The 111,562-nt window shown below is 63.0% G+C and carries 114 protein-coding genes, 1 tRNA gene and 1 riboswitch (2 of these 116 running past the window's edge); of the genes, 57 read left to right on the top strand and 58 right to left on the bottom strand.

The annotated features are described in order from the left end of the window. Positions 1-395, top strand: partial view of a pseudouridine synthase gene (locus AC1RT2_RS20405; RefSeq protein ID WP_493104820.1) — the 3' portion only. Its footprint begins 385 nt before the window's first position; only the last 395 of its 780 coding nucleotides appear in the window; the start codon falls outside the window, past its left edge; the stop codon is at positions 393-395. Here the strand turns inward: AC1RT2_RS20405 and AC1RT2_RS20400 are convergent. Next, on the bottom strand, positions 392-1,666 hold the full coding sequence (locus AC1RT2_RS20400) for a sensor domain-containing diguanylate cyclase (protein WP_493104818.1): 1,275 nt from the start codon (positions 1,664-1,666) through the stop codon (positions 392-394). The genes AC1RT2_RS20405 and AC1RT2_RS20400 overlap by 4 nt on opposite strands. Before the next feature lie 221 nt (positions 1,667-1,887). Here AC1RT2_RS20400 and AC1RT2_RS20395 point away from each other — a divergent pair, with 221 nt between their 5' ends. After that, positions 1,888-2,472 (top strand): methyltransferase family protein, encoded by a 585-nt coding sequence (locus tag AC1RT2_RS20395; protein ID WP_493104816.1) that lies wholly within the window; start codon positions 1,888-1,890, stop codon positions 2,470-2,472. 5 nt (positions 2,473-2,477) lie between these two features. Here the strand turns inward: AC1RT2_RS20395 and AC1RT2_RS20390 are convergent, their stop codons facing one another. From AC1RT2_RS20390 to AC1RT2_RS20380, 3 genes are all read right to left on the bottom strand, one after another. Continuing rightward, complete coding sequence (locus AC1RT2_RS20390) at positions 2,478-3,005, bottom strand: DUF1697 domain-containing protein (protein ID WP_493104814.1); 528 nt, start codon at positions 3,003-3,005, stop codon at positions 2,478-2,480. 102 nt (positions 3,006-3,107) lie between these two features. Beyond that, entirely contained in the window at positions 3,108-3,473 is a 366-nt protein-coding gene (yidD, locus tag AC1RT2_RS20385) for a membrane protein insertion efficiency factor YidD (protein ID WP_493104812.1), read from the bottom strand. Between the two features lie 6 nt (positions 3,474-3,479). After that, a complete protein-coding gene (locus AC1RT2_RS20380) occupies positions 3,480-3,926 on the bottom strand; it encodes an iron-sulfur cluster assembly scaffold protein (protein WP_493104810.1) in 447 nt (148 codons plus the stop codon). Positions 3,927-4,318: 392 nt separating this feature from the next. On the opposite strand from AC1RT2_RS20380, the gene folE reads away from it, so the two are divergent. From folE to AC1RT2_RS20365, 3 genes are all read left to right on the top strand, one after another. Next, positions 4,319-4,930 (top strand): GTP cyclohydrolase I FolE, encoded by a 612-nt coding sequence (gene folE, locus AC1RT2_RS20375; RefSeq protein WP_069058886.1) that lies wholly within the window; start codon positions 4,319-4,321, stop codon positions 4,928-4,930. A gap of 92 nt (positions 4,931-5,022) precedes the next feature. Continuing rightward, positions 5,023-5,475, top strand: a complete 453-nt coding sequence (gene hisI / locus AC1RT2_RS20370; protein WP_493104807.1) for a phosphoribosyl-AMP cyclohydrolase — start codon at positions 5,023-5,025, stop codon at positions 5,473-5,475. Between the two features lie 430 nt (positions 5,476-5,905). Further along, positions 5,906-6,802, top strand: a complete 897-nt coding sequence (locus AC1RT2_RS20365) for a patatin-like phospholipase family protein (RefSeq protein ID WP_493104805.1) — start codon at positions 5,906-5,908, stop codon at positions 6,800-6,802. Positions 6,803-6,877: 75 nt separating this feature from the next. Here AC1RT2_RS20365 and AC1RT2_RS20360 read toward each other — a convergent pair whose 3' ends face one another. Together AC1RT2_RS20360 and AC1RT2_RS20355 are read right to left on the bottom strand one after the other, a co-directional pair. Further along, positions 6,878-7,306: a CBS domain-containing protein gene (locus AC1RT2_RS20360; RefSeq protein ID WP_069058889.1), complete on the bottom strand. Its 429-nt coding sequence runs from the start codon at positions 7,304-7,306 to the stop codon at positions 6,878-6,880. A gap of 185 nt (positions 7,307-7,491) precedes the next feature. Beyond that, entirely contained in the window at positions 7,492-8,232 is a 741-nt protein-coding gene (locus AC1RT2_RS20355; protein WP_069058890.1) for a rhomboid family intramembrane serine protease, read from the bottom strand. Between the two features lie 293 nt (positions 8,233-8,525). On the opposite strand from AC1RT2_RS20355, the gene AC1RT2_RS20350 reads away from it, so the two are divergent. The 7 genes from AC1RT2_RS20350 (at position 8,526) to AC1RT2_RS20320 (ending at position 15,142) form a co-directional block, all read left to right on the top strand. Then, on the top strand, positions 8,526-9,161 hold the full coding sequence (locus AC1RT2_RS20350) for a PAS domain-containing protein (protein WP_493104802.1): 636 nt from the start codon (positions 8,526-8,528) through the stop codon (positions 9,159-9,161). Between the two features lie 148 nt (positions 9,162-9,309). After that, a complete protein-coding gene (locus AC1RT2_RS20345; protein ID WP_493104800.1) occupies positions 9,310-9,921 on the top strand; it encodes a PilZ domain-containing protein in 612 nt (203 codons plus the stop codon). Positions 9,922-10,402: 481 nt separating this feature from the next. Continuing rightward, on the top strand, positions 10,403-11,002 hold the full coding sequence (locus AC1RT2_RS20340; RefSeq protein WP_069058893.1) for a transglutaminase-like cysteine peptidase: 600 nt from the start codon (positions 10,403-10,405) through the stop codon (positions 11,000-11,002). Positions 11,003-11,245: 243 nt separating this feature from the next. Beyond that, positions 11,246-12,007, top strand: coding sequence for a hypothetical protein (locus AC1RT2_RS20335; protein ID WP_493104797.1), 762 nt, complete (start codon positions 11,246-11,248; stop codon positions 12,005-12,007). A gap of 120 nt (positions 12,008-12,127) precedes the next feature. Next, the gene (locus tag AC1RT2_RS20330; RefSeq protein WP_493104795.1) at positions 12,128-13,612 is read left to right on the top strand and encodes an SPOR domain-containing protein; all 1,485 of its coding nucleotides are present in this window, start codon (positions 12,128-12,130) and stop codon (positions 13,610-13,612) included. A gap of 166 nt (positions 13,613-13,778) precedes the next feature. Next, on the top strand, positions 13,779-14,051 hold the full coding sequence (locus AC1RT2_RS20325; protein WP_069058896.1) for a hypothetical protein: 273 nt from the start codon (positions 13,779-13,781) through the stop codon (positions 14,049-14,051). Between the two features lie 71 nt (positions 14,052-14,122). Beyond that, positions 14,123-15,142, top strand: a complete 1,020-nt coding sequence (locus AC1RT2_RS20320; protein WP_493104793.1) for a helix-turn-helix domain-containing protein — start codon at positions 14,123-14,125, stop codon at positions 15,140-15,142. Here AC1RT2_RS20320 and AC1RT2_RS20315 read toward each other — a convergent pair. From AC1RT2_RS20315 to AC1RT2_RS20305, 3 genes are all read right to left on the bottom strand, one after another. Continuing rightward, a complete protein-coding gene (locus AC1RT2_RS20315) occupies positions 15,132-16,166 on the bottom strand; it encodes an alpha/beta hydrolase family protein (RefSeq protein WP_493104791.1) in 1,035 nt (344 codons plus the stop codon). The two genes, AC1RT2_RS20320 and AC1RT2_RS20315, sit on opposite strands and share 11 nt — an antisense overlap. A 92-nt stretch (positions 16,167-16,258) precedes the next feature. Beyond that, positions 16,259-16,696, bottom strand: coding sequence for a DUF1489 family protein (locus AC1RT2_RS20310; RefSeq protein ID WP_069058899.1), 438 nt, complete (start codon positions 16,694-16,696; stop codon positions 16,259-16,261). 76 nt (positions 16,697-16,772) lie between these two features. Further along, entirely contained in the window at positions 16,773-18,173 is a 1,401-nt protein-coding gene (locus tag AC1RT2_RS20305) for an L-serine ammonia-lyase (protein WP_069058900.1), read from the bottom strand. A 561-nt stretch (positions 18,174-18,734) separates the two neighbouring features. Here AC1RT2_RS20305 and AC1RT2_RS20300 point away from each other — a divergent pair. From AC1RT2_RS20300 to AC1RT2_RS20290, 3 genes are all read left to right on the top strand, one after another. After that, entirely contained in the window at positions 18,735-19,424 is a 690-nt protein-coding gene (locus tag AC1RT2_RS20300; protein ID WP_069058901.1) for a DUF599 domain-containing protein, read from the top strand. A gap of 93 nt (positions 19,425-19,517) precedes the next feature. Continuing rightward, complete coding sequence (locus AC1RT2_RS20295; protein WP_493104966.1) at positions 19,518-20,537, top strand: acetyltransferase domain-containing protein; 1,020 nt, start codon at positions 19,518-19,520, stop codon at positions 20,535-20,537. 4 nt (positions 20,538-20,541) lie between these two features. Then, complete coding sequence (locus AC1RT2_RS20290) at positions 20,542-21,015, top strand: methyltransferase family protein (RefSeq protein WP_493104787.1); 474 nt, start codon at positions 20,542-20,544, stop codon at positions 21,013-21,015. A 56-nt stretch (positions 21,016-21,071) separates the two neighbouring features. Here AC1RT2_RS20290 and AC1RT2_RS20285 read toward each other — a convergent pair whose 3' ends face one another. Both AC1RT2_RS20285 and mgtE read right to left on the bottom strand, forming a co-directional pair. Next, positions 21,072-21,458 carry a MerR family transcriptional regulator gene (locus tag AC1RT2_RS20285; protein ID WP_069058904.1) on the bottom strand — a complete coding sequence of 129 codons (387 nt, stop codon included), beginning with the start codon at positions 21,456-21,458 and terminating at the stop codon, positions 21,072-21,074. A 116-nt stretch (positions 21,459-21,574) separates the two neighbouring features. Further along, positions 21,575-23,005, bottom strand: coding sequence for a magnesium transporter (gene mgtE, locus AC1RT2_RS20280; protein WP_069058905.1), 1,431 nt, complete (start codon positions 23,003-23,005; stop codon positions 21,575-21,577). Positions 23,006-23,306: 301 nt separating this feature from the next. Here mgtE and AC1RT2_RS20275 point away from each other — a divergent pair, with 301 nt between their 5' ends. Continuing rightward, positions 23,307-23,801 carry a peptide deformylase gene (locus AC1RT2_RS20275; RefSeq protein ID WP_493104784.1) on the top strand — a complete coding sequence of 165 codons (495 nt, stop codon included), beginning with the start codon at positions 23,307-23,309 and terminating at the stop codon, positions 23,799-23,801. 216 nt (positions 23,802-24,017) lie between these two features. Here AC1RT2_RS20275 and AC1RT2_RS20270 read toward each other — a convergent pair. After that, positions 24,018-24,102, bottom strand: a tRNA-Leu gene (locus AC1RT2_RS20270). Between the two features lie 197 nt (positions 24,103-24,299). Between AC1RT2_RS20270 and lipB the strand changes: the two genes are divergently transcribed. Continuing rightward, positions 24,300-25,046, top strand: coding sequence for a lipoyl(octanoyl) transferase LipB (gene lipB, locus AC1RT2_RS20265; RefSeq protein WP_493104782.1), 747 nt, complete (start codon positions 24,300-24,302; stop codon positions 25,044-25,046). Here the strand turns inward: lipB and AC1RT2_RS20260 are convergent. From AC1RT2_RS20260 to AC1RT2_RS20250, 3 genes are all read right to left on the bottom strand, one after another. After that, positions 25,019-26,263 (bottom strand): zinc metalloprotease, encoded by a 1,245-nt coding sequence (locus tag AC1RT2_RS20260; protein ID WP_493104780.1) that lies wholly within the window; start codon positions 26,261-26,263, stop codon positions 25,019-25,021. The genes lipB and AC1RT2_RS20260 overlap by 28 nt on opposite strands. A 77-nt stretch (positions 26,264-26,340) precedes the next feature. After that, positions 26,341-28,293 carry an acetyl-CoA carboxylase biotin carboxylase subunit gene (locus tag AC1RT2_RS20255; RefSeq protein ID WP_493104777.1) on the bottom strand — a complete coding sequence of 651 codons (1,953 nt, stop codon included), beginning with the start codon at positions 28,291-28,293 and terminating at the stop codon, positions 26,341-26,343. A gap of 97 nt (positions 28,294-28,390) precedes the next feature. After that, the gene (locus AC1RT2_RS20250; RefSeq protein ID WP_493104775.1) at positions 28,391-29,332 is read right to left on the bottom strand and encodes a DMT family transporter; all 942 of its coding nucleotides are present in this window, start codon (positions 29,330-29,332) and stop codon (positions 28,391-28,393) included. A gap of 167 nt (positions 29,333-29,499) precedes the next feature. On the opposite strand from AC1RT2_RS20250, the gene AC1RT2_RS20245 reads away from it, so the two are divergent. From AC1RT2_RS20245 to AC1RT2_RS20215, 7 genes are all read left to right on the top strand, one after another. Further along, a complete protein-coding gene (locus AC1RT2_RS20245) occupies positions 29,500-29,904 on the top strand; it encodes a helix-turn-helix domain-containing protein (RefSeq protein WP_493104773.1) in 405 nt (134 codons plus the stop codon). Positions 29,905-29,989: 85 nt separating this feature from the next. Further along, entirely contained in the window at positions 29,990-31,117 is a 1,128-nt protein-coding gene (locus AC1RT2_RS20240; protein ID WP_444801161.1) for an S-(hydroxymethyl)glutathione dehydrogenase/class III alcohol dehydrogenase, read from the top strand. Next, entirely contained in the window at positions 31,114-31,578 is a 465-nt protein-coding gene (locus AC1RT2_RS20235; RefSeq protein WP_493104771.1) for a GNAT family N-acetyltransferase, read from the top strand. Before AC1RT2_RS20240 ends, AC1RT2_RS20235 begins: the two co-directional genes overlap by 4 nt. 21 nt (positions 31,579-31,599) lie before the next feature. Further along, positions 31,600-32,061: a YaiI/YqxD family protein gene (locus AC1RT2_RS20230; protein WP_069058913.1), complete on the top strand. Its 462-nt coding sequence runs from the start codon at positions 31,600-31,602 to the stop codon at positions 32,059-32,061. Further along, positions 32,058-32,714, top strand: a complete 657-nt coding sequence (locus tag AC1RT2_RS20225; protein WP_493104769.1) for a DUF1345 domain-containing protein — start codon at positions 32,058-32,060, stop codon at positions 32,712-32,714. Before AC1RT2_RS20230 ends, AC1RT2_RS20225 begins: the two co-directional genes overlap by 4 nt. 19 nt (positions 32,715-32,733) lie before the next feature. Continuing rightward, complete coding sequence (gene fghA, locus AC1RT2_RS20220) at positions 32,734-33,567, top strand: S-formylglutathione hydrolase (protein WP_493104767.1); 834 nt, start codon at positions 32,734-32,736, stop codon at positions 33,565-33,567. A gap of 160 nt (positions 33,568-33,727) precedes the next feature. Further along, entirely contained in the window at positions 33,728-34,042 is a 315-nt protein-coding gene (locus tag AC1RT2_RS20215) for a DMT family transporter (RefSeq protein ID WP_069058916.1), read from the top strand. A gap of 42 nt (positions 34,043-34,084) precedes the next feature. On the opposite strand, the gene AC1RT2_RS20210 is transcribed toward AC1RT2_RS20215, so the two are convergent. The 7 genes from AC1RT2_RS20210 to AC1RT2_RS20180 all read right to left on the bottom strand — a co-directional run bounded on the left by AC1RT2_RS20210 (position 34,085) and on the right by AC1RT2_RS20180 (position 39,567). Beyond that, entirely contained in the window at positions 34,085-34,468 is a 384-nt protein-coding gene (locus AC1RT2_RS20210; RefSeq protein WP_069058917.1) for a DoxX family protein, read from the bottom strand. A gap of 23 nt (positions 34,469-34,491) precedes the next feature. Further along, positions 34,492-36,024: an acyl-CoA carboxylase subunit beta gene (locus AC1RT2_RS20205; protein WP_493104764.1), complete on the bottom strand. Its 1,533-nt coding sequence runs from the start codon at positions 36,022-36,024 to the stop codon at positions 34,492-34,494. Between the two features lie 87 nt (positions 36,025-36,111). After that, entirely contained in the window at positions 36,112-36,765 is a 654-nt protein-coding gene (locus tag AC1RT2_RS20200; RefSeq protein WP_493104762.1) for a hypothetical protein, read from the bottom strand. A gap of 74 nt (positions 36,766-36,839) precedes the next feature. After that, on the bottom strand, positions 36,840-37,625 hold the full coding sequence (locus tag AC1RT2_RS20195) for an ATP12 family chaperone protein (RefSeq protein ID WP_069058920.1): 786 nt from the start codon (positions 37,623-37,625) through the stop codon (positions 36,840-36,842). Next, on the bottom strand, positions 37,618-38,283 hold the full coding sequence (locus AC1RT2_RS20190; protein ID WP_069058921.1) for an HAD-IA family hydrolase: 666 nt from the start codon (positions 38,281-38,283) through the stop codon (positions 37,618-37,620). Before AC1RT2_RS20190 ends, AC1RT2_RS20195 begins: the two co-directional genes overlap by 8 nt. Beyond that, complete coding sequence (locus tag AC1RT2_RS20185; RefSeq protein ID WP_069058922.1) at positions 38,283-39,275, bottom strand: RluA family pseudouridine synthase; 993 nt, start codon at positions 39,273-39,275, stop codon at positions 38,283-38,285. The genes AC1RT2_RS20190 and AC1RT2_RS20185 overlap by 1 nt, the downstream gene beginning before the upstream one ends. A gap of 55 nt (positions 39,276-39,330) precedes the next feature. Beyond that, positions 39,331-39,567, bottom strand: coding sequence for an Lrp/AsnC ligand binding domain-containing protein (locus AC1RT2_RS20180; protein WP_444801150.1), 237 nt, complete (start codon positions 39,565-39,567; stop codon positions 39,331-39,333). Positions 39,568-39,890: 323 nt separating this feature from the next. Here AC1RT2_RS20180 and AC1RT2_RS20175 point away from each other — a divergent pair, with 323 nt between their 5' ends. The 4 genes from AC1RT2_RS20175 to gcvP all read left to right on the top strand — a co-directional run bounded on the left by AC1RT2_RS20175 (position 39,891) and on the right by gcvP (position 44,985). Next, on the top strand, positions 39,891-40,124 hold the full coding sequence (locus AC1RT2_RS20175) for a hypothetical protein (protein WP_493104758.1): 234 nt from the start codon (positions 39,891-39,893) through the stop codon (positions 40,122-40,124). Positions 40,125-40,265: 141 nt separating this feature from the next. Beyond that, positions 40,266-40,366: riboswitch (glycine riboswitch) on the top strand. Between the two features lie 161 nt (positions 40,367-40,527). Continuing rightward, positions 40,528-41,667 carry a glycine cleavage system aminomethyltransferase GcvT gene (gcvT, locus tag AC1RT2_RS20170; RefSeq protein ID WP_069058925.1) on the top strand — a complete coding sequence of 380 codons (1,140 nt, stop codon included), beginning with the start codon at positions 40,528-40,530 and terminating at the stop codon, positions 41,665-41,667. A 94-nt stretch (positions 41,668-41,761) separates the two neighbouring features. Further along, complete coding sequence (gene gcvH / locus AC1RT2_RS20165; protein WP_069058926.1) at positions 41,762-42,124, top strand: glycine cleavage system protein GcvH; 363 nt, start codon at positions 41,762-41,764, stop codon at positions 42,122-42,124. Then, complete coding sequence (gene gcvP, locus AC1RT2_RS20160; RefSeq protein WP_493104755.1) at positions 42,124-44,985, top strand: aminomethyl-transferring glycine dehydrogenase; 2,862 nt, start codon at positions 42,124-42,126, stop codon at positions 44,983-44,985. Before gcvH ends, gcvP begins: the two co-directional genes overlap by 1 nt. 79 nt (positions 44,986-45,064) lie before the next feature. Here gcvP and AC1RT2_RS20155 read toward each other — a convergent pair whose 3' ends face one another. The 10 genes from AC1RT2_RS20155 to AC1RT2_RS20110 form a co-directional block, all read right to left on the bottom strand. Further along, positions 45,065-45,472 (bottom strand): response regulator, encoded by a 408-nt coding sequence (locus AC1RT2_RS20155; RefSeq protein WP_069058928.1) that lies wholly within the window; start codon positions 45,470-45,472, stop codon positions 45,065-45,067. Then, a complete protein-coding gene (locus AC1RT2_RS20150) occupies positions 45,456-47,321 on the bottom strand; it encodes a sensor histidine kinase (protein ID WP_493104752.1) in 1,866 nt (621 codons plus the stop codon). The genes AC1RT2_RS20155 and AC1RT2_RS20150 overlap by 17 nt, the downstream gene beginning before the upstream one ends. A 122-nt stretch (positions 47,322-47,443) precedes the next feature. Further along, positions 47,444-47,833, bottom strand: coding sequence for a Fe-S cluster assembly scaffold SufA (gene sufA / locus AC1RT2_RS20145; RefSeq protein WP_493104750.1), 390 nt, complete (start codon positions 47,831-47,833; stop codon positions 47,444-47,446). 135 nt (positions 47,834-47,968) lie between these two features. Further along, positions 47,969-48,349 carry an SUF system Fe-S cluster assembly protein gene (locus tag AC1RT2_RS20140; RefSeq protein ID WP_069058931.1) on the bottom strand — a complete coding sequence of 127 codons (381 nt, stop codon included), beginning with the start codon at positions 48,347-48,349 and terminating at the stop codon, positions 47,969-47,971. A 12-nt stretch (positions 48,350-48,361) separates the two neighbouring features. After that, a complete protein-coding gene (locus tag AC1RT2_RS20135) occupies positions 48,362-49,600 on the bottom strand; it encodes a cysteine desulfurase (RefSeq protein ID WP_493104748.1) in 1,239 nt (412 codons plus the stop codon). Between the two features lie 67 nt (positions 49,601-49,667). Then, entirely contained in the window at positions 49,668-50,942 is a 1,275-nt protein-coding gene (gene sufD, locus AC1RT2_RS20130) for a Fe-S cluster assembly protein SufD (protein ID WP_493104746.1), read from the bottom strand. Between the two features lie 22 nt (positions 50,943-50,964). Next, entirely contained in the window at positions 50,965-51,720 is a 756-nt protein-coding gene (sufC, locus tag AC1RT2_RS20125) for a Fe-S cluster assembly ATPase SufC (RefSeq protein ID WP_069058934.1), read from the bottom strand. 49 nt (positions 51,721-51,769) lie between these two features. Beyond that, positions 51,770-51,931 carry a hypothetical protein gene (locus AC1RT2_RS20120; protein WP_171902390.1) on the bottom strand — a complete coding sequence of 54 codons (162 nt, stop codon included), beginning with the start codon at positions 51,929-51,931 and terminating at the stop codon, positions 51,770-51,772. 114 nt (positions 51,932-52,045) lie between these two features. Beyond that, entirely contained in the window at positions 52,046-53,515 is a 1,470-nt protein-coding gene (gene sufB, locus AC1RT2_RS20115; RefSeq protein WP_069058936.1) for a Fe-S cluster assembly protein SufB, read from the bottom strand. A 138-nt stretch (positions 53,516-53,653) separates the two neighbouring features. After that, entirely contained in the window at positions 53,654-54,823 is a 1,170-nt protein-coding gene (locus AC1RT2_RS20110) for a cysteine desulfurase family protein (RefSeq protein ID WP_493104743.1), read from the bottom strand. Positions 54,824-55,035: 212 nt separating this feature from the next. Between AC1RT2_RS20110 and AC1RT2_RS20105 the strand changes: the two genes are divergently transcribed. Further along, complete coding sequence (locus tag AC1RT2_RS20105) at positions 55,036-55,713, top strand: alpha/beta hydrolase (RefSeq protein WP_069058938.1); 678 nt, start codon at positions 55,036-55,038, stop codon at positions 55,711-55,713. Positions 55,714-55,777: 64 nt separating this feature from the next. Here the strand turns inward: AC1RT2_RS20105 and AC1RT2_RS20100 are convergent, their stop codons facing one another. Together AC1RT2_RS20100 and AC1RT2_RS20095 are read right to left on the bottom strand one after the other, a co-directional pair. Further along, the gene (locus AC1RT2_RS20100; RefSeq protein WP_493104740.1) at positions 55,778-56,956 is read right to left on the bottom strand and encodes a GGDEF domain-containing protein; all 1,179 of its coding nucleotides are present in this window, start codon (positions 56,954-56,956) and stop codon (positions 55,778-55,780) included. 90 nt (positions 56,957-57,046) lie between these two features. Next, on the bottom strand, positions 57,047-58,180 hold the full coding sequence (locus tag AC1RT2_RS20095; protein ID WP_493104738.1) for an anhydro-N-acetylmuramic acid kinase: 1,134 nt from the start codon (positions 58,178-58,180) through the stop codon (positions 57,047-57,049). A 129-nt stretch (positions 58,181-58,309) separates the two neighbouring features. Here AC1RT2_RS20095 and tyrS point away from each other — a divergent pair, with 129 nt between their 5' ends. Further along, on the top strand, positions 58,310-59,563 hold the full coding sequence (tyrS, locus tag AC1RT2_RS20090) for a tyrosine--tRNA ligase (RefSeq protein WP_493104736.1): 1,254 nt from the start codon (positions 58,310-58,312) through the stop codon (positions 59,561-59,563). 45 nt (positions 59,564-59,608) lie between these two features. Here the strand turns inward: tyrS and AC1RT2_RS20085 are convergent, their stop codons facing one another. Then, a complete protein-coding gene (locus AC1RT2_RS20085) occupies positions 59,609-63,001 on the bottom strand; it encodes a YhdP family protein (protein WP_493104734.1) in 3,393 nt (1,130 codons plus the stop codon). Between the two features lie 148 nt (positions 63,002-63,149). On the opposite strand from AC1RT2_RS20085, the gene AC1RT2_RS20080 reads away from it, so the two are divergent. The 5 genes from AC1RT2_RS20080 (at position 63,150) to AC1RT2_RS20060 (ending at position 67,972) form a co-directional block, all read left to right on the top strand. Then, the gene (locus AC1RT2_RS20080; RefSeq protein ID WP_493104732.1) at positions 63,150-63,617 is read left to right on the top strand and encodes a peroxiredoxin; all 468 of its coding nucleotides are present in this window, start codon (positions 63,150-63,152) and stop codon (positions 63,615-63,617) included. A 22-nt stretch (positions 63,618-63,639) separates the two neighbouring features. Then, positions 63,640-64,467, top strand: a complete 828-nt coding sequence (locus tag AC1RT2_RS20075; RefSeq protein ID WP_069058944.1) for a ferritin-like domain-containing protein — start codon at positions 63,640-63,642, stop codon at positions 64,465-64,467. 96 nt (positions 64,468-64,563) lie between these two features. Continuing rightward, a complete protein-coding gene (locus tag AC1RT2_RS20070; RefSeq protein ID WP_493104730.1) occupies positions 64,564-65,853 on the top strand; it encodes a M23 family metallopeptidase in 1,290 nt (429 codons plus the stop codon). A 193-nt stretch (positions 65,854-66,046) separates the two neighbouring features. After that, positions 66,047-67,549 (top strand): DEAD/DEAH box helicase, encoded by a 1,503-nt coding sequence (locus AC1RT2_RS20065; protein ID WP_493104728.1) that lies wholly within the window; start codon positions 66,047-66,049, stop codon positions 67,547-67,549. A gap of 9 nt (positions 67,550-67,558) precedes the next feature. Continuing rightward, positions 67,559-67,972, top strand: a complete 414-nt coding sequence (locus AC1RT2_RS20060; protein ID WP_493104726.1) for an NUDIX domain-containing protein — start codon at positions 67,559-67,561, stop codon at positions 67,970-67,972. A gap of 33 nt (positions 67,973-68,005) precedes the next feature. Here AC1RT2_RS20060 and AC1RT2_RS20055 read toward each other — a convergent pair whose 3' ends face one another. The 8 genes from AC1RT2_RS20055 to AC1RT2_RS20020 all read right to left on the bottom strand — a co-directional run bounded on the left by AC1RT2_RS20055 (position 68,006) and on the right by AC1RT2_RS20020 (position 75,956). Further along, complete coding sequence (locus AC1RT2_RS20055) at positions 68,006-70,156, bottom strand: TonB-dependent receptor domain-containing protein (RefSeq protein ID WP_493104724.1); 2,151 nt, start codon at positions 70,154-70,156, stop codon at positions 68,006-68,008. Positions 70,157-70,266: 110 nt separating this feature from the next. Then, a complete protein-coding gene (locus tag AC1RT2_RS20050) occupies positions 70,267-70,584 on the bottom strand; it encodes a TfoX/Sxy family protein (protein ID WP_493104722.1) in 318 nt (105 codons plus the stop codon). Between the two features lie 3 nt (positions 70,585-70,587). Continuing rightward, entirely contained in the window at positions 70,588-72,198 is a 1,611-nt protein-coding gene (locus tag AC1RT2_RS20045; protein WP_493104720.1) for an NTP transferase domain-containing protein, read from the bottom strand. Beyond that, positions 72,195-72,893, bottom strand: coding sequence for an XdhC family protein (locus tag AC1RT2_RS20040; protein WP_493104718.1), 699 nt, complete (start codon positions 72,891-72,893; stop codon positions 72,195-72,197). The genes AC1RT2_RS20045 and AC1RT2_RS20040 overlap by 4 nt, the downstream gene beginning before the upstream one ends. Continuing rightward, positions 72,893-73,219, bottom strand: coding sequence for an XdhC family protein (locus AC1RT2_RS20035; RefSeq protein WP_493104716.1), 327 nt, complete (start codon positions 73,217-73,219; stop codon positions 72,893-72,895). Before AC1RT2_RS20035 ends, AC1RT2_RS20040 begins: the two co-directional genes overlap by 1 nt. Before the next feature lie 10 nt (positions 73,220-73,229). Beyond that, complete coding sequence (locus AC1RT2_RS20030; protein ID WP_493104714.1) at positions 73,230-74,471, bottom strand: vWA domain-containing protein; 1,242 nt, start codon at positions 74,469-74,471, stop codon at positions 73,230-73,232. A gap of 3 nt (positions 74,472-74,474) precedes the next feature. Continuing rightward, a complete protein-coding gene (locus tag AC1RT2_RS20025) occupies positions 74,475-75,350 on the bottom strand; it encodes an AAA family ATPase (RefSeq protein WP_493104964.1) in 876 nt (291 codons plus the stop codon). A gap of 78 nt (positions 75,351-75,428) precedes the next feature. After that, on the bottom strand, positions 75,429-75,956 hold the full coding sequence (locus tag AC1RT2_RS20020) for a flavin reductase family protein (RefSeq protein WP_171902444.1): 528 nt from the start codon (positions 75,954-75,956) through the stop codon (positions 75,429-75,431). A gap of 142 nt (positions 75,957-76,098) precedes the next feature. Here AC1RT2_RS20020 and AC1RT2_RS20015 point away from each other — a divergent pair, with 142 nt between their 5' ends. From AC1RT2_RS20015 to AC1RT2_RS19985, 7 genes are all read left to right on the top strand, one after another. Then, a complete protein-coding gene (locus tag AC1RT2_RS20015) occupies positions 76,099-77,175 on the top strand; it encodes an ABC transporter substrate-binding protein (RefSeq protein ID WP_493104712.1) in 1,077 nt (358 codons plus the stop codon). Next, complete coding sequence (locus tag AC1RT2_RS20010; RefSeq protein WP_493104710.1) at positions 77,176-78,174, top strand: P1 family peptidase; 999 nt, start codon at positions 77,176-77,178, stop codon at positions 78,172-78,174. A 64-nt stretch (positions 78,175-78,238) separates the two neighbouring features. Further along, complete coding sequence (gene rpe / locus AC1RT2_RS20005) at positions 78,239-78,916, top strand: ribulose-phosphate 3-epimerase (RefSeq protein WP_069058956.1); 678 nt, start codon at positions 78,239-78,241, stop codon at positions 78,914-78,916. Beyond that, a complete protein-coding gene (locus AC1RT2_RS20000) occupies positions 78,913-79,647 on the top strand; it encodes a DUF2259 domain-containing protein (protein ID WP_493104708.1) in 735 nt (244 codons plus the stop codon). Before rpe ends, AC1RT2_RS20000 begins: the two co-directional genes overlap by 4 nt. 116 nt (positions 79,648-79,763) lie before the next feature. Further along, positions 79,764-80,189, top strand: coding sequence for a hypothetical protein (locus tag AC1RT2_RS19995; protein ID WP_493104962.1), 426 nt, complete (start codon positions 79,764-79,766; stop codon positions 80,187-80,189). 59 nt (positions 80,190-80,248) lie between these two features. Beyond that, complete coding sequence (gene purB, locus AC1RT2_RS19990; protein ID WP_493104706.1) at positions 80,249-81,556, top strand: adenylosuccinate lyase; 1,308 nt, start codon at positions 80,249-80,251, stop codon at positions 81,554-81,556. A 100-nt stretch (positions 81,557-81,656) separates the two neighbouring features. Beyond that, entirely contained in the window at positions 81,657-81,899 is a 243-nt protein-coding gene (locus AC1RT2_RS19985) for a hypothetical protein (protein WP_493104703.1), read from the top strand. Positions 81,900-81,984: 85 nt separating this feature from the next. Here AC1RT2_RS19985 and AC1RT2_RS19980 read toward each other — a convergent pair whose 3' ends face one another. Then, positions 81,985-82,788 (bottom strand): DUF2189 domain-containing protein, encoded by an 804-nt coding sequence (locus AC1RT2_RS19980; RefSeq protein ID WP_493104701.1) that lies wholly within the window; start codon positions 82,786-82,788, stop codon positions 81,985-81,987. 167 nt (positions 82,789-82,955) lie between these two features. Here AC1RT2_RS19980 and AC1RT2_RS19975 point away from each other — a divergent pair, with 167 nt between their 5' ends. Further along, the gene (locus AC1RT2_RS19975) at positions 82,956-83,516 is read left to right on the top strand and encodes an RBBP9/YdeN family alpha/beta hydrolase (protein WP_069058959.1); all 561 of its coding nucleotides are present in this window, start codon (positions 82,956-82,958) and stop codon (positions 83,514-83,516) included. A gap of 85 nt (positions 83,517-83,601) precedes the next feature. Beyond that, positions 83,602-86,190, top strand: a complete 2,589-nt coding sequence (locus AC1RT2_RS19970) for a sensor domain-containing protein (protein WP_493104698.1) — start codon at positions 83,602-83,604, stop codon at positions 86,188-86,190. Between the two features lie 59 nt (positions 86,191-86,249). Here AC1RT2_RS19970 and AC1RT2_RS19965 read toward each other — a convergent pair whose 3' ends face one another. Beyond that, the gene (locus AC1RT2_RS19965) at positions 86,250-86,570 is read right to left on the bottom strand and encodes a DUF1476 domain-containing protein (protein WP_069058961.1); all 321 of its coding nucleotides are present in this window, start codon (positions 86,568-86,570) and stop codon (positions 86,250-86,252) included. A gap of 227 nt (positions 86,571-86,797) precedes the next feature. Here AC1RT2_RS19965 and purC point away from each other — a divergent pair, with 227 nt between their 5' ends. Genes purC through AC1RT2_RS19940 form a run of 5 tightly spaced genes read left to right on the top strand, consistent with a single transcriptional unit; the run spans position 86,798 to position 89,233 of the window. Continuing rightward, positions 86,798-87,562 (top strand): phosphoribosylaminoimidazolesuccinocarboxamide synthase, encoded by a 765-nt coding sequence (gene purC, locus AC1RT2_RS19960; protein ID WP_069058962.1) that lies wholly within the window; start codon positions 86,798-86,800, stop codon positions 87,560-87,562. A 44-nt stretch (positions 87,563-87,606) separates the two neighbouring features. Continuing rightward, complete coding sequence (purS, locus tag AC1RT2_RS19955; protein WP_069058963.1) at positions 87,607-87,849, top strand: phosphoribosylformylglycinamidine synthase subunit PurS; 243 nt, start codon at positions 87,607-87,609, stop codon at positions 87,847-87,849. 17 nt (positions 87,850-87,866) lie between these two features. Then, positions 87,867-88,112 (top strand): hypothetical protein, encoded by a 246-nt coding sequence (locus AC1RT2_RS19950; protein ID WP_493104695.1) that lies wholly within the window; start codon positions 87,867-87,869, stop codon positions 88,110-88,112. 9 nt (positions 88,113-88,121) lie between these two features. Next, positions 88,122-88,793 carry a phosphoribosylformylglycinamidine synthase subunit PurQ gene (gene purQ, locus AC1RT2_RS19945; protein ID WP_493104693.1) on the top strand — a complete coding sequence of 224 codons (672 nt, stop codon included), beginning with the start codon at positions 88,122-88,124 and terminating at the stop codon, positions 88,791-88,793. A 47-nt stretch (positions 88,794-88,840) separates the two neighbouring features. Then, a complete protein-coding gene (locus tag AC1RT2_RS19940) occupies positions 88,841-89,233 on the top strand; it encodes a hypothetical protein (protein ID WP_069061421.1) in 393 nt (130 codons plus the stop codon). A gap of 3 nt (positions 89,234-89,236) precedes the next feature. Here AC1RT2_RS19940 and AC1RT2_RS19935 read toward each other — a convergent pair whose 3' ends face one another. After that, positions 89,237-89,452 carry a DUF1127 domain-containing protein gene (locus tag AC1RT2_RS19935; protein WP_493104691.1) on the bottom strand — a complete coding sequence of 72 codons (216 nt, stop codon included), beginning with the start codon at positions 89,450-89,452 and terminating at the stop codon, positions 89,237-89,239. 94 nt (positions 89,453-89,546) lie between these two features. Here AC1RT2_RS19935 and AC1RT2_RS19930 point away from each other — a divergent pair, with 94 nt between their 5' ends. The 6 genes from AC1RT2_RS19930 (at position 89,547) to AC1RT2_RS19905 (ending at position 95,652) form a co-directional block, all read left to right on the top strand. Then, the gene (locus AC1RT2_RS19930; RefSeq protein WP_493104689.1) at positions 89,547-90,965 is read left to right on the top strand and encodes an aminotransferase-like domain-containing protein; all 1,419 of its coding nucleotides are present in this window, start codon (positions 89,547-89,549) and stop codon (positions 90,963-90,965) included. A 102-nt stretch (positions 90,966-91,067) separates the two neighbouring features. Further along, positions 91,068-93,305 carry a phosphoribosylformylglycinamidine synthase subunit PurL gene (purL, locus tag AC1RT2_RS19925; RefSeq protein WP_493104687.1) on the top strand — a complete coding sequence of 746 codons (2,238 nt, stop codon included), beginning with the start codon at positions 91,068-91,070 and terminating at the stop codon, positions 93,303-93,305. A gap of 19 nt (positions 93,306-93,324) precedes the next feature. Then, positions 93,325-93,558 (top strand): BolA/IbaG family iron-sulfur metabolism protein, encoded by a 234-nt coding sequence (locus AC1RT2_RS19920; RefSeq protein ID WP_069058968.1) that lies wholly within the window; start codon positions 93,325-93,327, stop codon positions 93,556-93,558. Between the two features lie 6 nt (positions 93,559-93,564). Continuing rightward, positions 93,565-93,828 carry a hypothetical protein gene (locus tag AC1RT2_RS19915; RefSeq protein ID WP_493104685.1) on the top strand — a complete coding sequence of 88 codons (264 nt, stop codon included), beginning with the start codon at positions 93,565-93,567 and terminating at the stop codon, positions 93,826-93,828. Between the two features lie 157 nt (positions 93,829-93,985). Next, entirely contained in the window at positions 93,986-94,321 is a 336-nt protein-coding gene (gene grxD / locus AC1RT2_RS19910; RefSeq protein ID WP_069058971.1) for a Grx4 family monothiol glutaredoxin, read from the top strand. A 125-nt stretch (positions 94,322-94,446) separates the two neighbouring features. Continuing rightward, positions 94,447-95,652, top strand: coding sequence for a multidrug effflux MFS transporter (locus tag AC1RT2_RS19905; protein WP_493104960.1), 1,206 nt, complete (start codon positions 94,447-94,449; stop codon positions 95,650-95,652). A 177-nt stretch (positions 95,653-95,829) separates the two neighbouring features. On the opposite strand, the gene AC1RT2_RS19900 is transcribed toward AC1RT2_RS19905, so the two are convergent. The 8 genes from AC1RT2_RS19900 to AC1RT2_RS19865 all read right to left on the bottom strand — a co-directional run bounded on the left by AC1RT2_RS19900 (position 95,830) and on the right by AC1RT2_RS19865 (position 103,280). Then, on the bottom strand, positions 95,830-96,654 hold the full coding sequence (locus tag AC1RT2_RS19900) for an inositol monophosphatase family protein (protein WP_493104684.1): 825 nt from the start codon (positions 96,652-96,654) through the stop codon (positions 95,830-95,832). Continuing rightward, on the bottom strand, positions 96,651-97,511 hold the full coding sequence (ttcA, locus tag AC1RT2_RS19895; protein WP_493104682.1) for a tRNA 2-thiocytidine(32) synthetase TtcA: 861 nt from the start codon (positions 97,509-97,511) through the stop codon (positions 96,651-96,653). The genes AC1RT2_RS19900 and ttcA overlap by 4 nt, the downstream gene beginning before the upstream one ends. Positions 97,512-97,554: 43 nt before the next feature. After that, positions 97,555-98,481 carry a glutaminase gene (locus AC1RT2_RS19890; RefSeq protein ID WP_069058974.1) on the bottom strand — a complete coding sequence of 309 codons (927 nt, stop codon included), beginning with the start codon at positions 98,479-98,481 and terminating at the stop codon, positions 97,555-97,557. A 71-nt stretch (positions 98,482-98,552) separates the two neighbouring features. After that, positions 98,553-99,170, bottom strand: coding sequence for a 30S ribosomal protein S4 (gene rpsD, locus AC1RT2_RS19885; protein WP_069058975.1), 618 nt, complete (start codon positions 99,168-99,170; stop codon positions 98,553-98,555). A gap of 222 nt (positions 99,171-99,392) precedes the next feature. Beyond that, complete coding sequence (locus AC1RT2_RS19880) at positions 99,393-100,904, bottom strand: ATP-binding protein (protein ID WP_493104679.1); 1,512 nt, start codon at positions 100,902-100,904, stop codon at positions 99,393-99,395. A 120-nt stretch (positions 100,905-101,024) separates the two neighbouring features. Then, entirely contained in the window at positions 101,025-101,786 is a 762-nt protein-coding gene (murI, locus tag AC1RT2_RS19875) for a glutamate racemase (protein WP_069058977.1), read from the bottom strand. A gap of 16 nt (positions 101,787-101,802) precedes the next feature. Beyond that, positions 101,803-102,636, bottom strand: a complete 834-nt coding sequence (locus AC1RT2_RS19870) for an RNA methyltransferase (protein ID WP_444801099.1) — start codon at positions 102,634-102,636, stop codon at positions 101,803-101,805. A gap of 68 nt (positions 102,637-102,704) precedes the next feature. Next, complete coding sequence (locus AC1RT2_RS19865) at positions 102,705-103,280, bottom strand: hypothetical protein (RefSeq protein ID WP_493104676.1); 576 nt, start codon at positions 103,278-103,280, stop codon at positions 102,705-102,707. Between the two features lie 216 nt (positions 103,281-103,496). On the opposite strand from AC1RT2_RS19865, the gene AC1RT2_RS19860 reads away from it, so the two are divergent. After that, positions 103,497-104,711: an NADP-dependent isocitrate dehydrogenase gene (locus tag AC1RT2_RS19860; protein ID WP_069058979.1), complete on the top strand. Its 1,215-nt coding sequence runs from the start codon at positions 103,497-103,499 to the stop codon at positions 104,709-104,711. Positions 104,712-104,826: 115 nt separating this feature from the next. Continuing rightward, entirely contained in the window at positions 104,827-105,462 is a 636-nt protein-coding gene (locus tag AC1RT2_RS19855; RefSeq protein WP_493104674.1) for a glutathione S-transferase family protein, read from the top strand. A gap of 116 nt (positions 105,463-105,578) precedes the next feature. On the opposite strand, the gene AC1RT2_RS19850 is transcribed toward AC1RT2_RS19855, so the two are convergent. From AC1RT2_RS19850 to recA, 4 genes are all read right to left on the bottom strand, one after another. After that, positions 105,579-106,439, bottom strand: a complete 861-nt coding sequence (locus tag AC1RT2_RS19850) for an AraC family transcriptional regulator (RefSeq protein WP_493104672.1) — start codon at positions 106,437-106,439, stop codon at positions 105,579-105,581. Positions 106,440-106,620: 181 nt separating this feature from the next. Beyond that, positions 106,621-107,856 carry a GGDEF domain-containing protein gene (locus AC1RT2_RS19845; RefSeq protein WP_493104670.1) on the bottom strand — a complete coding sequence of 412 codons (1,236 nt, stop codon included), beginning with the start codon at positions 107,854-107,856 and terminating at the stop codon, positions 106,621-106,623. Positions 107,857-107,967: 111 nt separating this feature from the next. Next, positions 107,968-110,628, bottom strand: a complete 2,661-nt coding sequence (gene alaS / locus AC1RT2_RS19840) for an alanine--tRNA ligase (protein WP_493104668.1) — start codon at positions 110,626-110,628, stop codon at positions 107,968-107,970. A 372-nt stretch (positions 110,629-111,000) separates the two neighbouring features. Further along, positions 111,001-111,562, bottom strand: the 3' portion of a protein-coding gene (gene recA / locus AC1RT2_RS19835) for a recombinase RecA (RefSeq protein ID WP_069058983.1). The gene runs 521 nt beyond the window's last position; only the last 562 of its 1,083 coding nucleotides appear in the window; its start codon lies beyond the right edge, outside the window; the stop codon is at positions 111,001-111,003.

Genomic DNA, 111,562 nt, shown 5'->3' with positions numbered 1-111,562 from the left:
TGCTGCTCTTCACCAACGACACGGAATTCGCCAACGCGCTGCTCGACCCCGAGACGCATGTTGCCAAAACCTATCACGTCCAGATGGATCGCCTGGCCGACCAACCGCTCCTCGATGCGCTGACGCAGGGCGTCGAGCATGACGGCGAATTCTTGCGCGCGAAGGCGGTGCGGGTGCTGCGTGAGGGCGAAAAAAATGCCTGGCTCGAAATAGAGCTCGATGAAGGCCGCAACCGGCAGATCCGCCGCATGCTGGAGGCACAGGGCGTCGAATGCCTGCGCCTCGTGCGCGTCGCCATCGGCAACCTTGCGCTCGGCGAACTGGAAAAAGGCGCCGTGCGGCCGCTTGCCGAAACGGAGCTTCAGGACCTGCGCCGCCTTGTCGGCAAGGGCTAGCGGAACGCCACTTCGAGATTTTGCCGGTCGCGCGACAGCACCGTGCAGGTCGTCTCGAAGCCTTCCGCCTTGATGGACAGCCTGAATTCGGGCGGAATACCCGCGGAATTGCTGACCGTGATGCCCGCACCGTCCACCCCGAGGCTTTTCACGGTACAATCGATCGTAGAGCGGCGATCGTTGAAGATGATGGCGCCGGCCTTCAGCACCCGCCGCCGGGCGCCCATGCCCTGGGCGGCGGCCATGGCGGTCCAGGAGACGCAGCGGTTGCGCCCGCTCTCCTTCGCCCGGTACATGGCGGCATCGGCCTGGGCGAGAAGGGTCTCGATGTCGCGGCCGACGATCGACAGCGCCGCGCTGCCGAAGCTGGCGGTGACGTTGAGCGTGCCGAAATCGCCGGTGACGGGTATCGCCGCGATCTCCGCCCGCAGCTTCTCGGCCGCCCGCGCCGCGTCTTCCGCGCCGGCATGGGGCAGCACAATGGCGAATTCCTCGCCGCCGAGCCGGCCAAAAAGGTCGCCGGTGCGCAGGTTGGCCCGGCAGGTGGCGGCCACCGCCTTCAGCACCTCGTCGCCGGCGGCGTGGCCATAGGTATCGTTCACCCGCTTGAAGTGGTCGATATCCAGCACCACGCAGGCAAGGTCGTGTTTGTGGCGCAGTGCGGACGCAATGCGCTGCTCGGCCTCGCGCTTGAAGGCGCGGCGTGTCAGCGCCTCGGTCAGGCTGTCGGTCGACGCCGTCTGCATCAGCTCGATGCGGTCCATCGCCGCCCCCGCCAGTTCCTGCAGGATGTCGATATCCCTGCGGCCGAAGGAGCGGGGTGTGCGGTCGATGGCGCAGACGGTGCCGATCGTATGCCCCGCCTTCATCTTCAGCGGCACGCCGGCATAGAAGCGGATATGCGCGTCGCCCGTCACCGCGGGGTGGGCGAGGAAGCGCGGATCCTTCGTCGCATCCTGCACGATCATCGGCTGCTCGTCTTCGAGCACGTAGCGGCAGAACGTGTCCTCGCGCGGCATCTCGTCGTTGGAAAGGCCAGAGCAGGCCGTGTACCATTGGCGGTGCGCATCGATCAGGGAAACGAGGCCGATATCGACCGTGAAGACTTGCTGGATCAGTCGGACGATGCGGTCGAACCCCTCGTCGCGCGGTGTGTCGAGAAGATCGAGATTTTCAAGCGCCGCAAGACGGTCTCTCTCGCGCTGAACAAGCTCCGCCGACGATTTGCCGAATGTCCTCGTCACCCCTGAATTCCTTCCATGAAGGTCCATTTCGGAGGCGCCATATCCGTATGCTTACCCGCCATGGACAATTCCGGTCTGTCTTTTTTGAACATGCGAACCCCGCAGAGGCAACCGCCACCGCCAAATTCCGGAATCGTTTTCCCCGCTCAAAAGGCATCCGGTAGAATGGCACGAAGCAGAGGCCCGGGCTTGATCCTCTAGCCCCTAGAGGAAGTAGCGTCGAAAAATGCCAAGCCGGAGATTCTAGCATGCCGTCCCTTCCCCTCCTGTCCGCCGCCATCATGGGAGGCTACCTCGCTGCCTTCCTCTATCTGACGGCGCGTTCCGCGCAGGCTGCGGGCCAGCCCGTCTGGCTGTTCGGCCTGGGGAACCGTCAAGGCCTATCGGCGCTGCTCTTTCGCGTGGTTTTCGCCGGCGGATTTCTCTATCCGGCAACCGTGCTCGCAGCCGGTTTCGAACCCGTGCATGAAATGGTCGCGCTGCCCTTTCCCATGCGTGTTGCCGGGTTGTTGCTGGCGCTCGCCGGTGCCCTGTTCGGCATTTACGCCCAGCACTATATGGGCGCCTCCTGGCGTATCGGCTCTGTGGAAGGCCATTCCGGCGCGATCGTCGACACCGGCCCTTTCAGGCGGTCGCGCAATCCGGTCTTCGTTGGCCAGGTGGCGATGTTTGTGGGGTTCCTGCTTGCGCGACCGGATGTGATCCAGCTCGCGCTTGTGCTCGGCATAACGCTTGCCGTCTGGCTTCAGGTTCGAATCGAGGAAAAAGTGCTGGTGCGCGATCTCGGCGAGCCCTACCAAGCCTATCGGCAAAAGGTGCCGCGATGGCTCTGACCGGTTCAGCCGAGCATTTTCGCAAGACCATTGACGGTGTTGGCGTTGCGCAGCGTGCCGATGCCGAGTTTCTTCGTCGTCAGATGCGACAGCAACCTGGTTTCGCTCGGTTTCTTGCTGAAATCGATCCACAGATCGCCATCGACGAAAGCCAGCCTGATCGCCGGGTCGGCGATCGTTTCAAGTGCCGGCAGGACGTCGGCGCCGAGCGGTTTTCGCATGACGCGGATGCCGATGTCGGCGCCCTTGCCATCCGGAAAGGGATTTTGGGCCGCAAGACGCTGCCAGCCCGCCGCCGTGCGCAGGATAATATCGACATGTTTGCCGAAACGATCGCGAAAGGCGCTCTCCAGCCGATCCTCTATAGCGGAAAGGGAAGCGTCGTCCCCTTCGAAGATCAGATTTCCGGTGGCAACGAGCGTGCGGGCGTTGCGGTAACCCAAACCTTCCGCCATGGCCTTGAGATCGGCCATGACAAGGCGGCGGCCGGGGCCGAGTACGATACTGTGCAGGAGGGCGACATAGGTGGTCATGGATGCGCCCGGCGTTGCGGCAAAACGGTGTCGCGAGCATCGCACAGAATGGCGTCGAAATCGCAGCAGGCGTGGCGGCACCCCATGGGGACGGTCACGAGATCACCTCTTTGGCGCGGAGACACGCCAGAGGCGCCACGGTGCCCACCAGCGGAACCGTTTTTCCAGCGTCTCCGGCACGGGATCGAAACCATGGGTGCCGCCGGGTCCGCAGCGGGCGACACGAAACAGCGCCATGAAGCCACCCTGCCAGAGCCCGTGGCGGGCGACTGCCTCGTAACCGTACTCCGAACAGGTCGGCAGGTGGCGGCAGGCATTGCCGATGAAGCCGGAGAGCGTAAGCTGGTAAAGACGAATGAAGCCCATGCCGAGCAACCGGCCCGGCGTCTTGCGAAACGGCCCGCGCCAGTTGCGGCCGCTATACGCCAGGCGCTCACCGGAATGCCGGCAGTCCGGGGCATCGCACATCGCCCCTCATCCTGCCTTTTCCAGCCGCTTCGCCTCGATCTGGCCAATGGCATCGACCACGGCGTCGAAGGTCAGCATGGTGGAGGCGTGACGGGCCTTGTAATCCTTGACGGGCTTGAGGAAGCGCATGTCCTCGAATCGGCCGGCCGGCCCCTCGCCGTCGGCCTTCAGCATGGCCAGCATGTCTTCGCGCGCCTGACGAATTTCCGCAGTCGTCGCGCCGATGACATGGCGCGCCATGACCGAGGAGGAGGCCTGGCCGAGCGCGCAGGCCTTGACCTCATGGGCGAAATCGCTGACCCGGTCGCCGTCGAGCTTCAAGTAGACCTTGACCCGCGAGCCGCAGAGCTTGGAGTGGGCGCCGGCTTCGGCATCCGCATCGGCAAGCGTGCCGATCTTCGGGATGTTGCCGGCAAATTCCAGGATACGGCTGTTATAGATATCGTCCATCATGACCCTGTTTTCCGCGTTTTTTGCGGAATCTTCAATGATCCGAGGAGATTATTCCGGTCTCGTCGGGAAAAAAGCATGCCGTGTCGCCTCGTGCCTCTTTCGCACCCATCGTTCGATACTATATGATAACTCGTATTGGGGTGAGCGTTTTGCAAGACGCGAGCAATTCTAGGAAACGTGTGAAGCGGTTTTCCGTCCGGAATTGCGATAAGCAGAAAGCAAGCATTCACCTGTTGTTTGGGAAACCGTGCCGGACGGTCTAGCGCACTGATAAGCCGAGACCAGAAAGCCCCGGAGCCCGCCGACGGAACCCAAGCCTGCAGGGTTAGGCGAATGGCCAATGGCGAGTCCGATAAACACGTCAGGTAACCTGCAGAAAGGTTTATGGGTCCATGGACGCCATCGTCACCAATTTTCCGCGTCTCGACGATCAGTCGGACCGCCCCTCGCAGAAAGAGGCTGAAGACGCCGTTCGCGTCCTGCTTCGCTGGGCGGGCGATGATCCGGAACGCGAAGGCCTGCTCGACACGCCATCGCGCGTCGCCAAATCCTACCGCGAGCTGTTTTCCGGTTATGACCTCGCCGCCGAGGACGTGCTTGGCCGCACCTTCGAAGAGGTTGCCGGCTACGACGACATGGTGCTGGTGAAGGACATTCCGTTCTTCTCGCATTGCGAACACCATATGGTGCCGATCATCGGCAAGGCGCATGTCGCCTACCTGCCGAATGGCCGGGTGCTGGGCCTCTCGAAGATCGCCCGCGTGGTGGAAATCTACGGTCGCCGCCTGCAGACGCAGGAAACCATGACGGCGCAGATCGCGAAATCGATCGACGAGACGCTGAACCCGCGTGGCGTCGCCGTGATGATCGAAGCCGAGCATATGTGCATGGCGATGCGCGGCATCCAGAAGCAGGGCTCGACGACGCTCACCACCACCTTTACCGGTGCCTTCAAGACGGAGCCGACCGAACAGGTCCGCTTCATGACCATGATCCGGAGATAGGCGAAAGCCGGCTCCGCGCGCCCGCAATTCGAGCAAGAGTGAGCAGTGCTTTTGCTCGAATTGCGCAAGAACAAAAGACAAAGCCGACCGCCATGCCGATCACCTTCCAAACCCCTTCCAATGACAAGGCCGAGCTTGAAACGGGCCCGGCCTTCACGCCGCGTTTCGACGAAAACGGCCTGGTGACAGCCGTGGTGACGGATGCGAAGGACGGCGAACTGCTGATGGTCGCCCACATGAATGCCGAGTCGTTGGCGCTGACCATCGAAACGGGCATCGCTCACTATTGGAGCCGCTCGCGCAAGGCGCTGTGGAAGAAGGGCGAGACCTCCGGCAACCTCCAGACCGTCGTAGAATTGCGGACGGATTGCGACCAGGATGCCGTCTGGCTCAAGGTGTCGGTTGCCGGCCATGACGCGACCTGCCACACCGGCCGCCGCTCATGTTTCTACCGCACGGTCTCGAACGGGCCGGATGGCGCAGTGGTGACGATCACCGGCGGCGAGCCGCAATTCGACCCGGCCGCGATCTACGGTAAAAATTAAGCATCTGCGCGAATTCCGTTCAGTTCCGGCACGGATTCACCAATTGGCAACCGGTCTGATCGCCTAATGCCACGCATGGCGGCCTGTATCCCCGCCATGTGGATCGGAACATGGAACCCCATCGCTGTAGTGCGTCACGACCGGTTTCCACCGCCTCCCCGAAAGGGGCGACGATCCCGCGGGCCAGCGCCCTCCTCCAGCCTCAAATGAACGCACGCGGCAGACGCCACACAGGGATTTTTCCAGCAAAAGTTCCCCGGGTCACAGTCTGCCTCTATCCTGTCATCTATTGTGTAGCAGATAAGCCCGAGGTTCAGGAACCGATTGCCTCGGCGCGAATTCCTCTTTGGAATGGAGGCCTGGCATGCTGAACTGGAGTTTCAATCGTAGTCTCGTAACGGCGGATGCCTCAGATCCAGGCGGCCCTTCCATGAACGACATGTCTCATATTCCCACGCCGGCTCAGCCGCGCAAATCCAAGATCGCGTTGGCACTTGGCGGTGGCGCCGCTCGAGGCTGGGCTCATATCGGCGTGCTGCGGGCACTGGACGAAGAAGGCATCGATGTCGGCATGATCGCCGGCACTTCGATCGGTGCCCTGGTCGGCGGCTGCTACCTTGCGGGCAAGCTCGACGAACTGGAAACCTTCGCCCGGTCGCTCACCATGCGGCGCATCGCGAGCCTGCTTGATTTCACCATTCGCGGCTCCGGTCTGTTCGGCGGCATGCGGTTGACCAAGCGCATGCAGGAGCACCTGGAGAACCTGTCGATCGAGGAGCTTGACCGTCCCTTCGTCGCCGTGGCGACCGAAGTGAACAGCGGGCACGAGGTCTGGATCAACAGCGGTTCGCTGATCACCGCCATCCGCGCGTCCTACGCCCTGCCCGGCATTTTCGAGCCGATCAAGTGCAACAACCGGACCCTGGTGGATGGCGCTTTGGTCAATCCGGTGCCTGTATCCGTCTGCCGGGCCCATGAGGAGCCGCTGGTCGTCGCGGTCAACCTCAACTACGACCTCTATGGCCGCTCGGCCGTGATCAAGCACAGTGCCAGCCAGCAGAAGATCGACGATCACCGGCAGGAAGACAGCGCGGCGCGCATGGGGCTGACGAGTGTGATGGTGCAGTCCTTCAACATCATCCAGGACCGCATTTCCCGCGCGCGCCTTGCCGGCGACCCGCCGGATCTCTCGCTGCATCCGAAACTGTCGGATATCGGTCTTTCGGAGTTCCACCGCGCGGGCGAAGCGATCGATCGCGGATACCTGGAAGCCAAGGCGCGGATTTTCGAAATCAAGCGCATGCAGGAAGTCGTCCTGATGCGCTGACGCGTTATCAAGACCAAGACGCACGATAGGGCGGAGCGATGACAATCGTTCCGCCCGAAACCGTTTTGAGAGCAATCAGCTGGCGATATAGGCCTTGATGGCGTCTGCTTCGTGCTTGATGGCGCGAATGTGGGATTTCACCACGTCGCCGATCGAGATGATGCCGACGAGCCGGCCTTCCTTTTCCACCGGGATATGGCGGGCGCGCAGCTTGCTCATCATTTCCATAAGGTCGTCGACGGTTTGGTCTTCGCCACAACGATAGACGTTGCCCCACATGATGGAGGAAATGGGCTTGTCCAGGCTGTCTGCCCCGTTGCGTGCAACCGCGGCAACGATGTCGCGCTCGGTCACAATGCCCGCAATGCGGTCGTTGCGATCAACGATGACAATGGCGCCGATGTGATTTTCATGCAGATAGACGGCAGCCTGCTTGACTGTGAGCTGCGGGCCGCCGGTTACGACGTTGCGGCCTTTTTCGTCCAGTATCGTCTTTACATACATGCGTACCTCCCGAGTGCATCATGACGCAGAAGGCGGGACACCCGCGCAGGGATGCCCTGCCTGTACCAGCGACATCCGCTTCCTCCCGCGGTATGCCGCATCCGTTCCGATGTGCATGTGCGAACCGGAACACTTATATGGTGCGCCACGAAGGAGGCGATTGCAAGACCGCTAATGGACTATCGTTAATCCCGGCGGGTCTCCGCCGTACCGACGTCGAATAGAGGAAAGAACAGGAAGCCGAAAAGGAAGCCGCCGATATGCGCCTCCCAGGCAATCGCGCCGCCCTCCGCCGAACCGAACACCTGGCCGAAGCCGATCAGGAAATTCGTCAGGAACCAGATGCCGGAAAACACCAGAACGGAGCGGTTGGACAGCGCCTCGCCGATCGTCAGGCGCCGGTTGAGATGGGCAAACTGCCGGCTGATGCGGCCGCTCGGCGAAAAGACGAAGCGGGCAGCGGCCCCCATCAGGCCCGAGACGACGCCGGACGCGCCGACCACCAGAATCATCGCGCCCCAGTGCAGTGTCGTATGGAAAGCGACGGCCGCGGCGGCCGACAGGCACCAGAACAGGAAGAACCGCAGGAGACCGATGCGGCGCACGACGGGCGCACCGAAGGCGACCATCCAGAAGGCGTTGAAAATCAGATGTTCCCAGCTGCCATGCAGCAGCGAATAGGTCACCGGGCTCCACAGCCAGCCCATGTCCTGCTCGGCGAAGGGAATGGCGTAGCGGCCGGGGATGAAGGCGAAATGCAGCAGGACGAGCTCGTCCGTCGAGGTCGAAAGCAGATAGGTCCGCACCACGTGGATGGCGATAAGCACCGCGAGGACCGCGACGAGACTGCCCGGCAGGTTGAAGGCCGGCTCCCGCCTGCGGATATCCGCCCCGCCACCCTGCACCTCAACGCCATCGTTACTCATGAGCAGTCCACCAAAGACATAAAATACGAATCGCGCTTATACAGATAAAAGAAAGGCCGTGCAGCTTTCGCTGAACGGCCGGTGCCCCCAATCCCCGGGGCGGAAGTCGATGTGCAATAACCATTCCCTCGTGGAGGGATGACCGGATGTTCCCTCAACCCGGCCAGGGACGCAATCGAAACCATTCGTTAACCTTAACGGCGGGCTGGCACGAAACTCGCTCCTTCCTTCTGAAAGCCACCGCACACGCTGCTTTTCGTGTCGGAACGGAACAGAAGCGATTGGAAGTGAGCATGCAGACGAAAGCCGTCACGGCACTTTACGACTATTGGACACGCCAGCGTGGTGATCGCACCGTTCCGCTGCGCAGCGCCATAGAGCCCGCCGACATCGCGCCGATCCTGCCCGACGTCTTCATTCTTGAACACAGCCGTCTTGCCGATCCGCACTTCCGGCTTGCCGGCACACGCATCTGTGCGCAGTTCGCGCAAGAATTGAAGGGCGCGGCCTTCGACCAGCTCTTTGCGCCCGATCAGCGCAACCGGGTGGCGCGGATAGCGGAAAACGTCATGGCGCACTGTGCACCGGCAGTCATGCAGGTCGCGCTCGTCGATGGCACGCTGGAAACCACCGAGGCGGAAATCGTGCTGCTGCCGGTCGCGACGAAAGGCAGGACGGCGGATCGCATCATCGGCGCCCTCGCCCCCCTGCCCGGCCAGTCGCCGCCGCTTGCCGCCTTCCGCTACGCAACGCTCGGCGCGCTTTCGGTGATCGACACGAACCGCATGCCGGGTTTCGCCGGCAGCCGGCCGGCGGTTCCGATGCCCACCTCGATCATGGCCATCCGCCCGGCGGCGCTGGGCCAGACAATGAGCCGCGTGTTGCACCTGAGGATATTTGAAGGTGGACGGCGCGTCGATGACGTTTAAACACGCATAACGTCACAACAAAATCAAAAGACACTAAATGGTTGTTAATACATATATTTATAGTTGCTTTTAGCGGCGCGGCAAACCTTCTGTTAACCCCGAAAGCTTAAGAGTTGGAAACAGATAGGATCATCAGGCCCGCGCGCACATGTATTCATTCCAGCAGGCATCACCCGCCGCCCGGAAACCACAGCCCGAGCAACGCAGCTTCCAGCGCGTCTCGGTGAACCTGGGTGGCCGGCTGATGTTGCCCAATCACGACGAATACGACTGCACCGTTCTCGACATGTCACCAGGCGACGCAAATTTCGTCTGCGTTGCGCGCCCACGTATCGGCGAGCGCATCATCGCCTATGTCGATCATCTCGGCCGCATCGAAGGCACCGTCGCCATCCTCAACGATAATGGCTTCGCGATCTTCCTCAACGCCACGGACCGCAAGCGCGAAAAACTCGCCGCACAGCTGACCTGGATTGCCAACAAACACGAACTCGGCCTGCCCGAGGACCGCCGGCACGACCGACTGAGCCCGCGCCAGGCGCCGACCGATCTGACGCTCGACGACGGACGGCGCTACCCCTGCCGCATCATCGACCTTTCGCTCTCCGGCGCAGCGGTCGATATCGATGTCCGCCCGGCCCTTGGAACACCGGTCCAGCTTGGCAATATGAAAGGCCGCGTCGTGCGTCACTTCCAGGAGGGCGTCGCCATCGAGTTCTCCTCTGTGCAGTCCCGGGAAGCCTTGACGGCGTTCCTGTAGCATTTTGGCACGGCCGCAAGTCGGACCCGTTCTATTAGGGGCCTTCGGGCCCCTTTGTTGTTTCAAGGCGAGACAACAGGCCGGCTGGAAAACAATCTCAAAAAAAATTTGCCGCCTCTAAATCCTTCAGCCGCTCTTTTGAGCAACCAGGCTGACGTATTTCCATCTTTGACACTCCAGCAGTGGACCTTGTCCGGCGCCTCCGACCAGGCCTAAGGGCGCGATTTCTCAGGCAACGTCAGTTCGTTCCGCAAGATTTTTATTTTGATTCAGTTACTTGAAGCAGAACCTCAATCATCGCCAGCCGAACGATTCCTTCAAATTTTACTCAAATTCCACTCAAATACAGATCAAATCAAAATCAAATTTTATTCTTGTTTTATTCTTATGCACCCTTGATTTGAACTAAGTTATACTTCGGCTTTTCGCGCAAGCTCAAAACATAGCTGTCATTGTCACCTCATCAAACGGGGACAACGCAATGACAAAAACAATCAAGACAGGGACATTCGCATTCCTCTTTTCTCTGGTTGCGGCGCAGGCCGCCGTTGCACTTCCGGCCAACATTCCGCTGGCGGGCGCGACCAACCAGCCCATCGGTCACTATGAATTCTGCAAGCAATATTCCGACGAGTGCGGCCCGACCGGCAAGGACGCCGGCCCGCTCAAGCTGACGCAGGAAAACTGGAAGACGATTCTCAACGTCAACTACGCCGCCAATACCGAATTCATGCCGATGACGGACATGGAGATCTACGGCGTCGAGGAACAGTGGACCTATCCGGACGGCGCTGCGGATTGTGAAGACTACGTGCTGATCAAGCGCAAGCGCCTGATCGAGGCCGGCATTTCGCCCTCCAACCTCCTGATCACCGTCGTGCTCCAGCCCAATGGCGAAGGCCACGCCGTGCTGACCGTTCGCACTGATCGCGGTGACTTCGTGCTCGACAACATGCGCAACAAGGTGCTGCTCTGGTCGGAGACCGAATACCGCTACCTGAAGCGCCAGTCCTCGGTGAATGCCGGCAAGTGGGTAAAGCTGCAAGACGGTCGTGCCGACGCCGTCGGTAGCGTCAAGTAAGTCCCGGCGTCCACTAGACGCCGCATGACGAGACTGCCCGGCAACATTGCCGGGCGAGCAAAAGGGCCCGGTCAGTCCCCCAATCCCGTCCCGACCACGGCCCTGCGGCCGGTTCCGCTGTCCCCGGAACCGGCCGCTCCCCTTTTAGGGAACCTGACACTCTTGATCTCAACCAAAAATTAACCCTGTTCGCAGACGCTCCGGCAAAGACGGTTCCGACCCGAGCCACCGGAGAGATGCGAGATGACAGCGGCCGCGACCGGCAATGACGACCACGCCCCCCTGCTCTCCACCCGCCTTCTCACGCGCCTGACGATCGGGGTCGCCGTGCTCGCCGGCCTCACGGTGGCAATCAGCCTTGGCGGGCGCATGCTGGGCGAGCGCATCGCGCTTGCCGGCCATACGGAAAGCAGCGAGGCCATCGACGTTGTCATCGGCCAGGACCAGATCCGGTTGCCGGCCAATACGATCCGCTTCGAGGAGCAGCGCCAGACCGGCCGCGCCGAGCGGCTCGACCTCTACCTGACCTGGCCGGAAATGAACGGTTATTCCAATGCGCAGCGCGGCCGCTTCAACGATGCCAGCCGCCCGGAAAGCCTGATTTTCCTCAACCTTTCGCAGAGCACGATGTCCAGGGACATGTCCGGTCGGCTCGGTCCGATCTACAGCCACCTGTTCGACGGCCGGCCGGAGCCCGGCCCTGCGGGCCTCACCCTGCAGCGCCTTAAAGAGACGTCCGGCTATGGCGACGAGATTTTCTTCACCGGCACGCAGTCCGACGGCTCCGCCTATGTCGTGCGCTGCATGATGCCGGCCGAGGAATCACAATCGACCAGTGCGGATTGCCAGCGCGATATCCACATCGGCAGCGATCTTTCCGTGCTTTACCGCTTTTCGAGCAGACTTTTGCCGCAGTGGCAGGCCATGGAGGCGCGCGTTCGCGACTATCTCGGCCGCTCCCTGATCCAGAACGGCCGCCCGACCTCCCTTCGCCAGAGCCGATAAAACACGACCGATCTCAGAAACCTATGATTCATCATAAACCGATTGGTAACGCTATCTCGCTACTGTGCCAGGAACGGTCGTTCTGGGAGGCCACGCCCGGAGCCCATCTGCAATCCGAGAATGAAGAGTAACGTAGTGTCCCGTTCCGTATTCCTCGATTTCCTCCCCCGCTCTTGTCAGGCAATTGCCACCGCGGCGAAAAGTCTGGTGATGATCGGGATGGTCGCCACCGTTGCCGTGGCGACACCCGCTCAGGCAGCGCCGAAATATGCCGGCATCGTCATCGATGCCAAGACCGGCAAGGTGCTCTACAGCGAGGATGCGGACCAGTTGCGATATCCGGCGTCGCTCACCAAGATGATGACGCTGTATCTGACCTTCGAGGCGCTCGAGGCCGGCAAGATCCGCCTCAATACACGCGTCCCCTTCTCCAAGAATGCGGCCAGCGAGCCGCCGACCAAGCTCGGCGTCGGCACGGGCAACTCGATCACCGTCGAACAGGCGATGCTTGGCCTGATCACGCGCTCGGCGAACGATGCCTCGACGGCCCTTGCCGAATTCCTTGGCGGCTCGGAAGAGCGTTTCGCCCGTATCATGACGCAGAAAGCCCGTGCACTCGGCATGACGCGCACCGTCTACCGCAATGCCAACGGCCTTCCCAACACCGCGCAGGTAACGACGGCGCGCGACCAGGCCCGCCTGGGCATCGCGCTGCGCCAGCACTTCCCGCAATATTATTCGTATTTCTCGGTGCGCAGCTTCCGCTTCGGCAAGCAGACCATCAACGGCCACAACCGCCTGCTCGGCAGCGTGCGCGGCGTCGATGGCATCAAGACCGGCTACACCCGCGCCTCCGGCTACAACCTCGTGACTTCGGCGGTTGCCGACGGCCGCAGCGTGGTCGGCGTGGTCCTGGGTGGTCGTTCGGGTGCGGCCCGTGACCAGCAGATGCGCAAGCTTATTGCCGCCTATATGCCCAAGGCCTCGCGCCGTGGCGGTGGCGACCTGATCGCCCAGACCAAGGATGCGCCCACGCTGACGGCAGAAGCCGACGACACGCGGACCCTGACCGCCGAGGTCGCCAGCAAGGCGACGACCGCCTCGGTCTCCGGCACGCTCGACCTGCCGGAAAACGGCCCGGTGCCGACCTATCGCTACAACGAAGCCCGTATCGAAACGGCCTATGCTGCGACGGCTGAAGACAGCTCCAGCGTCGTCGGCAAGCGCGCGCTTGCCGCAACGCTGAAAATCCAGCGCGATGCCGCCGTCCCGCCGGCCGATCTGATCGAACAGGGCGACGCAAACGACTCCGTCGATGAATTGACCACCTCCTCCACGGTTGCATCCGCCTCCGTGCCCTCGGGCTGGGTTATCCAGATCGGCGCCACGCCGGACCAGGGCCAGGCATCGGATCTTCTCGCCAAGGCAAAGAACCAGGGCGGCAAGGCACTCTCCAGCGCCCAGCCCTTCACCGTCGCCGTCAACAGCGGCAACGGCCAGCTCTACCGCGCCCGCTTCGGCGGTTTCGACAACCAGAACGGCGCAGCCGCTGCCTGCAAGGCTTTGAAGCGCAAGGGTTTCGCCTGCTGGGCTAGCCAGCAGTAACGACAAGGGAACGCGCTGTGTATTGGCGCGCCCGCTGAACTACCGCCTTGCGCCCGCAACGGTCCCGGACAGGTATTGCGTACCGGGTGACTGCGCAGCAAGGCAGGCGGATCGCCGTGAAAGCGGCTCTGCCATCCTCGATTGGGTAATGCGTACGAGGCAAATTATGGCGATGAACGAGAACCTGTTCGACTTCCCTCCCACGACGCGCGACGAAAAGCGCAAGTCGCTGAAGGGCACGCTGCACCCGCTGCACGAAGCGGCGATGCGGATTGCGGATATCGGGCTTGGCCGTTCGCGCAACAGGACGAAGGATCTCGTCGGCATGCTGCTCGCCCACGGCGCCCGCGCCTGGCGCTCGGGCCAGCCGACCGCCGGGATCCACCTGCATGTCGGCGTCAGCGAGCGCCGCTACCCCGTGCGGATGCGCCTGCGTTAAGGTGCATTCCGCTGGGCTGCTGCAAGTCAGCCCAGCTTGCAAAGTGCCGCGACATTTGCTGTGCATGACAGATGCCGGCCATTCCTCTTCCCTTCGTTATCGCACTGCTGCTGACCGTGCTGCTCTTGAGGCTGGTGCTGCTGCGCGAGCCCGCGCTGCGGCCGGCCATCGGCTTCGTTGGCGCCTGCGTGATCGTCGCCGTCGGCGTCGGCGCGCGATGGGCTATCGACGGGGCGTTCGTGCGCTTTCTCCAGCCTGTCCTCGCATCAGCCCTACCACCCGTGGCCTGGCTCTGCTTCACGGCCGGGCGGACGCAAACCGGCGGCAAACGGTGGCTGCATTTTCTGCCGGTCGCGCTCGTCTTCCTGCTGTCGGCGGCCTGGCGGGTATGGCAATCGCCCGTCGATCTGGTGCTGGCTGTTCTCTATGTCGGTTATGGCGTCGCTCTGCTGCGCCTGGTGGGCGACGGGCCGGACGGCTTTGAACGGGCGCGGCTCAGCGATGCAGGAGGTGCGCAGAAGGCAACCCTCGCCGCAGGTGTCATTCTCATTCTCTCCGCCGTCGTCGACCTCTTCATCGCCATCGATTTCGGCATCTATGACGGCACGCATGCCGAGGTGATCGTGACGTCCGGCAACCTGCTTCTGCTGCCCGTGCTTGCCTACGCCGTAGCCGTGATCGGCAGGAGCATGCCCGCCGACATGGCCGAGGACGCCGTTGCGATCAGCCCGGACGTCGCTGACATCCCGAGCGAGGAAGACGGCAGGATCGTCACCGCGATAGAGCGCCTGATGCAGGACAAGGGGCTGTTTCGTGATCCGGACCTTACCCTGAACCGTATCGCGCGACGGGCGGGAATTCCGTCGCGCCGGATATCGGGAGCCGTCAATCGGCTGCGCGGGCGCAACGTCTCGCAGCTCGTCAACCACTACCGGGTCGAGGAGGCAAAACGCCTGCTGGCGGAGACCGATATGCCGGTCACGACGGTGATGTTCGAATCCGGCTTCCAGACCAAATCGAACTTCAACAGGGAGTTCCTGCGGGCAACCGGCCTCAGCCCCAGCGACTATCGCCGCGCGTCTACGGCATGACGACACCGAGGAAGGTGATGATGCGGTCGGCAATCTCCCGGTGGATTGCGACCCGGCTGCGCGAGCCACCATCCTTGCAGACGATACCGTCGCCCGGTGTTTCCGCCTCGATGCGTTCCGCAGCGCCCGGTTTGCAGATCTGCATGAAACTGAAATGCATGGCATCCGGCACGACGACATACTCGGTCGTCGTCATCGGCAAGCCTTTCGTGAGATAGCCGGATTCCAGATCGGCCGGCATGTCGCCGATATCCGTTCCGGCAGCGACTATCAGCGCCGGGACACGCAGTGCCGCAAGGCTTTCCGGCGTGAAACCGCGCGCAAGACCGAGATCCAGCGAAACGAAGGCGCGAAGACGCGGATCGCCGAGGTCCCCTTCAAGCGCCTTTCGCGCTTCGCCTGTTCCGTCCAGCCCGAGTTCAAGGGACAGGACACATGCCCGCGGGCTTGTGTTCACCTTGCAGTCGGCCGCAAACCGGTCTGCATCGAATCGCGCGCCGGCCAATGCTGCAACCGTCCAGCCGCCGAGCGAATGGCCAATTGCGGCGACCCTCTTCTTGTCCAGGTGCGGGGCGAGGTCCTGGTCTGCAAACAAGGCATCGATCAACCGGCTCAGGTCGCGTGGGCGTTCCCAGAGCTTTGCGGCCTGTGCGGCACTACGGTCGAAGGTCGTGGTGCCCGGATGATCGGTTGCGGCGACGATATAGCCGCGCACGACAAGGTCGCCGGCCAGCCAGCTCAGATTGCGCCAGCTTCCACTATAACCATGGGAAAGCACGACGAGCGGATGCGTCTTGCCATCCGGCGCGGCGTCGCGAACCGCTTCCATGCCGATGAAGGCGGGGTTTTCGCCGACGGTTTCGGTTTTTCCAACGTCCGGCGTCGGATACCAGACGACGGCGGAGAGTGCGCGCCCGTTGTCCGGATCGACAATCCGGATGTCGCGGACACCGATCGCGTCAGCCTGAGCAGCAGTGGCGAGGCCGGCGAGGAGCGCGGCCGTGGCGAAAAGCGATTTGAGCATGGAAGCCTCGTGTTGTTGAACGAGGCCGGCATGCAGCGAACGGGAGAAAGAAGAGACCTGAAACGCGATTCAGGTCATCGGCATAGGAATTTTCAGAGAAGACCGAGTTCGGCGAGTTCACGCCGGAGTTCCAGAGGGAGGTCCGCCGTACCGTCGCCCATGTTCCTGAGATCGCGCGGCGCGTCCTCGTCCGGCAGGTAGCGCCAGCCCTGGAAGGCGCGGCGCGGCTGGAATTCGGTCTCGATGACTTCAGGCCCCAGCACCAGTTCGCAGCGCGAAATGCCGTCGACGTCCGTAAAACTCTTCAGATTGAGCAGCCGCTGGCGGGCCTGCACCTGGCCCTTGATCACCCAGTAGAGCGAGCCGCCGTCAAGCAGCTCCTGATCCCGCTTCGGGATCATGCGGGTGACATGGCTGGAATGCGGCTCCATGCCCGCAGCGATCGCGATCAGCGAACGCTCGGACACCCATTCACGCAGGTCATCGATGGATTCCGCGCCGACACAAAGTTTGATGAGATGTAGGGCCATGGCCTTTTGAACGCCCTTGCGGCGGCCGGGTCAAGGGGCCGCCGCGTCGCACTCCACAAGGAATACGTTGAAAGCCTCAGCACTCCACCACGTTGACGGCGAGGCCGCCGGTGGAGGTTTCCTTGTATTTCTCGTTCATGTCGACACCAGTCTGGCGCATCGTCTCGATGCAAGCGTCGAGCGGCACGAAATGGATGCCGTCGCCCTTGAGGGAGAGCGAGGCGGCCGTCACCGCCTTCACGGCGCCGAGCGCATTGCGCTCGATGCAGGGGACCTGCACGAGGCCGGCGATCGGATCGCAGGTCATGCCGAGATGGTGCTCCAGCGCGATTTCCGCGGCATTTTCCACCTGTTCCGGCGTGCCGCCCATGACGGCGGCAAGCCCTGCGGCGGCCATGGCGGAGGCGGAGCCCACCTCCCCCTGACAGCCGACTTCGGCGCCCGATATCGAGGCATTGTGCTTGATGATGCCGCCAACTGCGGCGGCTGTCAGCAGGTAGTCGCGAATGCCGTCCTGATCGGCATCCTCATGAAAATGCAGGTAGTAGCGGATCGTGGCGGGTACGACGCCGGCCGCACCGTTGGTCGGCGACGTCACGACGCGGCCGCCGGCGGCATTCTCCTCGTTGACGGCCATGGCATAGACGGAGAGCCAGTCGTTGGCGAGCAGCGGATTGGCCTTGTTGGAACGCCACTCCTCCTGCAGCTTGTCATGGATGGAGCGGGCACGGCGGCGCACCTTCAGGCCGCCCGGCATGATGCCCTCGTTCTTGAGGCCACGGTCGATACAGCTCTTCATCGCGCCCCAGATGCGGTCGAGGCCGGCATCCAGTTCTTCGCGCGACATGGTGGCTTCTTCGTTGGCACGCTTCATCTGCGCGATGGTGAGGCCGGAGCGTCCGGCCATCTCGAGCATCTGCTTGGCCGAGGCAAAGGGGAACGGCACCTTCTTGTCGCCGGCGCGCGCCTTGCTGGCGCGCATCTGGTCGAGTTCGGTGTCTGTGACGACGAAGCCGCCGCCGACAGAATAGTAGATGCGCTTCAAGAGTAGACGGTCATCGCGGTCATAGGCGGAGAAGGTCATGCCATTGGCGTGGCCGGGCAGCGGATTCTTCTTGTCAAAGATCAGGTCGGTCTTCGGCTGGAAAGCGTAGCCGGGATGGCCGGGCGGGGTGATTCGGCCGGTGCGCTCGACCTCGCCGACAATCGCGTCCATCCGGTCAGGATCAACCGAATCGGGCCGTTCGCCCATCAGGCCGAGGATCACCGCGCGGTCGGAGCCGTGGCCGACGCCGGTATAGGCTAGCGAGCCGTGCAGGCTCATGCGGATGGTGGCGACCTGCGCGCCGGAAGGGCGCGGCCAGTCGGCCGAGAGAATCAGGTCGAGAAACCGGTTCGCCGCCGACATCGGCCCCATCGTATGGGAGCTCGACGGGCCGATACCAATCTTGAAAACATCGAATACGGAAAGAAACATAACCCGGACTTCTCCCTTGCCTTGGCAGGCGTCTTGATCCCTGAAGCTACGTTATCATGCAGTGCGGATAAGGCGATCTCCCGACATCGGGTTTTACTTACGCGACATGGGGCCAAAACAAAAACAGCGCGCTCGCGAGAGCACGCTGTCTATGTAGGGGCTGTTGTCCGGTATTTTCAGATGCCGCCGAAGAGATAGGCGACGACCAGGACGGCGCCGAAACCGAGAACCGCACGGGCAGTTACGCCCCAGCAGGACTTTTGAGCAGTGCTTTCCATGATTACCCCGATGGAAGATGTCATTGCAGCAGCCGTGTTCAGCGCTGCATGGCGCCTGTTTAATGAAGATTTCATGAAACCGCAATCGCGAAAAGTGGCGAAACCAAGGCGATGCCGTCATAGGAGATACGCGCTCAGCGCATGACCTGTCGCAAAATCATACGTTTGCGGGCAAAGAGCGCAGGAAACGGGCCGCCCCTTTTCCGCCAAAGGTCTGAATGCGGCGAGTGTGGTTCTTGCGGTCCGCTTGCAAATTACCAAATCCATGGCAAAACGCTCATCCATGAGCACCCCGGATTTTGCCGCCCTCTTCATTTTCGTCGCCCTGTGGGTCGGCTATTCCTGGATCACCGACCGGGCGAAGTTTTTCGACCGCATCAGCCTCACCCGGGCGATGAGTTCGCAACGGGCGGTGTGGATCCGTAATGCCATGCACCGCGACCTGCGCATGATCGATACGCAGATCATGGCCGGCCTGCAGAACGGTACCGCTTTCTTCGCGTCCACGTCGCTTCTCGCACTCGGCAGCTGTTTTGCGCTGCTCGGTGCCACGGAGCAGGTCTTTGCGATTTTCAACGACCTGCCCTACGTCTTCCGCGGCAGCCGCGCCGGGTTCGAGCTGAAGGTCGGCGGGCTTGCCATCATCTTCGGCTACGCGTTCTTCAAATTCGGCTGGTCCTACCGGCTGTTCAACTATTGCACCATTCTGCTCGGCGCGATCCCGATGAGCGGCGACATCCACAAGGACCCCGCCGGTGCAGACCTCGCCGCAGACAAGGTCATTCGCATGAACATCCTGGCGGCAAAACACTTCAACATGGGGCTGCGCGCCATCTTCCTGTCGATCGGTTACCTCGGCTGGTTCGTCAGCCCCTATCTGTTCATCGTGACGACCATCGGCATCATCATCGTGCTCGTTCGCCGGCAATTCTACTCCGAAGCACGCCTTGCCGTGCTGGAACGGCTCGACTGATCAATCCCCCATCGGCCACCTTTCGGCCATCCGCCCGGCGCAAGCTTGGCGTGACACTTTCCTATGGACCAAACAATGCGACGACCCGGAACCATGACCACCACGGTGATTGACGGCAATGTGGCAGGAGACGGCGCAACGACGCGCCGCCTGCCGCGCATTCCGTTGATCGACCAACTTCGCGGCATCGCGCTGATCGCCATGGCGATCTACCACTTCACCTGGGATCTCGGCTTCTTCGGCTATATCGAACCGGAAACGGCGACGACCGGCGGCTGGCGCATTTTTGCACGGGTGATCGCCGGCAGCTTCCTCTTCCTCGTCGGCTTCAGTTTGGTGCTCGGCCATCAACGGGGGTTTCGCCTTCGCCCCTTTCTCATCCGCTTCGCGAAGATCGGCCTTGCGGCGGCGGCCATCACCATCGCCACCTGGTTCGCCTTCCCGGAAACCTTCATCTTCTTCGGCATTCTCCACGCGATTGCGGCAACGAGCCTGGTCGGTCTTCTCTTCCTGCGCCTGCCGGTCGCCGTCACGCTGCTCGTCGCCGTAGCGGCCGTCGCCGCGCCGCTCTATCTGCGCGCTCCGCTCTTTGACCATCCGGCCCTGTGGTGGGTCGGTCTTTCCGTCAACATCCCGCGCTCGAACGACTATGTGCCGCTGCTGCCATGGCTGGCGCCCGCCCTGCTGGGTATTGCGCTTGCCCGCCTTTTCGTCGCGAGTTCGCTGCCGGAGCGGCTTGCCGGCTACGGAAACACGACGAAAGTCTGGTGGAAAAGCCTGCTGGAAAAGGCCGGTCGCCACAGTCTTGCCATCTACCTTATCCATCAGCCCTTACTGATCGCGCTGGTCTACGGCTTTTCCCTGGTGTTTCCAGCACCTGCGCCGGACCCGGTCGTGGGTTACACGAAGAGTTGCATGCGCGCCTGTGAGAATGGCAGCAGCGCCGCTTTCTGCCAGAGTTTCTGCGGCTGTACGCTGGATCGTCTGATCGGTGAAAACCTGTTTGCCGATCTGAACCGTGGCACGATCGACATAACGACAGACGAGCGGATCTCGAAAATCTCGTCGCAATGCACTGCGGACGCGGAAACGAAAACCGACCTGAAGGAGTAGGATCATGAATGCCTATCGCATGAAGCCACTCGCCTTTCCGTGGCCGCCGTTCATCTACGGCGCGGCCATAGCGGCGGCTTTCCTGCTTCAGGCGTATTTTCCGCTCGCCGTTGCGCAAACCAATATCTGGATCGCGCGAGCGGCCGGCAGTGCCCTGATCGTCGCGGCGATCGTGCTGGATGTCTGGGCGATGCGCACGCTGCTCGACTGTCACACGACAATCCTGCCGAACCGCTGTTCCACCCATCTTGTCACTTCAGGCCCTTACCGCCTGACGCGCAATCCCATCTATCTCGGCTATACGCTGGCGACCGCCGGTATCGGCCTGGCGGTCTTCAATCCCTGGTGCATCCTGACGGCCATGATCGCGATCGGCGCGACAAGCATGGTTGCCGTCCGGCGTGAGGAGCTGCATCTGCTCTCCCGTTTCGGAATCGATTTCGAACGTTACTGCAACGGAACGGCACGCTGGATCTGAGGCTTTCCAGCGGAACAAAGACGTTGTCGCTGTCTGATATTACGGCAAGGCAGAAATCAGGTACCGACGCCGATTTCAGCCAGGCGCGTGAGGCACGCCTCCTCGACATTATCGAGTTCGGTCAATGTTTCCTCGATGTCGCGCCGCTTCTGGCGCAACTCTTCCCGTTTCTCGCTGACTTTCGTCATGAGCATTTCAAGCTGCCCCACCTCACCCGGCGGGTCCTTGTAGACTTTGATAATGTCGCGGATTTCAGCGATGGTGAAGCCAATACGGCGGCCACGCAGGATTTCCAGGATGAGGCGGCGGTCGGCAGGGCGGAAAAGCCGCGTACGACCGCGACGCTCGGGGTGGATCAACCCTTCGTCCTCGTAGAAGCGCAGCGTGCGGGTAGAAACCCCGAATTCGCGCGTCAGCTCGGTTATGGTATAAAACTTGTCCACGCCTGCTCCGATCTCGTCTGAGCAGGCATTTTATTGACTTTTACGTATAAGTCAATTTTTCCTCTCTGCGGGCACAAATGGAAGCGCAAAACCGCCGTGCATTTTTGCCAGATTTCCTAGCGGACCGCGAACCACCAGGTCGCCAGGCCAAGAAACGCGAAGAACCCCACGATATCGGTGACCGCCGTCACGAAGACGCCGGAGGAGACGGCAGGGTCCGCCCCTGCCCGATCGAGCAGAATCGGGATCGTGATGCCGGCCAGAGCCGCCGCACACATGTTGATCAACATGGCGGTGGCGATGACCCCACCGATATTGATGTCGTGGAACCAGAGGGCGGCGACGGCGCCGATCATCAGGCCGAAGGCGATACCATGCAGAAGGCCGACGCCCGCCTCACGCCGTACGACGCGCCAGGCATTGTGGATATCGAGGTCGCGCGTCGCCAGCGCACGCACCGTCACGGTCATCGTCTGCGAGCCGGCATTGCCGCCCATGCCGGCGACCGTCGGCATCAGAATGGCAAGCGCGACAATCTCCTCGATGGTCGCCTCGAACAGCGAGATGACCGAGGCAGACAGGAAGGCCGTCAGCAGGTTGACGAGCAACCACGGCACGCGCGAGCGGGACGTCGCGATGATGGTGTCCGACAGCTCTTCGTCGCCCACGCCGCCCAGGCGCATCAAGTCTTCCTCGGCCTCTTCCTGGATGACGTCGACCACGTCGTCGATGGTGAGCACGCCGACAAGGCGGCCGTTCTCATCCACGACGGCGGCGGACAGAAGGTCGTACTGCTCGAAGAGCTGCGCCGCCTCTTCCTGATCCATCTCGGCCGGGATCGGATGATTGGTCTCGCGCATGACGGCTTCGATCTTCGTGCCCCGCGCGGTGCGCAGGATGCGGTCGAGATCGATGGCGCCGAGCAGGCGGAACGTCGGGTCTATGACGAAGATCTGCGAAAAGCTCTCCGGGAGATCGGCATCCTCGCGCAGGTAGTCGATCGTCTGGCCGACCGTCCAGAACGGCGGCACGGCGACGAATTCGGTCTGCATGCGGCGGCCGGCCGTGCTTTCCGGATAGTCCAGCGAGCGGCGCAGGCGAATCCGTTCGGTGAACGGCAGCTTGGAGAGGATTTCCTCCTGGTCCTCCTGGTCGAGGTCTTCCAGAATATAGACGGCGTCGTCCGAATCCATCTCGCCAAGTGCTGCGGCGATCTGCTCGTTCGGCATGTGCTCGACGATGTCGAGGCGGATCGCCTCGTCGACCTCGGTCAGCGCCGCGAGGTCGAAATCGGTGCCGAGCAGCGAGACAAGCTGGCGGCGCTGGTCTTGCTGGATCGCCTCCAGAAGGTCGCCCATTTCCGATTCATGCAGCCGCGCCACATGGCGGCGCAGGAACAGGAGGTCGCGGTCGGCAATCGCCGCACCGACATACATGAGGAAATCCGAGCGGATCGAGCCGTCCTCGGCGTAGATATCCTCGCCGTCGAAGGTACTGTGGCCCTGTTGTCCCTGATGGATACGGTCTTCGTCGCCGGTGTTTTCCATCGGGCCGCTCCTTGTATCGGGTTCGTCCCGCCCGGCATGTCGGCGGAGAGACGACAGGGATTGAGATGCAGGGTTTCCTCGGCAAGGCTCAGCGCCGAGCCCTCACTTTCACCGTGCTAAAGCAAAGCGCGCGAACGGTCCATCGCCGAAAGCGGCAAAAGGTCCGTGGATATTAAAATTTCGCAAGCTGTTGCAATTTCATGCAAATCGCATGTTTTGAGGCGCCAAGGAGAGGGCCGGCATTTTCCCGCTGCCGCAAACAGGCTAGGAAGGGCTGAACCTCGTTGACGCCGGAGCCCGCATGGCGATCCTTCCCATTCTCCGCTATCCCGATCCCCGCCTGCGTTTGCCCTGTAAAAAGGTCGAGGCGTTCGACGCACGATTGGCAACGCTTGCCGACGATCTCGCCGCCACGATGCGCGCCGCCCCCGGGATCGGCATCACCGCCGCCCATGTCGGCATTCTCGAACGGCTGACGGTGATCGAACTCGCCGGGCCAGATTCGCAACGCGTCTATGTGAACCCCGAAATCGAATGGTTCTCGCCGGACGTCCAGCGACATGCGGAGGGAAGCGTTTCCATGCCCGGCGTGACGGACGACGTGGAGCGCCCTGCCCGCATCCGCCTCACCTACCAGGACCTCTCCGGCAACAGCCACACGGAGGAGGCCGACGGCCTGCTCTCCATCTGCCTCCAGCACGAAATCGATCAGCTGGACGGCATTTTCTGGATCGATCGCCTCTCGCGGCTGAAACGCGAACGCATCGTCAAGAAGTACAACAAAGCCCGGGACTGAAGTGTGCCAAGCCATGCTCTGGCCGGTGACCTGCGGCGGGGTCTGTCAGCCGGCATTTCAAGCCTTTGACCACCACGGCAGGGCCACGCACACGCCTCGCCATCATCGTCGCGACGCGGGAAGCGCGCCTGCGGATCATGCCGTATCTGTGCGGATCATCTCACACGCAAGCATCTGATAGAAAACAAAAAACCCGGCTCGAAAGCCGGGTTTTTTTGGTGCGGTCGAGAAGACTCGAACTTCCACGGGTTGCCCCACAGCGACCTCAACGCTGCGCGTCTACCAATTCCGCCACGACCGCATCGTGGTAGGCGTCGACTTGCGCCGACGGAGGTGCATGTAGCAAAAGCATTTGGGGCGCACAAGGCCGTGTGACAAGAAAAATGACGGAAAGCGGAACAATTTCAACAGGTCCTTCGCAAAGCCTCGGAAACCCCTGAAATCCTTGCAAGATCGCCCCTATATCTGGCAGAACGGAACGAAAAGGACGGCCCTTCCATGCAGCGTCAGGACATCTCCACATCCCTTCTCGCGATTCCCGGTTCGCCGCCGGTGCGCTGGCGCATCGCGCGCGATCTCGTCCCCTATGATGTAGCTGTGGAAACCATGGAAAACGAGGCCGCGGCAATCGCCAACGGCGAGGCCGACGAACTCGTCTGGCTCGTCGAACACCCGCCGCTCTACACAGCCGGAACCAGCTCGAACGCGGCCGATCTCGTCGCGCCGGATCGCTTCCCGGTGTTTTCCACAGGCCGCGGCGGCGAATACACCTATCATGGCCCCGGCCAGCGGGTCGTCTACGTCATGCTGGACCTGAAACGACGCCGGCAGGACGTGCGCGCCTTCGTGGCGGCGCTCGAAGCCGTGGTGATCGACACGCTCGATTCCATGAATGTCCGCGGCGAACGGCGCGAGGACCGTGTCGGCGTCTGGGTGCGCCGGCCGGAGCGCCCGCCGCTGCCCGATGGCTCGCCGGCCGAGGACAAAATTGCCGCGATCGGCATTCGCCTGCGCCGCTGGGTGAGCTTTCACGGCTTCTCGCTGAATGTCGATCCGGATCTCGATCATTTTTCCGGCATCGTGCCCTGCGGCATTCGCGGCTATGGCGTGACGAGCTTGGTCGATCTTGGTCTGCCCGTGATGATGAGCGACGTGGATGTCCGGATCCGCGATTCTTTCGAGCGGGTGTTCGGCCCGACCATTTCCGAAGCGGACTGTCAGCCGAAAAGCCTGTCGCAGGCATAGATGATCGCATAACCGTGCAGCACGATGGCGGCGTAGAGGCCGAAGCCGGCGAGCAGCCGCTGCGGCGCCGTCAGCGGATCGAGCGCCCGGCGCGGCTTGACGCCGCCGGCACCGATAAGGCTGAGCACCGTGAAGACGGCAAGGCCGGCGATCAGCATCTGGGCCGGCAACCCGATTCGCCAGCCGACCCAGAGAATGACCAGCGTCACGAGGAAACTTGCGACAAGAAGGCTTGTACGGGTCGAGAAGACCTGGCGCATGACCTGCCCCCCGTCGAAGCGATGCATCGGCAGCAGGTTCAGCAGGTTGAAAGCACCGAGAATCAGCAGGAAGACCATAAGCGCGCCACCGATCATATGGCTGGCGGTATCGTGCAGCGCGATGATCGGCGGGACGAGAAAAGCCGACATGCCCGCTCCCATGAGGGCACAGACCGCCACCTCGAAGCGGGAATTGTAGGGTCTTCCGCCGACCGCAATGCCGCCGAGCAGCGGCAGGAAGATCATGCGCACGCGTTGGTGCCCAAAGGCACGGTAGGCGGCCATGTGACCGAATTCGTGCAACACGATCACGACGGTGAGCATGGAGGACAGCAAGAGACCGCGTAGGCTTAGCCCGAAGAATGGCCAGAGCAGCAAGGTGGAAAACACCGCCAGCCCCACCTGCATCAGCGGATGCTCCAGAACGCCCCGCACCTCACCATTTCCCGTCGCCAGCCATTGGTCGAGCGCCTTCATCTCGCGGCGGAGCTGGATGTAGCGGAAGAGCAGAAAGGCGATGCCGCGATATTTGTCGGTCTGCTCGACGGTCAGCGCCGTGCCACCTGAAACCGGGCGCAAAAAACGCCGATCGACGTAGTTTTTCCAGAAGGACGCGTCGAGTGCGCTGTCTTCGACGACCCGGGTCTCACAGGCGAGGCCTGCGATATCGGCTGTCTCACTGACCGCGAGCGTGCGGGTGATCGGCTCGCCCCGGCGGTCGGGATAGGAAAAGGTCTGCCTGACGCGATTGTCGGCCAGCCGATTGCTGGAGAGAATCGAGGGATGCCAGTCCGCCTCTGCGCCAAGTGGACTGACGAGCGCCGCAATGCGGCTCGGGGACGCGCTGAGGACACGTGTAAGCCGGAGTGTACGGCGCCCGATCGGCGCGGCGATCAAGAGCCAGATCAGGCCAAGATTGATCGCCAGAAGCAGAAGCACCGAAAACGAGGTCGACATTGCCCATCCTCCCTGTCCGTCATGGCAGGCAGGACTAGGCTAACGGCAACTTCCTAACAAACGTTAAGAATCGCAGATCAGGCGAAGTCCATGATCACGGCATCGACGGCCAGGCTTTCGCCCGGCTTGGCATGGATGGAACCGACCGTCAGGTCGCGCTCGGCGCGCAGCACGTTTTCCATCTTCATCGCCTCGACGACGGCCAGCGTTTCGCCCGCCTTCACCTCCTGCCCCTCGCTGACGGCGATGGAAACAACGAGGCCCGGCATGGGGCAAAGCAGCATTTTCGACGTATCCGGCGGCAGCTTTACAGGCATCAGCGCGTCGAGCTCGGCAAGTCGCGGTGTGAAGACGCGGCTGCGCACGGAAAGGCCCTGCCAGTCGATGCGCATGCCGTTCGGGAAAGGCCGCAGCTGTGCGGTCACGCCGCGGCCGTCGATCGTGCCGCGCCAGACCGCCTCGCCGGGCCGCCAATCGCTCTGGACGGCATCGTCCGTGGCGAGCGTGTGATAGACGTCACCGATCTTCACCACCCAGTCCTTGCGCTGCGTTGCGCCCGGGCGCAGCCGATCGAGATGATGGGCGCGGCGTTCGGCATCGATGAGGTGGGCTGAGAGCGCAATGCGGGCGAGAATGGCGGCCTGCTCGGCATCCGGCGCCATCGGCGCAAAGCCGTCCGGATATTCCTCGGCGATGAAGCCGGTGGAGAGCCGGCCTTCGCGCCAGCGCGGATGGCGCATCAGGGCGGCGAGAAACGGCACATTGTGCTCGATGCCGTCCACCACGAAGCCGTCGAGCGCATCGCTCATCGCGTCGATGGCCGCGAGGCGGGTCGGCGCCCAGGTGCAGAGCTTTGCCACCATCGGGTCGTAATACATCGAGATTTCGGCACCCTCGTAGACGCCGGTATCGTTGCGCACCACCGTTTCGCCGTTCCTGCCTTCAGTCGGCGGACGGTAACGGGTAAGGCGGCCAATCGAGGGAAGGAAGTTGCGGTAGGGATCCTCGGCATAGAGCCGGCTTTCGACGGCCCAGCCGTTGAGCTTGATGTCCGCCTGCGCCAGTGCCAGCTTCTCACCGGCAGCGAGGCGGATCATCTGCTCGACAAGGTCGATGCCGGTCACGAGTTCCGTCACAGGATGCTCGACCTGCAGGCGCGTGTTCATTTCGAGGAAGTAGAAATTGCGGTCGCGATCGACGATGAACTCGACCGTGCCGGCGCTCTGGTAGTCGACGGCCTTGGCGAGCGCTACCGACTGCTCGCCCATCGCGCGCCGCGTCGCTTCGTCGAGGAAGGGCGACGGGGCTTCTTCGACAACCTTCTGGTTTCGCCGCTGGATGGAGCATTCGCGCTCGCCAAGATAGAGCGCCGTGCCATGCGCGTCGGCCAGCACCTGGATTTCGATATGACGGGGATCGACGATGTACTTTTCGATGAAGACGCGGTCGTCACCAAACGAGCTTTTCGCCTCCGAGCGAGCACGGTCGAAGCCGTCGCGCACCTCGGCCTCACTCCAGGCGATGCGCATGCCCTTGCCGCCGCCGCCGGCCGAGGCCTTGATCATCACAGGATAGCCGACCTCGCCGGCGATGCGCTCGGCATGGGCCGCGTCCTCGATGACGCCCAAAAAACCCGGAACGGTCGAGACATTGGCCGCATTGGCGAATTTTTTTGATTCGATCTTGTCGCCCATGGCGCGGATCGCCTTCGGCTTCGGACCGATGAAGATGATGCCATCGGCCTCCAACGCCTCGCAGAAACTGGCGCGCTCCGAGAGGAATCCGTAGCCCGGATGCACGGCCTCGGCGCCCGTCTCCTTGCAGGCGGCGATGATTTTTTCCGCGATGAGGTAGCTTTCGGCGGCCGGCGCGGGGCCGATATGCACGGCCTCGTCCGCCATCTCGACATGCAGGGCGTCCCGGTCGGCGTCGGAATAGACCGCGACGGTGGTGATGCCCATCCTGCGTGCCGTCTTGATGACGCGGCAGGCGATCTCGCCGCGATTGGCAATCAGGATTTTCTTGAACATGCTTTCCTCCCGGCAGTCTCAGACGGGAGTTGTAGCCACAAACACCCTGCCCGTACAACGGCGTCGCAACGGCAATTTACCCGTTGCCTCAAGCACTTTAGTCGAACGCGATGTCGGCCGAGGCCTTCCGGTTCTTGTGCTCGCGCCAGATGATGAAGAGACCGGAGGCGACGATGATGGCAATGCCGAGCCATTTGGACGGCGTGGGAAAGTCGCCGAAGATCGCGTAGCCGAGCACGGTCGCCGAGATGATCTCGAAATACTGGAACGGTGCGAGCAGCGACAGCGGGGCCATGCGGAAGGCGCGCACGACCAGCATATGCGCATAGCCGGACAGCGCGCCGAGGATGACGAGCAGCGCGAGCGCAAAGACCGATGTCGGCAGCGACGGTGCAAAATCGCCAATGCCGGCCGAATGGCCCGCAAAAAGTGCTGCGCCCATGAAGATCGTGCCGCCGAAGCCGGCGATCGTCTGCATGGTCAGCGGCGAATCGGCATCGCCGATCGCGCGGTTCATGAAGAGGTAGATCGAATAGAGGAAGGCGCAGGCGACTGGCAGCAGCGCCGTCCAGCCGAACAGCACGAAGCTCGGCTGGATTACGATGAGCGCACCGCCGAAGCCGACGATGATGGCAAGCCAGCGCCGCCAGCCGACCCTGTCGCCGAGGAACGCGGCGGACATGGCCGTCAGGATGAAGGGCTCGACGAAATAGATCGCGAAGACATCGGCGAGCGGCATATATTTGACCGCGGCGAAGAACAGCAGGCTTGCCGCACCGTGGATGGCGCCACGCAGCAGGTTCAGCCACGGCTGCTTCGGCCGCAAGGTTGCGGCACCGGCGGCGGTGAAGATCAGCGGGATCGTGCAGACGACCTGAAAGAAGAAGCGGTAGAACGTCACCTGGCCGGGCGACATGTCTGCAAATGTCGCCATATATTTGGCGATCGCGTCCATGCCGGGCAGAAGCAGCATGGCGACGGACATCAGCACGACGCCCCGCATGATACTTCCGTCCTGTTGGTCCGTCGTGGTGCTCATGATGCGACTCCCTAGATCGCCCCTGCATAGCCCTTTTGCACCGTCCTGCAATGCCGGAAATCCTGCCCCCGGACGACCGGCACGCAGGCGTCGCGAAGCGGCGCATTTGAGGTAGAAGGCGATCGTGGATTGCCTGTAAACTCTTGGCGAAGACAATGGAGGCCGCGATGACGTTTCCCGGCGAGAACAACACGATCCCCTTTCCTTCCGGCCGCGTCGACGGCGATACGCTCGGTGGCCGCATCTGGCGGGCGCGCGATGCGCTGGGCCTGTCCCTGGCAGATCTCGCCTCCCGCCTTGGCCTGCCGGAAGAAACGGTCAGTGGCTGGGAACGCGACCACGCCGAGCCTGACACCAAGGCGATGTTCATGCTCGCCGGTGTGCTCTCCGTCTCGCCCTCCTGGCTGATTGCCGGTATCGGCGAGGCTCCGGCAGACCCGACCGGGGATGAGCACCTGCACCCGCTGCTGCGCCAGCTTCGTGAAATCCACCAGCTCCACGACCAGACGGGCAAGGCGATCACAGCGCTCGAAGCCGAGATCGCCAAATTGATCAAATCAGATCACGGCTGACATTTTTGCCATTGCCGCACTTGAGGCGCCGGACCGGCTCTGCAATGGTCCGCCCGAACAGAGAATCCGCATAGGGAGATAGAAGATGGACGTACGCGCCGCCGTTGCCGTTCAGGCCGGAAAACCGCTTGAGATCATGACCGTACAGCTCGAAGGCCCGCGCGCCGGCGAAGTGCTGGTTGAAGTCAAGGCGACCGGCATCTGCCATACCGACGACTTCACGCTGTCGGGTGCCGATCCGGAAGGCCTGTTTCCTGCCATCCTCGGCCATGAGGGCGCCGGCATCGTCGTTGACGTCGGCCCTGGCGTGACGTCGGTGAAGAAGGGCGACCATGTCATTCCGCTCTACACGCCGGAATGCCGCGAATGTTATTCCTGTCTGTCGCGCAAGACCAACCTCTGCACCTCGATCCGCGCCACCCAGGGCCAGGGCCTGATGCCGGACGGCACCTCGCGCTTTTCGATCGGCAAGGACAAGATCCATCACTATATGGGCTGCTCGACCTTCTCGAACTTCACGGTCCTGCCGGAAATCGCGCTCGCCAAGGTCAACCCGGACGCGCCCTTCGACAAGATCTGCTACATCGGCTGCGGTGTCACGACCGGCATCGGCGCGGTTATCAACACGGCGAAGGTGGAGATCGGCTCGACGGCCATCGTCTTCGGCCTCGGCGGCATCGGCCTCAACGTGCTGCAGGGTCTGCGCCTTGCGGGTGCGGACATGATCATCGGCGTCGACATCAACCCCGACCGCGAGGAATGGGGCAGGAAATTCGGCATGACGCACTTCGTCAACGCGAAGGAGGTCGGTGACGATATCGTGCCCTACCTCGTCAACATGACGAAGCGCAACGGCGACCTGATCGGCGGCGCGGACTATACGTTCGACTGCACGGGCAACACCAAGGTCATGCGCCAGGCGCTGGAAGCCTCGCATCGCGGCTGGGGCAAGTCGGTCATCATCGGCGTCGCCGGTGCCGGCCAGGAAATCTCCACCCGTCCGTTCCAGCTCGTCACCGGCCGCAACTGGATGGGCACGGCCTTCGGTGGCGCACGCGGCCGCACCGACGTGCCGAAGATCGTCGACTGGTACATGGAGGGCAAGATCCAGATCGATCCGATGATCACCCACACCATGCCGCTCGAGGACATCAACAAGGGCTTCGAGCTGATGCATTCGGGCGAATCGATCCGCGGCGTGGTGGTCTATTGACGTCTACGGACCACTACAGCGTCGACGTGCGGAGGCTGCATGCATTCTCCGCCGTCGAACTCTATGCGCTGCTGAAGCTGCGCGTGGACGTCTTCGTCGTCGAGCAGGCCTGCGTCTATCCGGAACTGGACGGCAAGGATGCGGAAGCGCTTCATCTTCGCCTGCTGATCGGCGGTGAGACGGCCGCCTATGCGCGACTGTGGCGGCCTGTGGACGCGCCGCCACGCATCGGCCGGGTGCTTGTCGCACCCAATCATCGCGGCAAACGCCTTGGTGACGCCGTCATGCGCGAAGCGGTCCGCGTCTGCGAAATGCATTTTCCCGGCGAGCCGATTGCGCTATCCGCGCAAAGCCACCTGGAGCGCTTCTACCGGTCCCTTGGCTTCACGCCTCCATCGGAGGAATATGTCGAGGACGATATTCCGCATATCGACATGCAGCGTCCTGCCGGCCATTCTTGAGCCATGCAAAAGAACAGCACCATGATCTATGTCGATGCCGATGCCTGCCCGGTAAAGGCCGAAATCCTGAAGGTTGCCGAACGGCACGAGATGGAAGTGACCTTCGTCGCCAATTCCGGCCTGCGCCCGTCGCGGGACCCGATGGTGAAGAACATCATCGTGTCCGGCGCCTTCGACGCCGCGGACAACTGGATCGCCGAGCATGTCGGCGACGATGACATCGTGATAACGGCCGACGTGCCGCTTGCGGTGCGCTGCGTCGAGAAGGGCGCGCACGTGACCGGCCCGACCGGCCGGCTCTTCGACAAGACCAATATCGGGATGGCGAGCGCCATGCGTGATCTTGGTGCGCATCTGCGCGAGACCGGCGAAAGCAAGGGCTACAATGCCGCCTTTTCGCCACGCGACCGCTCGGCCTTCCTCGAAACGCTCGATCGCCTCTGCCGCCGCGCGAAAAATGCCCGCACGGGGCCTGCTGCATGAGCAAGGATCCGGGGCAGAGGATTTTCGGCCGCCACGTCCCCTTCTATGCCGGCATCGGCGCGGCGGCGCTCGGCCTCGCGGTCGCGCTCTGGCTGAAGCCGGATTTCGCCATCGAGATCGCTGCCGTCGCCTTCTTCCTCTGCTATCTGCTGCTGACCGCCTGGCGCGTGCCCTACCTCACGGCCGCCCATCTCGAGCATTATGCGACGGATAGCGACGAGCCGGTGGCCATCATCTTCGGCGTGACCTTCGCCGCCGTCGCCATCTCGACAGGCTCGCTCTTCGTGGTGTTGAACCGGCCGGCCGCGTCACCTGCGGAATTCACCCTTGCCTTCGCGTCCGTCGCGCTTGGCTGGCTGACCATCCACACCATGGCGGCCATGCACTATGCCCATCTCTACTGGCGGCCCGGCAGCACCGAAACCAGTTCCGATACCGGCCGCAGCCTCGATTTCCCAGGCGATGCCGCACCCGGCGCCTATGATTTCCTGTATTTCGCCTTCGTGATCGGCATGACGGCGCAGACCTCGGACGTCGCGATCACCTCCACGGCGATGCGCAAGGTCAACCTGCTGCACGCCGTGGTTTCCTTCTTCTTCAACACGGTGCTGGTCGCCGCCGCCGTCAACGCGGCGGTGTCGCTCGCCACCTGAACCACATTCGGAGCTTTTGATGAAAGTGCTGTCCCAGAACACCGCCTTCGGCGGCATGCAGGGTGTCTTCGCCCACGATTCCGAGGCCTGCAAGGGCGAGATGACCTTCGCCGTCTTCGTGCCGCCGCAGGCGATCAAGGAGCCGTGCCCGGTGCTGTGGTATCTGTCCGGCCTCACCTGCAGCCATGCCAATGTGATGGAAAAGGGTGAATACCGCCGCATGGCCGCCGAACTCGGCCTCATCATCGTCTGCCCGGATACCAGCCCGCGCGGCAACGACGTTCCGGACGAAATCACCAACTGGCAGATGGGCAAGGGCGCCGGCTTCTATCTCGACGCCACCGAGCAGCCCTGGGCGGAAAACTTCCAGATGTACAGCTACGTGACGGAAGAGCTGCCCAACTTCGTCAGCCAGCATTTCCGCATGGACATGAGCCGCCAGGGCATTTTCGGTCACTCGATGGGTGGGCATGGCGCCATGACGATCGCGCTGAAGAACCCGGAACGCTTCAAGAGCTGCTCTGCCTTCGCGCCGATCGTCGAACCCTCGACCGCCGACTGGTCGATGCCCGCCTTCGAAAAATATCTGGGCTCCGACAAGGCCGCTTGGCGTGAATATGATGCCTGCGCGCTTGTTGCGGACGGCGCGCGTTTCCCGGAATTCCTGATCGACCAGGGCAAGGCCGACGGCTTCCTGGACAACGGCCTGCGCCCCTGGCTCTTCGAGGAGGCGATCAAGGGCACGGATATCGGGCTGACGCTGCGCATGCACGAGCGCTATGACCACTCCTACTATTTCATCTCGACCTTCATGGACGATCACCTGAAATGGCACGCCGAACGTCTCGGCTGAGGAAGAGATATGGCGGGGGTGCATGGCTGACATGTCACCCCTGCCCTTGCCCTTCCCGTCCGGATCGGCAATAGTTCGCCCGGTAGACGACTACCGCCGGATTCTTCGTCCGGTCACGATCGCGGGGACGGCCTCGCTCCTTTGAAACGGAGTAGGCATCATGCCCTGGATTCTTCTCGCTCTCGCCGGCATCTTTGAAATCGGCTGGGCGATCGGCCTCAAATACACCGACGGCTTCACCAAACCGCTCCCCACGGCGCTCACTGCCGGCTCGATGGTCATCTCGATCGTGCTGCTCGGCCTTGCCGTGAAGACGCTGCCGATCGGCACTGCCTATGCGATCTGGACCGGTATCGGTACCGTCGGCACGGTGATGCTCGGCATCTTCCTCTTCGCCGAGCCGGTAACGGCGATCCGCATGGGCTGCATCGCGCTCATCGTCACCGGTATCCTCGGCCTGAAGTTTGCGGCTTAAAGCAAGTCCAGCAAACGTGCGCAGCCAAATTGCGTTCCTCTCTTAACGACGGTTGTCGAGGGCGAAAGCCCCCGGCCCTGCCGCGGTAATGTAGAGAAAGATGAAGCAGAACAGCACCGCGGCATCGCCGCGGTTGTTGATCGGAAAAAAGCTCTGCGGCGCATGCGCCATGAAATAGGCAACCGCCGTGAAGCCGCAGAGCACGAAGGCCACAGGCCGCGTGAAGAGACCCACCAGAATCAGCAGGCCGCCGACAATCTCCAGCACGCCCGCCAGGCCGATCAGGTTCATGAGATCGCCAAAGGGCTGTTCTGCCGGCGGAAAATTGAAGAATTTCTGCGTGCCGTGCTCGATGAGCAGCAGCGCCGTCATGATTCGAAGCGCTGCGAGCGCCTGCGGACGGTAAGCGGATAGTCGGTCGAACATGCTCTAACTCCCTGCCGGTTCCCTTACAGGGGAATGTTATCGTGTTTCTTCCACGGATTTTCCAGATCCTTGTTGCGCAGCATGCGCAGCGCCCGCGCGATACGCTTGCGGGTCGAATGCGGCATGATCACCTCATCGATATACCCGCGTTCCGCCGCGACGAAGGGTGAGAGGAAACGGTCCTCGTACATCTTCGTGTGCCCGGCGATCTTCTCCGGATCGTTGATATCCTTGCGGAAGATGATCTCGACTGCCCCCCTAGCACCCATCACGGCGATCTGCGCCGTCGGCCAGGCATAGTTGATATCGCCACGCAGGTGTTTTGACGCCATCACGTCATAGGCGCCGCCATAGGCTTTTCGCGTGATCAGCGTCACCTTGGGGACGGTCGCCTCGGCAAAGGCAAAAAGCAGCTTGGCGCCATGCTTGATGAGGCCGCCATATTCCTGCGCGGTGCCCGGCAGAAAACCCGGCACGTCGACGAAGGTCACGACGGGAATGCTGAAGCAGTCGCAGAAGCGCACGAAGCGCGCGGCCTTGCGGCTGGCGTCCGAATCGAGCACGCCGGCCAGCACCATCGGCTGGTTGGCGACGAAGCCGACCGTCGAGCCTTCGATGCGGCCGAAGCCGCAGACGATGTTTTTGGCAAAACTCTCCTGGATCTCGAAGAAATCGCCCTCGTCAACGGTCTTGAGGATCAGTTCCTTGATGTCATAGGGCTTGTTGGCATTGGCCGGGATGAGTGTGTCGAGCGACTCATCCACGTCCTCGACCGACTGGAAGCATTCGATCTCCGGCATGGGAGATGTGTTCGACTGCGGCAGGAAATCGACGAGGCGGCGGACCTGCAACAGCGCGTCGACGTCATTGTCATAGGCGCCATCGGCGATCGACGATTTCGTCGTGTGCACGGAGGCACCGCCAAGTTCTTCCGCGGTGACGGTCTCGTTCGTCACCGTTTTCACCACATCCGGGCCGGTCACGAACATGTAGGACGTGTCACGCACCATGAAGATGAAATCCGTCATGGCTGGCGAATAGACATCGCCGCCGGCACATGGCCCCATGATGACCGAAATCTGCGGGATGACGCCGGAGGCGAGCACATTGCGCTGGAAGACTTCCGCATAACCGCCAAGCGCTGCGACACCCTCCTGGATGCGCGCGCCGCCCGCATCGTAAAGCCCGATGATCGGCGCGCGGTTCTTCAGCGCCATGTCCTGGACCTTCATGATCTTCTGGGCATGGGTTTCGGAAAGCGAGCCGCCGAAGACGGTAAAATCCTTGGCGAAGACGAAGACGGTGCGGCCGTTGACCGTGCCCCAGCCGGTGACGACACCGTCGCCGGCGATCTTCGATTTCTCCATGCCGAAATCCGTCGAGCGGTGTTCGACGAACATGTCGAATTCCTCGAACGAGCCCTCGTCCAGAAAGACATCGATGCGTTCGCGCGCCGTCAGCTTGCCGCGCTTGTGCTGTGCATCGATGCGCACCTGGCCGCCGCCCATGCGGGCGCGCTCGCGCCGGACTTCGAGCTCGTGGAGAATTTCCTTCATGCCTTCGGTTCCTCCCGTTTCACCAATGGCTTAGCATGCGGGATCGGGAGCTTGAAGGGGCGTTTTCTAGATCGAAGGTCTTAGAATTCACTCACAGCTGATCGACTGGGTGACGACGCAGGGGGCGATCTTCTTCTTGGAGCCGTCCGGCAGCGCGCGCGAGCGCACCGTCAGCGCCGCTTCAGTCGGGATGACAACCGGGCGCGTGTCCCTGCGCGAATGGTCCTGGACGGTCTGGCGTGCCGCCGGCTTGCGCTGGCCACCGGCATGTTTGCGTCCCTTGCCGGGGCGTTTGCCAATGGAGGTCTTTCCGGCCGAAACCGGTGCTAGGTGGTAGGCGAGCGCCACCCGCTTGGCGATTGCGTCACCAAGTGCTGTTTCGCGGCCCTTGCGGCCGGGCATGTAGCTGTTGACCGTCATGGCCTGGCGCGACGAGGTGCCGCCCTTCAGGTCAGACAGAGTGACCGTGACATTGGCCGAACTCTGGCCATCGGCCGTCTGCTTGAGTGCCGAGACCCGCACATCCAGGGCAGCGCGGTCAATCTGCATCGCGCGACGGGTGGCCCCGGCCGCGCGCTTCAGGTGTTCGCCGGTCCGTTTCAGCACGCTTGACGGGACGCTTTCATCGCCGCTCACCACGACCTTGCGGATATCCCGCACGGGAAATCCTTCTGCGGCGGCGGCAAGCGGTGCGGAAACGAGGAGGCAGGCGGAGAGAAGCGTGCGGAGAAGGAACTGCATGAGACGAATACCGGTATGCGATGTCAATGGTCGGTGGCGTGTCAAAATGGTGCGAAAGTCTTAACGAATGCTGATCAGCGCGAAATCTCGGCGAACACGGACGCAGCAATGTCCATTTCCTCGCGCCGAAGCTCGCGGCGACGGAAGGCTTCCTCGTCGGTGCCCCAATGCTCGATCTGCCAGTCTTCGTCGAGATGGGCGAGCGCCCAGGCCTTGTCGGCATCGATCTCGCCTTCGGCGAGCGCCAGCGCCAGCAGCGCCGAACCGGTGAGCGTGGTCACCGTGTGCAGGCAGGCGAGCGCGAGCGGGTGACGATACGCGGCAAGTGCTGCGGAAAATGCCGCGACTGCCGGCACCGGCTGCTCCTGATGGATGACGCCTTCGATGAGAATGAAACGTGCGCCCTTGGCGTCCGCGGCCCAGCGGATAACCGGGTCCCAGCCATCGCGCTGGCGATCGACCAGACCGGTCGGCGAATCCGCGCGGTAGCAGAGAAGGTCCGTGCCGGAAAAACGCACGATCTCGTCGAACACGGCGTCAAAATTATCGGCGACGCCATCGATGGCGGTGTTGACGAGACGTGTCACCGGCATTTTTGCGGGGTCGATCTCCTCGCCCTGCCCGTCCCATTCGGCGCGCAGGCGATCGGCAATGGCCTGCGTCGGCACGGCCAGCAGCTTCTTGCCGGGCGTGCGCACCGGGCGGCCGTCGAGCAGGATGCGGAAACCCTCCTCGGAGGCGTCGGTCGAAACCTCCTTGTAGAAACGCTTCGGTAGCGGGCGTTTCATCTGGATCTGTGCGCGGCGCACCGGATCGGGATCGCTCATCGCGTCGGAAAGGTCGCTCAGAATGTCACGCATCGGAAATCTCCAACCATTCGAGAAGGTCGGCGGGCGTGCGCAGGATGTGATCCGCCCCCGCCTCGACCAGTTCGGGCACGCTGGCATAGCCCCAGGAAACGCCGATCGCCGCAGCACCGGCCGCCTTCGCCATCTGCATATCGTAGATCGCGTCGCCGATGACAACCGTCCTGGCCGCATCGATGCCGGCTTCGCTGCAGCATTCCGTCACCATGGCCGGATGCGGCTTGGACGGGCAATCGTCCGCGGTACGCGAGACGAAGAAGGTCTTGTCGAAGCCATGGGTCGCGCGGATCAGATCGAGGCCGCGGCGGGACTTGCCGGTGACCGCGCCGAGGATCAGGTCGTCCTCCCGCTCCAGCCGCGCCATCATCTCCGCGATGCCCGGGAAAAGCGGCTCCTGGAAGCCCGGCTCCCCGCGCACGCCCATGTAGGTCGCCTTGTAGTGCGCGGTCATAGCCAACGCCTCGTCGTCGACATGCGGCTTGCCCTGCATGCGGGCAATCGCGATATCGAGCGTCAGGCCGATGATCGCCTTGGTCTCGGAAACGTCCGGCCGGGCATGGCCGAAATCGACGAAGGTGCGGGCCATCACCTCATGGATCAGCCCGACGCTGTCGACCAGCGTGCCGTCGCAATCGAAGAGTACCAGTCGCATCAGTCTTCCTCGTCCGCCGAGGTCATGTCAAAGCCGAAGAGGTTCCAGGTCTGCACCATGTGCGCCGGCATCGGCGCCGTCACGCGCAGCCGTCCGCCGGAGGGGTGCGGGACGTCGATGCGGCGGGCGTGGAGATGCAGCTTGTTCTGCACGCCGCCCGGGAAGGCCCAGTTGAACTCTGCCTCGAAATATTTCGGATCACCGATAATCGGATGGCCGATATGGGCGGCGTGCACGCGAAGCTGGTGCGTGCGGCCGGTATAGGGTTCCATCTCCAGCCAGGCGAAGTTCTGCGCCGCCTGCTCGATAATGCGGTAGAAGGACACCGCATGATCGGCGCCGTCCTCGCCATGTTTGGCAATGCGCATGCGGTCGCCGTCCGGCGTCTGCTCCTTGACGAGCCAGGTTGAAATCTTGTCCTCGCGCTTCTTCGGCACGCCCATCACCAGCGACCAGTAGGTCTTTTTGGTATCGCGCTCGCGGAAGGCGGCCGTCAGCTTCTGCGCCGCGCCACGCGTGCGGGCGATGACGAGCACGCCGGACGTGTCGCGGTCGAGCCGGTGAACAAGGCGCGGCTTCTCGCCCTTCGGGCTGGTCCAGGCTTCGAGCATCTGGTCGATATGCCGGTTGATGCCTGATCCGCCCTGCACGGCGATGCCGGGGGGCTTGTTCAGCACGATGACCTTGTCGTCCTCATGCAACAGCATACGGGAGAGAAGTTCATGATCCGAGGAATGTTTGAGATCGCGGCCGGCGATCGGCCCGGCCTTCGCAGCCTTGGCGTCGACCTCCATCGGGGGGACGCGGATCATCTGCCCCGGCTGCACGCGGGTGTCGCTCTTGACGCGGCCACCATCGACGCGCACCTGTCCGGAGCGCAGCAATTTCTGGAGCGGGCCGAAGCCGAGGCCCGGATAATGGGTCTTGAACCACCGGTCCAGGCGCATGCCCGCCTCGTCGTTCTCCACCTGCCTGTGTTCAATGCCTGCCATCTTCGCCTTCTTTCGTTGCGCGTGCTTTAACGCAAGAACGGGCGAAGGGGAACAGCTAGAAGGCGCGGAACGTCAGCGTGGTCAGCGATCGCATGATGCCTGGAATGGACGCGACATGGTCGTTGATGAACTTGCCGATGTCCTCCTCGCTGTCGACATAGACCTTCAGGAGCAGATCGTAGTCACCGCTGGTGGAATAAAGCTCCGAGATGAGTTCCGTAGCGTAAAGCGCATCGGCCACCTCATAGGTCTTGCCCGGAGCGCATTGCAATTGCACGAAAATCGGCTTCATCGGTCCTCCCGCGCCATCGGCGGCATGCTGACTGTTCTGGCGCAATCCCGGACGCAAAACCGCTTCACACTTTTGCTTGGATTGCTTCGGCCACCGATTCCGGCGGCATTTCCTTACCTCTTATGACGGATTTGGCTTGTTAAAGGCAAGACCGACCGAAATTCGCACAGACTGTTAAAATTCGATGAAAATGCAACCACGGCGTTTTACACGCAAGAAAGGCGCAACTGTTAACTTGCGCGGACGCAAACCAACTTTGTTGAACGCCCATGACCCAGATCGTGACAGTCTCACCAACCACAGCCGCCTATGCATCGCAGGGGATGAGACCGCAGACACGCGCGAATACGCTTTTCGAGGAGCGTATCCACGTCTGGAGCGAAGATGCAAAGATCCGCGGCGACGCGCGCACCGTCGCCATGCTCAATGTCATTCAGCCGCCGGCGCTGGCTCTTGCCCTCATCACCGCGACGAGCGGCACGCCGCAAGTCACCGTCGCAGAGGCGCAACGCGTCTATGACGAAAACGGTTCGCCCGCTCTGCAAGAACCCGTCTGATCCTCCCTCAAGAACCAGCCGTCCTCCAAACTCTTGGCCCCGTTTCGGGGCCATTCTTTTGTCTCTTTCCCTCCACGACAAAAAATTGTTCCACAGCGACGCCGCCTCTTGCCAAAACACAGGCAAGGTCGTTATCTGAGGCCGACCTCGCTGGGAGAAGCTGGCCGCCTCGAAAGGGCATGGCCGGTGCCGAAGGAGCAACCGCCCCGGAAACTCTCAGGCAAAAGGACCAGCAAGGTGCCGTCGGAACTCTGGAGAGAAGCGTTTTTTTGAAGCGCTCGCCGAAGGGATAACAATCTCAGGCGAAGGGACAGAGGGGGCTCAGGAGAACGGCGCGCAAGCGCCGATATTGTGAGCCGGTGCCCGGTCGGATGATGGGCGCCAAAAGACTGGAGGGCGCCTTTTGGACGTATCGTCTGAACTCAAGAAAACCCCGCTTCATGCGCTGAACCTGTCGCTCGGCGGCCGCATGGTGCCGTTCGCCGGCTATGAGATGCCGGTGCAATATACGGCCGGCGTGATGAAGGAACATCTTCAAACCCGCGCCGCGGCCGGCCTGTTCGACGTGTCCCACATGGGTCAGGTGACGGTGCGCGCCCGCTCCGGTGACAATGCCGACGCAGCGCGCGCGCTCGAGACGCTGGTGCCGGTCGATGTGCTTGGCCTCGGCGAAGGCCGCCAGCGCTATGCGCTGTTCACCAATGACGACGGCGGCATTCTCGACGACCTGATGATCGCCAATCGCGGCGACCATTTTTATGTCGTCGTCAACGCCGCCTGCAAGGACGCGGATTTCGCCCATATGCAGGCGAAGATCGGCGACGTCTGCGAACTGACGCTGCACAACGACCGCGCGCTTGTCGCCCTTCAGGGGCCGCACGCGGAATCGGTGCTTGCCGAACTCTGGGCCGACGTCTCCTCCATGCGCTTCATGGACGTGCGCGCCTGCGACCTGCATGACGCCGACTGCATCGTCTCGCGCTCCGGCTATACCGGCGAAGACGGTTTCGAAATCTCCATTCCGGCAGACCTTGCCGAAGCGGTCTGTCGCCGCCTGCTCGACCATCCGGACGTGCTGCCGATCGGCCTGGGCGCGCGCGATTCGCTGCGCCTCGAAGCCGGCCTCTGCCTCTACGGCAACGACATCGATACCAGCACGACGCCCGTCGAAGGCGCGCTGGAATGGGCGATCCAGAAGGTGCGTCGCAAGGGCGGCGAGCGCGCCGGCGGTTTCCCCGGCGCCGATATCATCCTCGACCAGCTGGAAAACGGTGCCGAACGCCGACGCGTCGGCCTGAAGGCCGAAGGCCGCGCGCCCATCCGTGGCGGGGCGGTGCTTGCGACCGATGCCGAGGGCGAAGATGTCGTCGGAACCGTCACTTCCGGCGGCTTCGGCCCGAATGTCGATGGCCCTGTCGCCATGGGCTACGTTACCAAATCGGCAGCAACGCCCGGCACCCAGCTTTATGCCGGTGTGCGCGGCAAGTTCCTGCCGATTTCCGTGGCAACCCTGCCCTTCGTCAAGAACACCTTCAAGCGCTGAATCACGGTCCGCTTCCCGGCCTGCGTGGAGACAGGGCTGATAGGCGGATGAGCGGCAAACCGGACAACAATCACTTTCCGAGAGAGGAACAAACATGCTGAAATTTACCGAAGAACACGAGTGGCTGCAGATCGACGGCGACGTAGCGACCGTCGGCATCACGGCGCACGCGGCCGAGCAGCTCGGCGACCTCGTCTTCGTCGAACTGCCCGAGGTTGGCGCCACCTTCTCGAAGGGCGGCGATGCGTCGACCGTCGAATCCGTCAAGGCTGCCTCCGACGTCTACTGCCCGCTCGATGGCGAAATCGTCGAGGTGAACGAGGCGATCGTTGCCGATCCCTCCCTCGTCAACAGCGACCCGCAGGGCGCCGGCTGGTTCTTCAAGCTGAAGCTTGCCAACAAGGCCGATGCCGATGGCCTGATGGACGAAGCCGCCTACAAGGAGCTTGTCGGCTGATGTCTCTCCCCAAGGACTTTGCCTTTACCGATTACCAGCCCTACGACTTCGCCAACCGTCGCCATATCGGCCCCTCGCCGAAGGAAATGGAGGCGATGCTCAAGGTAGTCGGTTATCCGAGCCTCGACGCGCTGATCGACGACACCGTTCCGAAATCGATCCGCCAGACCAAGGCGCTCGAATGGGGCGCGCCGATGACCGAGCGCGAGGCGCTCGACAAGATGCGTGAGACCGCCAACCGCAACAAGAAGCTCGTCTCGCTGATCGGCCAGGGCTACTACGGCACGATCACGCCGCCGGTCGTCCAGCGCAACATCCTGGAAAACCCGGCCTGGTACACGGCCTATACGCCCTACCAGCCGGAAATCAGCCAGGGCCGCCTCGAGGCGCTGCTCAACTACCAGACGATGGTCTGCGACCTCACCGGCCTCGACGTCGCGAATGCCTCGCTGCTCGACGAGGCGACCGCAGCCGCCGAAGCCATGGCGATGGCGCAGCGCGTGGCGAAGTCCAAGGCGAATGCCTTCTTCGTCGACGAAAACTGCCACCCGCAGACGATCGCACTGCTGAAGACCCGTTCCGAGCCGCTCGGCTGGCAGATCATCGTCGGTGATCCCTTCACCGATCTCGATCCCGTCGACGTGTTCGGCGCGATTTTCCAGTATCCGGGTACCTACGGTCATGTGCGCGATTTTTCGGGCCTGATCGCCCGCCTGCACCAGACGGGCGCCATCGCCGTCATGGCGGCCGATCCGCTGGCGCTTGCCCTCCTCAAGTCGCCCGGCGAGATGGATGCGGATATCGCCATCGGCTGCACCCAGCGCTTTGGCGTGCCGGTCGGCTATGGTGGGCCGCATGCCGCCTATATGGCCGTCAAGGACGCCTACAAGCGCTCCATGCCCGGCCGCCTCGTCGGCGTCTCCATCGATGCCCGCGGCAACCGCGCCTACCGCCTGTCGCTCCAGACCCGCGAGCAGCACATCCGCCGCGAAAAGGCGACGTCGAACATCTGCACCGCGCAGGTGCTGCTCGCCGTCATGGCCTCGATGTATGCCGTCTTCCACGGTCCGCAGGGCCTGAAGGCGATTTCGCAGAGCGTGCACCAGAAGACCGTGCGCCTCGCCATGGGCCTGGAAAAGCTTGGCTACACCGTTGAGCCGGAAGTGTTCTTCGACACGATCACCGTGCATGTCGGCAAGCTGCAGGGCATCATCCTGAAGACCGCCGTCGCGGAAGAAGTCAACCTTCGCAAGATCGGCGAGGACCGTATCGGCATCAGCCTCGACGAGCGCTCGCGCCCCGTCACGCTGGAAGCCGTCTGGCGGGCCTTCGGTGGTGATTTCGAGGTGGCGGAATTCGAGCCGGGCTATCGCCTGCCGGAAGACCTGCTGCGCACCAGCGAATACCTGACGCATCCGATCTTCCACATGAACCGTGCGGAAAGCGAGATGACACGCTACATCCGCCGGCTTTCCGACCGCGACCTTGCGCTCGACCGCTCGATGATCCCGCTCGGCTCGTGCACGATGAAGCTCAACGCCACGGCGGAAATGCTGCCGATCACCTGGCCGGAATTCGCGGAGATTCACCCCTTCGTGCCCGCCGACCAGGCGCAAGGCTACCGGCACCTCATCGAGGATCTGTCGCAGAAACTCTGCGACATTACCGGCTACGACGCCGTCTCCATGCAGCCGAATTCCGGCGCGCAGGGTGAATATGCCGGTCTGCTGACGATCCGTGCCTATCATCTCGCCAACGGCAATACGCATCGCGACGTCTGCCTCATCCCGACCTCCGCGCACGGCACCAACCCGGCGTCGGCACAGATGGTCGGCATGAAGGTCGTCGTCGTGAAGGTGTCCGACAACGGCGACATCGACATGGACGACTTCCGTGCCAAGGCCGAACAGCATGCGGACAACCTGTCCTGCTGCATGATCACCTACCCGTCCACGCATGGCGTCTTCGAGGAGAACGTGCGCGAGATTTGCGAGATCGTGCACACGCATGGTGGCCAAGTCTATATCGACGGCGCCAACATGAACGCCATGGTCGGGCTTGCCCGTCCGGGTGATATCGGCGGCGACGTCAGCCACCTCAACCTGCACAAGACCTTCTGCATCCCGCATGGCGGCGGCGGTCCCGGCATGGGGCCGATCGGCGTCAAGGCGCACCTTGCACCCTTCCTGCCGGCAAATCCGACGACCGGCGAGGCCGGCGCGGTCTCGGCGGCTCCCTTCGGCTCGGCCTCCATCCTGCCGATCTCCTGGAGCTATTGCCTGATGATGGGTGGCGAAGGCCTGACACAGGCGACGAAGGTGGCGATCCTCAACGCCAACTACATCGCCGCCCGCCTGAAGGGCGCGTATGACGTGCTCTACAAGTCCGCCAAGGGCCGCGTGGCACATGAATGCATCATCGACACGCGTCCGCTCGTCGACAGCGCCGGCGTGACCGTCGACGACGTCGCCAAGCGCCTGATCGACTGCGGATTCCACGCGCCGACCATGAGCTGGCCGGTCGCCGGCACGCTGATGATCGAGCCGACAGAATCGGAGACCAAGGCCGAGATCGACCGCTTCTGCGATGCGATGCTGGCGATCCGCGAGGAAGCCCGCGCCATCGAGGAAGGCCGGATGGACAAGGTCAACAACCCGCTGAAGAACGCCCCGCACACGGTGGAAGACCTCGTCGGCGAATGGGATCGTCCCTATTCGCGCGAGCAGGCCTGCTACCCGCCGGGCGCCTTCCGGGTCGACAAATACTGGTCGCCCGTCAACCGCGTCGACAACGTCTATGGCGACCGCAACCTCGTCTGCTCCTGCCCGCCGCTGGAAGACTACGCGGACGCAGCCGAATAAAAACGGCTACGCCAAAAGCAAAAATTTGAACCCCGGCCGATCCTATCGGCCGGGGTTTTCCATTGCGGGCAGGGAGAAGTCAGGGCGCGACCGCGACGTCCACCCAGAAACGGGTAAAACCCTCTGCGAAATCGCGGTAGCCGCTGACCGTCGAGGGTTTGACGGCGTAGGCATTGGCGCCGTTCTGATAGGCGCGGTTCACATCGACGGAATTCGACGAGGAGGACAGCATGATCACCGGCGTGACTGCCGTGCGCGTGCGTGCGCGCAGCCGCTTGAGCAGGTCCATGCCGCTCGTTCCGGGCATGTTGATGTCGAGGAGGATATAGTCGAAGGCTTCGATATCGAGCCGGTCACTCGCCTGTTCCGCGTCGGCAACGTGGGTGATTTCGATCGGGCTGCCGGCATCGCTGAAGGCACGCATGACGAAGCGTACATCGACGGGATCGTCATCGACGACGATCAGCTTTCTAGCTGAGCCTGCCACGTTCGTTCCCCCTTGACTTTACGGGCTGCGGAAACGTCACCACGAAGCGTGCGCCCGGACCATAGGTGGTGTCAAGCGCTATCACGCCGTTGTGGCTCTCGACGATCCGCCGCGCCAGCGCCAGGCCGACGCCAGTGCCCTGATAGACCGACTCGTCCCGGTGAAGTCTCTGGAAAACATCGAAAATCCGCTCGACATGCTGCGGATCGATACCAATGCCGTCATCTTCAACCACGAAAGCAATGCCGGCTTCGTTGTGTTGCGAATAAACGCGCACCACGGGAGCCTTGTCAGGGTGGTGGTACTTCAGCGCATTGCCGATCAGGTTCTGGGCCAGGCGCTTCAGAAGCTCCGGGTCGCCCATGACCTCCGGCAGCGACCGGATATCGACCCGCCCGCTGGTTTCCTGCACATGGGTTTCAAGCAGCACCAGCGCATCGCGGACCACATCGGCGAGTGCGACCGGCTTTGGCGACGTGATGCGGTAGGCGATTTGGGAAAATTCGAGCAGGCTGTCGATGATGCGACGCATGCGCGCGGCGCTTTTGCGCACATGGTCCGAATAATGGGCCAGTTCGGCAAATTCGCCGCGGTGGAGATCCTCGGAAATCATCTCGGCAAACATCGAGAGATGGCGTAGCGGCGCCTTCAGGTCGTGCGAAACCGTCGCGGTGAACTGGTCAAGCGCCTCGTTCTTGCGACGCAGTTCGTTCGTCTGCGCCTCCACCTTATGCTGCTGGTGCTTGGCCTCGGTGATGTCACGCCCAACGCTGACGACCTCGGTGACGCCGCTCTCATCGAAGATTGCGACGGCCGTCCAGAACATCCAGTCCTCTTTGCCATCCGGCCCCTCGGTGCAGACTTCGAGCGAGCGCACGGGCGCCTCGCGCGTATAGCTGTCGATGTTCATCAGGTCGGCCGTCTGTTCCGGCGCGCAGGCAACGTCCGGCAGATAGCGACCGACAAGCTCGTCGGTGGTCGAGCCGACATGCGCGGCATATTTGTCGTTTGCAAAGCGGATGGTGAGGTTCCTGTCGAAGCGCAGGATCATATCCGGCAGGATCTGCAGCAGCGAGAGATAGTCGCGGCGCTTCTCCTCGAGGGCGGCCTCGGCGCGTTTCAGCTCCGAAACATCGACGCGCAACGCGACGATATCGCCGGTTTCGGCCACATGGCTTTCGCCGCGGATCCAACGGTCCTTACCGAACTGGAAGACGCTTCCCCCGCTATCGGTGTTCCTGTGGCTTTCAAGGCGCTGGCGCACCGTCTCCTCGGCCTCCGGCGTGCCTTCCTGAACGCCGGGAAACATGCCCACGCGCAGGCTGGCGCGCGCGATGCTCTCCAGGGTCGCACCGACGCGCACGGCATCCCGGGCATGCCCGCAACGCTCCTTGTAGGAGCGGTTGAACATGACCAGCCGCTCCTCCTGATCGAAGATCGCAAATCCCTCGTTCATCGTATCCAGCGCGGCGGCAATGCGCTGGCCGAGCAGGATCTGCTCGCCATGGCTGCCGCCACTCAGCAGGCTGCGCAGAAGAAGCGCATAACGCGCGCCACCCGGTTCGTCGGAAACGGCGATTACATGGGCCGTTGCCTCGAAGAGCGAGCCGTTGTCGTGGCGGAAGGAGAAGGCGTGCGTATTTTCCCGCCCCGCTACGGCATGACGGGCCAGCAGGGCCGCGACATCCGCCCCATCGATGATGGGGGCATCGGCGGGCTTCTGGCCATTCCGGTTCCAGCCGAAGGCACGCGCCGCCGCGTCGTTATGCGAGACGACATGCGCCTCAGCATCGACAATGAGCGCGGGAAACGGCAGGTTCTGGTAAAGTGCCGCGGCAAAGCCGGTCATCGCTGGTGCCCCTCTCCCTGGCGATCACGCCGGCTGGCAAATGCCGGCCGGGATCGCGAGACTAGGCAAAACCATCAGCGAAAGAAAGGTGCAAGGATTAAGGGGGCTTGCACCTGCTGATTTCAGGCGCGGACCGTCGGCTGGCCGGCAGCGGCAAGCGCTGCGAGGTCGGCCGGCTTCAGTTCGACCGATTCGCCGCAGCCGCAGGCGGACGTCTGGTTCGGGTTGTGGAAGGTGAAGCCGGAGCGCAGCGTCGTTACCTCGAAATCCATCTCGGTGCCGAGAAGGTAGAGCACGGCTTCCGGTGCGATCCAGACGCGGGCGCTGTTCCGCTCGATCAGGTCGTCCTTGGCGTTCGGTTCGGTGACGAGGTCGATGGAATATTCCATGCCCGCGCAACCGCCCTTCTTGATACCGACGCGAATGCCCTTCGCGTCAGCGCCGGCATTGTCGACGATCGCCTTGACACGGTCTGCCGCCGCATCGGTGAGCTTCATAACTGCAAAGGCCATGGGCCATTTCTCCTTCACCGGCCAGGTTCAAGGCCTGACGGTTTCCGAATCCGAATCTAGTGCCGCACGGTTAAGCGATCAATACTGTCTGCCGCATGATCTTGTCCGAAAAGCCTGCAACTTTTCGGGATCACGCTAGTACCAACCAACCGCGACCTGCGCTTCTTCCGACATGCGGTCGGGCGTCCACGGCGGATCGAAGGTCATCCTGACCTCGACGCCGGACACACCTTCAACCGCGCTGACGGCATTTTCCACCCAGCCCGGCATTTCGCCGGCCACGGGGCAACCGGGCGCCGTCAACGTCATGTCGATCTTGACCATGCGGTCGTCTTCGATGTCGATCTTGTAGATCAGCCCGAGCTCAAAAATGTCGGCCGGGATTTCCGGGTCGTAGACCGTTTTGAGCGCGGAGATGACGTCGTCGCTGAGACGCGCCAGTTCGTCGGCCGGGATTGCCGAATGAACGATGCCGTCGCGGACGTCGATCTTGTCTTCCGTTGCGTCGAGGGACATGGGTCCACCTCCTCAGGCAAAAAACTTGCGGGCATGATCAAGCGCGTCGGCGAGAGCATCCACCTCGGCGCGCGTATTGTACAGGCCGAACGATGCACGGCATGTGGAGGTAACGCCGAAGCGTTTCAAGAGCGGCTGCGCACAATGGGTGCCGGCGCGCACCGCGACCCCTGCCCGGTCGATGACCATCGAGACGTCATGGGCATGGATGCCTTCCAGCTCGAAGGAGAAGATCGAGCCCTTGCCCGGCGCCGTGCCGAAGATTTTCAGCGAATTGATCGCCGACAGCCGCTCATGGGCATAGTCGCGCAGGTCCGCTTCATGGGTCGAAATCGCCGCGCGGCCGATCTTTTCCATATAGTCGAGTGCATGGCCAAGCCCGATCGCCTGCACGATCGGCGGCGTGCCGGCCTCGAAGCGGTGCGGCGGCTCGTTGTAGGTGACGATGTCCTCGGTGACGTCGACGATCATCTCGCCGCCGCCCTGGAAGGGTCGCATCTCCTTGAGGCGATCCATCTTGCCATAGAGCACGCCGATGCCCGACGGGCCGTAAAGCTTGTGGCCGGTCATCACGTACCAGTCGCAATCGATGTCGCGCACGTCGACCGGCATGTGCACGGCGCCCTGCGAGCCATCGACCAGCACAGGAATGCCGCGCTCGCGGGCGATCCGGCAGATTTCCTTGACCGGAACGATGGTGCCCAGCGCATTCGACATATGCGTGATCGCGATGAGCCTGGTGCGCTCCGTCAGGCACTTTTCGAACTCTTCGATGTGGAACGCGCCCGTCTCGTCCACCGGCGCCCAGACCAGCTTGGCGCCCTGCCGTTCGCGGATGAAATGCCACGGCACGATGTTGGAGTGGTGCTCCATGATCGACAGCACGATCTCGTCGCCCTCGCCGATCTTCGGCATGCCGTAGCCGTAGGCAACGGTGTTGATCGCCTCAGTCGAGGATTTCGTGAAGATGATCTCGTCGACAGAGGAGGCATTCAGGAAGCGGCGCACCTTTTCGCGCGCCGCCTCATAGGCATCCGTGGCAGCATTCGACAGAAAGTGCAGGCCGCGATGCACGTTTGCATATTCGTTGGAATAGGCATGTGAGATCGCATCGATCACCGACTGCGGCTTCTGCGCCGAGGCGCCATTGTCGAGATAGACCAGCGGCTTGCCATAGACCGTCTTCGACAGGATCGGGAAATCCTTGCGGATCGCCTCGACGTCGTAGGCCTTTGCGGGTGCGTGTTCCATCTCGACTTCCTTGTTTACACAATCCCGGACGCAAAACCGCAGCACACTTTTGCGGGGATTGCTCCTGTTACGCGTGCTTTTCCAGCCAGGCAGCGATGACGCCTTCCAGCGCCTCGACCAGCGGCTCGTCTTCCAGCTCCTCGACGATCTCGGCAACGAAGGCGTTGACCAGCATGGCGCGCGCCTTGTTTTCCGGGATGCCGCGGGCCATGAGGTAGAAGAGCTGGACGTGGTCGATGTCGATCACGGTCGCGCCGTGACCGCACTGCACGTCGTCGGCGAAGATTTCCAGCTCCGGCTTGGCGGAGAAATCCGCCTCGTCCGACAGGAGCAGCGTGTTGCACGACATCTTCGCGTCGGTCTTCTGCGCATCGGGGGCGACGCGGATCTGGCCCTGGAAGACGCCGCGGGCGCGATCGAAGATCACGTTGCGGATGACTTCCGTCGACGTCGTGTGCGGCACGTTGTGACCGACCGTGAAGGTCACGTCATTGTGCGTCTCGCCGCCGAGCAGGTTGATGCCGCGCAACTGGAGATCGGACCCTTCGCCGGAAACGACGACATGGATCTCCTGCCGCACGAGCTTGCCGCCGGCATTGATCACGTAGAGGCGAAGTTTTGCATCCGTGCCGAGCGTGATGCGGATCTGGCCGAGATGCGTGTCCGCACCGCCCTGCCCCTGGAAGATGATCCAGGTGATTTCCGCAGCGTCCGCCAGCGAAATGTCGCTGACCGTCGTCACAAAGGCGGCATTGTCGCCGGTCGCCACATGGCGCTCGATCACGGTCGCCTTGACGTTTGCGCCGAAGGTTGCCGGGAAACGCGTGTGCGTCTGGCCGGCATTCTGCGTCGTCTGGATTTCCAGCGGCCCTGCAAGCTCGGTGCCATCAGGGAAATCCAGCACGAAACCGTCGCGCACGAAGGCACCGTTGATGCGGCCGATCGTGTCGTCGCTGTCGCGGGCGGTGAGGCCTTCTGCGGCGGTGCCGTCAGCAAGCGCTTCCGCGAAGGTGCGCAGCGTCACGCCATCCACCGAACCGCGGGTATCCGCAACACCGTTGACGACCGAAAGGACCGTCGAGCCTTCGACCAGCGGCGCGACCTTGGCGGCGGACGCCGCGGGATCGAACGCAGGCACGGCGCGCAGCAGCGCCTTGAGGTCCGTATAGTGCCAGGCCTCGACGCGGCGCGTCGGAAGACCAGCATCCTTGAAGTCGCTGATCAGAATGTCGCGGGCCGCGATTACGGTACCATCGCCCGGCAGTTCGCCGATCGCGTGGTCGTAGGCTTCGCAGAGCGCGGTCTCGGCGACCGAGAGCTTCATGCCTGTCTGCATGTTCATGAGATTACTCCTTCACGATGCCTCAGGCAGCGGCATCGATGATGTCGGCATAGCCATTTGCTTCCAGCTCATGTGCCAGCGTCTTGTCGCCGGACTTGATGACCTGGCCCTTGTAGAGAACGTGGACCGTATCCGGCACGATGTAGTCGAGCAGGCGCTGGTAGTGCGTGATGACGACGACGGCGCGATCCGGCGAACGCAGCGCATTGACGCCATCGGCGACGATCTTCAGCGCATCGATATCAAGGCCGGAGTCCGTTTCGTCGAGAACGCAGAGCTTCGGCTCGAGCAGCGACATCTGCAGGATTTCCGCGCGCTTCTTCTCACCGCCGGAAAACCCGACGTTCAGCGGACGACGCAGCATTTCCGGCGCGATCTTCAGTTCGGCAGCGGCTTCCTTGACGCGGCGCATGAAGTCCGGCGTCGTCAGTTCCGCTTCGCCGCGCGCCTTGCGCTGCTCGTTCATCGCGACCTTGAGGAACTGCATGGTGGCGACGCCCGGGATTTCGACCGGGTACTGGAACGCCAGGAAGATGCCCTTGGAGGCGCGCTCGGCCGGATCGAGTTCCAGAATGCTCTCGCCGTTGTAGAGGATCTCGCCTTCGGTGACTTCGTAGTCTTCGCGACCGGCGAGGATGTAGGAGAGCGTCGACTTGCCGGAGCCGTTCGGGCCCATGATGGCGGCGACTTCGCCGGCCTTCACGGTGAGGTTCAGGCCGCGGATGATCTCGGTGCCGTCTTCGGCGATGCGAGCGTGCAGATTCTTGATTTCAAGCATGGTTTCTCGGTCCTGCGTTCGGAGCACATCCAGCGCTCCCGTCTTGGTTTCAGAAGCCGAGGAAGAAGTGAACCACCGGAAGCATCATGGCGGAGAAACCGCCGAGGCCAAGCCCCACCACCGTGCGTACCGCCAAATTCCGAAGGTTGGGCGCATACGCTGCTAGTCCACCGCACACCACGGCATAATACGTCAGATTGACCGGATCCATGTCGTCTCTCCCGATGAGAACCGTACCCGTCTATTATAACGGATCACGGGAAAACTTCATCGAACGGCTTGTCCGGCCACCCGGCGGAAAACCGCCGGGGCATTGTTCACTCGATCAGCCGACCGAGCCTTCCAGCGAGATACCGATCAGCTTTTGCGCCTCGACGGCGAATTCCATCGGCAGTTCCTGGATGACTTCCTTGACGAAACCGTTGACGATCAGCGCGATCGCCGCCTCGGTCGGGATGCCGCGCTGCAGGCAATAGAACAGCTGGTCCTCGGAGATCTTCGAGGTGGTCGCCTCGTGCTCGAACTGAGCCGTCGCGTTCTTCGCCTCGATATAGGGCACGGTATGCGCGCCGCACTTGTCGCCGATCAGGAGCGAGTCGCACTGCGTGAAGTTGCGGGCGTTCTCCGCCTTGCGGTGGGCCGAAACCTGGCCGCGGTAGGTGTTGTTCGAGAAGCCGGCGGAAATGCCCTTCGAGACGATGCGGCTCGACGTGTTCTTGCCGAGATGGATCATCTTGGTGCCACTGTCGATCTGCTGGTGGCCGTTCGAGACGGCGATCGAGTAGAACTCGCCGCGCGAACCATCGCCGCGCAGGATGCAGGACGGGTACTTCCAGGTGATCGCGGAGCCGGTTTCGACCTGCGTCCACGAAATCTTGGAGTTCTTGCCCCGGCAATCGCCGCGCTTGGTGACGAAGTTGTAGATGCCGCCCTTGCCGTCCTTGTCGCCCGGATACCAGTTCTGGACGGTGGAGTACTTGATCTCTGCATCATCGAGCGCAACGAGCTCGACGACGGCAGCATGCAGCTGGTTTTCGTCACGCTGTGGCGCCGTGCAACCTTCGAGATAGGAGACGTAAGCGCCGTCTTCGCAAATGATCAGCGTGCGCTCGAACTGGCCGGTGTTCTTCTCGTTGATACGGAAGTAGGTCGACAGTTCCATCGGGCAACGAACGCCCTTCGGCACGAAGACGAACGAGCCGTCCGTGAAGACGGCGGAGTTCAGCGTCGCATAAAAGTTGTCGGTCGTCGGAACGACGGTGCCGAGGTACTTCTTGACGAGATCGGGATGCTCGCGGATGGCTTCGGAGATCGACATGAAGATCACGCCGGCCTTCTTCAGCTCTTCCTTGAAGGTCGTGACGACCGAGACCGAGTCGAACACGGCGTCGACGGCGATCTTCGAGGTCTGCACGCCGGCCAGGATTTCCTGCTCGCGCAGCGGAATGCCAAGCTTCTCGTACATTTTCAGAAGTTCGGGATCGACTTCGTCAATGGACTTCGGGCCGCTCTGGTTCTTCGGAGCGGCATAGTAGTAGAGGTCATTGAAGTCGATCTTCGGATATTCGACGCGCGCCCAGGTCGGCTCTTCGAGCGTCAGCCAGCGCTGGTAGGCAGCAAGGCGCCATTCGAGCATCCATTCCGGCTCGTCCTTCTTGGCCGAGATGAAGCGGATGATCTCCTCGGACAGGCCCTTCGGGGCCTTTTCCATTTCGATCGTCGTCTCGAAACCGTATTTGTACTGGTCGACGTCAATCTGACGGACCTGATCGATCGTTTCCTGCACCGCAGGCATATCGTTCTCCAATCTCGCCGGATCCAAGGTCCGGCAGTTTGTCAACGTGTGGCGGGTGTTCCGCCGGTTATGTAAGGGCCAAAGGGCGGTTTTCCCACCTTTTGGCAAGCGAAAACTTGAGTTTCCGCAAGATTCCGCTCAGGCCGCATTTCCCGTCATGCGCCGCCTGGAGACGACACGCGAAAAGGCTGCCAGGAAGCGTTCCACATCGGCCGTGGTCGATCCCGGACCGAGCGAGACGCGAAGCCCGCCAAGGGCCGCATCGAAGCCCATCGCCGTCAGCACGTGGCTCTGTCCGACCTTGCCGGACGAGCAGGCCGAGCCCGCCGACAGTGCGATGCCTTCGAGATCGAAGGCGATCTGCCCGGTTTCCGATTTCAGGCCCGGCAGGCTGAAGAAGGAGGTGTTGGCGACCCGCTCTCCATCCGCGCCGTGGATGATGATGTCGTTCGTCGTTGTCCGCATCCCCGCTTCCAGCGCGTCCCGCAGGGTGGCGATCCGGGCATTGCGTTCAGCAAGATCGGCCACGGCAGCGCGGGCGGCGGCGGCAAAGCCGGCGAGTGCCGCCGGGTTTTCCGTGCCGGAGCGGTGCCCTTTTTCCTGTCCGCCACCGCGGATCAACGACACCGGCATCAGCACCTCGCCACGCGAGACGAGCGCGCCGACGCCCTTCGGGCCGCCGAGCTTGTGCGAGGAGACGATCAGGAAGTCCGCATCGAGCGCCTCTACATCTACCGGCATGCGGCCAACCGCCTGAACGGCATCGACGACCAGCAGGCCGCCATGACGACGCACGATTTCCGCCGCGGCCCTGACCGGCTGCACGATACCCGTCTCGTTGTTGGCGAGCATGACGGCGACCATCGGCAGGCCCCTGGCCTTGTCGTGGGCCTGAAGGCGCGCGTCCAATGCGTCGAGATCGACGATGCCGGCACGGGTGACCGGGATGGTCGTGACATCCTCGCGGGAAAACCGCCCGCCCTCACGGATCGCCGGGTGCTCGATTTCGGAAACGTAAAGATGGCCGATCGAAAGCGGCGTACGGCCCATGCGGTAGTGCGGCGTCAGAACGAGGTTTGCGGCCTCCGTCGCACCGCTCGTGAAGATCACATGGGCAGGCGCTGCGTTGACGAGCGCGGCCACGTCGCGACGAGCAGCTTCCACCAGCATGCGCAACGCCCGGCCCTCACCGTGAACCGACGACGGGTTGCCGACCATGTCGAGCGCCGCGACACAGGCCTCGCGCGCCGCCGGCAACAGGGGTGCCGTGGCGTTCCAGTCCAGATATGTGCGCTCGATCTTCGTCATCCGTTTTCCGTGCCCGCGTAGCCAAGTTCCATGCGACGTGCATTTTTCTTGAAATTGCCGTCTGGCTTGCCTTATGACACCAAGCTCACGGCGCCCGATGCGCCTATACAGTTTCGAATTGTTCTAAACTAGGTTCTAGAAAAGCTGACTGCTTTCGTCAAGACTTCAGTTGACAAGAATCCGGTCCGGAACGCGAACTTGCCGGAGTAAGAATGCCCGAAATCATCTTCAACGGACCCGCCGGTCGCCTCGAAGGCCGTTACCAGCCGTCCAAGCAGAAGAACGCCCCCATTGCCATCGTGCTGCATCCGCACCCGCAGTTCGGCGGCACGATGAACAACCAGATCGTCTACCAGCTCTTCTACATGTTCCAGAAGCGCGGTTTCACGACGCTACGCTTCAACTTCCGCAGCATTGGCCGCAGCCAAGGCGAATTCGACCATGGTGCCGGCGAACTGTCCGATGCGGCGTCCGCGCTGGACTGGGTGCAGAGCCTACATCCCGATTCGAAGAGCTGCTGGGTTGCCGGTTATTCCTTCGGCGCCTGGATCGGCATGCAGCTCTTGATGCGTCGCCCGGAAATCGAAGGCTTCATGTCGATTGCGCCGCAGCCGAACATCTACGACTTCTCCTTCCTCGCCCCCTGCCCGTCGTCCGGCCTGATCATCAACGGCGATGCCGACAAGGTGGCGCCAGAGAAGGACGTCAACGGCCTCGTGGAAAAGCTGAAGACGCAGAAGGGCATCCTGATCACCCACCGCGTGGTGCCGGGCGCCAACCACTTCTTCAACGGCCAGACCGAAACGCTGATGGCGGAATGCGAGGACTATCTCGACCGTCGCCTCGCTGGGGAACTGACGCCGGAACCGGCCGCCAAGCGCATTCGCTGACCAGCCGAGAACCTGAACGCAAAAAGCCCGATGGTCCACCATCGGGCTTTTTCTTTGCGCGCTTTCAGTTGACCAGCTTGAAGGCCTCGAGCACTACGGCCGCCGGCTCCGCCTCATGCACCCGGTCACGCCCAGCATTCTTGGCGGCGTAGAGCGCATCGTCGGCCCGGCGCATGGCAAAACGCAGCGGCTCGGTCTGGCCGATTTCAGCGACGCCGAAGCTGGACGTGACGCGCACGCTGGGCGGCAGGCCCGGAATTGGCGAGACGGCGCGCGTCGCGCGCAGCGCATGGGCAAAGAGCAAGGCGGCATCCCTGCCGGTGCGGGGCAGAAACAACACGAACTCTTCGCCGCCGATACGGGCAACCAGCGCCCCTTGCGGTGCGGCGGCCTGCAGCATCTCGCCAAACGCGCGAATGGCGGCGTCGCCGCCCTGGTGGCCATGGGTGTCGTTGACCAACTTGAAGTGATCGAGGTCGCAGAGCACGATGCTGTGCGGGCCGTGCGCGGCCATCAGGGCTTCGACCCGATTGTCGAAGCCGCGGCGGTTGAGGACGCCCGAAAGCGCGTCGATCTCCGCATTGACCTTCTCCTCCGCGACGATCTCCAGCACGAGCACGCAGAGCAGCATCAGGCCGACCGCAACGATCAGCACCGCGCCCATGCTTTGCGAGACAAGGGCGAACTGGCTGGCGAGATAGTCCTTTGCCGTACTGCCCGAACCGGCCAATACGGCGGCAAAGGCCTTGGCGATGAAATGCACGCTGGTCACCGCCAGCAGCACGACGAGCGCCCGGTCGACGAAGGATTTCGCCCGCGCCCGCCAGGCTGCCCAGGCGCACATGCCAACCGCCACTGCAAAAGGCGTTTGATAAGGCAGCGCATGTTCCAGCGTGCCGCGCGGCAGGTCATAGATCACGACATCGAGCACCACGAATGCGCCGAAGACGGCGGCCAGAACCGTATGGTTGGTTTTCAGGCCGTAGAGATGGCCGATGCCGACGCGCAGCATGAACATGCCGCCGAGCATCGCGGCGAAGGCGAGGATCGCCCAGGGCTTCGGCGGCGGCACATAGGCGACAAGAAGTTCAAAGACGGTGGCGAGTGAGGCGACGGCAAAAGCGCCTGCAAACCAGCGGGCCGCAACGCGATTGCGGCTCCGGGTAGAGACGACCAGGAAAAACATGCAGAAACACTGCGCGATGAGAAAGTTCACCGTCAACAGGAAGCCCGCGCCACTCATTGGCCACCTACGCAAAACAGGACCGACTGCCCGCGCAAAAGCCCCCGGGCCGATCCCGATCGATGCTAGAGAATGGCTGCGAAAAAAGCGTTAATCGCGGAGGCTGGTTTTCCGGAGGACACCGCCGGTCACAGGAATCCTGACGCCCGTCGTTGCGGGGAAGGTGAGCGGCAATCCCCGCAACGACCGCACGGCGAGATAGGCCCAGGCCTCGGCCTCCATGCTGTCGCCGTTGAGATCGACGGCCTCGGCCGCGACGACCTCCGCCCTCTCCGTTTCGGCAAGAGCCGCGAGGTCACCCATGATGATCCGGTTCAACCGGCCACCGCCGCAGACGACGTAGAGTTTCGGCCGCTCCGGCAGGTGGCGGGCCGACCGCAGGATCGCCGCCGCCGTGACATGCGCCAGGGTGCGCGCGCCGTCCTCGAGGCTCGCATCCCTGCCCTCCGGCGGGCGGAAATCATTGCGATCCAGCGAGCGGCGCACGGGAGCGGTAAAGAAGGCGTGGCTCAGGTAGCGATGGGCAAGGTCGGGATCGACGCGGCCCTCGGAGGCGATCATGCCGCCCTGGTCGAAGGGAATGCCGGCATGGGCCTCGACCCATTGGTCGATCAGCGTGTTGCCCGGCCCGCTGTCATAGGCAACGATCGCGCCATCGCTGCCGATGAAGGTGAGATTGGAAATCCCGCCGATATTGACAAAGACCACGGCCTTGCCGGCCGAACTCGAAAGGCTCGCGGCGAGTGCGGCGTGATAGACGGGAATGAGAGGCGCCCCCTGCCCGCCATGCACCATGTCGTTTGCCCGCATGTCATAGACGACGTCGATTCCCGTCTCGCGCGCCAAAAGCCCGCCATCGCCAAGTTGCACCGTCAGCGCCGCATCGGGCCGATGCAGGACGGTCTGGCCGTGGAAACCGACGACGTCGATATCGGATGGCTTCAGGTCATTTTCGGCAAGGAAAGCGCGGACGGCCTCGGCATGGCGCTGCGTCAACTCCCGTTCGATGTCGGCGAAATCGCCCGGCCGCTCGTCGCGTTCGCTGATCGCCTTGGCGGTTTCCAACGCGCCTTGCAGGCGCCGCCGGAAGGCCGAATCGTAGGAGCGCCCCATGGATGGACCTCGCTCGACCACAGCTTCACCGTCCGTGCGCACCAATGCGACGTCGATGCCATCGAGGCTCGTGCCGCTCATCAGGCCGATCGCTGTCCGCAGTGCCGTCATCCCATCGCTCCAGAATCACTTTTGAAGTGATTATGCGGTGAAACAGTGTTAAACGCCCGGCGGTTCGCCGGAAAATTACATCCGGCCGCAAACATCCCGCCCAAAGCATTCCGGCAAGAGAGACAGGCCATGTCCGAATTCAAATCCGATTTCCTTCGCACGCTGAAAGAGCGCGGCTTCATCCACCAGATTTCCGATGAAACCGGCCTCGACGATCTTCTCGCCAAGGAAACCGTGACGGCCTATATCGGCTTCGATCCGACGGCGCCGAGCCTGCATGCTGGCGGCCTCATCCAGATCATGCTGCTGCACTGGTTCCAGAAGACCGGCCACCGTCCCGTCTCGCTAATGGGCGGCGGCACAGGCATGGTCGGCGACCCGTCCTTCAAGGACGAAGCGCGCCAGCTGATGACGCCGGAAACCATCGACAGCAACATTGCGAGCATCAAGAAGGTCTTCTCCAATTACCTGACCTACGGCAATGGCCCCAAGGACGCCTTGATGATCAACAATGCCGACTGGTTGCTCGGCATCAACTACCTCGAATTCCTGCGCGATGTCGGCCGCCACTTCTCGGTCAACCGCATGCTCGCCTTCGACAGCGTGAAGATGCGCCTCGAGCGCGAACAGTCGCTGTCCTTCCTCGAATTCAACTACATGATCCTGCAGGCCTACGACTTCGTCGAACTCAACAAGCGCCACGACGTGCGCCTGCAGATGGGCGGCTCCGACCAGTGGGGTAACATCATCAACGGCATCGACCTCGGCCACCGCATGGGCACGCCGCAGCTCTACGCGATGACCTCGCCGCTGTTGACGACCGCTTCGGGCGCCAAGATGGGCAAGTCGCTCTCCGGCGCCGTGTGGCTCAACCCGGACATGCTGTCGGCCTATGACTTCTGGCAGTACTGGCGCAACACGGAAGATGCGGACGTCTCGCGCTTCCTGAAACTCTACACGACGCTGCCGATGGACGAGATCGCCCGGCTTTCCGCGCTCGGCGGTGCCGAGATCAACGAGGTGAAGAAGATCCTCGCTACCGAAGTGACGGCGATGCTGCACGGGCGCGCCGGCGCCGAACAGGCGGCCGAGACCGCCCGCAAAACCTTCGAGGAAGGCGCGATCGCCGAAAACCTGCCGTCGGTCGATGTCGCCACAAGCGAACTCGAAGCCGGCATCGGCCTGCTCTCCCTCGTCGTCAAGGCCGGCCTTGCCACCTCCAACGGCGAAGCCCGCCGTCATGTGCAGGGCGGTGCGGTGCGCATCAATGATGTCGCCGTTTCCGACGAACGTCGTCTCATCGGCACGGCCGATGTGTCTGCCGACGGCGTCATCAAGCTCTCGCTCGGCAAGAAGAAGCATATCCTCGTTCGCCCGGCCTGAGCGGGGCGACAGACCAAGGATCAAGGCCGCCTCCGGGCGGCCTTTTTATTGGAATTCGAAAATGTTGCGGAACACGCCCGGTGCGATGATCGACAGCGGGTTGATGGTGAGATGCGGCTTGTCGAAGGGACCCGACAACTTGAAGGTGATGCCGATCAGCCCGCGATCATTGCCGTTGCCGAGAAGGATGCCGATGATCGGCAGTTCGGCAAACAGCCGGTTGAGGCCGTAGGCCGGCATGAAGGTGCCGGTCATCTCGGTCCGGCCACTGGCATCGCGGACCGTCCCGCGGAAGGTCGCCCCCACCATGTCGCCGCGCACCACGCCGTTTTCGAGGCTGAGAGAACCGCCGCCGGTGCGCACCTGCGCAAAGCCGCGGGAAAATTGCACGGCGCTCACGTCGATCTCGCGCCGCACCGCTTCGTTGAGGCTGCGCCCACCGTCACCGGCCGGCGTCGAGACGAGGGAGCGCAGGCGTTCTTCACCGACGAGGGCGAAATTCCGGATGTCGACGGAACCGAGCCACCCGTCGTTGGGCGTCGCGCGCAGGCGCACGTTCAGGAGGCCACCACGCATGTGGCGGTAGATATCGGCAAAACGCGCGATCGCGCCAGCATCGCCACTGGTGAGCTGGACGGCATCCGAGCCGCCGTTCTTTGCCAGTTGCACGACTACCGGCGCGCCGCCGGTAGTCACCGCCGAAAGATCGACGGCGGAAATGCGGTTGCCCGCCTTGCTGTAGCGGAAATTGACGTTGGAAAGCGCCTCGCCGTTGAAACCGATGGCCCGCGACAGGTTGGCAGTAACGCTGACGCCCTGTTTTTCGCCGGCGGCACTGCCGTTCCCGCTGTTCTTGAGCCGCCCGAGCACGGCGCGCACATCGGCCGTCTCGCCATCCGCGACGACGGTGTAACCGGATTTTCCGCGCGTCACCTTCAGACGATACCGGTCGTCGGCGGAAAGCCGGACCGTCGAGAAATTGGCCGTATCCAGCGCTGAACCACGGAACGTCATATTGCCGGCGACAGTGAAACCATCGCCGGCAAAGCGGAAATCGGAGACCCGCGTCACGCCCTCCGTGGTTTCTGCCGTCAGCTTCACCGTGCCGCCGATGCCGGCACCCTTGGTCCAGCCGATCCACGGAATGGAAACCGCAGCCGCACCGACATCAACCTCCACCGCGCGTGGCCCGTCGCCATCCTGCTCCATGCGCACCTCGATCGGGCCTTCCAGCACGTCCTCGAAACCCGGCAGCAGTTTGCGGCGATCCTTGTTGCCGAGCGTGCCGGAGAGGATGGTCCTGCGCGTGATGTTGGCCGCCTTGTTGACGGGCTCGATGAGTTCGAGATCGAAGGTCACGCCGTCGATATCGGCCTTGGCCTTGAGGTCAGCCTTTTGCGGATCGATGGCGAGCAGCCCGTGCAACGCCGTCACGGCACGGCCAGCGACGGGTTTGGCGACGTCGACATCGTCGAGGGTCAAGGCTGCCGTCCATTGCGGCGGTGGCGGCTTGTGCGCGGCGATGATGCCGAAATGCGCCTTGACGTTCGCCTTCACCTGGCCCGAAAAATCCTCCGGCTTGAAGCCGGTTGCCGGCAAAGCGCGGATCGGCCGGTAGGTCACGAGTTCCGCGATCGCATCGGCATTGCCGGCGACGTCGATGTCCATGTCGGCCATCAACGGTTTGGTATAGTTGTCCGGCAGCGCGAACGTGCCGCCGGTCAGCGCGACGGAGCGGCCGGACGGGAAGTAGGCAGCGCCGCCCGTGATCTCGATTTCGGTGCGCGGCCCGCGCAGGCGGAATTTTCCGGATGTGTCGCGCAAGGGCGGGATTTCGCCCGCGACATTCATGCGCGCGCCTTCGATGTCGAAGTCGATCTTCAGTTCTTCGGGGCCGAGACGCATTGGCACGCCGGGCAGGCGTTCGCGCCCCTCGGCAAGGTAGAACTCGATCCGTCCGTTGGTGATGGTGCCGCCAAAGATGTTCTTGATCACCCAGCTGCGCGCCATCTTGGCCATCCAGAACGGCCAGAGCTGCTTGACGGCGGCCGAGTCGAGTTCGCTCGCAATCATCACGAAGCTGACTTCCGGTGCACGGTCGCCGAAGCGCATCGCCAGTGATCCCGCCGCATTGCCCTTTTCGCTGGAGACCGTCATTTCCTCGAACAGCAGGTTTTTCGTCTTCGGCAGGTAGTATCCGTTGACCTTCGCGTCGAAGCGGATCGGGGCCTCGGTGGAATCGACCGGCCGGCTGATCGCGTTGCTGAAGACAAGGTCGATGGCAAATCCCTTGTCCGGTCGGTCGGAGACCCGGTCGAGATCGATGAGGCCGCCGGTGAAGGGGAAATGCGACTGGCCGACGCTGGCATCCTTCGAGACAAGCTCGATCGACCCCTTGTCGAAATTGTAGACGGCCTTGAGGGTCGACGGGCGCAATTCCGCGGGAATGCCGTCGCCGTAGACGGTGCCTGCCGCCAGGCTGATATCGAGGCCGAGCACCGGCTTCGTACCGGTTGTTTCGCGCACGGCATTGACGGAAATGTCGGCCGTCGTATCGACACCGGCATGAACATTGCCGTTCACGTCGTTGCCGAGCAGGAATTTTCCAAGCGCCACATTGCGGATCGAGCCATCCAGTGTCTGGACGACATCCTGCGCGCCGGATGCGGTCAGGTCGATTTCGCCCTCGGCGCCATCCATGGAGAAATGGCCGTCGATCGACATGGTGCTGTCGCCGTCGCGGGTGAACTGAAGACTGTCAATGGCAAGCGTCACCGGCTTGCCGCCCGGCCCCTGGAAGGTCGCACCAAGATCGGCGATCCTGACAGTCTGCATGCCGTTGGCGTCGATCAGCCGGTGAATGCCGTCGAGCCGCTCGAAGGTGGTTTCCAGATAATCCGGCACATCGGAGATGCGCAGCGCCGCGAGGTCGAGCGGCTTGCTCTTGGGCAGGAGTGCTGCATTGAACATGGCGCCGTCCACATCGAGCCGCGACACGGCAATGCGCCCCGTGGCGAGGGCCAGAGGATCGAGCACGATGCCGACCGCTTCGATCGTCGCCAGCTCCCGTTCCGATTCGATCTCGATGACGCGGGCGTTCTCCGCCTTCAGCGCAAAACCGTCGAAGCCGGCAAGGCGCAGCACCGTATGATCGACGGAGGCGCGGTAGCGTGGGCCGAGCGCCTGGTTGAGGGCGGTGACGGCCCGGGCATTCAAGGTGCTGTCGAAGATGCCCATCTCGACCAGACCGATCAGCGCGGCGCCAAGGAACAGCACGAGCGCGACGGTGGCCGCGATGATTCGGCAGGCGATCCCGGTGCGGCTGGCCTGGCGGGTGTGCAGGACGATAGGCTCATGCGCCTGCGCGGACGGCAGTTCGTGCAGTGGAACGATGTCCTGCTTGCGGAACACGACTTTCTCGCCGCGGATTTCTCCCATCGCGCGCTGGTTTCCTTTGCCCCTGGCGCAGCCTATTCCATGGAATCGGTGCGCATCGTCTGCTGGCCGCTGGACGATTCTGCCTGTCACTATATATGCGGGAGGCCGGGTCCTTGACTCAAAAAGCCGGCCAAAGAAAGGAAATCCCATGGCAGAATTGATCCCGGGCGCGAACGCTCCGGATTTCACCCTCCCGCGCGACGGCGGGGAGACCATTTCCCTTTCCCAGTTCCGCGGCCGGCCCGTCGTTCTCTTCTTCTATCCCAAGGACGATACACAAGCCTGCACGGTGGAAGCCAAGGATTTTACCGCCGCGAAGGCGGATTTCGATGCCGCCGGTGTCGCGCTGATCGGCCTTTCGCCCGACCCGGTGAAGGAGCACGACAAGTTCGTCAAGAAACACGAGCTCAGCGTAGCGCTCGCTTCGGACGAAAGCCTTCAGACGCTGGAAGCCTATGGCGTGTGGAAGGAAAAGAGCATGTATGGCCGCACCTATATGGGCGTCGAACGCACGACGGTGCTGGTCGATGCCGCCGGCAAGATCGCGGAGATCTGGCCGAAGGTAAAGGTCGCGGGTCATGTCGACGCGGTGCTCGACGCCGCCAAGAAACTTTAACATATCCATACAAGGAACTGGAATGATTGAAATTCCGCACATCGAAAGTCTTCGCGGCGGGGCCACGGCGGCGATCAACGCCGCCGATCTCGACGTGAAGACGGAACTGGCGCAGGAAACCGCGCGGCGCTGGTTTGCCCGCACGCTTTCGATGCGCTCGCCGCGCGATCCGGCGCTGCCGACCCGTCCCGGCCGACCGGAAAAGCCCCCGCTTATTCCGCCGAAGCACATGAAAAAGCGTTCGCTGCATACCGAGAAGGGCCGCATCGCCCTCCTCCATGCGCTCGCCCATATCGAACTCAACGCGGTAGACCTTGCGCTCGACATCGTTGCCCGCTTCACCACGGAGCGCGTACCGCATTCCTTCTTCGACGGCTGGATGCAGGTAGCATTCGAGGAAGCAAAGCATTTTCGTCTCATCCGCGATCGCCTGCGCGCGCTCGGCGCGGACTATGGCGACCTGCCGGCGCATGACGGCCTGTGGCAGGCCGCACACGACACCCGCAACGACCTGACGGCCCGTCTTGCCGTCGTGCCGCTTATCCTTGAAGCCCGCGGCCTCGACGTGACGCCGCCGCTGCAGGCCAAGATGCGCGAGACCGGTGACCACGCCAGTGCCGATATCCTCGACATCATCTACAACGACGAGAAGGGTCACGTCGCCGTCGGCGCCAAGTGGTTCCGCTTCCTGTGCGCCCGGGAGAAGAAGGACCCATCCGCCACCTTCAAGGATCTGGTACGCACGAATTTTCGCGGGCCGCTGAAGCCGCCGTTCAACGATGTCGCGCGCGCCGAGGCGGGGCTCACGCCATCCTTCTACCGCTCGCTTGTTTCCGTCAGTCAGAGCTAATATTTTGACCTAAATACCCGCCGGGAAAGCCTTTATTAACCCTAACAATGTGTAATTCCCGCACGAGACCAGCTGAATCGGTCGGGGAGTAAACGAGTGGCGGAGCGTCCAGAAAACCGCGTCTTCGGAAAACGCGCTGAGCAGCATGTCGTTATCCTGGCGAGCGGCGACAAAATCCGTCACATGACGATCCGCCCCTGGATGGCGGCCGTCACCTTCTGTTTTGCCGGCATGTTCACGGTCGGTTATCTCGCCGCCACTTCCTATCTTGTGCTGCGCGACGACCTGATCGGCGCTACCATGGCGCGGCAGGCCCGCATGCAGCACGACTACGAAGACCGCATCTCGTCGCTGCGCGCCCAGGTCGACCGCGTCACCAGCCGCCAGCTTCTCGACCAGCAGGTCGTGGAGGAAAAGGTCGAAAAGCTCATGCAGCAGCAGCTCGCCCTCTCGGAGCGCCATGGCAAGCTCGATGCGCTGCTCAACCGCGCCGAAGGCAGCGGCGTACAGGCGACCGACAGTGTACCCCTTCCGGATACAAAACCGGTGACCGACGGACGCCGCGCCGATGCCGCTGGTGCAATCCATGCCATCATGGGCCTGTCTGGCGATGCGACGCCGAAGACGGCGCAACTCGCCTATGCATCAACAGGCGAATCAGTTGCCGACCGCTCCGACCGGCTGTTCTCCCGAGTGACGCTTTCGCTGAAAGACCTCGAGCACGAGCAGATGGGCCGCATCCAGTCCCTGACGGCCGGCGCCTCCGAGACAGCGGACGCCATCCAGACCATCCTGCGCCGTACAGGCTTCGACGTTGCCGAGGCTCCCCCGGCGGAAGTCGACGCGGAGTCGGGCATTGGCGGCCCCTTCGTCGAACCGGCGACGTTTACCGATCCCTTCGAAGACTCGATCAACGATCTCGACAGCGCGCTGGAGCGCCTCGACAGTGCGCGCCGCACGGCGAAAATGCTGCCCTTCGGCAACCCTTCGCCGGGCAGCAACATCACCAGCCGCTTCGGCAACCGTACCGATCCGTTTTTCGGCCGTCTCGCGCTGCATGCCGGCATAGACTTCCGCGCCAGCACCGGTACGGAGATCCGCTCCACCGGCGCCGGCACGGTCACCGTCGCCGGCCGCAACGGCGGCTACGGCAACATGGTCGAAATCGACCATGGAAACGGCCTGACGACCCGCTACGCCCACCTCTCGCGCGTGCTCGTCAAGGTTGGGGATCATGTGGAAGCCGCCGACCCGGTCGGGCTTTCCGGCACCACGGGTCGTTCCACGGGGCCGCATCTCCACTATGAAGTCCGTCGCGGCGGCAAGGCGATCGACCCCATGCGCTTCCTCACCGCCGGCATGAAGCTGACGACCTATATGGATTGACGTAACGCAAGGCGGGATGCCTTCGTATGACAAATTTGTCCGCCATGAACTTCAAATTGCTGGCGGATTTACCAAATTCGCTGAATTCCTTGACTTTCCGGCACTTTCGGCATATCTGCGCTGCATCCTCGCGGCACGATGCCCGCTGAAACCCATTGCGTTCGCAAGAACCGGAACGGAAACTGTTTTCCCTTTGACCACTTTTGCTGATCTTGGCCTGAGCCCGAAAGTCCTGTCCGCCGTTACAGATTCGGGCTACACGATCCCGACACCGATCCAGGCTGGCGCCATTCCGCCGGCACTTTCGCGGCGCGACATCCTCGGAATCGCCCAGACGGGCACCGGCAAGACTGCGTCCTTCGTGCTGCCGATGCTGACGCTCCTGGAAAAGGGCCGCGCCCGGGCACGCATGCCGCGCACGCTGATTCTCGAGCCGACGCGCGAACTCGCCGCCCAGGTTGCCGAGAACTTCGAAAAATACGGCAAGAATCACAAGCTGAACGTCGCGCTGCTCATCGGCGGCGTTTCCTTCGACGAACAGGACCGCAAGCTGGAGCGTGGCGCAGACGTCCTGATCTGCACCCCCGGCCGCCTGCTCGACCATTGCGAGCGTGGCAAGCTCCTGATGACGGGCGTCGAAATCCTCGTCATCGACGAAGCCGACCGCATGCTCGACATGGGCTTCATCCCGGATATCGAGCGCATCGCCAAGCTCATCCCGTTCACCCGCCAGACGCTGTTCTTCTCGGCCACCATGCCGCCGGAAATCCAGAAGCTTGCGGACAAGTTCCTGCAGAACCCGGAACGTGTCGAAGTATCGGCCCGCTCCTCCACGGCCACGACCGTGACGCAGCGCCTCGTCGCCACCCACGGCAAGGATTACGAGAAGCGCGCCACGCTGCGTGATCTCATCCGCGCGCAGGAAGACCTGAAGAACGCTATCATCTTCTGCAACCGCAAGGTCGATGTCGCGGATCTCTTCCGCTCGCTCGACCGCCACGGCTTCTCCGTCGGCGCGCTGCACGGCGACATGGACCAGCGCTCGCGCACGACCATGCTGGCCAATTTCAAGGAAAACAAGCTCACGCTTCTCGTGGCATCCGACGTCGCTGCCCGCGGCCTCGATATCCCGGACGTCAGCCATGTCTTCAATTTCGACGTCCCGATCCACGCCGAGGACTATGTCCACCGCATTGGCCGCACCGGCCGTGCCGGCCGTTCGGGCGCCGCCTTCACCCTCGTCTCCAAGCGCGACGGAAAGTTCGTCGATGCCATCGAAAAGCTGATCGACAAGAAGATCGATTGGCTGAGCGGCGGCCTCGAGGAATTGCCGCAGGCGGTGGAGAGCGAGGAGCGCGAACGGCCCCGCAACGGGCGCGATCGCGGTGGTCGTGACCGCGACCGTGATCGTTCCCGTGGACGCAACAAGGGCGAAGCCCGCGTTACGGAAACCCGCATCGAGACCGTTGAGACCGAAGAAAAGGTGGAAGTCGTGAAAGCTGAACGCAAGGCGGAAGGGCGGCCGCAGAATCCCGCTCGCAATCCGCGGGCCGCAAACCATGCCGCACCGCGTCCGGCCAATGACGACAGCCGTGATCGGCGCAACCGCTATCGCCGCGACGACGATGACGGCCCGACGCCGCTCGGCTTCGGCGACGAAGTCCCGGCCTTCATGCTGGTCGCCGGCAAGGCCTGATTTCTAACAATGCCTATTCCCGGCATCGATGTGCCAGGCCTCGGTTGCGGCCTGGCCATTTTGCGTGAGGGCAAGCTTTTGCTCTACCGGCGCCGCAATGCGCCGGAAGCCGGCTGCTGGAGCATTGTCGGCGGCAAGGTCGACCATATGGAGCGCGCAATCGATTCCGCCCGCCGCGAGGCGCAGGAAGAATCGGGGCTTACCGTCGGCGCGATCGACCTTCTCTGCATTTCTGAACAGATCATCGAGGACGAGCGCCAGCACTGGCTGTCGCTCATCTATGTGACGGAAGATTTTGCCGGAGAGGCCCGCGTCATGGAGCCGGAAAAGCTGCCGGAATTCGGCTGGTTCCCGCTCGATGCGCTGCCCACCCCCCTCTCGCGCTTTGCCGCGGACGCCGTCAAGGCGCTCCACGTGCGTTAAGCGCGCTGCGCTAAGACCTCTGCGGTTCTTGTCTCAGAACCGCGCGGTGGCACCGAGGATGAAGGTCCGGCCGCGTCCGTTGTTGATGCCGGCGAGGTTGTCGGAAAGCCCTGAATTTGCCTTCATATAGGCCTTGTCGAACACGTTCTCGACGTTGAAGAAGACCTTGGCGTTCTCGTTGATCTCCCAGGAGGCGTGCACGTCGAAGAGCGTGTAGGCGTCGACCTTGTAGGCATCGGGTTTCCCGAGGAACGCCTGCTTGCTTTCCCCGACATACCGCACGCGCCCACCAACCGTCAGCGCCTCGTCGAGGAAGCGCATGCCGACGTCGACGGTGGCGAAATCGTCCGGCAGCTGGCCGGTGTCGCTCGTCGTGCCAGATGACGAGCCCTGCGGCTGGTCCGTATCGGCAATCGTCAGCGAGAAGCCGGCATAATAGCGCCCGGCATCGTAACCGCCTTCGATTTCGAGACCCTTCATGACAGTGGTGCCGTCGAGATTGACCCAGCACGCGACGCTGCCGTCACCGGGCTCCCAGTTGGGGCACAGCGTGCCGCTGGTATCGGTGCGGTAAGTGATGTAGTCGCTGATGCGGTTGTGGAAGTAGCCGACCTTGAGCCAGGCCGTATCGCCGGCCGTCAGCAGATCGTCGCCCTTGAGATTGACGCCCAGTTCCCAGCCGCGGCTCTGTTCCGGCACGAGGTTCGGGTTGTTGTTGACCGGGTCCGACGAGCCGTCGAAGCTGTGGCCGCCCGGATAGAACATTTCGGCCGCCGTCGGCGGGCGCGAGGTGTGGGCATAGGTGACATAGGGCTGCAGCCAATCGAACGGCCGTGCCGACAGGGTGATCTTCGGGTTGAGGTCGCCGCCATGCCGTGAGACGGCGTCCCCGGGGCAAGGATCGCCGTCAGGATCGCAACCATTGGAGCCTGGCGCATCGTAACCGCTGATGCCCTTCACCGACCAGTAATCGTAGCGCAGGCCGCCGGTCAGGTCGAAAATACCGCGCGTCAGCGTCGCCTCGCTGAAGGCGCCGGCCTTCACCAGCGTTCCATCGGCATTGGCGCCGCGCTTGGCGTTGCCTTCGTACTCGTCGTGGCTATAGGCCGCGCCATAGGAGAGCTTCAGTTCGGTCTCGTTGCCGAGATCGAAGTGCATGCGGTTGGTGATATCGAAACCGGTCGTCGTGTTGGTGCCCTTGCGGCCATCGAACGCCGCGCCATCGATGCTCGAGCCATCGAATTCAAGATCGGTGATGTTGAGATAGGCGTTGGCCGAGAGGTCGATCAGGTCGTTGCCCGGCTTGTAGGAATATTTTGCCGTATAGGTCTGGTTCTCGATTATCCAGTTGTAACCGGAGCTGCCCGGCAGGAACTCGCTGCCGTACCAGATGCCGCCGAGAGACAGCTTGTGATCGGAGTCCGGCAGGATGTTGACCTTGAAGAGACCCGACTTCGGATGCTCATCACCGGCGCTCGGATAGACGATGCCGTCGCCATTTTCGTAGGGGCTTTTCTTCGTGTCGCTGAGCGCGCCAACGACGCTGATCTCGCCTTCGCCCATGTCCGTGCGCGCCGCCCCGGTCAGCAGGCGTGAATAGTCGAAGCCGTTCGTGCCGACGCGCACGGTGGACATCACGCCGACATCCTTGCCCGGCAGCAGCACGTCATCGACGTCGAGCGTGCGAAAGTTCGCGGCCCCTGCCAGCGTGCCCATGCCCTCGGCGCCTGACACCGCGCCACGCGACACATCCACACCCACCAGCATGTTCTGCTCGACATACAGCATGTTGTCGAACGTGCCGGCGTGGCCGGACAGGTTACGGAAGGTCTGCGGTACGCCATCGATCATGCTGTTGACGCGGCCCATGCCCTGCAAACCACGGATATTGACCATGATGCCGGGCTGGTCGGCCGGTTCGCGCGTGAACGTGCCCGGTGTCGAGCGCAAGACCTGCTTGACGTCACCGGCAAATTGTTCCTGGATTTTCACCCGGCCCGCCTTGGAGACCGCGGCCGGCACGTCGACAACGCCGTCGCCGTTGCTGTCGCCTTCCACGTTGATCTGCTGGAGCAGGGTTGCCGGTGCCTCCTGCGCCTTCACCGGCAAAGCCGTCGCCAGAAGCACAAGCGCCATGGCCGTGCCAGCCAGAAGCGTCGACGCGTGGAAACGATCATCTTTCATGGGAACCTCACCGGACATCAGGCCGCGCGATTTCGCACGCGAACTGCCCGGTAATGGACAACATGATAAACCAAGTCAAGTTTAATTACGGCAATTATCCGGCTGTATCGCTACTTCGCGCGAAGGGCTGCTTGATAGGCCCGGCGCACCCATTGGGCCATCTCGTCCGGATCGTCGAAGGCCTCATCGGGGACGGACCAGTACGGCATTTTCACAGGCTTGCCCTGCTTGCCCTCATAGAACCATTGCCGGCAACCGGCAGCCTCGAAATCCGACGCACTGGTCTCGTCCGCCTTGAGCAGTATCTCGTCGGAGACTTCCAGCGCGAGAATCCGGCCCTGGTGATAGATGCCCTTGCCGCCGAACATGCGCTTGATCGTCACCGGCCCAAGCGCCTGGAACATCTCCTCGATCGCATCCCGGTCCATGCCCTACCCCTTCAGAATACCGCCCGCGGCCACCACAGCCTCCGGCGTATCGACGTCGACATGCGCCGCCTCGCCGATCTCCACGTCGACCACGTCAAGCCCGGCGCTTTCCACGATATGCCGTGCCCCGACATCGCCTTCAAGCTGGAGGATGGCGGAAAACGTCGTGCGCGGCAGCACGACGGGATTGCCGCGCTTGCCGCCGGAAACGGCCCGCACGATGGCATGTCCGCCTGCGGCCGCGAAGGCGTCAAGCAATCGGCGCACATCCGCCCCGGTGACATGCGGCATGTCGGCCAGCATGACCACGATGCCCTCACAGCCCGGCGACACCGCGGAAACGCCCACCCGCAGCGAGGTCGACATGCCCTGCGCGTGATCCGGGTTGCGCAGGACATCCACGGTGAGCCCGGCCAGCTCCGCCTCCACTTCGTCCGCCCGGTGCCCGGTCACGACGAGCACGCGCGCCGGCCGTGCCGCCAGCGCAGCCTCCACCGAACGGCGCACCAGCGCCTTGCCGTCGAAGGTCGCCAGCAGCTTGTGGTCGCCCTTCATGCGGCTGGCACGCCCGGCGGCCAGAACCAGCGCCGTGACGACGAGCGGCCGCTCGGGCGCACGCTGCTCGCGCGGTTGCGGACGGCTTGGAATTTCCGCAAGAAGGCCCCCGACGCCCATGCCTGTAATCTCCTCGGATCCCGGCTTTTCACCGGCGAAAATGCGGGCCAGAACCCAGTCGAAGCCGTTCTCCTTCGGGCTGCGGGCACAGCCGGGCGCGCCGAGCACCGGCACCGTCCCGACATGGCCCAGGACCAGCAGGTTGCCCGGATCGACCGGCATGCCGACATGCACGACTGCGCCGCCCGCGGCACGGATGGCGGTTGGAATGACGTCGTTCGCATCCGTGACGGCAGAGGCGCCGAAGACGACAACAAGCTCGTTCTCGCCGGCCGCCTGGCGGACCGCCTCGGCAAGCGCCGCTGGCTGGTGCGGCACGCGCCTTTCCCCCGTCAGCCGACTGCCGGACGGGTGCAGGCGCTGTTCAAGAAGCCGGCGTGTCTTGTCCATGACGGAAACCTTGAGCGTCGGCAGCTCCGTCGCAACCAGCCCGACACGGTGCGCCACGAAGGGCTTGACCTCCAGCGTCCGGCTCACTGACAGCGCAGCCGCCGCCCTGCGGGCAAGGGCGTCCGACACGGCAAGGGGAATGATCTTGATCGTCGCCACCATGTCGCCCGCCGCAACGCTTGCATGATCCGGCAGGGTGGCGATGGTGATGGCCGGATCGACCCGGTTGAAGCGATCGATCGCCACCCGGTCGACGACGAAGAGGCCGTTCGCCTTGGCATGGAGATTGATGCGGCCAGTCGCGGGCGGGGTGAAGCTGAGATGATCGGGCACGATCGCCGCGGCGATCAGTGCGGCCGCCTCGTCCTCACCGATATCCCCCTCCTCCAGGCGCACCGCGATCACGACGGCGACGCCTGCCGCGGCAAGGGCCGCCTGATCGTCGGCCGTTACCACATGCCCTTTGTGCAATGACAGGCCCTCGACCCGCACGCCATGGGCCAATCGTGCGCCGATCGCCTCGACAACCGGGATTTCGCCAAAAATCACGAGGCGGGCCCCCGCAAGGGTCGGCGGCGCAGGTGCTCGACGATATCCGCCAGGATGGCGACGGCGATTTCGGCGGGGCTCGCGGCACCGATGTCGAGGCCGATCGGCGCGGATATTGTCGCGATCTCCGCGTCGCTGTGCCCGAGCGCCGTCAGGCGTTCAACACGCTTGGCATGGGTCTTCCGGCTGCCGAGCGCGCCGATATAGAAACAGCCGGTGGAGAGCGCCTGCGACAGCGGGAAGTCGTCGATCTTCGGATCGTGGGTAACAGCCACGAGCGCGGTATAGGCGTCGAGTGGCCGCGTCCGCAGCACATCCTCCGGCCAATCGGCGACAAGGTCGATGCCGGCGAAGCGCTCTTCGGTGGCAAAGGCCGTGCGCGGATCGGTGATCGTGATATCGAAGCCCGCTATCCCGGCCATCTGCGCCAGCGCCTGGCTGATATGCACTGCGCCGATGACCACGATACGGGCCGGCGGCAGGTGGACGTTCAGGAAGAAATTGCGATCCTCTGCCGCCACAATGGCGGATTTGCCGGAGCGGAATGCACTCTCGATTGCCGTGCCAAGCGGCCCGGCGACCGGATCGCCCTCGCAGACCACCCGGTCGCGGCCGTCGCCGAGGTCGGTAAGGTGGATGACCGCGCGGCGGGCGGCGCGCTCCGTGTTCAGCTTGCGCAGCAGGTAGGGATCCATCAGCCGACCCGCTCCACATAGACCCGAATGCGCCCGCCGCAGGACAGGCCAACACGCCAGGCCGCCTCGTCGGCGACGCCGAATTCCAGCAGACGCGGTTCGCCGTCGCCGATCACCTCCATCGCCTCACCGATCACCGCCCCCTCGACGCAGCCGCCCGAAACGGAACCGTGAAAATTTCCCTCGCCGTCGATGACCAGATGGCTGCCGACCGGACGCGGCGCCGAGCCCCAGGTCTCGACGACGGTGGCGAGCGCCACCATGCGGCCATCGTCCATCCAGCGTTCCGCGATGGTCAACGGGTCGTGCGCGTCGTTTGCATCCATTCTGTCCTCCTCATGCCGCCGGCAGAAAACGTCTGGGATCACCGGCACCGCGCGGCGCTTCGCCGGACAGTGCGGCCACCAGATCCGCCATGGCCTCCAGATTGTGTACCGGCCGCAGTTCGTCGACATGCGGCAGCATGGCCCTCACCCCGCGCGCCCGCGCTTCAAACCCCTCGAACCGCAGCAGCGGATTGAGCCAGACCAGCCGCCGGCAGGAGCGGTGTAGCCGGTCCATCTCCGTCTCGAGCAGGTCCGTGTCCTCGCGCTCCAGCCCGTCGGTGATCAGCAGCACGACGGCGCCCTGCCCCAGCACGCGGCGCGACCAGAGCCGGTTGAACTCCTTCAGCGTCTCGCCGATGCGCGTGCCGCCGGACCAGTCGCTGACCGTCTGGCTGCACGCCTCCACGGCGAGATCGGGATCGCGGTGGCGCATCTGGCGCGTGACATTGCTGAGGCGCGTGCCGAACAGGAAGGCGTGCACGCGACGGCGATGCTCGCCCAGCGCATGCAGGAAATGCAGGAAGATACGCGTGTACTGGCTCATCGAGCCGGAAATATCGGCGAGCACGACGAGCGGCGGATGGATCGTCTTCGGCTCCCGATAGCGCGGCAGGATGAGTGCGCCGCCGGTGCGCATTGCGTGGCGCATCGTGGCGCGGGCATCGATGGCCACCGGCCGGTTGCTGCGGCGGAAACGGCGCGTGCGCACCTCGTCGACCGGCAGCACAAGATTGGAAATCGTGCGCTTGGCCGCGGCCAGTTCCGCCGTCGTCATCTGGGCGAAATCGGTCCGGCGCAGAATTTCGCTGCCGGAGGCGGTGAAACGGGCGTCGATTTCGATATCCGGCTCGTCGCGCTGCGGCCGTTCCTCCGATCGTTCGCCAAACAACGCATCGGACACGCGGGTTTCCCCCGCCTTGCGCTTTTCCCGCTCCTCCTGCCGCGTCACGACCGGCGACATCAGCGCGATCATTTTCCCCACAAGATCACGTGACCGCCAGAACAGGCGAAAGGCTTCGTCGAAGACGGCGTCGTCCTCATGCCGCTTGACCAGCGTCGCATGCAGCGCGGTGTAGAACTCCTCGCGCTCGCCAATGCCGATCGCCTGCACCGCCTCGATGGCATCCGTCACCGCCGCCGGACCGATGCGCAGCCCCGCCTTGCGCAGCACGCGCGCGAAATGCACGATATTGTCGGCAAGCCGGCCATCCGTGGCAGCATCCGCACTGTCGTTGTCCGCTGCAAGGGTCATCGTTCAGCCTGTCGCCGCCAGGCCGGTTTTCACGTCGTCGAGCAGCTTGCGGCCCTCGGCGCCGTCGATGCGGGCGATGTCGTCCTGATATTTGAGCAGCGTGCCGAGCGTGTCCGACACCGTCTCCGGATCGAGCGCCACCCGGTCGAGTTCGGTCAGCGCCGTCGCCCAGTCGATGGTTTCGGCTACACCGGGGTTCTTGAAGAGATCGAGCGTGCGCAGCTTCTGCACATAGGCGACGACCTGATGCGACAGCACCTCGTTGCAGCGCGGCACCTTGCGGCGGATGATCTCCAGTTCCTGTGCCGCTGCGGGATAGTCGACCCAATGGTAGAGACAGCGCCGCTTCAACGCGTCGTGCACTTCGCGCGTGCGGTTCGTCGTGATGATGACGATGGGTGGTTCAGTCGCCCGGATCGTGCCCAGTTCCGGCACCGTCACCTGGAAATCCGACAGCACCTCCAGCAGGAAGGCTTCGAAGGCCTCGTCGGTTCGGTCCAGTTCGTCGATCAGGAAGACCGGGGCGCGGCCATCCGGCGACGACAGCGCCTGAAGCACCGGACGGCGGATGAGATAGCGCTCGGAAAAGATGTCGGCCTCGATGCGGCCGCGGTCCGTGGTACCGGAAGCTTCGGCGAGGCGGATTTCCAGCATCTGCGCCGGATAGTTCCACTCATACACGGCCGAGGCGATATCAAGGCCCTCGTAACATTGCAGGCGGATCAGCGGGCGGTCGAGCGAGGCAGCCAGCACCTTGGCGATCTCGGTCTTGCCAACGCCAGCCTCCCCCTCGAGGAAAAGCGGCCGCTTCATGCGCAGCGACAGGAAAAGCACCGTCGCCAGCGAACGCGCGGCGAGGTAGTTGCCGGCCGACAGCATCGCGGCGGTCTCGTCGATCGATTGCGGGATATGTCCGCGTTGGTAAACCACACCGCTCCTCCACTCCGGAGGAGGAACTTATAGCGTGTGGTAGCCCCGGTCCATATAGAGAAGCGCTGGTTTGTGCGCGCCGGCGGAAACGCCCATGACTTCGCCGATCAGCATCATGTGCGTCGCCATGACCTTGAATTCGACAAGCCGGCAATCGAAGGCGGCAAGCGCGTTCTTCAGCACCGGCGCCCCGGTCACCAGCTCCTCCCAGTCGCCCTTGGCGAAGCGCTCTTCCGAGGTCAAGGCGGGATCGCGGCCGGAAAAGGCATTGGCAAGCTCGATCTGGTCGGCGGCAAGCGTGTTCAGCGCAAAGCGGCCGCTTTTCTCGAAGATGGCATTCTTCGGGTTGGAGGCGTTGACGCAGGCGAGAACCATGGCCGGATTGTCCGACACCGAGCAGGCAGCAGTGATCGTCACCCCGCGCCGCTCGCCCTCGAAGGTCGTCGTCACGATCTGCACATGGCCTGCATAGCGGCTCATCGCGTTACGGTAGAGCGATGGGTCCAGCATCAATCTGTCCAACACGGCGTTCTCCTTCTCATGAAGGAGATACATGGCGAAAATGAAGAAAAATGTAACCCCCTTAAAGTGGATTTTTCTCATCCAGTTTTTCCGCGCGGATTTTCAACAGAGATTTCCCTTTGACGCCCTTCGCGCGATCCTTACAAAAGACTTAGCTTTGCCCCATGGATCCAGAATGAAGACCGCGTCCCTCGTCACCCTGTTCAGCATCCTTCTGTTTGCAGCCAGCCCGGCCGCAGCCGCAGGCCTGACCTTTGCCGTCGTCGCGCCGCAGGAAGGGCCGCTCGCCATTCTCGGCCAGCAGGTTCTCGATGGTGCGCGTTTTGCGGCGGAGGCGAACGGCGACACTATCGTGACCATTCCCGAATCCTGCGACGAAAACGATGGCGAGGCCATTGCCAAGCAGATCCTCGCCGCTGACGCGGTCGCCGCCATCGGCTTCCTGTGCACGGAAGGGCTTGCCGCCTCGCTTCCCGCCCTGGCGGAGGCAAGCATACCGGCGATCACGCTGTCGGTTCGCTCCGGCATTCTCATGGAAGATGCGCTGAAGAAGAAATGGCCGCTCTTCCGCCTCGCCCCCGGCCCGAAGGCCGAGGCGGACAAGGCCGTCGACATCATCACCCGCGCCTGGAAATCCGAGCCATTCGCCCTTATCGACGACGGTACGATCCATGCCCGCGAGCTCGTCGAGACGGTTCGCCTGCGGCTGGAGGAGGTCGGCATGAAGGCGGCATTCGTCGATACCTATCGTCCGACGCAGGAACAGCAGCTCACCCTCGTCCGCCGCCTCATCAAGACCGGCGTGACCCACGTTTTCGTCGGTGGCGACCGCACCGATATCGCTGTCATCGCCCGTGATGCGAAGAGCGAAAAGACGCCATTGACCCTGCTCGGCGGCGAGGCGCTGCTCGGCGCCGATCCGCTCGTGCCGATGACGGATGGCGTGGAGGCGATTGCATTGCCCGATTACCAGACGCTGCCGGCAGGGCTGCCGGTCGCCAGGGCGATGCAGGAGAGCGGCATTGTCGCCGAAGGCTATGTGTTGCCTGCCCACGCCGCAGTTACCGCACTCGCGGCCGCCGCGGCAGAGGGCGGTAACCTCGTGGAAACGCTGGCCGGCGGCAGTTTCCAGACGGCAATCGGCACCGTCGCCTTTGGCGCGGATCATGAGATGCGTGAAAACCCCTACCGCCTGCTCGTCTGGCAGGCCGGCGCCTTCGTGCCGGTGGAAGCAGCCCCGGAGAGCGAGTAGATGAAACCGGGGCCGAAGAACCGCATCACGGATGTCGCCGGTCTCAAGGTCGGCAACGCGACGGATCACGCCCTGCGCTCCGGCGTCACCGTCGTGCTCTGCGACGAGCCGGCGGTGGCCGCGGTACAAGTGCTCGGCGGCGCGCCGGGAACGCGCGAGACGGACCTTCTGGAGCCGCACAACACCGTTCAGACCGTCGACGCCCTCGTGCTGTCCGGTGGTTCGGCCTTCGGGCTGGATGCTGCGTCCGGCGTGCAGGCGGGCCTGCGCGAGGCAGGACGCGGTTTTGCCGTCGGGCCTTTTCGCGTGCCGATCGTGCCCGCCGCCATTCTGTTCGATCTGATGAACGGCGGCGACAAGGACTGGGGCCGTTATCCGCCCTATCGCGAGCTTGGTTATGCGGCACTTGCCAGGGCCGCCGAAGACTTCGAGACCGGCAGCGCCGGTGCTGGCACCGGTGCGCTCACCGCGACCTTCAAGGGCGGCCTCGGTTCTGCTTCCACCGTTCTGGAGGCCGGCTTTACCGTTGGCGCCCTCGTGGCGGTCAATGCGCTCGGCGCCGCGACGGTCGGCGACACGCGCCATTTCTGGGCGGCGCCCTTCGAGGAAGCGGAAGAGTTCGGCGGGCTCGGCCTGCCCTTCCCCTTCCCAACCGACGCCCGCATACCACGCACGAAAATGTCGCGTCGCCCGACCGGCACGGAGAACACCACCATCGCCGTCATCGCCACGGATGCCGCGCTGAGCAAGGCCGAAGCGAAGCGTCTCGCCATTGCCGCCCATGACGGTTTTGCCCGTGCCCTCTGGCCGGCCCACACGCCGCTCGACGGCGATCTCGTCTTCGCGCTGGCGACCGGCAAAAGCGGCCGCGCGCCGGCGCCGGAGGACTTCATCGGCCTCTGCGCCGCCGCCGCATCCACCATGGCGCGCGCCATCGCCGGCGGCGTGCATGATGCCACGCCCATGCCGGGCGACGTCATGCCAAGCTGGGCGCGGTAAATCGCCCGTTGTTCGCCCATCGCGGGGATGGTATGGCGACGCAAATTTTTCCACGGAGCCTGACATGACCCTTCCCATCCGGATCGCGCCCTCCATTCTCGCCGCCGACTATGCGAAACTCGGCCAGGAAGTGCGCGACGTCGTCGCGGCAGGCGCCGACTGGATCCATCTCGACATCATGGACGGCCATTTCGTGCCGAACATCTCCTTCGGCCCGGATGTCATCAAGTCGCTGCGTCCCCATACCGACGCCTTCTTCGACTGCCATCTGATGATCGCGCCGGCCGATCCCTATCTCGAAGCTTTCGCCAAGGCCGGCTGCGACAGCATCACCGTGCATGCCGAGGCAGGTCCCCATCTCGACCGATCGCTGCAGGCCATCAAGGCGCTTGGGAAGCGTGCCGGTGTCTCGATCAACCCGGCGACCTCGGAAAGCGTGCTCGACTACCTGCTCGACAAGATCGACCTTATCCTCGTGATGACCGTCAACCCGGGCTTCGGCGGCCAGAAATACATTCCGGCGATGCAGGAAAAGCTCCGCCGCGTGCGTTCGCTCGTCAGCGACCGGCCGATCGACATCCAGGTCGATGGCGGCATTGCAGTCGACACGATCGCCATGCCCGCCGCTGCCGGTGCCAATGTCTTCGTCGCGGGCTCCGCCATCTTCGGTGGCGGTCACATTGACGCCTATCGCAAAACGATCGACACTCTACGCAGCAATGCGGAGGGTGCGCGGGCGTGAGGATTTTGCGAAAGGCGGCGTTCGCCCTTCTGGTGACCGTGCTGGCAACGGCAGGTGCGTCAGCCGGCGACTTCTCGACCTTCCAAACCCTTGGCTTTTCGCCGGACGGGAAGGTCTACGCCTTCGAGGAATTCGGCGTCCAGGACGGTTCCGGCTTTCCCTATTCGACCATCTACTTCATCGACACGCAGAAGGACGCCTATCTTCCCGGAACGCCGATCCGTGCACGGATCGACGACGAGGAAGCGGACCTTGCAAAGGCGCGGGCGGAAAGCCGTGACAAGGCGAAAAACCTGATCGCACAGCACAAGGTGCTCTCCAATCCGGGCCTGCTCGCGGCATTCAATCCGATGGGCGAAGCCGGTGTCGACCGCAAGCGTATCGAGTATTTCCCGCATGCGATCGAGCCGATGGTCGGCGGAAGCTATGCGCTGGCCCTCGAAGACATCGCGCTCGACATGACGGACAAATGCCGTGATCTCACGCCCGACGGGATAAAGGGATTTCGCCTCAAGCTCGTGAGACGCGACGGCCAGGCGGTCGACACGGTGGTGCATGAGGATACGCGCGTGCCCGAGAGCCGCAACTGTCCGCATTCCTACCAGATATCCGGCGCCGTAACCTTCAACGCGTTTGGCGCCGATCCGGTGCATATGGCGCTCGTGCTGGTGCGCAGCTTCGGCTTCGAAGGCAGCGACGGCCGCTGGATCGCCGTACCGTTCCGGCCTTGAGCATGGATCTGGCGACGGGGGCGACAGGCGCAAACGCCACGTTTCAGAGTAGGCCCGCGCCGGTCTTCCCCTCCCGTCCCCTTCACCTTGGCGGCTCCGTTGCCTGGGGCCTGCTGATGGCGGCTTGCGCCTTCGTCTCGCTTGCAATGCAGGGGCGTGCGCAGACATTTCACCTCGCAATGATCCTGCTGATCTTTTTCGCAGGCGGTCTGCTTGCCTGGATCGTCGTTCTGCCGATGGCCCGCCTGCTGACGCGACGGCGCTGCGCCGAGACGCGCTTTGCCGCCCATTTCGCGCTGCTCAGCCTCGGCACCATCGCCGCCACGGCCTTTCTTTTCGCGATGGATTACCGGCTGTTCTATGCGCAGTGGCACCAGCCCTTCGGCACGCGCATCTGGGCCTATCAGTTCGTTTTCACCTCCGCCGGTGCCGTCTACCAGTTCCTCGTCATGGGGCTGCGGCTCTACCTGCCGGTCGGCCTGCCCATCCTGGCGGGCGCCAGCCTGTGGCTCGCGCGGTCGATGCCCCCATACATGCGTTGAGCTTGCCGGCCATCTTTGCTAAAGCGGCGGCAACGCCCACCTGAGAAAGTCTTGAGCCGATGATCCCTCGCTATTCCCGACCGGACATGGTCGCCATCTGGTCGCCCGAAACGAAGTTCCGCATCTGGTTCGAGATCGAAGCCTATGCCTGCGATGCGCTGGCAGACCTAGGCGTCATTCCGAAGTCGGCAGCCGAAACCATCTGGGAAAAGGGCGGCAAGGCGGAATTCGACGTTGCCCGCATCGACGAGATCGAAGCGGTCACCAAGCATGACGTGATCGCCTTCCTGACGCACCTCGCCGAATTCGTCGGCCCCGACAGCCGCTTCGTGCACCAGGGCATGACCTCGTCGGACGTGCTCGACACGACCTTCAATATCCAGCTCGTGCGCGCCGCCGACATCCTGCTTTCCGGCATGGATCGCCTGCTCGCCGCGCTGAAAACCCGCGCCTTCGAGCACAAGGACACGATCCGCATCGGCCGCAGCCACGGCATCCATGCCGAGCCGACGACGATGGGCCTGACGCTCGCCCGCTTCTACGCCGAGATGGATCGCAACCGCGCCCGTCTCGTCGCAGCCCGCGCGGAAATCGCAACCGGCGCGGTCTCCGGTGCCGTCGGCACCTTCGCCAATATCGACCCGCGCGTCGAAGAGCATGTCTGCGCCAAGCTCGGCCTGGTGCCGGAGCCGGTCTCGACGCAGGTCATCCCGCGCGACCGTCATGCCATGTTCTTCGCGACCCTCGGCGTCATCGCCTCGTCGATCGAAAACGTCGCGATCGAAGTCCGTCATATGCAGCGCACGGAAGTTCTGGAAGCGGAAGAATTCTTCTCGCCGGGCCAGAAGGGTTCGTCCGCCATGCCGCACAAGCGCAACCCGGTGCTGACCGAGAACCTGACGGGTCTTGCTCGCCTGGTCCGCATGGCCGTAACGCCCGCGATGGAAAACGTGGCGCTCTGGCACGAACGTGACATTTCCCACTCCAGCGTCGAGCGCGGCATCGGCCCGGACACGACGATCACGCTCGACTTCGCGCTGAACCGTCTTGCCGGCGTCATCGAGAAGCTGGTGATCTATCCGGAGAACATGCTGAAGAATCTCAACAAGTTCCGCGGCCTCGTTCATTCGCAGCGCGTTTTGCTTGCCCTTACCCAAGCCGGCGTTTCGCGCGAAGATTCCTACCGCCTCGTGCAGCGTAACGCGATGAAGGTGTGGGAAAAGGGCGCGGACTTCCTGGAAGAGTTGCTGGCCGACGCCGAGGTACGGGCAGCCCTCTCCGAAGAGCAGATCCGCGAAAAATTCGACCTCGGCTACCACACCAAGCACGTCGACACGATCTTCCGCCGCGTCTTCGGCACCGTCTGAGATCGATCCGGAACAGGCCGGCGAAGTCTCTTCGCCGGCCCACGCCTCTGTATTAGACTTCCCTCGCGTGCAATGCCGCACGCGCCATTGGGAGCTGATCATGAGGTTTCTTGCTATCGCACTGCTTGCCGCAGCGTCTCTTGCCGGATCCGCGCAGGCGCAGACGCCGCAATCCATCCTCGAATTGCTGAAAATCGGCTATGACATCATCAATGTGTCGCCGATCGCCGAAAGCTATGTCGTCTTCCTGGAAAAGGACGACGACGACAGCATCGTCATCTGCCAGATGGGCTTCAAGGACAACGCATTCTCCACGGACAAATGTTATCCGCTGACGAAGTAACAGCGATGGCGCACAAGGCGCCATCGCTCCCCTCTGACAGGCGGTTTCACGCCCTCCTCCTGGCGGGTTCCGCCTGCAAAACCTTTTACGACCGCTCGTCGACCACGATCTTGCGGTAGAGATGCCAGGTCGCATGGCCGAGGATCGGCATGATCACGGCAAGGCCGACGAAGAGCGGGATGGTGCCGGCGATCAGCAGTGCGGCGACGATCAGGCCCCAGCAGGCGATCGGCATCGGATTCATCAGCGTGGCGCGCAACGACGTTTCCATCGCGGCGACTGCTCCGACATCCCGATCCAGCATCAGCGGAAAGGCGATGACCGTCGTGGCGAGCACGACCAATGCAAAGCAGAAGCCGATCGCGTTGCCCGCCAGCATGAGCAGCAACCCGTTTTCCGAACTGAAGATCGAGGCCATGAACAGGGCCAGCGATTGCGGCGGCTCCGGCCCGAACAGGTTGGTATAGAGCAGTTGCGCAAAGACCAGCCAGGCGATGAAAAGCACAAACAGCAAGGCGCCGACGGCGAGAATGGACGGAAGTGCAGGCGAATGGCGGACTTCAAGCGCATGACGCCAGGAGGTGTCCATGCCAAGTTCGCGCCGGCGGCTGATCTCGTAGAGGCCGAGGGCGAAGAACGGTCCGAGCAGCGCAAAGCCGGCGATCAGCGGAAAGATCAGCGGCAGCAGGTTGGCGCCGGAACTCCAGGTGACGAGCACCACGCCGCAAATCGGATAGATCAGGCTTAGAAAGACATAGTGCGATGGTTTCGCGCGAAAATCCTCGAAACCGAGCGCCAGTGCGTCCCAGACATCGGACAACGTGATCCGCCGGATCGCCGGCCGCGTTACCATGTCGTCGGAACCTGCCATCACATGAAAAGTCGTCATGACCATTTCTCCTGCCGGTCTGGAACCGTCACGGCCTGCGTGTGGAGGGCAATTGTCCGCCACCACGAAGGACCGTGATTGGCATTGAAGACGACGCAGCATACACCCGCGTACTGATTTGTCCCAGCCTCTTGACTTCAGCACTTCGTGAACGCACATGCCGGCGCATGAAAGCGTCAGAAGCAGAAATCCTCATCGTTCCCGGCTACACCAACTCCGGGCCCGACCACTGGCAGAGCCGCTGGCAGTCCAGGCTCGGCTCGGCGCGCCGCGTCGAGCAGGCGGAATGGGCAAAGCCCGTGCGCGAAGACTGGGTAAAACGGGTGATCGAGGAAGTGGCGGCCGCAACGAAGCCGGTCGTGCTCGTCGCGCATTCGCTGGGTGTCGCGACCGCGATCCATGCCGCGCCCCATCTCGGCAACAAGGTCGCCGGCGCCTTCCTCGTCGCGCCGCCGGATGTTGCCAACCCGGAAATCCGCCCCAAGCACCTGATGACCTTCGGCCCCTATCCGCGCGAGCCGCTGCCGTTCCCCTCCCTCGTCGTGGCGAGCCGCAACGATCCGTTTGGGACCTATGAGCATGCCGACGACATCGCGGCCGCCTGGGGCTCGCTGCTGCTCGACGCGGGCGAAGCCGGGCACATCAACACCGAGTCCGGGCATGGCCCCTGGCCGGAAGGCACGATGGTGTTCGCGCAGTTCCTCAGCCGCCTGAAGGCGCCCGAGTAGGCCTTTCCGGCTTTTGTTATTAAGAAGAACTTCATAGAAATCCTGCACGCTGCGGCTGTTGAGTTCATTGCAGGCGCCGCGTTTCATGGCCAAACCGTCCGGTTCGACCTTCACTGCCGTGCGAGAAACGGAGAGCAAACCGTTTTATCGTCGGCTTTTCGCGCGTTCCGGCTTTGGTTTCGCCGCTCTGGATGCGGAAGGCCGCATCATAGATGCCAATGCGAGCCTGCTCTCCGCCTTCAATGCCACCGCGCTCTCGCAATTGCCGTCCTTCGAGGCATGCGTCTCTCCCAAGGATCGTTCCGTCCTCGCCTTCGCCATGCGACGCGATGCTTTCGAACAGGCCCCCTGGGAAATCCGGCTGAAGCGCCTAGATGGCGAGGAATTCTGGGTGCTCGCCTCCTTCATCGTGCCACCGTGCCTTCCGGGCGAAGACATCACGCCCGCGCTGATCGTTCAGACGATCGATATCGATGAGCGCAAGCGCAACACGCTCGAATTGGCGGAACGCGAAAGCCGCTGGAATCACGCGCTCGAATCCGCCGGCCAGGGTGTATGGGACCACGATTTTGCGCGTGGCGATCTCTTCTATTCCCGCCAGTGGCGCACCATCCGCGGCCTGCAGCCGAACGACCCGATCGATGCGTCGCTGGAAACCTGGATCCAGACCGTGCATCCGGATGACCGGGCACATGTTCTCGCCGAAATCGCCAGGCAGGAAAGCGGTGCAGCCTCCTTCAACGTCTTCAGCTACCGCGAAAGACACAAGGATGGGCACTGGGTCTGGATCGAAAGCCGCGGCGCTGTCGTCGAATACGGCTCCGACGGAAAGCCGAGCCGCATCGCCGGCACCGATACGGATGTCACCGAACGCAAGGAGGCGGAGGAACGCCTCGCCCAGATGTCCCGACGCCTCGAGCTCGCGCTCGGCGTGTCGCGCATCGGTGTGTTCGACGTCAATCTGCGGACCAATGACGTGCGGTGGGACGACCGCATGATCGAGATGTACGGCCTGACCGAAGAGCCCGATGGGGCCAGCTGGGAGCGCGCGCTGCATCCCGAAGACCGGCGCAAGGCGACGGCAAAGGTCGAAGACGGCATCTTCCGCAACCGGGATTTCGCCAACGAATTCCGTATCGTCCGCGGTGACGGCGAAATCCGCCACCTGCGCGGACGCGCTGCGCCCTATGTCGACACGACGGGCGCACCCCGCCTCATCGGCGCGAACTGGGACGTGACGGATGACGTGCGCCTGCAGGAAGAGCTGAAACACGCGAAAGAGCTGGCCGAAGCCCGCAACGACGAGCTGGAAGCCGCCAGGGCACGCATCGAATATATCGCGCTGCACGACCATCTGACTGGCCTGCCGAATCGACGTTATCTGGATGCGGCAATCGAGGAGGCCGCACAGGAGGCACAAAAAACCGGCCAGCGCCTTGCCGTGCTGCACATCGACCTCGATCGTTTCAAGGAGATCAACGACACGCTCGGCCACCTCGCCGGCGACCAGATGCTGGTGCACGCCGCAGGTGTTCTGAACGAGTTGAAAGGCCCCGGTGAATTTGTCGCCCGCATCGGCGGCGACGAATTCGTCTTTCTCTCCACGGGCTCTGCGCGGCGCAATCTCGCAACGCTTGCAGAGGCCATCGTGGCGGCCATGCGCAAGCCGGTCACCTTCAACGGTCATATTTGCCGATTCGGCGCAAGCGTCGGCATTGCCAGCCAATCGGGCAGTGCGGTCGACGCCAAGCAGCTCCTCGTCAATGCCGACCTTGCGCTCTACCGCGCCAAGAATCGCGGCCGCAGCCGGCACGAATTCTTCACCAGCGATTTCCAGGCACAGATCATCGTCAACAAGCAGACCGCCGACGAGATCCTTTCCGGCGTGGAGCAGCGGCGCTTCCTGCCCTATTACCAGCCGCAATTCTGCGCGCGCACGCTGGATATTGTCGGCGTCGAGACTTTGGCGCGCTGGGATCATCCAACGCGCGGCATCCTTGCGCCCGACACGTTTCTCAAGATCGCCGAAGATCTCGATTGCGTGGCGACCATCGACCGGATCGTGCTTGAACGATCGCTCGCCGATTTCGCCGAGTGGCAGACGCTCGGGCTTGGCATCGACAAGATTTCGGCCAACGTCTCGTCAAAGCGCCTGCACGACCCCGAGCTTGGCCGTTCGCTGCGCACGCTCGACATCCAGCCGAAATCGCTGTCCTTCGAGCTTCTGGAATCGATCTTCCTTGATGACTGTGACCGCACGGTGCTGGAAAACCTTGCCGAGATGCGCAAGCTCGGCATCGATATCGAGATCGACGACTTCGGCACCGGCCATGCCTCAATCATCAGCCTGATGAAGCTGAGCCCACGCCGCCTGAAGATCGATCGCCAGCTTGTGAAGCCCGTCAGCCGCTCGCCCGGCCAACGCAAGCTCATCGGCACCATTATCGAGATCGGCCGGTCCCTGAACATCGAGGTGGTGGCCGAAGGCGTCGAGACGCCCGCCCATGTCGCCATCATGCGCGATCTCGGCTGCGATATCCTGCAAGGCTACGCGCTTGCCCGCCCCATGCCCGCGCATGCCGTGCCGGACTTTGTGCACCGGCAGGAATGGCGCGCGCACGGTGGCGCGGTGCGGGACCTGCAGAACGAAGTGCGCCGGGCCATCAACCGCTAAACTGAAAAAGCCGCCCGGCAGGACCGGACGGCTTTCAAAAGCGAAAAATCTCGCTGCGATCAGTTGGCTTCGAGCTGCGCGATGGCGACGGCAAGAAGTTCCAGCATCTGAACGCGGATCTCGTCTTCGCTGCGGGCAACGCCGGCGGCGTCGAAATCGGCCTTGACCTTGCGCACGACATCCTCGTGGCCGACTTCTTCGAAATCGGCGGCGACGACTTCCTTCGCGTACGCGTCCGCATCACCATCCGTCTTGCCGAGCAGACCAGCGGCCCATAGGCCAACCAGCTTGTTGCGGCGAGCCTCGGCCCTGAAGCGCAGTTCCTCGTCGAGAGCGAACTTGGCCTCGAACGCCTTTTCCCGATCCTGCATATTGGTCATCCTTTGACTCCCGTAGATTCTTTTTCCCAATGGGGTTTTCCAAGCCCATAAATCAAAACGACGGCAAAAGTGCAATGCGAACTTTTGTCCGGCCGGACTTCCCGGAGCGGCCGGAAATCGGGGGATCGGGTGTAACGCCGATTGTTAAAGTGCGGCAATTCGTTTATGGAGCCGGGAACGAACGACACCTGCGCGAGCCCCAAGCGCGCCAACAAAGAGAAAAATCCATGAACCGTCGCCGCCGTATCTACGAGGGCAAGGCCAAGATTCTCTATGAGGGCCCCGAGCCTGGCACACTGATCCAGTTCTTCAAGGACGATGCGACCGCATTCAACAAGAAGAAACATGCGGTCATCGACGGCAAGGGCGTGCTGAACAACCGTATTTCCGAATACGTCTTCACGCAGCTCAACAAGATGGGAATTCCGACCCACTTCATCCGCCGCCTCAACATGCGCGAGCAGCTGATCAAGGAAGTCGAGATCATTCCGCTCGAAGTGGTCGTGCGCAATGTCGCTGCCGGCTCGCTCTCGAAGCGCCTCGGCATCGAGGAAGGCACCGTGCTGCCGCGCTCGATCATCGAATTCTATTTCAAGGCCGATGCGCTCGAAGACCCGATGGTCTCCGAAGAGCATATCACCGCCTTTGGCTGGGCGAGCCCGCAGGAACTCGACGACATCATGGCGCTCGCCATCCGCGTCAACGACTTCCTCTCCGGCCTGTTCCTCGGCGTCGGCATCCAGCTCGTCGATTTCAAGATCGAGTGCGGCCGGCTTTATGAAGGCGACATGATGCGTATCATCATCGCCGACGAGATTTCGCCGGACAGCTGCCGCCTGTGGGACATCGCCACCCAGGAGAAGATGGACAAGGACCGCTTCCGCCGCGATATGGGCGGTCTGGTCGAGGCCTATCAGGAAGTTGCCCGCCGCCTTGGCATCATCAACGAGAACGAGCCCGTGCGCGGCACCGGCCCGGTTCTGGTGAAGTAACCCTTCACCGGCCGGCTGACACTATTTGGTTTGAAGAGGAAGACATGATCAAGGCACGCGTAACAGTGACGCTCAAGAACGGTGTTCTGGACCCGCAGGGCAAGGCGATCGAAGGCGCGCTCGGCAGCCTCGGCTTCGAGGGCGTCGGCGCTATCCGCCAGGGCAAGGTTTTCGACCTCGAGCTTCAGACCGCCGACCGCGCGAAGGCGGAAGCCGACCTCAAGGCGATGTGCGACAAGCTTCTCGCCAACACGGTAATCGAGAACTATACTATCGCCCTCTCTTAATGGTTGAGGAGGCGGCGATGGCTACGGTTGATGCTGATCTTGTCTATGAAATACTGAAGCGTATTCAGACGGACATTGTCCTGTGCAAGGAAGGTCAACGCGACCTACGTCAGGACAACCTCTCCATACGCAACCAGATTCACAGCATGCAGGGCGACATCAACAGCCTTCACGGGGCCTTCGCTCAAATGGACCAGCGTCTCGACCGTATCGAAAACCGCCTCGAATTGCGTGAACTCGCCGAGGCCAAAGGCAAGGTTTGAACCACACCCATGAAGTCCGCCGTCGTCCAGCTCCCCGGCCTCAACCGTGACCGCGACATGATCGCGGCGCTGACCAAGATTTCCGGCACCGCACCGGTCACCGTCTGGCAGACGGAAACGGATCTGCCGGATGTCGACCTCATCGTCATCCCGGGCGGTTTCTCGTACGGCGATTACCTGCGTTGCGGCGCGATTGCCGCGCGCATGCCGGTCATGCAGGCGATCAAGGCCAAGGCCGAAGCCGGCGTGAAGGTTCTGGGTGTGTGCAACGGTTTCCAGATCCTGCTCGAAGCGGGCCTGCTGCCGGGCGCGCTGATGCGCAATGCCTCGCTGAAATTCGTCTGCCGCGAAGTGAAGCTGGAAGTGGCCAATGCCGAGACCGACTTCACCCGCGCCTATGACAAGGGCCAGATCATCCGCTGCCCGGTCGCCCATCACGACGGCAACTTCTTTGCCGATGCCGAGACGCTGGCAACCATCGAAGGCAACGGCCAGGTCGTGTTCCGCTACGCGGACGGCACCAACCCGAACGGCTCGCTCAACGACATTGCCGGCGTGATGAACGCCAAGGGCAACGTGCTGGGCTTGATGCCGCATCCGGAAAACCTCATCGAGGCCGCGCATGGCGGTTCCGATGGCCGCGGCCTGTTCGCGTCGGTGCTCGACGTAATCGCCGCTTAACCAGCCGTTGCTATCAAGGGCGCATGTCCATCCCCGAAAGGCTTTTCATGCGCCCTCTCCTCTCCGCCAAGCTTGTCCTGCCGCTCATCGCCGTTGCGGCTCTGGCGGCCTGCCAGACGAAGACACCGGCGCCGAAGGCCAATGGCGCGGCGCTGCCGACCATGGAGCGCATCGCGCTCGGCGCAAATGCCTGCTGGTTCAAATCGGGCGACCCGGCCTTCAAGGCCTACCGCCTGGCACCGGAGTTGAACTCCTTCTCCGGTCGCCCGCGCATTCTCGTCGTGCATCGCAATTCGCCCGAATCACGCCCGCTGCTCGTCGTGCACGCGGAGGGCAATCCGGCAAGACTCGAGGCCTTCGGTCCGTTGATGAGCGAAGCCGTCAGTGCGCGCATCGCGACCGACGTCAAGCGTTGGGCCGCCGGCGGCAAGGGCTGCTGAGCCTCAATCCCAGTAGAATGATTTCCTGACTTCCCGCCGCGCTTCGCTGCGGGTTATGCCGATATCGCACAATTGCTCCTCGGTCATTTCCACCAGCGCATGGCGCGTGCGGCGCCTGATGGCCCAGGCATGGCAGACAAGCCATGCCCGATGGAGCGTTGCGCCTAGGGAGCGGCGACTTCTGACGTCGCTCGCGACGAAAATTGTATCAATTGCCATGGTGCCTTCTCCTGAAATGCCACTGGGAGCGTGACAATCGGTGCATTCAGGAAATAATTGACTCCACGAACGGTGCAATATAAGAATTGCCACCATGACAAATTGGCTTCCTGATCTTCAGGCCTCCGATGGCCCACTTTATGTCCGTATCGCCGACCAGATCGAGCGCGCGATCAACACCGGTGCGCTCGCCTCCGGAGCCAAGCTGCCGCCCCAGCGCAACCTCGCCTATGACATCGGCGTCACCATCGGCACCGTCAGCCGTGCCTACAGCATGGTTCGAGAGCGCGGCCTCGTCAGCGGCGAAGTCGGCCGCGGCACTTATGTGCTTGGAACGCCGGAAAACGATAACCCCGCTGGCATCGATCCGATCAGCGCCAGATTGGTCGGCACCCGCGCGGCGAATGCACCGCCCGGCAAGCTGCGCTTCGATACGACGGCGGCAACCGATATCGGGCAATCCGTCGCCGTCACCGACATTCTCGCGGCGATTTGCCGGGAGCAGCCGAACGAGATCGCCAGCTACACACGCAATTTTCCGCGCCACTGGCTGGAAGCGGGCCAGCGCTGGCTGGGAAGCGGCAGCTGGCAACCGAGCATCGACAGCATCGTACCCACCCTCGGCGCACATGCGGCCATTATCGCCGCCGTTTCCGTCATCACCTCGCCCGGCGACCGCATCGTCTTCGAACACGTCACCTATTCGCAGATCAGCCGCGGCACCGCCCTGCTCGGCCGCCAGACGGCACTCGTCGAGTCCGATGCTTACGGCGTGATTCCAGAGGATTTCGAGCGCGTCTGCGTGCAGCAGCACCCCAAGGCCGCCTTCCTGATGAGCACGGCGCAAAACCCGACGCTTGCCATCATGCCGGAGGATCGCCGCCGCGCGATTGTCGCCATCGCCAAGCGACACAATGTCTGGCTGATAGAGGACAATCTCTACGGCGCCACCGTGGACAATGGCATTCCCCTGCTCGCCGAAATCGCGCCGGACCGGACCTTTCTCGTCGGCGGCCTGTCGAAGAGCGTTGCGGCCGGCGTTCGTGGCGGCTGGGTCGCCTGCCCGCCCCATCTGGCGCAACGCGTCCGCATCGCCCACAAGATGGTAAGCGGCGGCCTGCCGTTCCTGCTTGCGGAACTCGCTGCCCGTCTCGTGCTGTCAGGCACGGCGGATACAATTCGCAGCGCCGTTGCGGATGAGGTGCAGGCGCGCGAAGCCGTTGCGCGAGACATCTTCGCCGGGCTCGACTTCGCCTCGCACCCCCGCGTGCCGTTCCTCTGGCTGAAGCTGCCTGATCCCTGGCTGTCCGGCACCTTCCGGCAGGCCGCCTTCGCGGAAGACATCCTCATCGACGACGAGGACGAGTTCAAGGCCGGTCGCTCGGAGAAGACCTTCCACCGCGTCCGCATCGGCTTTTCACCACCTGTCGACCGCGCCGATGTCGTCACCGGGCTGGCGCGGCTGCGTCGCCTGCTCGAACACGGCCCGACGGGCTATGACAGCCCGGCCTGAAGCCCCGCTCTGCTGTGGTTTCCGGTCATTTTCCTGTCGCACTGCACGGCAGCATAGGTTAAAGAGACCCCAATCCTGCCCTCCACGACAAGACGAGCGACGATGACCATTTCGAACACCCGCCCGATCACCCCGGAGCTGATTGCTGCCCATGGGCTCAAGCCGGATGAATACGATCGCATCCTCTCGCTGATCGGCCGCGAGCCGACCTATACCGAACTCGGCATCTTCTCGGCCATGTGGAACGAGCACTGCTCGTACAAGTCCTCCAAGCGCTGGCTGCGCACGCTGCCGACCAAGGGTCCGCGCGTTATCCAGGGTCCGGGCGAAAATGCTGGCGTGGTCGACATCGACGACGGCGACTGCGTCGTCTTCAAGATGGAGAGCCACAACCACCCGTCCTATATCGAGCCCTACCAGGGCGCGGCAACGGGCGTCGGTGGCATCCTGCGCGACGTCTTCACCATGGGTGCGCGCCCGGTCGCAGCGATGAACGCGCTGCGCTTCGGCGCGCCGGATCATCCGAAGACCCGCCATCTCGTCTCGGGCGTCGTCGCTGGTGTGGGCGGCTACGGCAACTCCTTCGGCGTGCCGACGGTCGGCGGCGAAGTCGAGTTCGACGAGCGCTACAACGGCAACATCCTCGTCAACGCCTTTGCAGCCGGCCTTGCAAAATCCAACGCGATCTTCCTGTCGGAAGCCAAGGGCGTCGGTCTGCCGGTCGTCTATCTCGGCGCCAAGACTGGCCGCGACGGTGTCGGCGGCGCGACCATGGCGTCCGCCGAATTCGACGAATCGATCGAAGAGAAGCGTCCCACCGTACAGGTCGGCGACCCCTTCACCGAAAAGTGCCTGCTGGAAGCCTGCCTTGAACTGATGCAGACCGGCGCCGTCATCGCCATCCAGGACATGGGTGCGGCCGGCCTCACCTGCTCCGCCGTCGAAATGGGTGCCAAGGGGGACCTCGGCATCGAGCTGAACCTCGATCTCGTGCCGGTGCGCGAAGAGCAGATGACCGCTTATGAGATGATGCTGTCGGAAAGCCAGGAGCGCATGCTCATGGTGCTCGAGCCCGCCAAGGAAGAGGTCGCCAAGGCGATCTTCGTCAAGTGGGGCCTCGCCTTCGCGATCGTCGGCTACACGACGGACGACCTGCGTTTCCGCATCCTGCATCAGGGCGAGGAAGTCGCAAACCTGCCGATCAAGGACCTGGGCGACCAGGCGCCGGAATATGACCGCCCGTGGCGCGAGCCCGGCAAGCCCGCTCCCCTGCCGGCCAATCTGGTCGCAGAGCCGAGCGACTATGCCCAGGCCGTGCTGGAACTCGTCGGTTCGCCGAACCAGTCGAGCCGCCGCTGGGTCTATGAACAGTATGACACGCTGATCCAGGGCAACTCGCTGCAGATCCCCGGCGGCGATGCCGGCGTCGTGCGCGTCGAAGGCCATGCCACCAAGGCGCTCGCTTTCTCCTCCGACGTGACCCCGCGTTATGTCGAGGCCGACCCGTTCGAAGGCGGCAAGCAGGCTGTCGCCGAATGCTGGCGCAACATCACGGCGACCGGCGCCGAGCCGCTTGCCTCCACCGACAACCTGAACTTCGGCAATCCGGAAAAGCCGGAAATCATGGGCCAGTTCGTCAAGGCGATCCAGGGTATCGGCGAAGCCTGCCGCGCGCTCGATTTCCCGATCGTCTCCGGTAACGTCTCGCTCTACAACGAGACGAACGGTATCGCGATCCTGCCGACGCCCACCATTGCCGGCGTCGGCCTCTTGCCCGACTGGTCCGTCATGGCCAAGATCGGCGGCGCGAAGGACGGCGACCAGCTGATCCTCATCGGCGTCGACGGCAGCCATCTCGGCCAGTCCGTCTACCTGCGCGACGTGCTCGGCCTCATCGACGGCCCGGCGCCGGAAGTCGACCTGCACGCAGAACGCCGCAATGGCGATTTCGTCCGCTCGGCCATCCGCAACAGCCAGGTCACGGCCTGCCATGACATTTCCTCGGGCGGCCTCGCGGTCGCCCTTGCCGAAATGGCCATGTCGTCCGGCAAGGGCGCGACGGTCGATCTTTCGGGCTCGAACGGCCCGGCCCATGCGCTGCTTTTCGGCGAAGACCAGGCCCGCTACGTGCTGGCCGTTCCGGCCGATCTCGCCAACTTCCTCTGCGCCAACGCGGAAGGTGCGGGCGTGCCGTTCCGCCGTCTCGGCTCGGTCGGGGGTGACAATCTCGTCGTGGGTGACCTTCTGTCGGTCTCTATTGAACAATTGCGCAACACCCATGAATCATGGTTCCCTGACTTCATGGATGGCAACGGCACCGCCGCTGCCGCCGCGGAATAAAGATAAGGGAGCAGTCCGTATGCCTATGTCACCCGGCGACATCGAAGACCTGATCAAATCCGGCATTCCCGGAGCAAAGGTGGTCATCCGTGATCTGGCCGGCGACGGGGATCACTATGCGGCCGAGGTCGTCGCGGAAGCCTTCCGCGGCAAGACCCGCGTGCAGCAGCATCAGATGGTCTATGATGCGTTGAAGGGCAATATGGGGGGTGTTCTGCACGCCCTTGCCCTCCAAACCTCGATCCCGGACTGAGCCGCCATGGCCGGCCTCCTTGATGAACTCGTCTCAGGCGTGGTCGACGCAGCCCTGAAAGAGGTGCTGAAGAAGACCGGCGTGCGCAAGACAACGACCAAGCGCACGCGCCGCAGGACAACGACGCGCAAGAAGGCCTCCGGCGGCATCCTCGGCGATATCCTTGAAGCGGCGCTGAAGCCGGCGACAAAAAAGCCGGCCCGGCGGCCGCGCAAGCAGGTCAGCCGCCGACGCACGGCGGCAAGCCGCTCGCGCCAGCGCAGCCGGTAAATCGAGGCGCGGCGATCGCGCAACAGCCCTCGAAATCGTAAGGCTACCCCTTGCATTTTTTCTGAGGGCCTTCTGGCATTTCTCACCCGGGGTTGTTATCTAGGGCGAACGGTTTATCGCATCGGCCCTTGAAGCCGATTTGCTAGGGAAGACTGCAATGAGCGGCATCAACGATTTCATCGCCAACGAAGTGAAGACCAACGACGTCGTCCTGTTCCTCAAGGGCACGCCGGAATTCCCGCAGTGTGGGTTCTCGGGTCAGGTCGTACAGATCCTCGATTATGTGGGTGTGGACTATAAGGGCATCAACGTGCTCGCCGACGCCGACATCCGCCAGGGCATCAAGGATTATTCCAACTGGCCGACCATCCCGCAGCTTTATGTGAAGGGTGAATTCGTGGGCGGTTGCGACATCGTGCGCGAGATGTTCCAGTCGGGCGAATTGCAGTCGCACCTTCAGGAACAGGGCATTTCGATTAAGGGCGCTGCCTGACGCTTTACGGTCTTCCGACCTCAAGCTTTTCAAAGGCGCCGCACCCCAGCGGCGCCTTATCTCTTTCATGGAATATAGTTATTATGTCTGCACTTACCCCTGAAGCTGCCCAGCGCCTCAATGGCATGGGCAAGATAGAGTTCATTGCGCTCATGGCGTTGCTGATGGCGCTCAATGCGCTGGCCATTGACATCATGCTGCCCGGCCTCCAGGAAATCGGCGCCAGCCTCGGCGTCGAGAACGAGAACCACCGGCAATATGTCATCTCGGCCTATCTGATCGGCTTTGCCTTCGCACAGCTGCTCTACGGCCCGGTTTCCGACCGGTTCGGCCGTCGTGCGCCGATGTTTTTCGGCCTCGCCGTCTATATCGTGTCGTCGCTTGCCGTCGTCTTCGTGCCGAGCTTCGCTGGACTGCTGGTCTTGCGGTTCGTCCAGGGCATCGGCTCTGCAGCGATGCGCGTCATCACCATCTCGATTGTGCGTGACATTTTCGGCGGCCGTGCGATGGCGGAAGTCATGTCGTTGATCATGATGGTGTTCATGGTCGTGCCGGTGCTCGCGCCGGGCACGGGCCAGATCGTCATGCTGTTCGGTGACTGGCACCTGATCTTCGTCTTCATGGCGGTCATGGCCGCGGCCATCTGGGCCTGGATGTATGTCCGCCTGCCGGAAACCCTGCACCCCGACGACGTACGCCCCTTCACGGTGCGCTCGGTTCTCGAAGGCTTCCGCATCGTTCTGACCGACCGCGTGGCGCTCTGCTACACCTTGGCGAGCACCTTCATTTTCGGGGCGCTGTTCGGCTTCATCAACTCGGCGCAGCAGATCTATGTCGGCATCTATGGGCTCGGCGTATGGTTCCCCGTCGCCTTCGCCGGTGTCGCGGCCTTCATGGCGCTGTCGTCCTTCGTGAATGCGAAGCTCGTCGGCCGGTTCGGCATGCGGCGGCTGTCGCATGGGGCGCTGGTCGGCTTCCTCGCCGTCAACGCATTGTGGCTCGTGCTGACGCTCCTCTGGCCGGGACATGTGCCCTTCGCGATCTTCATCGTGCTGTTCGCACTGTCGATGTTCCAGTTCGGCTGGATCGGCTCGAACTTCAACTCGCTCGCCATGGAGCCGCTCGGCCACGTCGCCGGCACGGCCTCCTCGGTGCTTGGCTTCATGGGCACCGCCGGCGGCACGATCATCGGTGCGATCATCGGCCAGTCCTTCAACGGCACGGCGCTGCCGCTGGTCATGGGTTTCTTCGTACTCTCGATCATCGGCCTGATCTTCGTGCTGATCGCCGAACGCGGAAAGCTGTTCCAACCGCATAACAAGGCGGTCTGACGGCAGCACCGGACGCTTCCACCGTCATGGTCGGGCTTGGCCCGACCATCCATGCCGCGCGTGCAGGTGGATCCTCGGGTCAAGCCCGAGGATGACGAGAAGCGAAGTGAGTGTTCCTAAACAAAAAGGCCCGGATGCATCCGCATCCGGGCCTTTTTCTTTGGTGATCGAAACGTGTCAGTCCACGAAGACGTCGCGGCGCAGCATTTCCCAGCTGTCCTTGTCCGGCGCGACCAGCAGGCCACCCTCGACATGGTGCGGCTTGTAGGCGGAGCCGTCGAAACGCGCGGCATAAGCGCCGGCTTCCTGGGCGATCAGCGTGCCGGCCAGATGATCCCAGGGCATCAGCTTGTTGTACATCAGGTAGTGCAGATGGCCGCCGGCAAAGGTGCGGTATTCGTGCGCTGCGCAGCGATAGTTCGAGACGAAGGCGACCTGCGCGAGGTTCGCCAGGATGCGGGCGCGGCGATCGCGATCAAGGAAGCTGGTGGAGGCCATGCCGGTCATCGCTTCGAGCGGGGCAGCACCCCGCGCCTTCAGCCTGACGGCCGGGCGGTGATCGCCGGTCTGCCAGGCGCCGCCACCCTTTTCCGCCATCACGAAATCATCGCCCATCGGGTCGTAGATGATGCCGCCGACCGTCTCGCCGCCGGAGACGATCGCCGCCATGACGCCGAACAGCGGCACGCCGGACGCGAAATTGAAAGTGCCGTCGATCGGATCGACGACGATGGCGGTTTCCGCATCGCCGAGCTTGGACAGAAGCGCCGGATCAGCCGCGACCGACTCCTCGCCGACGAACAGCACGCCCGGAAACTGCGCGGCCACCTCGCGCTTGATGAAACGCTCCGCCGCTTCGTCGGCAACCGTCACGAGGTCGTTCGCGTCGGCCTTGGTGTGGACGTCGCCTTTTGCAAGTGCGCGAAAGCGCGGGCGAATTTCGGCTTCGGCCGCCTGTGCAAGCACAAGCGCCAGGGCATTGATGTCAATCGTCGTCGTCATTCGTGTCTTACCGTTTCGAGGGAGGAGAAATCGAAAAGTTTTGGATCGAGAAGATGGGACGGATTGGTGTGGCCGAGCGCGCGCAGCATGGTATCTTTGCGGCCCGGCATGCGCGTTTCGATATCCGCCAGCATCGCCTTCATCGCATTGCGCTGGAGGCCGTCCTGCGAGCCGCAGAGGTCGCAGGGAATGATCGGGAACTGCATGGCGCTGGCGAATTTTGCGAGATCGTCTTCCGCCGCATAGGCAAGCGGACGCAGCACCATCAGGTCGCCTTCGTCGTTCAGGAGCTTCGGCGGCATGGCGGCCAGCCGCCCGCCATGGAAGAAGTTCATGAAGAAGGTTTCTAGAATATCCTCCCGGTGGTGGCCGAGCACCAGCGCATCACAGCCCTCCTCCCGGGCGATGCGATAGAGATTGCCGCGCCGCAGCCGCGAGCACAGCGAACAATAGGTCGCCCCCGCCGGCACCTTTTCCTTCACGATGGAATAGGTGTCTCGGTATTCGACGCGGTGTTTGATGCCGATCGATTTCAGGTATTCCGGCAGGATGTGCTTTGGAAAATTCGGCTGGCCCTGGTCGAGATTGCAGGCAATCAGTTCGACCGGCAGCAGGCCGCGCCATTGCAGGTCCATCAAAAGCGCAAGCAGGCCGTAGCTGTCCTTGCCGCCGGAGACGCCGACGAGCCAGCGCTTCTGGCCCTTCAGCATGGCGAAATCGTCCATCGCCTGCCGCACCTGCCGGAGCAGGCGCTTGCGTAGCTTGTTGAACGACACGCTGGAGGGTGCATCCGCAAAGAGCGGATGACGACCATCGTCCGGTGTGTCGTCGTCGGGTTCAGCGATTGCCAGGGTCATCGGTGCCGTCATGGGCCTGCAATGCCCCGAACCGGCCGCACAATCAAGCCCCGAAGACCGACCATCCGGTGCGCGCCGCCAGCATTTCCAGCGCCAGCGAACCGAGAAGCGAGTTGCCGTTGTCGTTGAGGCCGGGCGACCAGACCGCGACCGAGGCTTTTCCGGGCGCCACGGCCAGAATACCGCCGCCCACGCCGCTCTTGCCCGGCAGGCCGACGCGGTAGGCAAAATCGCCCGATCCGTCATAGTGGCCGCAAGTCAGCATCAGCGCGTTGATACGCCGCGCCCGCATATGCGAGACGACGCGGTGACCGGTCAGCGGATTGGTGCCGCTATTGGCGAGGAACAGCCCCGCCTTGGCAAGCTGCCGGCAGCTCATCGCCAGCGCGCATTGATGGAAATAGACGCCAAGCACCAGCTCGGCCGCGTGATCGAGCTTGCCGAAGGAGCGCATGAAATTGGCGAGCGCGAAATTGCGGAAGCCCGTCGCCTGCTCGGAGCGCGCCACGGCCTGGTCGATGATGATATCGTCTTCGTCCGCCAGGTAGCGCAGGAAGCGCACGATCTCGCCGATCGCCTCCTTCGGGGTGTGGCCGGCGAGCACGAGGTCGGTAATGGCGATCGCGCCGGCATTGATGAAGGGATTGCGTGGAATGCCGCCTTCCTGCTCGAGCTGGACGATGGAGTTGAACGCCGAGCCGGACGGCTCGCGTCCCACACGCTTCCAGATCGCCTCGCCGTGTTTGCCGAGCGCCAGCGTGAGCGTGAAGACCTTCGAGATACTCTGGATGGAAAAGGCTTCTTCCGCGTCGCCGACGAGATGCACGTCACCATCGACCGTCACCACCGCCATGCCGAATTTTTGGGGATCGACATGGGCAAGCTGCGGAATGTAGTTCGCCACCCTACCCTCGCCGCGCCGTGGCGAAAGGTTTGCGTGGATGTCTTCGATGATGGCCTGAAGATCCATAAGCAGTTCCCCAAAGAAAAAGCCGCCAATCTCTTGGCGGCTTTTCCAGATTGCGCAAGGCGTCGTCGCGATTAACGCGAGTAGAATTCGACGACCAGGTGCGGTTCCATGACGACGGCGTACGGCACGTCGGAGAGAACCGGGATGCGAACGAAGGTCGCGACCATCTTGTTGTGATCGACTTCGATGTAATCCGGAACGTCGCGTTCAGCGAGGCCAACGGATTCAAGAACCGTGACGAGCTGCTTGGACTTTTCCTTGACTTCGATGACGTCGCCCGGCTTGCAACGGTAGGAACCGATGTTGACGCGGACGCCGTTGACCTTGACGTGGCCGTGGTTGACGAACTGACGGGCAGCGAAGACCGTCGGAACGAACTTGGCGCGGTAGACGATCGCGTCGAGGCGCGATTCGAGCAGACCGATCAGGTTTTCCGGGGTGTCGCCCTTGCGGCGTTCAGCTTCAGCGAAGATCGCGCGGAACTGCTTCTCGCGGATATCGCCATAGTAGCCCTTCAGCTTCTGCTTGGCGCGGAGCTGAACACCGAAGTCCGAAAGCTTGGACTTGCGGCGCTGGCCGTGCTGGCCCGGGCCGTATTCGCGGCGGTTGACCGGGGACTTCGGACGGCCCCAGATGTTTTCGCCCATACGGCGGTCGATTTTGTACTTGGATGCAGCGCGCTTGCTCATCGCATTTCCTCTTAGTCTTGTTATACCCGCCCGTTGCCGGGCCGGCTGAAGGAAACACGCCCTCCTCTGAACCTTTTCGAGGTTCCGACAGGCTTCTCACGATCGCGATCGGAGAATCCACGGGACATGTCAAATGAAACACCGGACATTTCTGCCCGGCGTTGGCGGGGTCATTAGGCGGGTTTCATGAAATTGTCAACGCGCGGAGCCGGGAAAAACCGCCTATTCCGCAGCATCCTGGTGGGAATCAACGAGATCCGGCCCATTGGCGTCACCCGGCAGCGTCTCGCAGGCGAGATCCGGGAAGGCGACGATTCGGTGGCCGGCGAGATCGCTGTGCACGACGACCAGCCCCTGTTCCTCGAAATAGCCGAGCAGGCGCCGCGCACGACGGGCTGAATGCGTGCCATAGGCGCGCGCGATCCGCGCATCCGACGGGCAGGCAAGGCTGCGCACGGCCGTCTGCGCGACGAGCAGGAACACGCCCTGCAAATCCTCGCTGACGCTGCGGGAAAGATCGAGCGCCTTGCCCCAGATCTCCGTTGCCGCCGTCTCGGCATCGACCCCTGAACGCGCGACCGCCATCTTGCGACGGAAGGCCGGAAGTGACAGCGGCGCGCCGGGCACGCGACGGATGCGGCAGCGCACGAGGAAATCCTGGAACAGTTCGGCATCCGCCCGGAAAGCCGCATCGGGATTGCCGAGGATTTCGGCGAGAACCTGGTCGAGCAGGCCGTCGCGCTCTTCGGCGGAAATCTCCGGCGCCGGGACTTTCGTTTCCGTCTGCACCGGCTCCGGCCGGGCGCGGGAGAGTTCGGCGAGGATATCCGTCGTCGGGCGCGGCGCGGGCGGCGCACGGCGCACCAGCGGGCGGGAAAATTCCTCGGGGTCGGGCGTGAAGATCAGATCTTCGACATCCTGCGGCGCATCCGGCAACGGCATCAGCTTGGGGCTGGTCGAGCGGGCGGAGGTTTCGACGGCACCGATCGTCACCGGCAGCGGACGGCGCGACAGCGCCGGGCCGAGCGCCACGAAGGCGCCGCGCGGCAGGTCGCGGAACATTTCCGCCTGCCGGCGATCAAGCCCGAGCAAATCGGCGGCGCGCGCCATGTCGATATCGAGAAAGGTGCGGCCCATCAGGAAGTTCGAGGCTTCCGCCGCGACGTTCTTGGCAAGCTTTGCCAAACGCTGCGTGGCGATGACGCCGGCAAGGCCGCGTTTTCGGCCGCGGCACATCAGGTTGGTCATCGCGCCGAGCGAGAGTTTTCGTGCTTCTTCAGAAACTTCGCCGCCGGAGGCTGGCGCAAAAAGCTGCGCCTCGTCGACGACGACGAGCACCGGATACCAGAAATCCCGGTCCGCATCGAACAGCGCATTGAGGAAGATGCCGGCGGCACGCATCTGCTCGTCGGCTTCGAGGCCTTCGAGCGAAAGCACGCAGGAGACGCGGTGCTGGCGAATGCGGTTGGCGATACCGACGAGTTCGGCTTCCGTGCGCTCGCCATCGACGACCACATGGCCGAATCGGTCAGACAGCGTCACGAAATCGCCCTCAGGGTCGATAATGACCTGTTGCACCCATTGCGCGGATTGTTCGAGCAGGCGCCGCAGAAGATGCGACTTTCCCGAGCCCGAATTGCCCTGCACCAGCAGGCGCGTCGCCAGCAGTTCCTCGATATCGAGCTTGGCCGGTGCGCCGCCCTGCACCGTTCCCATGTCGATGCCGACCTTCATGCCGTTCCTCGTTCCTGAAATTTGTGATTCGTCCGGCCGCCGCCGGGCAACCGGAGAGCCCTAACACGAAATCCGCGCCCGTCACGACCCGCTTTGGAAAAACCCACAGGGAAAGCCGCGTCAGACGACGCGCAGGCCAAAGCCTTGCATCAGGCGCCGCGTCGAAAAATCCGGGTTGCGCGAGGTGAAGACGGCGATGTCCTCGCCGGGCGCAAGCGTCTCCAACGGCGGCACGAGCCGGCGGGCCTGGCGGGCGATGGCCTCTGCCGGGTCGAGCCAATCGACCGGCCATGGCGCGAGTTTGCGAAAGAGGTTCGCCATGAAGGGATAATGCGTGCAGGCGAGCACGACGATATCCGTCTTGCGGCCATTCTCATCGGCAAAGCAAGGGATAATCTCGGCACGCACCGCCTCATCCGACAGCGTTTCGCCGCGGATATAGGCCTCGGCCATGGGTGCAAGGCGCTCCGAGCCGACGAGCCGCACGTCACACTGGCTGGCGAAGGACTGGATGAGGTCGCGCGTATAGGCGCGCTTGACCGTACCGGGGGTAGCAAGCACCGAGACGAGGCCGGAGCGTGTGCGTTCCGCGGCGGGCTTGATGGCGGGCACGGTGCCGACGAAAGGCATGTGCGGAAAGGCGGCGCGCAGGTCCGCACCGACAAGCGTGAACGCCGTGTTGCAGGCGATGACGCAGATTTCCGGGTCATGCTCCGCGAGCAGTTTCCGGAAGAGTTCGATGACATGTGCCTTCAGCGCCGGCTCTTCCCAGGGGCCGTAGGGAAATGCGGCGTCATCGGCGACATAGATGAAATGCCGCTCCGGCATCAGCACGCGGGCTTCGCGCAGCACGGTGAGGCCACCGATGCCGCTGTCGAACATGAGAACCGGTTTTGCGCTATTGTTCGTCACGAGGCACCTTGGGCCGGCGGTTGCGTGTGCGGTTCGGATCGACCGCGCCGCGAGGCGATTCGCGGGTGAAACGATCGAGGCAGGAAACGATGCCGCGCAAAACCTGGATCTCCGTGCCGGTAAAGGAGGGACGCGTCAGAATGGCGCGCAGGTTCTCCACCAGTTTGGGCTTTTTTTCGGCAGGGCGGAAATAACCTCGCGCATCGAGCGTCTCTTCCACATGGTCGAAGAGGCCTTGCAGTTCTTCCTTCTTGGCCGGCCGCTGCGACAACGCGTGGAACGGCGTGCTCTCGACGGAGGCAAGGCCGCTTTTCATCCACTCGTAGCTCATGAGAAGAACGGCCTGCGCTAGGTTCAAGGAGGCGAAGGCGGGGTTGACCGGGAAGGTCACCAATTCGTCGGCGAGCGCAATCTCCTCGTTGGTAAGGCCGGTGCGTTCGCGACCGAAAAGGATGCCGGTCTTTTCGCCGGCCCGGAAACGCACGCGCAGGTCATCGGCGGCAACGACCGGCGAGCGGACTTCCTTGTAGCCGTAGCGATCGCGCGCCGTCGTCGCATAGACGAATTCGAGGTCGGCGACAGCTTCCTCCAACGAGGGATAGACCTTTGCCGCCTCGATGACGTGATCGGCCTTGCTGGCGGCGGAGATCGCCTTCTCGCTCGGCCAGCCATCGCGTGGATTGACGAGGCGCAGTTCCGCCAGGCCGAAATTCGCCATGGCGCGCGCCACCATGCCGATATTCTCGCCGAGTTGCGGATGAACGAGGATGATCGCCGGTCCTTCGGCGATCAGCGTGCGTTCGCTGTTCGTGCCTGCCATGCTCATAATTCCCTAGAAAGAAGGGGCCTCACTGGCATAAACGGCCGAAAATGAAAAGCGGAAGTCATTTATTCCGGTGATTCCGCAGCACTGCCGTTTCCGCCATTGGCACCTTCCTGCGCGATCTCCAGCAGTTCCTTCTTCAAGGAAGCACCGTCATCGAAGCTCGGGCGCTCGATATCGTCGATGACCGCGCGGCCATCTTCCTCGACCAGCTTGAAGACGAGTTTTTCCGGCTGCCAGTCGGCGGCGCGTTCGCCAAAACAATGGCTGTTGTCGAAGGTTACGGTGACGTCTTCCGCGCCTGCCGCCGTCTGGCCTTCGGTGGTCGTCACGTCCTTCAGCGCGCAGCCGTCCTGGCCGCCGATGATCGGGTCATAGTCGAACGGCGAACCACCGTCTTCATAGGCCGGGTATTTTGCCGCCTCGCGGTACTTCGCCACGAAATCCTTGCTGTAGAGGCGCTTTAGAAAATCCTCGCTGAAATAGTCGGTATAGGGCGGCGGCGTATCGGTGTCGGTACCCATGTCCTGCCAGTTGGCGGTGGCCGCGGACAGGATTTCCGCGACCGGCGCCTTGAAATCGGCGGCCTGAACCGAAACCGGAAGCAGAAGGGCGAGCGCAACGAAACCGAAACGCGACATGGCATTCTCCATTGGATGACGACAGGTCCGGACGGGCCTGCGAGCGGACCTTCCTGCAACGCAATTTTGGCGAAACTTATTCTTCCGCAGTGCGAAAATAAACCGCCTCCGCCTATGGTTGGCTTTGCCTTCCGGGTCGTGAGTGCTATAGGGCCAAACGGTTCTTTCAAGTCCACGATCCGGGGCGCCCAGCCCCTACAAAACACGAGGCTCTCCATGGCAAAGATCAAGGTCGCCAACCCCGTCGTCGAACTCGACGGCGACGAGATGACGCGCATCATCTGGCAGTTCATCAAGGACAAGCTGATCCATCCCTACCTGGACGTCGACCTCGAATATTACGACCTCGGCATGGAAAACCGCGACGCCACCGACGACCAGGTGACGATCGACGCCGCCAACGCCATCAAGAAGCACGGCGTCGGCGTCAAGTGCGCCACCATCACGCCGGATGAAGCCCGCGTCGAGGAATTCAAGCTGAAGAAGATGTGGAAGTCGCCGAACGGCACGATCCGCAACATCCTCGGCGGCGTCATCTTCCGCGAGCCGATCATCTGCAAGAACGTGCCGCGCCTCGTTCCCGGCTGGACCAAGCCGATCATCGTCGGCCGCCACGCCTTCGGCGACCAGTACCGCGCCACCGATTTCAAGTTCCCCGGCAAGGGCAAGCTGACGATGAAGTTCGTCGGCGAGGACGGCAAGGAAATCGAATACGACGTGTTCGACGCCCCGTCCGCCGGTGTCGCCATGGGCATGTACAACCTCGACGATTCGATCACCGAATTCGCCCGCGCCTCGCTGAACTACGGCCTGCAGCGCAAGGTGCCGGTGTACCTGTCGACCAAGAACACCATCCTGAAAGTCTATGACGGCCGCTTCAAGGACATCTTCCAGCAGGTCTTCGACGCCGAATTCGCCGACAAGTTCAAGGAAGCCAAGATCTGGTACGAACACCGCCTGATCGACGACATGGTCGCTTCCGCGCTGAAGTGGTCCGGCGGTTACGTCTGGGCCTGCAAGAACTATGACGGCGACGTGCAGTCCGACATCGTGGCACAGGGCTTCGGCTCGCTCGGCCTGATGACCTCGGTTCTGATGACGCCGGATGGCCAGACGGTGGAAGCCGAAGCCGCGCACGGCACGGTGACGCGCCACTACCGCCAGCACCAGAAGGGCGAGGAAACCTCGACCAACTCGATCGCCTCGATCTTCGCCTGGACGCGTGGCCTTGCCCACCGCGCCAAGCTGGACGGCAACACGGAACTCGCCAAGTTCTCCGACACGCTGGAGCGCGTCTGCGTCGAAACCGTCGAATCCGGCTTCATGACCAAGGATCTGGCTCTGCTCATCGGTCCCGACCAGCCGTGGCTCTCCACCACCGGCTTCCTCGACAAGATCGACGAGAACCTCAAGAAGGCCATGGCGGCCTAAGCCAAAAAAACCCTTGGAAAGCCCGGCCTTCGCGCCGGGCTTTTTCTTTGCCGCACTCTTGCGGCACTAGCGCCCTGCCTTATCTTCCCCCTCGCTACATGCAGAGGAGGACAGCATGGCCGAGGACCTCATTTTCTACGCCAACCCGATGTCGCGTGCGCGCATTGCCCGCTGGATGCTGGAGGAGGTCGGCGCGCCCTACCGCACGGAGTGGCTGACCTTCAACGGGACGATGAAATCGCCGGAGTTTCTCGCGATCAACCCGATGGGCAAGGTGCCAACCATCCGGCACGGCAAGACCGTCGTCAGCGAAGCCGCCGCGATCTGCGCCTATCTGGCCGACGCCTTCCCCGACGCAGGCCTTGCGCCACCAAACGACAAGCGCGGCGACTATTACCGTTGGATGTTCTTCGCCGCCGGGCCGCTGGAAATGGCGGTATCGCTCAAGGCCTTCGCCTTGAATGTACCGAAGGAGCGCGAGCGCAGCATCGGTTGCGGCAGCTACGAATCGGTGATGGACGCCCTCTCCTTCGCCGTGACGCAACATCCCTACATCACCGGCGAAACCTTCACCGCCGCCGACGTCTATGTCGGCGCGCATATCAGCTGGGGCCTGCAATTCGGCACGCTGGAGGCCCGGCCGGAATTCCAGGCCTATTGGGACCGCCTCAAGGACCGGCCGGCCAGCAAACGCGCAACCGCCATCGACGATGAAGAGATGCATCGCCAGCTTGCGGCGGCGAAGGACTGAAGACAAACCTCTCCTCCGTCATGGTCGGGCTTGACCCGACCATGACGTTTGAGGTTGGCGAGCGGGCGCGCTCGACAACAGGTTTTTGAGCCAGCCCCTCGCCCATCCCGTTGTATTCAGGTCGCCGGCTGAAGTGGCAGGTAGATTTCCGTCAGCAGTTCGTTCGGCGGGACGTCGCGTGGGTTGTTGAGATAGGCTTCGAACATCACCTCGTCGCGGATCGAGCGGCCGGATCCCGGCAGCCAGGTGGCATAGAGCCAACGATAGGCCGCGCCCATATCCGCATAGGGGCCCTTGTGACGCAGCACGGCATAGTCGCCGCCCGCCAGCGTGCGTCGCACGAGCGGCGCTTCGGCCGGAACATCCCCGTCTGCCGTCACGCAGGCAAAGGAGCGGAGTTTTTCCTCCGGGACCAGATCGGGATCATCGAGAAATACGCCGATCATGCCCATGTCGGGCTTAAAGATATTGCGGGAAAAAAGCGCGCCGTAGAGCGCTTCGAAGGCCTTGCCGATGCCCATGTAGGAACCGGTATGCGGGACACCGAGCAGTGCCTGCTCGGGCATGGTGCGGATGGTAACGTCGTACATGTGGGGCGACTCCTTGCCGTTTTCGGGTTCGAAGGCGCGATGCGGCCCCTCCTTCCGGTAGCGCGCCGGCGGCATGCCATAGGCGGCCGCGAAGGTGCGCGTGAAGGATTGCAGGTTGGGGTAGCCCCATCGCGCGGCGATGTCCCGAACGGAGCGGTCGCTGCGCACCAGATCGCCGGCCGCGCGGTGCAGACGCAACCGGCGCACGGTCGCGGCCAGCGTTTCGTTGTGCACGGCCCGGTAGACGCGGTGCCAGTGATGGGCGGAAAGGCAGGCGATTTCCGACAGCCGGTCGAGGTCCAGATCCTCTTCCAGATGTTCGTAGATATAGGCGGAGACGCGCAGCAGGCGCTTCTCGTAGGTGGCCCAGATCACATTCTCGCTCATGCCGTTGCCTCTCTCGTCGGGACGCATTCAATCAAGCATGAGGCGATTTCACAAATCCTGCGCTTCTGCCGCGGCCTGCGATTTTTGCACGGCCTCGTCGTCCATCATAACAAAGACGGGCAAAAGATGCTGTGCCGGGCCATTGTGCCATGGCGAAAATCGCCGCCTGGCCGCCCAGTTGTTAGCCGGCTATCGATGCACTGAGGGCCGGCGCGGTGTCCGGCACGCGCATGCGCTCGGCAACATCGGCGAGCCCCTCGGACGGCGTCCATCGCATCACGCAGTTTCGGCCGGCCTCCTTTGCCGCATAGAGCGCGTTGTCCGCTGCCGACTGCAGGCGGTCGAAGTCCGCACCGAAAGCGGCGACATCCGCAAGGCCGATGCTGACGGAAACGCCGATCTCGCGCCCTTCGTGGGCAATCGACATGGCGGCAACCTCGCAGCGAAGCCTTTCGGCAAAATCCGCCGCCTGGTCGATATCGTGCCTGGGCGCAAACAGTGCGAACTCCTCGCCGCCGAAACGGCAGAACAGCATGCCGTCTTCCAGCCAGGACGAGACCCGCGCGGAAAAATGCTTGAGCACCGCATCGCCCGCGACATGGCCATGGGTGTCGTTGATCGCCTTGAACCGATCGAGGTCGAAGATCATCAACGTGCCCTGCCCGCCGCGGGCGAGATGGGCCTGCACATCCTCCAGGAACGAGCCGCGGTTGGCGATGCCTGTCAGGGTATCGGTGCGCGAGGCCTGGCGGTAAAGCGCTTCGCCACGCTCCTTGATGAGCACCAGCATGGCGACGGCGGACAGGATGGTATGGGCGAAGAGCTCCAGGGAGAAGAGCGCAAACCAGGCCGAATAGGCTGTTCCATGGCCAAGCTCCGCCGGCGCGGCAATGGCCATCGGAATACGCAGCGAATAGATGATGCCGTGCGTGACGAAGAAAAAGGCGGCGATCGAACGGGTCGGCAGTCGCTCATGTCGGCGCCCCGCCCAGATATCCAGTCCCATCCAGATGGAGTAGACGGCGATGATGATCGACGTCAGGATGACACGATTGTTGACGTCGTTGGCCACCGGCGGCAGAAGCAGGTAAGCCCCGCACCACAGAATCGGCCCCGCAAGCACCACCGACAGATAGAGCGGGCGACGATCGAAGACGCGAAAGCCCGCCCACATGAACGCATAGCTGAACGCGGCCAGCGCGTTGCCGAGACCGACGGTGACGAGGGGAAAGCCGATGGGACGCAGTGCGAAGAGAATCGTGCAAAGCGAGCCGACCCACATGGCCAGGCACCAATATCCTGCTGCGGCGTGGCGGCGGTCGGTGAGCCAGACCTGAAGCATGAAAATCCCGACGACCATCGTCGACAGGAACGTGCAGATCATCAAGGTCGATATGCTGACGAATTCTTCAATCAAAACACTGAACTCCGCGCGCGGGGATGCTAGGCGGAAACCCTGAAGACTTCGCAAACAAAACGGCGGGCCTGAGCCCGCCGTCGTATCGATACAGCCATGGATACCGGTGGATCAGCCGCCGATGGCCGCGGCAACCGCCTCGATGGCATCTGCGGCCTTCGTACCGTCAGGGCCGCCAGCCTGCGCCATGTCGGGACGCCCGCCGCCGCCCTTGCCGCCGAGCGCTTCGGAGGCGCGGCGCACCAGGTCCACGGCGCTGAAACGGCCTGTCAGGTCGTCCGTGACGGCGACCACGGCGCTTGCCTTGCCATCCGCCGAGACACCGACGAAGGTAACGACGCCGGAACCGAGGCTCTTCTTGCCCTCGTCCGCCAGGCTCTTCAGGTCCTTCGGCTCGACGCCGGTGACGACCTTGCCGAGATATTTTGTGCCCGAGACATCCCGCACGCCGTCATCGCCGCCGGCAGGACCGCTGGAGAGGGCCAGCTTCTTCTTCGCTTCCGTCAGCTCGCGTTCCAGCTTGCGGCGTTCGTCCACCAGCGCCTCGACGCGGGCGAGCACTTCGCTCGGCTGAGCCTTGAGCACTGTCGCAAGCGTCTTCACGCGTTCGTCCTGTTCGGCAAGATAGGCGCGTGCCGCCTCACCCGTCAGTGCTTCCAGACGACGCACGCCGGAGCCGACGGCGCTTTCGGAAACGATGCGCACGAGGCCGATCTCGCCGGTCGCGGCCACATGCGTGCCACCACAGAGCTCCACCGAATAGGCGCGGTTGGCCTTGGCGCCATGAAGGCCGGTGCCCATCGAGACGACGCGGACTTCATCGCCATACTTCTCGCCGAAGAGCGCCATGGCGCCCTCCGCGATCGCGTCATCCACCGTCATGAGACGCGTGGTGACCGGGGAATTCTGCACGATGATTTCGTTTGCCATGTCCTCGACGATGCGCAGCTCCTCCGCCGACATCGGCTTGGGATGCGAGACGTCGAAGCGCAGGCGCTCGGGCGCGACCTGCGAGCCCTTCTGGGCGACGTGGGTGCCGAGCACTTCGCGCAGCGCCTCATGCAGCAGGTGCGTCGCCGAATGGTTGGCGCGCAGGCGCGAGCGGCGGGCGTGATCGACCGTCAGCGCGACCGCATCACCGACCTTCAGCGTGCCTTCGGCAACGGTGGCGATGTGAACGAAGACACCCTCGCCCTTGCGCTGCGTGTCCGACACGGAAAGCTTGGCGGTGTCGGAGGAGATGATGCCGGTATCGCCCATCTGGCCGCCGGATTCACCGTAGAACGGCGTCTGGTTGGTGACGATCTGCACCTCGTCGCCCACGGAGGCGGCTTCGACCGACTTGCCGTCGCGCACGATCGCCTGGACGACGCCTTCGGCCGTCTCGGTGTCGTAGCCGAGGAATTCGGTCGCGCCGAACTTTTCCTTGATCTCGAACCAGATGGTTTCGGTCGCCTTGTCACCGGAGCCGGCCCAGTGCGAGCGGGCCTCGGCCTTCTGGCGCTCCATCGCATCGGTGAAGCCGGACAGATCGACGTTGATTTCGCGGGCGCGCAACGCATCCTGCGTCAGGTCGAGCGGGAAACCATAGGTGTCGTAAAGCTTGAAGGCGGTTTCGCCGTCCAGCATGTCGCCCTTGCCCAGGGTGTTGGTCGCATCGGACAGCAGGCTCAGGCCGCGTTCCAGCGTGGTGCGGAAACGGGTTTCTTCCAGCTTCAGCGTCTCGGAGATCAGCGCTTCGGCGCGCTGCAGTTCCGGATAGGCGCGGCCCATCTCGCCGACCAGCGTCGGCAGCAGCTTCCACATCAGCGGATCCCTGGCGCCGAGAAGCTGCGCATGGCGCATGGCGCGGCGCATGATGCGGCGCAGCACGTAGCCGCGACCATCCTTCGCCGGTAGCACGCCGTCGGCAATCAGGAAGGCGGACGAGCGCAGGTGATCGGCGATGACACGGTGGCTGGCGCGCGCGTCGCCGACGGCCGGAACGCCGGTCGCCTCGACGGAGGCGTCGATCAGGGCGCGGAACAGGTCGATGTCGTAGTTGTCATGTTTGCCCTGGAGGAGCGCTGCGACGCGCTCGAGGCCCATGCCGGTATCGATCGACGGACGCGGCAGGTCGACGCGCTCTTCCTTCGTGATCTGCTCGAACTGCATGAAGACGAGGTTCCAGATCTCGATGAAGCGGTCGCCATCCTCTTCCGGCGAGCCCGGCGGTCCGCCCCAGATATGGTCGCCATGGTCGTAGAAAATCTCGGAACAGGGACCGCACGGGCCGGTATCGCCCATGGCCCAGAAATTGTCGCTGGTCGCGATGCGGATGATGCGGTCGTCGGTCAGGCCGGCGATCTTCTTCCAGAGATCGAAGGCCTGGTCGTCCGTGTGGTAGACGGTGACGAGCAGCCGCTTCTTGTCGATGCCGAATTCCTTGGTGATCAGGTTCCAGGCAAGCTCGATCGCCTGCTCCTTGAAATAATCGCCAAAGGAGAAGTTGCCGAGCATCTCGAAGAAGGTGTGGTGGCGCGCGGTGTAGCCGACATTGTCGAGGTCATTGTGCTTGCCGCCGGCGCGCACGCATTTCTGCGCACTCACCGCCCTGGAATAGGGGCGCTGTTCGAGGCCGGTGAAGACGTTCTTGAACTGTACCATGCCGGCATTGGTGAACATCAATGTCGGGTCGTTGCGCGGCACGAGCGGACTGGACGATACGACCTCGTGGCCGTTCGTTCGGAAATAGTCGAGGAAAGTCGACCGGATCTCATTCACGCCGTTCATATCGCGTCCTTCATCTCTGCACTGTCTGCGCCTGTCTACGGCGCATTACCCACCCAATTGCATTACAGCAGATGCGAAACCGCCCCGCCGGCCGGAGTGCCCGCCCGGAGGCCACTGGAAGACCATCCATCCGCGAATTCCGTCGAACTGCACGCGGCCGCCGCCTATCTTGCGGAAGGTCGAAAACCTTGGGGGCGCGCGCGAGAACTCAAGGCTTTTATCGCCCGCCTCGGCACCTGTCCAGACATCAAAAAACCGGCCTTTCACGAAGAAGAGGCCGGTTTTTCAGGAATTTCGCATTTTGTTTTGCGCATGTCGCTTTCGCAAAACCCATGCCCGCTTGGCGCAACGCGTTCCAGCGTTGCGCAGCGATCAGCCTTCGCCGTCGGTATCGCTCGAATCCGGGCCGCTATTCTCCAGGAAGCGTTCGGCGATCAGGCCGGCATTCTGGCGCAGCGACGTCTCGATCTCGCGGGCGAGATCCGGATTGTCGCGCAGGAACGTCTTGGCGTTTTCACGACCCTGACCGAGGCGCTGGCTGTTGTAGGAGAACCAGGAGCCCGACTTTTCGACAATGCCGGCCTTGACGCCGAGGTCGACGAGTTCGCCGGTCTTGGAAACACCTTCACCGTACATGATGTCGAATTCGACCTGCTTGAAGGGCGGCGCCATCTTGTTCTTGACGACCTTGACGCGGGTCTGGTTGCCGATGACCTCTTCACGCTCCTTGACGGCGCCGATGCGACGGATGTCGAGGCGAACGGAGGCGTAGAACTTCAGCGCATTGCCGCCCGTCGTCACTTCCGGCGAACCGTAGACGACGCCGATCTTCATGCGGATCTGGTTGATGAAGATCACCATCGTGTTGGACTTGGAGATCGAGGCGGTCAGCTTGCGCAGCGCCTGGCTCATCAGGCGTGCCTGGAGACCGGGG

It is taken from the genome of Shinella sp. GW821-FHT11G07, assembly GCF_058808115.1.
The sequence above is the reverse complement of the archived record's forward strand: the minus strand, read 5'-3'. Positions and strand labels throughout refer to the sequence as shown.

Excerpts from the sequence above, each read along its gene's own strand:
- purQ (WP_493104693.1), top strand. The coding sequence starts at position 88,122 with ATGAAGTCCGCCGTCGTCCAGCTCCCCGGCCTCAACCGTGACCGCGAC.
- AC1RT2_RS20035 (WP_493104716.1), bottom strand. The coding sequence starts at position 73,219 with ATGGATGCAAACGACGCGCACGACCCGTTGACCATCGCGGAACGCTGG.
- AC1RT2_RS20320 (WP_493104793.1), top strand. The coding sequence starts at position 14,123 with ATGCCGGCCATTCCTCTTCCCTTCGTTATCGCACTGCTGCTGACCGTG.
- AC1RT2_RS20290 (WP_493104787.1), top strand. The coding sequence starts at position 20,542 with ATGAATGCCTATCGCATGAAGCCACTCGCCTTTCCGTGGCCGCCGTTC.
- AC1RT2_RS20105 (WP_069058938.1), top strand. The coding sequence starts at position 55,036 with ATGCCCGAAATCATCTTCAACGGACCCGCCGGTCGCCTCGAAGGCCGT.
- AC1RT2_RS20205 (WP_493104764.1), bottom strand. The coding sequence starts at position 36,024 with ATGAAGGAAATTCTCCACGAGCTCGAAGTCCGGCGCGAGCGCGCCCGC.
- AC1RT2_RS19950 (WP_493104695.1), top strand. The coding sequence starts at position 87,867 with ATGGCTACGGTTGATGCTGATCTTGTCTATGAAATACTGAAGCGTATT.
- tyrS (WP_493104736.1), top strand. The coding sequence starts at position 58,310 with ATGTCCGAATTCAAATCCGATTTCCTTCGCACGCTGAAAGAGCGCGGC.
- gcvH (WP_069058926.1), top strand. The coding sequence starts at position 41,762 with ATGCTGAAATTTACCGAAGAACACGAGTGGCTGCAGATCGACGGCGAC.
- mgtE (WP_069058905.1), bottom strand. The coding sequence starts at position 23,005 with ATGGAAAACACCGGCGACGAAGACCGTATCCATCAGGGACAACAGGGC.
- AC1RT2_RS20025 (WP_493104964.1), bottom strand. The coding sequence starts at position 75,350 with ATGCTGTCGGCCGGCAACTACCTCGCCGCGCGTTCGCTGGCGACGGTG.
- AC1RT2_RS19940 (WP_069061421.1), top strand. The coding sequence starts at position 88,841 with ATGCGCCCTCTCCTCTCCGCCAAGCTTGTCCTGCCGCTCATCGCCGTT.
- AC1RT2_RS19985 (WP_493104703.1), top strand. The coding sequence starts at position 81,657 with ATGAGGTTTCTTGCTATCGCACTGCTTGCCGCAGCGTCTCTTGCCGGA.
- AC1RT2_RS20200 (WP_493104762.1), bottom strand. The coding sequence starts at position 36,765 with ATGCAGTTCCTTCTCCGCACGCTTCTCTCCGCCTGCCTCCTCGTTTCC.
- AC1RT2_RS20310 (WP_069058899.1), bottom strand. The coding sequence starts at position 16,696 with ATGGCCCTACATCTCATCAAACTTTGTGTCGGCGCGGAATCCATCGAT.
- AC1RT2_RS20210 (WP_069058917.1), bottom strand. The coding sequence starts at position 34,468 with ATGTTCGACCGACTATCCGCTTACCGTCCGCAGGCGCTCGCAGCGCTT.
- AC1RT2_RS20075 (WP_069058944.1), top strand. The coding sequence starts at position 63,640 with ATGATTGAAATTCCGCACATCGAAAGTCTTCGCGGCGGGGCCACGGCG.
- AC1RT2_RS20250 (WP_493104775.1), bottom strand. The coding sequence starts at position 29,332 with ATGAGCACCACGACGGACCAACAGGACGGAAGTATCATGCGGGGCGTC.
- fghA (WP_493104767.1), top strand. The coding sequence starts at position 32,734 with ATGAAAGTGCTGTCCCAGAACACCGCCTTCGGCGGCATGCAGGGTGTC.
- AC1RT2_RS20395 (WP_493104816.1), top strand. The coding sequence starts at position 1,888 with ATGCCGTCCCTTCCCCTCCTGTCCGCCGCCATCATGGGAGGCTACCTC.
- AC1RT2_RS20325 (WP_069058896.1), top strand. The coding sequence starts at position 13,779 with ATGGCGATGAACGAGAACCTGTTCGACTTCCCTCCCACGACGCGCGAC.
- AC1RT2_RS20360 (WP_069058889.1), bottom strand. The coding sequence starts at position 7,306 with ATGTATGTAAAGACGATACTGGACGAAAAAGGCCGCAACGTCGTAACC.
- sufC (WP_069058934.1), bottom strand. The coding sequence starts at position 51,720 with ATGCTTGAAATCAAGAATCTGCACGCTCGCATCGCCGAAGACGGCACC.
- AC1RT2_RS19995 (WP_493104962.1), top strand. The coding sequence starts at position 79,764 with ATGGCGGCTTGCGCCTTCGTCTCGCTTGCAATGCAGGGGCGTGCGCAG.
- gcvP (WP_493104755.1), top strand. The coding sequence starts at position 42,124 with ATGTCTCTCCCCAAGGACTTTGCCTTTACCGATTACCAGCCCTACGAC.
- AC1RT2_RS20305 (WP_069058900.1), bottom strand. The coding sequence starts at position 18,173 with ATGTTTCTTTCCGTATTCGATGTTTTCAAGATTGGTATCGGCCCGTCG.
- AC1RT2_RS19905 (WP_493104960.1), top strand. The coding sequence starts at position 94,447 with ATGGGCAAGATAGAGTTCATTGCGCTCATGGCGTTGCTGATGGCGCTC.
- sufA (WP_493104750.1), bottom strand. The coding sequence starts at position 47,833 with ATGGCCTTTGCAGTTATGAAGCTCACCGATGCGGCGGCAGACCGTGTC.
- AC1RT2_RS19890 (WP_069058974.1), bottom strand. The coding sequence starts at position 98,481 with ATGGATCTTCAGGCCATCATCGAAGACATCCACGCAAACCTTTCGCCA.
- AC1RT2_RS20110 (WP_493104743.1), bottom strand. The coding sequence starts at position 54,823 with ATGACGAAGATCGAGCGCACATATCTGGACTGGAACGCCACGGCACCC.
- sufD (WP_493104746.1), bottom strand. The coding sequence starts at position 50,942 with ATGAACATGCAGACAGGCATGAAGCTCTCGGTCGCCGAGACCGCGCTC.
- AC1RT2_RS20330 (WP_493104795.1), top strand. The coding sequence starts at position 12,128 with ATGAAGAGTAACGTAGTGTCCCGTTCCGTATTCCTCGATTTCCTCCCC.
- AC1RT2_RS20255 (WP_493104777.1), bottom strand. The coding sequence starts at position 28,293 with ATGTTCAAGAAAATCCTGATTGCCAATCGCGGCGAGATCGCCTGCCGC.
- purS (WP_069058963.1), top strand. The coding sequence starts at position 87,607 with ATGATCAAGGCACGCGTAACAGTGACGCTCAAGAACGGTGTTCTGGAC.
- grxD (WP_069058971.1), top strand. The coding sequence starts at position 93,986 with ATGAGCGGCATCAACGATTTCATCGCCAACGAAGTGAAGACCAACGAC.
- AC1RT2_RS20295 (WP_493104966.1), top strand. The coding sequence starts at position 19,518 with ATGACCACCACGGTGATTGACGGCAATGTGGCAGGAGACGGCGCAACG.
- AC1RT2_RS20060 (WP_493104726.1), top strand. The coding sequence starts at position 67,559 with ATGCCTATTCCCGGCATCGATGTGCCAGGCCTCGGTTGCGGCCTGGCC.
- AC1RT2_RS20175 (WP_493104758.1), top strand. The coding sequence starts at position 39,891 with ATGAGACCGCAGACACGCGCGAATACGCTTTTCGAGGAGCGTATCCAC.
- AC1RT2_RS20240 (WP_444801161.1), top strand. The coding sequence starts at position 29,990 with ATGGACGTACGCGCCGCCGTTGCCGTTCAGGCCGGAAAACCGCTTGAG.
- AC1RT2_RS19865 (WP_493104676.1), bottom strand. The coding sequence starts at position 103,280 with ATGTCGCGTTTCGGTTTCGTTGCGCTCGCCCTTCTGCTTCCGGTTTCG.
- AC1RT2_RS20380 (WP_493104810.1), bottom strand. The coding sequence starts at position 3,926 with ATGATGGACGATATCTATAACAGCCGTATCCTGGAATTTGCCGGCAAC.
- AC1RT2_RS19935 (WP_493104691.1), bottom strand. The coding sequence starts at position 89,452 with ATGGCAATTGATACAATTTTCGTCGCGAGCGACGTCAGAAGTCGCCGC.
- AC1RT2_RS19900 (WP_493104684.1), bottom strand. The coding sequence starts at position 96,654 with ATGACGACGACGATTGACATCAATGCCCTGGCGCTTGTGCTTGCACAG.
- AC1RT2_RS20120 (WP_171902390.1), bottom strand. The coding sequence starts at position 51,931 with ATGGATCCGGTCAATCTGACGTATTATGCCGTGGTGTGCGGTGGACTA.
- purB (WP_493104706.1), top strand. The coding sequence starts at position 80,249 with ATGATCCCTCGCTATTCCCGACCGGACATGGTCGCCATCTGGTCGCCC.
- AC1RT2_RS20150 (WP_493104752.1), bottom strand. The coding sequence starts at position 47,321 with ATGACCGGCTTTGCCGCGGCACTTTACCAGAACCTGCCGTTTCCCGCG.
- AC1RT2_RS20095 (WP_493104738.1), bottom strand. The coding sequence starts at position 58,180 with ATGACGGCACTGCGGACAGCGATCGGCCTGATGAGCGGCACGAGCCTC.
- AC1RT2_RS20030 (WP_493104714.1), bottom strand. The coding sequence starts at position 74,471 with ATGACCCTTGCAGCGGACAACGACAGTGCGGATGCTGCCACGGATGGC.
- alaS (WP_493104668.1), bottom strand. The coding sequence starts at position 110,628 with ATGAACGGCGTGAATGAGATCCGGTCGACTTTCCTCGACTATTTCCGA.
- AC1RT2_RS19970 (WP_493104698.1), top strand. The coding sequence starts at position 83,602 with ATGGCCAAACCGTCCGGTTCGACCTTCACTGCCGTGCGAGAAACGGAG.
- AC1RT2_RS19880 (WP_493104679.1), bottom strand. The coding sequence starts at position 100,904 with ATGAAGGTCGGCATCGACATGGGAACGGTGCAGGGCGGCGCACCGGCC.
- AC1RT2_RS20040 (WP_493104718.1), bottom strand. The coding sequence starts at position 72,893 with ATGGATCCCTACCTGCTGCGCAAGCTGAACACGGAGCGCGCCGCCCGC.
- AC1RT2_RS19920 (WP_069058968.1), top strand. The coding sequence starts at position 93,325 with ATGCCTATGTCACCCGGCGACATCGAAGACCTGATCAAATCCGGCATT.
- AC1RT2_RS20260 (WP_493104780.1), bottom strand. The coding sequence starts at position 26,263 with ATGTCGACCTCGTTTTCGGTGCTTCTGCTTCTGGCGATCAATCTTGGC.
- AC1RT2_RS20085 (WP_493104734.1), bottom strand. The coding sequence starts at position 63,001 with ATGGGAGAAATCCGCGGCGAGAAAGTCGTGTTCCGCAAGCAGGACATC.
- lipB (WP_493104782.1), top strand. The coding sequence starts at position 24,300 with ATGCAGCGTCAGGACATCTCCACATCCCTTCTCGCGATTCCCGGTTCG.
- AC1RT2_RS20390 (WP_493104814.1), bottom strand. The coding sequence starts at position 3,005 with ATGACCACCTATGTCGCCCTCCTGCACAGTATCGTACTCGGCCCCGGC.
- AC1RT2_RS20080 (WP_493104732.1), top strand. The coding sequence starts at position 63,150 with ATGGCAGAATTGATCCCGGGCGCGAACGCTCCGGATTTCACCCTCCCG.
- AC1RT2_RS20135 (WP_493104748.1), bottom strand. The coding sequence starts at position 49,600 with ATGGAACACGCACCCGCAAAGGCCTACGACGTCGAGGCGATCCGCAAG.
- AC1RT2_RS20015 (WP_493104712.1), top strand. The coding sequence starts at position 76,099 with ATGAAGACCGCGTCCCTCGTCACCCTGTTCAGCATCCTTCTGTTTGCA.
- AC1RT2_RS20245 (WP_493104773.1), top strand. The coding sequence starts at position 29,500 with ATGACGTTTCCCGGCGAGAACAACACGATCCCCTTTCCTTCCGGCCGC.
- AC1RT2_RS20315 (WP_493104791.1), bottom strand. The coding sequence starts at position 16,166 with ATGCTCAAATCGCTTTTCGCCACGGCCGCGCTCCTCGCCGGCCTCGCC.
- AC1RT2_RS20345 (WP_493104800.1), top strand. The coding sequence starts at position 9,310 with ATGTATTCATTCCAGCAGGCATCACCCGCCGCCCGGAAACCACAGCCC.
- AC1RT2_RS20190 (WP_069058921.1), bottom strand. The coding sequence starts at position 38,283 with ATGCGACTGGTACTCTTCGATTGCGACGGCACGCTGGTCGACAGCGTC.
- AC1RT2_RS20365 (WP_493104805.1), top strand. The coding sequence starts at position 5,906 with ATGAACGACATGTCTCATATTCCCACGCCGGCTCAGCCGCGCAAATCC.
- AC1RT2_RS19870 (WP_444801099.1), bottom strand. The coding sequence starts at position 102,636 with ATGGCAGGCACGAACAGCGAACGCACGCTGATCGCCGAAGGACCGGCG.
- AC1RT2_RS19915 (WP_493104685.1), top strand. The coding sequence starts at position 93,565 with ATGGCCGGCCTCCTTGATGAACTCGTCTCAGGCGTGGTCGACGCAGCC.
- AC1RT2_RS20185 (WP_069058922.1), bottom strand. The coding sequence starts at position 39,275 with ATGGCAGGCATTGAACACAGGCAGGTGGAGAACGACGAGGCGGGCATG.
- hisI (WP_493104807.1), top strand. The coding sequence starts at position 5,023 with ATGCCGATCACCTTCCAAACCCCTTCCAATGACAAGGCCGAGCTTGAA.
- AC1RT2_RS19855 (WP_493104674.1), top strand. The coding sequence starts at position 104,827 with ATGGCCGAGGACCTCATTTTCTACGCCAACCCGATGTCGCGTGCGCGC.
- AC1RT2_RS20340 (WP_069058893.1), top strand. The coding sequence starts at position 10,403 with ATGACAAAAACAATCAAGACAGGGACATTCGCATTCCTCTTTTCTCTG.
- AC1RT2_RS19965 (WP_069058961.1), bottom strand. The coding sequence starts at position 86,570 with ATGACCAATATGCAGGATCGGGAAAAGGCGTTCGAGGCCAAGTTCGCT.
- AC1RT2_RS20055 (WP_493104724.1), bottom strand. The coding sequence starts at position 70,156 with ATGAAAGATGATCGTTTCCACGCGTCGACGCTTCTGGCTGGCACGGCC.
- rpe (WP_069058956.1), top strand. The coding sequence starts at position 78,239 with ATGACCCTTCCCATCCGGATCGCGCCCTCCATTCTCGCCGCCGACTAT.
- AC1RT2_RS19930 (WP_493104689.1), top strand. The coding sequence starts at position 89,547 with ATGACAAATTGGCTTCCTGATCTTCAGGCCTCCGATGGCCCACTTTAT.
- AC1RT2_RS19975 (WP_069058959.1), top strand. The coding sequence starts at position 82,956 with ATGAAAGCGTCAGAAGCAGAAATCCTCATCGTTCCCGGCTACACCAAC.
- folE (WP_069058886.1), top strand. The coding sequence starts at position 4,319 with ATGGACGCCATCGTCACCAATTTTCCGCGTCTCGACGATCAGTCGGAC.
- AC1RT2_RS20400 (WP_493104818.1), bottom strand. The coding sequence starts at position 1,666 with ATGGACCTTCATGGAAGGAATTCAGGGGTGACGAGGACATTCGGCAAA.
- murI (WP_069058977.1), bottom strand. The coding sequence starts at position 101,786 with ATGTTCGACAGCGGCATCGGTGGCCTCACCGTGCTGCGCGAAGCCCGC.
- AC1RT2_RS20215 (WP_069058916.1), top strand. The coding sequence starts at position 33,728 with ATGCCCTGGATTCTTCTCGCTCTCGCCGGCATCTTTGAAATCGGCTGG.
- purL (WP_493104687.1), top strand. The coding sequence starts at position 91,068 with ATGACCATTTCGAACACCCGCCCGATCACCCCGGAGCTGATTGCTGCC.
- AC1RT2_RS20180 (WP_444801150.1), bottom strand. The coding sequence starts at position 39,567 with ATGAAGCCGATTTTCGTGCAATTGCAATGCGCTCCGGGCAAGACCTAT.
- AC1RT2_RS19980 (WP_493104701.1), bottom strand. The coding sequence starts at position 82,788 with ATGACGACTTTTCATGTGATGGCAGGTTCCGACGACATGGTAACGCGG.
- yidD (WP_493104812.1), bottom strand. The coding sequence starts at position 3,473 with ATGTGCGATGCCCCGGACTGCCGGCATTCCGGTGAGCGCCTGGCGTAT.
- AC1RT2_RS20140 (WP_069058931.1), bottom strand. The coding sequence starts at position 48,349 with ATGTCCCTCGACGCAACGGAAGACAAGATCGACGTCCGCGACGGCATC.
- AC1RT2_RS20350 (WP_493104802.1), top strand. The coding sequence starts at position 8,526 with ATGCAGACGAAAGCCGTCACGGCACTTTACGACTATTGGACACGCCAG.
- ttcA (WP_493104682.1), bottom strand. The coding sequence starts at position 97,511 with ATGACCCTGGCAATCGCTGAACCCGACGACGACACACCGGACGATGGT.
- AC1RT2_RS20100 (WP_493104740.1), bottom strand. The coding sequence starts at position 56,956 with ATGAGTGGCGCGGGCTTCCTGTTGACGGTGAACTTTCTCATCGCGCAG.
- AC1RT2_RS19860 (WP_069058979.1), top strand. The coding sequence starts at position 103,497 with ATGGCAAAGATCAAGGTCGCCAACCCCGTCGTCGAACTCGACGGCGAC.
- AC1RT2_RS20300 (WP_069058901.1), top strand. The coding sequence starts at position 18,735 with ATGAGCACCCCGGATTTTGCCGCCCTCTTCATTTTCGTCGCCCTGTGG.
- AC1RT2_RS20195 (WP_069058920.1), bottom strand. The coding sequence starts at position 37,625 with ATGCGTGACATTCTGAGCGACCTTTCCGACGCGATGAGCGATCCCGAT.
- purC (WP_069058962.1), top strand. The coding sequence starts at position 86,798 with ATGAACCGTCGCCGCCGTATCTACGAGGGCAAGGCCAAGATTCTCTAT.
- AC1RT2_RS20230 (WP_069058913.1), top strand. The coding sequence starts at position 31,600 with ATGATCTATGTCGATGCCGATGCCTGCCCGGTAAAGGCCGAAATCCTG.
- AC1RT2_RS20225 (WP_493104769.1), top strand. The coding sequence starts at position 32,058 with ATGAGCAAGGATCCGGGGCAGAGGATTTTCGGCCGCCACGTCCCCTTC.
- AC1RT2_RS20020 (WP_171902444.1), bottom strand. The coding sequence starts at position 75,956 with ATGTATCTCCTTCATGAGAAGGAGAACGCCGTGTTGGACAGATTGATG.
- AC1RT2_RS20355 (WP_069058890.1), bottom strand. The coding sequence starts at position 8,232 with ATGAGTAACGATGGCGTTGAGGTGCAGGGTGGCGGGGCGGATATCCGC.
- AC1RT2_RS20275 (WP_493104784.1), top strand. The coding sequence starts at position 23,307 with ATGGCGATCCTTCCCATTCTCCGCTATCCCGATCCCCGCCTGCGTTTG.
- AC1RT2_RS20010 (WP_493104710.1), top strand. The coding sequence starts at position 77,176 with ATGAAACCGGGGCCGAAGAACCGCATCACGGATGTCGCCGGTCTCAAG.
- AC1RT2_RS19850 (WP_493104672.1), bottom strand. The coding sequence starts at position 106,439 with ATGAGCGAGAATGTGATCTGGGCCACCTACGAGAAGCGCCTGCTGCGC.
- AC1RT2_RS20050 (WP_493104722.1), bottom strand. The coding sequence starts at position 70,584 with ATGGACCGGGATGCGATCGAGGAGATGTTCCAGGCGCTTGGGCCGGTG.
- AC1RT2_RS20335 (WP_493104797.1), top strand. The coding sequence starts at position 11,246 with ATGACAGCGGCCGCGACCGGCAATGACGACCACGCCCCCCTGCTCTCC.
- sufB (WP_069058936.1), bottom strand. The coding sequence starts at position 53,515 with ATGCCTGCGGTGCAGGAAACGATCGATCAGGTCCGTCAGATTGACGTC.
- rpsD (WP_069058975.1), bottom strand. The coding sequence starts at position 99,170 with ATGAGCAAGCGCGCTGCATCCAAGTACAAAATCGACCGCCGTATGGGC.